Source organism: Sphingobacterium kitahiroshimense (assembly GCF_025961315.1).
Lineage (GTDB): Bacteria > Bacteroidota > Bacteroidia > Sphingobacteriales > Sphingobacteriaceae > Sphingobacterium > Sphingobacterium anhuiense.
Genome location: NZ_JAOQNK010000001.1, coordinates 5,536,465 through 5,651,807, shown reverse-complemented (window position 1 = coordinate 5,651,807; position 115,343 = coordinate 5,536,465). Strand labels below are relative to the sequence as shown.

Annotated in this window: 103 protein-coding genes (2 of these 103 only partly in view); 47 read left to right on the top strand and 56 right to left on the bottom strand. The window is 37.2% G+C overall.

The features are described from left to right. Positions 1 to 3,640: the 3' portion of a phosphoribosylformylglycinamidine synthase gene (gene purL, locus M2265_RS24155; RefSeq protein WP_132772607.1), read on the top strand. It extends 35 nt beyond the left edge of the window; 3,640 of the gene's 3,675 nt are visible here — the last part of the coding sequence; its start codon lies beyond the left edge, outside the window; its stop codon occupies positions 3,638 to 3,640. A gap of 75 nt (positions 3,641 to 3,715) precedes the next feature. Here purL and M2265_RS24150 read toward each other — a convergent pair whose 3' ends face one another. Further along, the gene (locus M2265_RS24150) at positions 3,716 to 4,162 is read right to left on the bottom strand and encodes a DoxX family protein (RefSeq protein WP_132772605.1); all 447 of its coding nucleotides are present in this window, start codon (positions 4,160 to 4,162) and stop codon (positions 3,716 to 3,718) included. 424 nt (positions 4,163 to 4,586) lie between these two features. On the opposite strand from M2265_RS24150, the gene M2265_RS24145 reads away from it, so the two are divergent. The 8 genes from M2265_RS24145 to M2265_RS24110 all read left to right on the top strand — a co-directional run bounded on the left by M2265_RS24145 (position 4,587) and on the right by M2265_RS24110 (position 16,904). Further along, positions 4,587 to 5,432 carry an RteC domain-containing protein gene (locus tag M2265_RS24145; protein ID WP_132772603.1) on the top strand — a complete coding sequence of 282 codons (846 nt, stop codon included), beginning with the start codon at positions 4,587 to 4,589 and terminating at the stop codon, positions 5,430 to 5,432. Positions 5,433 to 5,683: 251 nt separating this feature from the next. Then, positions 5,684 to 6,037 (top strand): helix-turn-helix domain-containing protein, encoded by a 354-nt coding sequence (locus M2265_RS24140; protein ID WP_132772601.1) that lies wholly within the window; start codon positions 5,684 to 5,686, stop codon positions 6,035 to 6,037. Between the two features lie 26 nt (positions 6,038 to 6,063). Then, entirely contained in the window at positions 6,064 to 6,369 is a 306-nt protein-coding gene (locus tag M2265_RS24135) for a helix-turn-helix domain-containing protein (protein ID WP_132772599.1), read from the top strand. An 88-nt stretch (positions 6,370 to 6,457) separates the two neighbouring features. Next, positions 6,458 to 7,927, top strand: coding sequence for a DUF3945 domain-containing protein (locus M2265_RS24130; RefSeq protein WP_132772598.1), 1,470 nt, complete (start codon positions 6,458 to 6,460; stop codon positions 7,925 to 7,927). Between the two features lie 6 nt (positions 7,928 to 7,933). Next, the gene (locus M2265_RS24125; protein WP_132772596.1) at positions 7,934 to 10,030 is read left to right on the top strand and encodes a type IA DNA topoisomerase; all 2,097 of its coding nucleotides are present in this window, start codon (positions 7,934 to 7,936) and stop codon (positions 10,028 to 10,030) included. After that, complete coding sequence (locus M2265_RS24120; protein ID WP_132772594.1) at positions 10,030 to 10,911, top strand: ORF6N domain-containing protein; 882 nt, start codon at positions 10,030 to 10,032, stop codon at positions 10,909 to 10,911. Before M2265_RS24125 ends, M2265_RS24120 begins: the two co-directional genes overlap by 1 nt. 145 nt (positions 10,912 to 11,056) lie before the next feature. Next, positions 11,057 to 11,494, top strand: coding sequence for a DUF1896 domain-containing protein (locus M2265_RS24115; protein ID WP_132772592.1), 438 nt, complete (start codon positions 11,057 to 11,059; stop codon positions 11,492 to 11,494). Next, positions 11,481 to 16,904 carry an N-6 DNA methylase gene (locus M2265_RS24110; RefSeq protein ID WP_132772590.1) on the top strand — a complete coding sequence of 1,808 codons (5,424 nt, stop codon included), beginning with the start codon at positions 11,481 to 11,483 and terminating at the stop codon, positions 16,902 to 16,904. The genes M2265_RS24115 and M2265_RS24110 overlap by 14 nt, the downstream gene beginning before the upstream one ends. A 13-nt stretch (positions 16,905 to 16,917) precedes the next feature. Here the strand turns inward: M2265_RS24110 and M2265_RS24105 are convergent, their stop codons facing one another. The 6 genes from M2265_RS24105 to M2265_RS24080 form a co-directional block, all read right to left on the bottom strand. Further along, entirely contained in the window at positions 16,918 to 17,733 is an 816-nt protein-coding gene (locus M2265_RS24105; protein ID WP_132772588.1) for an RteC domain-containing protein, read from the bottom strand. 217 nt (positions 17,734 to 17,950) lie between these two features. Next, positions 17,951 to 18,715 (bottom strand): SDR family NAD(P)-dependent oxidoreductase, encoded by a 765-nt coding sequence (locus M2265_RS24100; RefSeq protein WP_132772586.1) that lies wholly within the window; start codon positions 18,713 to 18,715, stop codon positions 17,951 to 17,953. Positions 18,716 to 18,847: 132 nt separating this feature from the next. After that, positions 18,848 to 18,988, bottom strand: a complete 141-nt coding sequence (locus tag M2265_RS24095) for a hypothetical protein (protein WP_165905971.1) — start codon at positions 18,986 to 18,988, stop codon at positions 18,848 to 18,850. Positions 18,989 to 19,355: 367 nt separating this feature from the next. Beyond that, positions 19,356 to 19,766, bottom strand: coding sequence for an OsmC family peroxiredoxin (locus M2265_RS24090; RefSeq protein WP_132772584.1), 411 nt, complete (start codon positions 19,764 to 19,766; stop codon positions 19,356 to 19,358). Between the two features lie 98 nt (positions 19,767 to 19,864). Next, positions 19,865 to 20,713, bottom strand: a complete 849-nt coding sequence (locus M2265_RS24085) for a helix-turn-helix domain-containing protein (protein WP_132772582.1) — start codon at positions 20,711 to 20,713, stop codon at positions 19,865 to 19,867. Positions 20,714 to 20,773: 60 nt separating this feature from the next. Next, positions 20,774 to 21,106, bottom strand: coding sequence for a winged helix-turn-helix transcriptional regulator (locus M2265_RS24080; RefSeq protein ID WP_132772580.1), 333 nt, complete (start codon positions 21,104 to 21,106; stop codon positions 20,774 to 20,776). A 113-nt stretch (positions 21,107 to 21,219) separates the two neighbouring features. Here M2265_RS24080 and M2265_RS24075 point away from each other — a divergent pair, with 113 nt between their 5' ends. Then, positions 21,220 to 21,609 (top strand): nuclear transport factor 2 family protein, encoded by a 390-nt coding sequence (locus M2265_RS24075; protein ID WP_132772578.1) that lies wholly within the window; start codon positions 21,220 to 21,222, stop codon positions 21,607 to 21,609. 189 nt (positions 21,610 to 21,798) lie between these two features. Here the strand turns inward: M2265_RS24075 and M2265_RS24070 are convergent, their stop codons facing one another. The 7 genes from M2265_RS24070 to mobA all read right to left on the bottom strand — a co-directional run bounded on the left by M2265_RS24070 (position 21,799) and on the right by mobA (position 29,287). Next, positions 21,799 to 22,671 carry an AraC family transcriptional regulator gene (locus M2265_RS24070; RefSeq protein WP_132772576.1) on the bottom strand — a complete coding sequence of 291 codons (873 nt, stop codon included), beginning with the start codon at positions 22,669 to 22,671 and terminating at the stop codon, positions 21,799 to 21,801. Between the two features lie 130 nt (positions 22,672 to 22,801). Further along, complete coding sequence (locus M2265_RS24065) at positions 22,802 to 23,428, bottom strand: TlpA family protein disulfide reductase (protein ID WP_132772575.1); 627 nt, start codon at positions 23,426 to 23,428, stop codon at positions 22,802 to 22,804. Between the two features lie 240 nt (positions 23,429 to 23,668). Beyond that, on the bottom strand, positions 23,669 to 24,508 hold the full coding sequence (locus tag M2265_RS24060) for an MBL fold metallo-hydrolase (RefSeq protein ID WP_132772573.1): 840 nt from the start codon (positions 24,506 to 24,508) through the stop codon (positions 23,669 to 23,671). A gap of 162 nt (positions 24,509 to 24,670) precedes the next feature. After that, positions 24,671 to 25,216: a cysteine hydrolase family protein gene (locus M2265_RS24055; RefSeq protein ID WP_132772571.1), complete on the bottom strand. Its 546-nt coding sequence runs from the start codon at positions 25,214 to 25,216 to the stop codon at positions 24,671 to 24,673. Positions 25,217 to 25,457: 241 nt separating this feature from the next. Next, positions 25,458 to 27,458 carry a conjugal transfer protein MobC gene (gene mobC, locus M2265_RS24050; RefSeq protein ID WP_132772569.1) on the bottom strand — a complete coding sequence of 667 codons (2,001 nt, stop codon included), beginning with the start codon at positions 27,456 to 27,458 and terminating at the stop codon, positions 25,458 to 25,460. A gap of 102 nt (positions 27,459 to 27,560) precedes the next feature. Continuing rightward, positions 27,561 to 28,847 (bottom strand): conjugal transfer protein MobB, encoded by a 1,287-nt coding sequence (gene mobB, locus M2265_RS24045; RefSeq protein WP_132772567.1) that lies wholly within the window; start codon positions 28,845 to 28,847, stop codon positions 27,561 to 27,563. 2 nt (positions 28,848 to 28,849) lie between these two features. Next, positions 28,850 to 29,287 (bottom strand): conjugal transfer protein MobA, encoded by a 438-nt coding sequence (gene mobA, locus M2265_RS24040; RefSeq protein WP_132772565.1) that lies wholly within the window; start codon positions 29,285 to 29,287, stop codon positions 28,850 to 28,852. A 700-nt stretch (positions 29,288 to 29,987) separates the two neighbouring features. Here mobA and M2265_RS24035 point away from each other — a divergent pair. The 4 genes from M2265_RS24035 to M2265_RS24020 are packed head-to-tail and all read left to right on the top strand — an operon-like array spanning position 29,988 to position 32,125. Then, positions 29,988 to 30,755, top strand: a complete 768-nt coding sequence (locus M2265_RS24035; RefSeq protein ID WP_055133802.1) for a ParA family protein — start codon at positions 29,988 to 29,990, stop codon at positions 30,753 to 30,755. Between the two features lie 12 nt (positions 30,756 to 30,767). Further along, a complete protein-coding gene (locus M2265_RS24030; RefSeq protein ID WP_055133801.1) occupies positions 30,768 to 31,172 on the top strand; it encodes a DUF3408 domain-containing protein in 405 nt (134 codons plus the stop codon). Continuing rightward, a complete protein-coding gene (locus M2265_RS24025) occupies positions 31,172 to 31,477 on the top strand; it encodes a DUF3408 domain-containing protein (protein ID WP_055133800.1) in 306 nt (101 codons plus the stop codon). The genes M2265_RS24030 and M2265_RS24025 overlap by 1 nt, the downstream gene beginning before the upstream one ends. A 12-nt stretch (positions 31,478 to 31,489) precedes the next feature. Further along, positions 31,490 to 32,125: a hypothetical protein gene (locus tag M2265_RS24020; RefSeq protein ID WP_055133799.1), complete on the top strand. Its 636-nt coding sequence runs from the start codon at positions 31,490 to 31,492 to the stop codon at positions 32,123 to 32,125. A gap of 32 nt (positions 32,126 to 32,157) precedes the next feature. Here the strand turns inward: M2265_RS24020 and M2265_RS24015 are convergent, their stop codons facing one another. From M2265_RS24015 to M2265_RS23975, 9 genes are all read right to left on the bottom strand, one after another. Continuing rightward, the gene (locus tag M2265_RS24015) at positions 32,158 to 32,865 is read right to left on the bottom strand and encodes a M48 family metallopeptidase (protein WP_235524276.1); all 708 of its coding nucleotides are present in this window, start codon (positions 32,863 to 32,865) and stop codon (positions 32,158 to 32,160) included. Then, positions 32,862 to 36,152, bottom strand: a complete 3,291-nt coding sequence (locus M2265_RS24010) for a type I restriction endonuclease subunit R (RefSeq protein ID WP_055133797.1) — start codon at positions 36,150 to 36,152, stop codon at positions 32,862 to 32,864. Before M2265_RS24010 ends, M2265_RS24015 begins: the two co-directional genes overlap by 4 nt. Positions 36,153 to 36,157: 5 nt before the next feature. Then, positions 36,158 to 37,057 carry a hypothetical protein gene (locus tag M2265_RS24005; RefSeq protein ID WP_055133796.1) on the bottom strand — a complete coding sequence of 300 codons (900 nt, stop codon included), beginning with the start codon at positions 37,055 to 37,057 and terminating at the stop codon, positions 36,158 to 36,160. Next, positions 37,045 to 39,330 (bottom strand): Piwi domain-containing protein, encoded by a 2,286-nt coding sequence (locus M2265_RS24000; RefSeq protein WP_059333817.1) that lies wholly within the window; start codon positions 39,328 to 39,330, stop codon positions 37,045 to 37,047. The genes M2265_RS24005 and M2265_RS24000 overlap by 13 nt, the downstream gene beginning before the upstream one ends. 72 nt (positions 39,331 to 39,402) lie before the next feature. Further along, positions 39,403 to 39,957 carry an SLATT domain-containing protein gene (locus M2265_RS23995; RefSeq protein ID WP_055133794.1) on the bottom strand — a complete coding sequence of 185 codons (555 nt, stop codon included), beginning with the start codon at positions 39,955 to 39,957 and terminating at the stop codon, positions 39,403 to 39,405. 15 nt (positions 39,958 to 39,972) lie between these two features. Then, a complete protein-coding gene (locus M2265_RS23990) occupies positions 39,973 to 41,271 on the bottom strand; it encodes an SMODS domain-containing nucleotidyltransferase (protein ID WP_055133793.1) in 1,299 nt (432 codons plus the stop codon). Between the two features lie 3 nt (positions 41,272 to 41,274). Then, positions 41,275 to 42,441, bottom strand: a complete 1,167-nt coding sequence (locus M2265_RS23985; RefSeq protein WP_055133792.1) for a restriction endonuclease subunit S — start codon at positions 42,439 to 42,441, stop codon at positions 41,275 to 41,277. Between the two features lies 1 nt (position 42,442). Continuing rightward, complete coding sequence (locus tag M2265_RS23980; RefSeq protein ID WP_055133791.1) at positions 42,443 to 43,969, bottom strand: type I restriction-modification system subunit M; 1,527 nt, start codon at positions 43,967 to 43,969, stop codon at positions 42,443 to 42,445. 1 nt (position 43,970) lies between these two features. Continuing rightward, positions 43,971 to 44,522, bottom strand: a complete 552-nt coding sequence (locus M2265_RS23975) for a restriction endonuclease subunit S (RefSeq protein ID WP_055133790.1) — start codon at positions 44,520 to 44,522, stop codon at positions 43,971 to 43,973. Between the two features lie 259 nt (positions 44,523 to 44,781). Here M2265_RS23975 and M2265_RS23970 point away from each other — a divergent pair, with 259 nt between their 5' ends. From M2265_RS23970 to M2265_RS23890, 17 genes are all read left to right on the top strand, one after another. Continuing rightward, the gene (locus M2265_RS23970) at positions 44,782 to 45,087 is read left to right on the top strand and encodes a DUF4134 domain-containing protein (RefSeq protein WP_055133789.1); all 306 of its coding nucleotides are present in this window, start codon (positions 44,782 to 44,784) and stop codon (positions 45,085 to 45,087) included. An 11-nt stretch (positions 45,088 to 45,098) separates the two neighbouring features. Further along, positions 45,099 to 45,431, top strand: a complete 333-nt coding sequence (locus M2265_RS23965) for a DUF4133 domain-containing protein (protein WP_055133788.1) — start codon at positions 45,099 to 45,101, stop codon at positions 45,429 to 45,431. Then, a complete protein-coding gene (locus M2265_RS23960) occupies positions 45,428 to 47,932 on the top strand; it encodes a TraG family conjugative transposon ATPase (RefSeq protein ID WP_132772564.1) in 2,505 nt (834 codons plus the stop codon). Before M2265_RS23965 ends, M2265_RS23960 begins: the two co-directional genes overlap by 4 nt. A gap of 26 nt (positions 47,933 to 47,958) precedes the next feature. Then, entirely contained in the window at positions 47,959 to 48,591 is a 633-nt protein-coding gene (locus tag M2265_RS23955; protein WP_019974899.1) for a DUF4141 domain-containing protein, read from the top strand. A gap of 2 nt (positions 48,592 to 48,593) precedes the next feature. Continuing rightward, complete coding sequence (gene traJ / locus M2265_RS23950) at positions 48,594 to 49,589, top strand: conjugative transposon protein TraJ (protein ID WP_055133012.1); 996 nt, start codon at positions 48,594 to 48,596, stop codon at positions 49,587 to 49,589. A 21-nt stretch (positions 49,590 to 49,610) separates the two neighbouring features. Then, entirely contained in the window at positions 49,611 to 50,234 is a 624-nt protein-coding gene (gene traK / locus M2265_RS23945; protein WP_026357463.1) for a conjugative transposon protein TraK, read from the top strand. Between the two features lie 12 nt (positions 50,235 to 50,246). Continuing rightward, positions 50,247 to 50,675, top strand: a complete 429-nt coding sequence (locus M2265_RS23940; protein ID WP_055133013.1) for a hypothetical protein — start codon at positions 50,247 to 50,249, stop codon at positions 50,673 to 50,675. A 19-nt stretch (positions 50,676 to 50,694) separates the two neighbouring features. Beyond that, on the top strand, positions 50,695 to 50,982 hold the full coding sequence (locus M2265_RS23935; protein WP_019974903.1) for a hypothetical protein: 288 nt from the start codon (positions 50,695 to 50,697) through the stop codon (positions 50,980 to 50,982). Then, positions 50,969 to 52,303, top strand: a complete 1,335-nt coding sequence (gene traM, locus M2265_RS23930; protein WP_055133014.1) for a conjugative transposon protein TraM — start codon at positions 50,969 to 50,971, stop codon at positions 52,301 to 52,303. The genes M2265_RS23935 and traM overlap by 14 nt, the downstream gene beginning before the upstream one ends. A gap of 24 nt (positions 52,304 to 52,327) precedes the next feature. After that, the gene (gene traN, locus M2265_RS23925) at positions 52,328 to 53,221 is read left to right on the top strand and encodes a conjugative transposon protein TraN (protein ID WP_055133015.1); all 894 of its coding nucleotides are present in this window, start codon (positions 52,328 to 52,330) and stop codon (positions 53,219 to 53,221) included. 21 nt (positions 53,222 to 53,242) lie between these two features. Then, positions 53,243 to 53,803, top strand: a complete 561-nt coding sequence (locus tag M2265_RS23920; RefSeq protein ID WP_055133016.1) for a conjugal transfer protein TraO — start codon at positions 53,243 to 53,245, stop codon at positions 53,801 to 53,803. A 12-nt stretch (positions 53,804 to 53,815) separates the two neighbouring features. Then, a complete protein-coding gene (locus tag M2265_RS23915; protein WP_034727225.1) occupies positions 53,816 to 54,265 on the top strand; it encodes a DUF3872 domain-containing protein in 450 nt (149 codons plus the stop codon). A 111-nt stretch (positions 54,266 to 54,376) separates the two neighbouring features. Continuing rightward, the gene (locus M2265_RS23910; protein WP_019974907.1) at positions 54,377 to 54,658 is read left to right on the top strand and encodes a hypothetical protein; all 282 of its coding nucleotides are present in this window, start codon (positions 54,377 to 54,379) and stop codon (positions 54,656 to 54,658) included. 84 nt (positions 54,659 to 54,742) lie between these two features. Continuing rightward, a complete protein-coding gene (locus M2265_RS23905) occupies positions 54,743 to 56,032 on the top strand; it encodes a hypothetical protein (protein ID WP_055133017.1) in 1,290 nt (429 codons plus the stop codon). 170 nt (positions 56,033 to 56,202) lie between these two features. Further along, positions 56,203 to 56,514, top strand: coding sequence for a helix-turn-helix domain-containing protein (locus M2265_RS23900; RefSeq protein ID WP_019974909.1), 312 nt, complete (start codon positions 56,203 to 56,205; stop codon positions 56,512 to 56,514). Then, on the top strand, positions 56,495 to 56,794 hold the full coding sequence (locus tag M2265_RS23895; RefSeq protein ID WP_019974910.1) for a helix-turn-helix domain-containing protein: 300 nt from the start codon (positions 56,495 to 56,497) through the stop codon (positions 56,792 to 56,794). Before M2265_RS23900 ends, M2265_RS23895 begins: the two co-directional genes overlap by 20 nt. Before the next feature lie 274 nt (positions 56,795 to 57,068). Beyond that, a complete protein-coding gene (locus tag M2265_RS23890) occupies positions 57,069 to 57,518 on the top strand; it encodes a response regulator transcription factor (RefSeq protein ID WP_055133018.1) in 450 nt (149 codons plus the stop codon). A gap of 278 nt (positions 57,519 to 57,796) precedes the next feature. Here the strand turns inward: M2265_RS23890 and M2265_RS23885 are convergent, their stop codons facing one another. The 15 genes from M2265_RS23885 to M2265_RS23815 form a co-directional block, all read right to left on the bottom strand. Then, complete coding sequence (locus M2265_RS23885) at positions 57,797 to 58,603, bottom strand: PRTRC system ThiF family protein (protein WP_055133019.1); 807 nt, start codon at positions 58,601 to 58,603, stop codon at positions 57,797 to 57,799. Then, a complete protein-coding gene (locus M2265_RS23880) occupies positions 58,603 to 59,325 on the bottom strand; it encodes a PRTRC system protein B (RefSeq protein WP_055133020.1) in 723 nt (240 codons plus the stop codon). The genes M2265_RS23885 and M2265_RS23880 overlap by 1 nt, the downstream gene beginning before the upstream one ends. Then, a complete protein-coding gene (locus M2265_RS23875) occupies positions 59,322 to 60,488 on the bottom strand; it encodes a hypothetical protein (protein WP_055133021.1) in 1,167 nt (388 codons plus the stop codon). Before M2265_RS23875 ends, M2265_RS23880 begins: the two co-directional genes overlap by 4 nt. A 17-nt stretch (positions 60,489 to 60,505) precedes the next feature. Then, complete coding sequence (locus M2265_RS23870) at positions 60,506 to 60,724, bottom strand: PRTRC system protein C (protein ID WP_055133022.1); 219 nt, start codon at positions 60,722 to 60,724, stop codon at positions 60,506 to 60,508. Between the two features lie 18 nt (positions 60,725 to 60,742). Beyond that, positions 60,743 to 61,351, bottom strand: coding sequence for a PRTRC system protein E (locus M2265_RS23865; RefSeq protein ID WP_055133023.1), 609 nt, complete (start codon positions 61,349 to 61,351; stop codon positions 60,743 to 60,745). A 4-nt stretch (positions 61,352 to 61,355) separates the two neighbouring features. Further along, positions 61,356 to 61,559 carry a hypothetical protein gene (locus M2265_RS23860; RefSeq protein ID WP_026357465.1) on the bottom strand — a complete coding sequence of 68 codons (204 nt, stop codon included), beginning with the start codon at positions 61,557 to 61,559 and terminating at the stop codon, positions 61,356 to 61,358. Positions 61,560 to 61,563: 4 nt separating this feature from the next. Next, positions 61,564 to 61,770, bottom strand: coding sequence for a hypothetical protein (locus M2265_RS23855; RefSeq protein WP_055133024.1), 207 nt, complete (start codon positions 61,768 to 61,770; stop codon positions 61,564 to 61,566). A gap of 51 nt (positions 61,771 to 61,821) precedes the next feature. After that, the gene (locus M2265_RS23850; RefSeq protein WP_132772562.1) at positions 61,822 to 62,895 is read right to left on the bottom strand and encodes a DUF932 domain-containing protein; all 1,074 of its coding nucleotides are present in this window, start codon (positions 62,893 to 62,895) and stop codon (positions 61,822 to 61,824) included. 44 nt (positions 62,896 to 62,939) lie between these two features. Further along, a complete protein-coding gene (locus tag M2265_RS23845) occupies positions 62,940 to 63,332 on the bottom strand; it encodes a single-stranded DNA-binding protein (protein WP_055133026.1) in 393 nt (130 codons plus the stop codon). 12 nt (positions 63,333 to 63,344) lie between these two features. Further along, a complete protein-coding gene (locus M2265_RS23840) occupies positions 63,345 to 63,542 on the bottom strand; it encodes a hypothetical protein (protein ID WP_132772560.1) in 198 nt (65 codons plus the stop codon). Positions 63,543 to 63,752: 210 nt separating this feature from the next. After that, entirely contained in the window at positions 63,753 to 65,003 is a 1,251-nt protein-coding gene (locus M2265_RS23835) for a site-specific integrase (protein WP_264599368.1), read from the bottom strand. A gap of 552 nt (positions 65,004 to 65,555) precedes the next feature. After that, entirely contained in the window at positions 65,556 to 66,698 is a 1,143-nt protein-coding gene (locus M2265_RS23830; RefSeq protein WP_132770117.1) for a glutathionylspermidine synthase family protein, read from the bottom strand. Then, positions 66,698 to 67,072 (bottom strand): hypothetical protein, encoded by a 375-nt coding sequence (locus tag M2265_RS23825; RefSeq protein ID WP_132770120.1) that lies wholly within the window; start codon positions 67,070 to 67,072, stop codon positions 66,698 to 66,700. The genes M2265_RS23830 and M2265_RS23825 overlap by 1 nt, the downstream gene beginning before the upstream one ends. Positions 67,073 to 67,074: 2 nt before the next feature. Then, complete coding sequence (locus M2265_RS23820; protein ID WP_021191215.1) at positions 67,075 to 67,368, bottom strand: hypothetical protein; 294 nt, start codon at positions 67,366 to 67,368, stop codon at positions 67,075 to 67,077. Between the two features lie 141 nt (positions 67,369 to 67,509). Continuing rightward, a complete protein-coding gene (locus tag M2265_RS23815; protein ID WP_021191216.1) occupies positions 67,510 to 68,001 on the bottom strand; it encodes a hypothetical protein in 492 nt (163 codons plus the stop codon). 86 nt (positions 68,002 to 68,087) lie between these two features. Between M2265_RS23815 and M2265_RS23810 the strand changes: the two genes are divergently transcribed. From M2265_RS23810 to M2265_RS23795, 4 genes are all read left to right on the top strand, one after another. Then, on the top strand, positions 68,088 to 68,738 hold the full coding sequence (locus M2265_RS23810) for a YiiX/YebB-like N1pC/P60 family cysteine hydrolase (protein WP_132770122.1): 651 nt from the start codon (positions 68,088 to 68,090) through the stop codon (positions 68,736 to 68,738). A gap of 63 nt (positions 68,739 to 68,801) precedes the next feature. Continuing rightward, positions 68,802 to 69,509 carry an FkbM family methyltransferase gene (locus M2265_RS23805; RefSeq protein WP_132770124.1) on the top strand — a complete coding sequence of 236 codons (708 nt, stop codon included), beginning with the start codon at positions 68,802 to 68,804 and terminating at the stop codon, positions 69,507 to 69,509. A 24-nt stretch (positions 69,510 to 69,533) separates the two neighbouring features. Then, on the top strand, positions 69,534 to 70,115 hold the full coding sequence (locus tag M2265_RS23800; RefSeq protein WP_132770126.1) for a Crp/Fnr family transcriptional regulator: 582 nt from the start codon (positions 69,534 to 69,536) through the stop codon (positions 70,113 to 70,115). A 135-nt stretch (positions 70,116 to 70,250) separates the two neighbouring features. Then, positions 70,251 to 70,841, top strand: a complete 591-nt coding sequence (locus M2265_RS23795) for a YceI family protein (protein WP_132770128.1) — start codon at positions 70,251 to 70,253, stop codon at positions 70,839 to 70,841. A gap of 49 nt (positions 70,842 to 70,890) precedes the next feature. Here the strand turns inward: M2265_RS23795 and M2265_RS23790 are convergent, their stop codons facing one another. From M2265_RS23790 to M2265_RS23775, 4 genes are all read right to left on the bottom strand, one after another. After that, entirely contained in the window at positions 70,891 to 71,679 is a 789-nt protein-coding gene (locus M2265_RS23790) for an SDR family oxidoreductase (RefSeq protein WP_206368487.1), read from the bottom strand. Positions 71,680 to 71,710: 31 nt separating this feature from the next. Further along, positions 71,711 to 73,366 (bottom strand): ABC1 kinase family protein, encoded by a 1,656-nt coding sequence (locus tag M2265_RS23785; RefSeq protein ID WP_132770130.1) that lies wholly within the window; start codon positions 73,364 to 73,366, stop codon positions 71,711 to 71,713. A gap of 107 nt (positions 73,367 to 73,473) precedes the next feature. Beyond that, the gene (locus M2265_RS23780) at positions 73,474 to 74,115 is read right to left on the bottom strand and encodes a hypothetical protein (protein ID WP_132770132.1); all 642 of its coding nucleotides are present in this window, start codon (positions 74,113 to 74,115) and stop codon (positions 73,474 to 73,476) included. Further along, positions 74,105 to 74,611 carry an RNA polymerase sigma factor gene (locus tag M2265_RS23775; RefSeq protein ID WP_021191223.1) on the bottom strand — a complete coding sequence of 169 codons (507 nt, stop codon included), beginning with the start codon at positions 74,609 to 74,611 and terminating at the stop codon, positions 74,105 to 74,107. The genes M2265_RS23780 and M2265_RS23775 overlap by 11 nt, the downstream gene beginning before the upstream one ends. A gap of 143 nt (positions 74,612 to 74,754) precedes the next feature. Between M2265_RS23775 and M2265_RS23770 the strand changes: the two genes are divergently transcribed. Beyond that, a complete protein-coding gene (locus M2265_RS23770; protein WP_132770134.1) occupies positions 74,755 to 75,195 on the top strand; it encodes an acyl-CoA thioesterase in 441 nt (146 codons plus the stop codon). Between the two features lie 50 nt (positions 75,196 to 75,245). Here the strand turns inward: M2265_RS23770 and M2265_RS23765 are convergent, their stop codons facing one another. Further along, positions 75,246 to 75,689: an Hsp20/alpha crystallin family protein gene (locus tag M2265_RS23765; protein ID WP_021191225.1), complete on the bottom strand. Its 444-nt coding sequence runs from the start codon at positions 75,687 to 75,689 to the stop codon at positions 75,246 to 75,248. A gap of 372 nt (positions 75,690 to 76,061) precedes the next feature. On the opposite strand from M2265_RS23765, the gene M2265_RS23760 reads away from it, so the two are divergent. Then, positions 76,062 to 76,832 carry a methyltransferase domain-containing protein gene (locus tag M2265_RS23760; protein WP_132770136.1) on the top strand — a complete coding sequence of 257 codons (771 nt, stop codon included), beginning with the start codon at positions 76,062 to 76,064 and terminating at the stop codon, positions 76,830 to 76,832. A gap of 39 nt (positions 76,833 to 76,871) precedes the next feature. On the opposite strand, the gene M2265_RS23755 is transcribed toward M2265_RS23760, so the two are convergent. Together M2265_RS23755 and M2265_RS23750 are read right to left on the bottom strand one after the other, a co-directional pair. After that, positions 76,872 to 77,498, bottom strand: a complete 627-nt coding sequence (locus M2265_RS23755) for a methyltransferase (protein WP_132770138.1) — start codon at positions 77,496 to 77,498, stop codon at positions 76,872 to 76,874. A 406-nt stretch (positions 77,499 to 77,904) separates the two neighbouring features. Further along, positions 77,905 to 78,564 carry a DUF2625 family protein gene (locus tag M2265_RS23750; RefSeq protein ID WP_207902418.1) on the bottom strand — a complete coding sequence of 220 codons (660 nt, stop codon included), beginning with the start codon at positions 78,562 to 78,564 and terminating at the stop codon, positions 77,905 to 77,907. Positions 78,565 to 79,576: 1,012 nt separating this feature from the next. Between M2265_RS23750 and M2265_RS23745 the strand changes: the two genes are divergently transcribed. Next, positions 79,577 to 80,557: a hypothetical protein gene (locus M2265_RS23745; protein WP_132770140.1), complete on the top strand. Its 981-nt coding sequence runs from the start codon at positions 79,577 to 79,579 to the stop codon at positions 80,555 to 80,557. 203 nt (positions 80,558 to 80,760) lie between these two features. Here M2265_RS23745 and M2265_RS23740 read toward each other — a convergent pair whose 3' ends face one another. The 8 genes from M2265_RS23740 to M2265_RS23705 form a co-directional block, all read right to left on the bottom strand. Beyond that, on the bottom strand, positions 80,761 to 81,744 hold the full coding sequence (locus M2265_RS23740; RefSeq protein WP_132770142.1) for a DUF4973 domain-containing protein: 984 nt from the start codon (positions 81,742 to 81,744) through the stop codon (positions 80,761 to 80,763). Between the two features lie 188 nt (positions 81,745 to 81,932). Continuing rightward, positions 81,933 to 83,987 (bottom strand): RagB/SusD family nutrient uptake outer membrane protein, encoded by a 2,055-nt coding sequence (locus M2265_RS23735; RefSeq protein ID WP_132770144.1) that lies wholly within the window; start codon positions 83,985 to 83,987, stop codon positions 81,933 to 81,935. A gap of 11 nt (positions 83,988 to 83,998) precedes the next feature. Continuing rightward, positions 83,999 to 87,148, bottom strand: a complete 3,150-nt coding sequence (locus M2265_RS23730) for a SusC/RagA family TonB-linked outer membrane protein (RefSeq protein ID WP_243655411.1) — start codon at positions 87,146 to 87,148, stop codon at positions 83,999 to 84,001. A gap of 12 nt (positions 87,149 to 87,160) precedes the next feature. Further along, positions 87,161 to 88,624: an IPT/TIG domain-containing protein gene (locus M2265_RS23725; protein WP_207902419.1), complete on the bottom strand. Its 1,464-nt coding sequence runs from the start codon at positions 88,622 to 88,624 to the stop codon at positions 87,161 to 87,163. Positions 88,625 to 89,577: 953 nt separating this feature from the next. After that, complete coding sequence (locus M2265_RS23720) at positions 89,578 to 90,681, bottom strand: family 43 glycosylhydrolase (protein ID WP_132770146.1); 1,104 nt, start codon at positions 90,679 to 90,681, stop codon at positions 89,578 to 89,580. Between the two features lie 99 nt (positions 90,682 to 90,780). After that, entirely contained in the window at positions 90,781 to 93,258 is a 2,478-nt protein-coding gene (locus M2265_RS23715; protein WP_132770148.1) for a glutaminase family protein, read from the bottom strand. A gap of 99 nt (positions 93,259 to 93,357) precedes the next feature. Continuing rightward, the gene (locus tag M2265_RS23710) at positions 93,358 to 95,202 is read right to left on the bottom strand and encodes a glycoside hydrolase family 2 protein (protein WP_132770150.1); all 1,845 of its coding nucleotides are present in this window, start codon (positions 95,200 to 95,202) and stop codon (positions 93,358 to 93,360) included. Between the two features lie 430 nt (positions 95,203 to 95,632). After that, positions 95,633 to 96,793 carry an aldose epimerase family protein gene (locus M2265_RS23705; protein ID WP_132770152.1) on the bottom strand — a complete coding sequence of 387 codons (1,161 nt, stop codon included), beginning with the start codon at positions 96,791 to 96,793 and terminating at the stop codon, positions 95,633 to 95,635. A gap of 226 nt (positions 96,794 to 97,019) precedes the next feature. Between M2265_RS23705 and M2265_RS23700 the strand changes: the two genes are divergently transcribed. Both M2265_RS23700 and M2265_RS23695 read left to right on the top strand, forming a co-directional pair. Then, a complete protein-coding gene (locus M2265_RS23700; protein ID WP_132770154.1) occupies positions 97,020 to 100,175 on the top strand; it encodes a two-component regulator propeller domain-containing protein in 3,156 nt (1,051 codons plus the stop codon). Further along, on the top strand, positions 100,172 to 100,948 hold the full coding sequence (locus tag M2265_RS23695; RefSeq protein ID WP_207902420.1) for a response regulator: 777 nt from the start codon (positions 100,172 to 100,174) through the stop codon (positions 100,946 to 100,948). Before M2265_RS23700 ends, M2265_RS23695 begins: the two co-directional genes overlap by 4 nt. Before the next feature lie 87 nt (positions 100,949 to 101,035). On the opposite strand, the gene M2265_RS23690 is transcribed toward M2265_RS23695, so the two are convergent. Then, positions 101,036 to 102,508 (bottom strand): glycoside hydrolase family 76 protein, encoded by a 1,473-nt coding sequence (locus M2265_RS23690; RefSeq protein ID WP_132770158.1) that lies wholly within the window; start codon positions 102,506 to 102,508, stop codon positions 101,036 to 101,038. A 342-nt stretch (positions 102,509 to 102,850) separates the two neighbouring features. Between M2265_RS23690 and M2265_RS23685 the strand changes: the two genes are divergently transcribed. After that, entirely contained in the window at positions 102,851 to 105,424 is a 2,574-nt protein-coding gene (locus M2265_RS23685; RefSeq protein ID WP_132770160.1) for a DNA-binding transcriptional activator, read from the top strand. Positions 105,425 to 105,502: 78 nt separating this feature from the next. Here M2265_RS23685 and M2265_RS23680 read toward each other — a convergent pair whose 3' ends face one another. After that, entirely contained in the window at positions 105,503 to 106,870 is a 1,368-nt protein-coding gene (locus M2265_RS23680) for a sulfatase-like hydrolase/transferase (protein WP_132770162.1), read from the bottom strand. A 643-nt stretch (positions 106,871 to 107,513) separates the two neighbouring features. Between M2265_RS23680 and M2265_RS23675 the strand changes: the two genes are divergently transcribed. The 4 genes from M2265_RS23675 to M2265_RS23660 all read left to right on the top strand — a co-directional run bounded on the left by M2265_RS23675 (position 107,514) and on the right by M2265_RS23660 (position 112,983). Further along, a complete protein-coding gene (locus M2265_RS23675; protein WP_132770164.1) occupies positions 107,514 to 108,719 on the top strand; it encodes an MFS transporter in 1,206 nt (401 codons plus the stop codon). A 120-nt stretch (positions 108,720 to 108,839) separates the two neighbouring features. Next, on the top strand, positions 108,840 to 109,259 hold the full coding sequence (locus tag M2265_RS23670; protein ID WP_021190416.1) for an SRPBCC family protein: 420 nt from the start codon (positions 108,840 to 108,842) through the stop codon (positions 109,257 to 109,259). Positions 109,260 to 109,570: 311 nt separating this feature from the next. Further along, the gene (locus M2265_RS23665; RefSeq protein ID WP_243655412.1) at positions 109,571 to 111,820 is read left to right on the top strand and encodes a TonB-dependent receptor; all 2,250 of its coding nucleotides are present in this window, start codon (positions 109,571 to 109,573) and stop codon (positions 111,818 to 111,820) included. Between the two features lie 2 nt (positions 111,821 to 111,822). Then, positions 111,823 to 112,983, top strand: coding sequence for a PepSY-associated TM helix domain-containing protein (locus M2265_RS23660; protein ID WP_207902421.1), 1,161 nt, complete (start codon positions 111,823 to 111,825; stop codon positions 112,981 to 112,983). A gap of 262 nt (positions 112,984 to 113,245) precedes the next feature. On the opposite strand, the gene M2265_RS23655 is transcribed toward M2265_RS23660, so the two are convergent. Then, positions 113,246 to 114,241 carry a polysaccharide deacetylase family protein gene (locus M2265_RS23655; RefSeq protein WP_132770168.1) on the bottom strand — a complete coding sequence of 332 codons (996 nt, stop codon included), beginning with the start codon at positions 114,239 to 114,241 and terminating at the stop codon, positions 113,246 to 113,248. Positions 114,242 to 114,331: 90 nt separating this feature from the next. On the opposite strand from M2265_RS23655, the gene M2265_RS23650 reads away from it, so the two are divergent. Both M2265_RS23650 and M2265_RS23645 read left to right on the top strand, forming a co-directional pair. Next, positions 114,332 to 115,168 carry an AraC family transcriptional regulator gene (locus M2265_RS23650; RefSeq protein ID WP_132770170.1) on the top strand — a complete coding sequence of 279 codons (837 nt, stop codon included), beginning with the start codon at positions 114,332 to 114,334 and terminating at the stop codon, positions 115,166 to 115,168. 48 nt (positions 115,169 to 115,216) lie between these two features. Next, positions 115,217 to 115,343: the start of a hypothetical protein gene (locus tag M2265_RS23645; protein ID WP_132770172.1), read on the top strand. It continues 209 nt past the right edge of the window; only the first 127 of its 336 coding nucleotides appear in the window; it begins with the start codon at positions 115,217 to 115,219; its stop codon lies beyond the right edge, outside the window.

Below are 115,343 nucleotides of genomic sequence, written 5' to 3'. Positions count from 1 at the left end.
TTACGGTGTGCAAACCCTACAAGATTTATCAACCGATGATATCTCTAAACTAAACTGGCTATTTGGAAACGCTACCAAAATCGAAAAAGCAACCTTAAACGATTATTATGTTGGTCCTCGTGCAGCTATGATTACTCCATGGAGTACCAATGCCGTAGAGATAACCCAAAACATGGGTATTCAAGGGATTATTCGAATTGAAGAATTCCATAAGGCACAAGCTGATTTTATCGATTTCGACCCAATGATTTCTCAAAAATATGAGTCATTGACACAAGAAATGTATACCATCAATATTGCTCCTGAATCTATTTTAGAAATTGAGGATATTGATGCTTATAACAAACAAGAAGGTCTTTCTTTAAATCCTGAGGAAGTTCAATATCTTTCGGACTTAGCAACAAAATTAGATCGTAAGTTAACCGACTCAGAAGTATTTGCCTTCTCTCAAGCAAATTCAGAACACTGTCGCCATAAAATATTCAACGGTACTTTTATTATCGATGGCGAAGAACAGCCGACATCGCTTTTCAAATTGATTAAGAAAACATCTGAAACAAATCCCAACGAAATCGTTTCGGCATATAAAGATAACGTAGCTTTTGTTAAAGGCCCACGGATCACCCAATTTGCACCACAATCTGCGGATAAGCCAGATTTTTACGAAGAAAAAGAATTTGACTCTGTACTTTCTGTAAAAGCAGAAACACATAATTTCCCAACTACCGTTGAACCTTTCTCAGGAGCAGCAACTGGTTCAGGAGGTGAAATTCGCGACCGTTTAGCTGGAGGACAAGGATCATTACCTTTAGCAGGAACAGCGATTTATATGACGTCTTACTCCCGCTTAGAAGAAAACCGTCCTTGGGAACAAGCGATGGAAGAACGTCCATGGTTATACCAAACTCCAATGGACATTTTAATCAAAGCTTCCAACGGTGCTTCAGATTTTGGCAATAAATTTGGACAGCCTTTAATAACAGGATCGGTCTTAACATTCGAACATGAAGAAGATGCCCGAAAATTAGGATTTGACAAAGTAATCATGCAGGCTGGTGGTATAGGCTATGGTAAATTGAACCAGGCAAAAAAACATACTCCAAAAATTGGTGATAAGATCGTTATACTGGGTGGTGAAAATTACCGTATCGGTATGGGAGGAGCAGCAGTTTCTTCTGCTGATACAGGAGCTTTCGGTTCCGGTATTGAATTAAATGCAATTCAACGTTCAAATCCAGAAATGCAAAAACGTGCCGCAAATGCAGTTCGTGGAATGGTGGAATCCGATCACAATCCAATTGTATCTATTCATGATCATGGTGCAGGAGGTCACTTAAACTGCCTTTCAGAACTAGTAGAAGAAACAGGCGGCCTAATTGATTTAGATGCACTACCTGTAGGTGATCCTACCCTATCAGCAAAAGAAATTATCGGTAACGAATCTCAGGAAAGAATGGGATTGGTGATCGGTGAAAAAGATATTGACACGTTAAAACGCGTTGCCGATCGCGAACGCTCTCCAATGTACACTGTTGGCGATGTAACAGGAGATCACCGTTTCACTTTCGAATCAAAAACAACCGGTGAAAAACCAATGGATTATGCCTTAGAAGATTTCTTCGGGTCATCTCCCAAAACAATTATGAAGGATACAACTGTCGTTAGAAATTACGCAGATGTAAATTACAGCACTGAAAATATCCCAACTTACCTAAGACAAGTGCTGCAATTAGAAGCAGTAGCCTCTAAAGATTGGTTAACCAATAAAGTTGACCGTTGTGTTGGCGGACGTGTTGCTAAACAACAATGTGTTGGTCCATTACAATTACCATTGAATAACGTGGGAGTAATGGCATTAGATTACAAAGGTAAAGAAGGTGTAGCAACTACAGTAGGTCATTCTCCCGTAGCAGCAATTATAGACCCTGCAGCGGCAAGTAGAACGGCTATTGCCGAATCATTGTCAAACTTAGTATTTGCTCCTATTAAAAATGGTCTTGCAGGTGTATCACTGTCGGCAAACTGGATGTGGGCCTGTAACAACGAGGGTGAAGATGCTCGCCTTTATAAAGCTGTCAAAGCATGTTCAGATTTTGCTTTGGAATTAGGAATCAATATCCCTACAGGAAAAGATTCACTATCGATGAAACAAAAATACCCGAACGGTGACAATGTCATCGCTCCAGGTACTTTGATCGTTTCTGCAGCTGGTAACTGTACGGATATTACAAAGGTTATAGAACCTGTGCTAAATAAAAATGCTGGTTCTATATACTATATCAATCTATCAAAAGATAGTTTCAAATTAGGCGGTTCTTCATTCGCTCAGATCTTAAACAAGATCGGTAAAGAAGTTCCAACCATTCAAGATGGAACATATTTTAAAACGGCTTTTAATACGATTCAAGATTTAATAAAAGCTGGACAAATTGAAGCTGGTCATGACATTGGTTCAGGAGGTTTAATTACCACTTTATTAGAACTGACATTTGCAGATGTAAACTTAGCTGCAAATTATGATTTATCAAGCTTAGGTGAAGCAGATACTGTAAAAGCACTATTCAATGAAAACATTGCTGTTGTTTTACAGGCAAAAGATGACGCTACATTTGAAAGTGCTTTCGCCACTGCTGGTATTGATGCTGTTAAGATTGGAGAAGCAATCTCAGGTGCAGAAGTTTCCTTCAAAAATAATGCTGACACGTTTACTTTCAATGTTGTAGAAACTCGTGATACTTGGTATAAAACGTCTTTCCTATTAGATTCAAAACAATCTAAAAATGGAACTGCTCAAGCTCGTTATGATAATTACAAAAATCAGCCATTGAATTTTGTATTCCCAAATCACTTCACGGGGTTGAAACCTGCAATAGACGAATCAAAACCTAGACCAAAAGCAGCTATCATTCGTGAAAAGGGTTCAAATTCTGAACGCGAAATGGCAAATGCGATGTTCTTAGCGGGATTTGATGTAAAAGATGTCCACATGACTGATTTAATTTCAGGACGTGAAACACTAGAAGACATTCAATTTATTGGTGCTGTTGGGGGATTCTCGAACTCTGATGTTCTAGGTTCTGCAAAAGGTTGGGCTGGTGCATTTTTGTACAATGAAAAAGCTAAAACGGCATTAGAAAATTTCTTTAAACGTCCTGACACCATGTCGGTAGGTATTTGTAACGGTTGTCAATTGTTTATGGAATTAGAATTAATCAACCCAGAACACGGAGTTCATGGTAAATTACTTCATAATACTTCACAGAAACATGAATCTAATTTCTTATCCGTTACCGTTCAAGAAAACAACTCGATCATGTTATCAACGTTAGCTGGTACAACATTAGGGGTATGGATCTCACATGGTGAAGGTAAATTCAATTTACCTGAAGAAGAGTCACAATATAATATTGTTGCTAAGTACGCTTACGATCAGTACCCTGCAAACCCTAATGACTCTGATTATAATACAGCTATGCTTTGTGACAAAACTGGTCGTCACTTGGTAACCATGCCACATATTGAGCGCTCAACATTCCAATGGAATTGGGCAAATTATCCGAAGGATCGTCAAGATGAAGTGACACCTTGGTTAGAAGCATTTGTAAATGCCCGTACTTGGATTGAAAAAAATAAAAAATAGTTTTCTATACGGAAAAAATAAAAAACCTCTTGCATGAATTGCAGGAGGTTTTTTATTGAATTGATATAATCAATATTAAATCTTTCTCTCATAACCAGGTCTATTCATTAAATTATCTAATGAATATTTACCCGAACCCATAACAAGAAATAAAATAAGCAAAAGTAGAACAACAATGGACAACCATAATTCTCCATTAAGAAAACTAAATCCATGCGTTAAGTTTACAAAAAATACAGCACCAAACAAGATCGGCAAAAGAACTAGACAAGCTAACCTGGTCTGGAAGCCAAAAATAATAAACATCCCACCGACAATCTGGGCAAAAACAATATAATGCACCCCTCCCCAAATATAAAATGTATAGTTAACTTGCTGCACCAAAGAACTAACCCGATCTAGATCACCAACAAAGCTCATTCCTTTGATTAAAATTAAGAATCCTACAGCAATCCGTAGGTAATCTATCCATTGCGGATGATGCGTATCACCCCAATGCTCAATTTTGTGAATAAGGTTCATAATATTATTCCTTTCTTATTGATTTATAGCTACAACAAACCTAAATTAGTTTTGTTTTTATATAATTTTCAACAAAGAATAATAGCTGTTTTTAATAAAAAAAATTAGTTAAGCCCTAAGTTGCTAATAAAGAGTAGCTTAAAAGAGTGTAAAATTCAATCGGTAACGAATTAGTAATGGTGCTTACTGCACTTGCTTTCATTTGATTACCTTGTAAATCAATACTGCAAATATAAAAAATAACGGGTAAAGTGAATAGTGCTTTATCCTTTATTTTGTCTTGTCTTTTCTACTTAAATATTAATAAAATCTCCCCAATGGGGCGAAACTGTGATAATCGTTTCAATATTATTCCCAAATTTTGGCATATCAACAATAGATGCAACTCCGAAACAAATTGTGAGAACTTCTAAACGACTATGCTATGGAAATCGTGTTGAATAAAATATTAACGCAAATTCATCACCAAGAAGATAAACTGTCTTCTCAAATGATGCAAACAGCGGATGAGGCTTATGAGATGACCTTGTTCCTGAAAGAAATGCTGTCTATCATAAAAGCAAGAGTATTGCAGGATAGTTTTGCAGACGAACAGCAAGAGATTGAATTTTTCAAGAACATTAAACCGCAAATTTTAGGGAAACTCATTTACTATAACAAAATATTCCGCATTGAAACAACCTGCCCTGTTAGCAATGGTAAAATACATCAAAGCTATTATGAGAACCTATTAAAAAACCTCAAATCAGAATATAAAGAAAATATTTGTAATGAGGATTTTTACAGATATTATCGTGCAGGCAGGACAGACCGTGACCATACTTATTTTAGGCTCGGTCAAATCAATTACCACGATGGGCTAAAGAGTGGCGTATTTGAAATAGACCTTAGTTTTTCAACATATTATGATAACAAGATAGCCTATATCATAGCAAATGAATTACTCTATACTTATATGCTTACTAAAATCAACCCCGAAGAAAATCCCGATACAATTTTACTTAATGGAGATGTAAACAAGGATATCTCGTGGACAAATTCTCAAAATGCACTTATCGAACTGATATACGCTCTATATGCTTCCAATTCTATTGCATTCGGAAAAATAGGAATCCGAAAATTAGCTTTGATTTTTCAATTGCTGTTCCGAACTCCTTTAAACGATATACATCACTCTTTCCACCGAATGAAAACAAGAGCTGGTTCCCGAACAACATTTTTAGACCAGCTCAAAATATCCCTCGAAGAATATATGGATAAAGACCTTTAGCTAAAGGTTAAACAATCGGTTCAAAGCAGTGCACAAAATGTACTGCTTTTTCTTTGCCCATATCTGCCAATTGGCAAATGCTCTCAAAACTTCATTACAAAATATACAAAATCCGCTAAAACCCTTATTAAGCAAGGTTTTTCCCTAATTGTAAAATTTTTCAAAAAACCACCAAACCAATTGGCAAGCCTTGGCAGACAAACACTGCCACCTTTCACAATTTTGCATAGTGAACTTTAAAAAGCTGTGCAATGAAAATAATAACCATTGAAGAAGAAGCGTGGCAACAACTCAACAGTCGTATCAATGCCATTGCCGACTATCTGAAAAGACAGGAAGATAAAAGCTATGATGACCTGTGGCTCAATAACCACGAGGTATGCCAATACCTGCACATCAGCGAAAAGACCTTATGGCGTATGCGATCCAAAGGTGAGATTGCTTATTCAAAAATTTACGGTCAGTATTTCTACACCATTGGGGCTATCAAAGATATGCTCAATGCAAATGCTATACAGAGCAGTGATGAATTTGTGCAGGAGCTTATGGCAAAAGGAAAAAGCTATATCGAAAAAGGCAGAAAGCTAAAGACAAATAAAAAATAGGTATGAACCTTTAAAAGTATATCCCTATGAATATTGATAGAATGGAATTTTTGGCGTGGATGGAACGCCTCATGGGTCGCCTTGATATGCTGGGCGATAATATAGACGAGTTGCAAAAGAAACGCAACAGCATTGATGGCGAGGAACTGCTCGATAATCAAGATTTGCTCCAAATGCTGAAAATAAGCAACCGTTCTCTGCAACGGTATCGCTCTATTGGCAAACTACCTTATTACACGATAAGCGGAAAATTGTATTACAAGCTGTCCGATGTGCATCAGTTCATAAGAGAGAGCTTTAACCCTCCCACAATTAAGATGGGTGGCCAATAAGTGACAAACAATGCCTTTGACTGCCACTTCTGGCAATGCAGTGAACGCTTCTTTTACATTCGGTAGTGAATTTTAAAATTTTCAGACCATGAGTGAAGAAACTACAAGTAAACAGGAAATGCCCGAACAACTATCAGACATATTATTAGTGCTGGATAAAGAAAAAATGAAAATCCAGGCAGTAAAGAGTATTAACGAAAACGGAAAATTGGAAACCGTTGACCCCACGAAGAAAAACCAGAACCAGTTTCTGCGTGTGGACAAAAGTGGCGATTTCTTTTCCAACTTCTTCTCCAATTTTTTCAGCCAACTGAAGGATCCTACTAACTTTTCATTCTTCAAAGTGCCTGCACCTATCGCAGTTGAAAAAGCACAGGAAATGCAGAAACAGGTTGATAAGCCAACTCCCGAAGGCGAAAAAGTGATGAAAGAACACGAAATAAAAGCCGAAGCAAAACAGGATAGCAAACAAGAAAATCAAAAAGATATGGCAACAACACAAACAACACCGGAAGCCAGCGAATACCGCTATAAACCGGAGCAAATTGATTGGGACACAATGAACAATCTCGGATTAAGTAAGGAATACCTTGAAAAGAAAAATCTATTGGAACCTTTACTAAAAGGTTTTAAAACGAATGAACTCGTACCCATTGGTGTTAACCTCGGTGGTACTATTCTCCGCACGGATGCTCGCTTGTCCTTACAGCAGGCCGAAGATGGAAAAGTTGTTGTGGGAATACACGGCATCAAGAAAGAGCCTAACCTACATTTTGAGTTTTTCGGACATAAGTTTACAGATGAAGACAAGAAAAACCTGCTCGAAACGGGTAATATGGGGCGTTTGGTTGATTTAAAAAATACTAAAACAGGCGAAATGATGCCTTCCATTATCAGTATAGACAGGCTTACCAATGATGTGATAGCCTTAAGGACGGATTTCATAAAAATTCCCGATGAAATTAAAGGTGTGAAACTGAATGATGAGCAGAAGCAAACTTTATTGGAAGGTAAACCGCTAAAGTTAGAGGGTATGATTTCTACGAAAGGGACTGAGTTTTCGGCAACGGTACAGTTCAATGCAGACAAGCGTTATGTGGAATTCCTGTTTGACCGCAATAATTCCAACAGGCAAACTCAAAGCAACGGACAAAGCAATGGACAAAGTAATCAGCAAAGCCAACCTCAGGAAGCTCCTAAAACATTCAGAGGCAAAGAACTGACCGATGAACAACATAAGGATTTCAAAGCAGGTCAAACCATTTATATTGATGGATTAAAAGATAAGAAAGGGCAGCCCTATCAGGGTTATATTACTTTCAATGCAGAAACGGGAAAAACAAACTTCCAATTTCCAAGCCAGGTTAAGGCACAGGCAAAACCTGCCGAAGCCCACAAAACGCAAACTGCCGTCAATTCGGAAGGCAAAACCAACGAAGCAACCAAAAACATCAACGAGCCTTTGAAGTCAGGACAGCAAAGCCCGAAAAACAAACAACAGCAGGAACAACAGGAAAAACCCAAGGCTCCTGCGAAATCCAAAGGCGTAAAAAGGTAATCAAGTATGAAAACAATTATTGCAGAAAAACCAAGCGTAGCAAGGGAAATAGCCGGACTTGTGGGAGCATCTGATAAAAAGGACGGCTACCTGACAGGAAATGGCTATTTTGTTACGTGGGCATTCGGTCATTTGATAGGATTGGGAATGCCCGAAGATTACGGAATTTCGGGATTTGACAAAGCTTCATTGCCTATACTTCCAAACCCGTTTTTGCTGACCGTCCGGAAAGTAAAAAAAGACAAAGGCTATACCGCCGATACAGGAGCGTTAAAGCAACTGAAAGTCATCGAACAGCTTTTTAACCGTAGCAGCAGCATCATTGTTGCTACCGATGCAGGGCGTGAGGGCGAATTGATATTTCGCTATATCTATGAATACCTCAAATGTAACAAGCCCTTTGAACGCCTTTGGATTAGTTCGCTTACCGAAAAAGCCATAAAACAAGGTTTTGATAATCTAAAAGACGGAAAAGAATTTGACGGATTGTATCAGGCGGCAAAAGGCAGAAGCCGTGCCGATTGGCTTGTAGGCATCAATGCTACACAGGCGTTGAGCATTGCCGCAGGCAATGGCATTTATTCGCTCGGAAGAGTGCAGACACCTACACTGGCTTTGATATGCAAAAGGTATTTGGAAAACAAAAATTTCTCGGTAAAGAAATATTGGCAATTACAGTTATCACACAATAAAGAGCTGATAGATTTTAAAAGCATTTCCAAAACAAAATGGGAAGACCAAAAAATTGCCGATGATACGCTGAAAGCCATTCAGCGAAGCGAAACGGCAACAATTATATCTGTAGAAACCAAAAGTGTTACAGAACAACCGCCTTTATTGTTCGACCTTACCGGATTGCAAAAGGAAGCCAATAAAAAATTGAACCTTTCTGCCGAAGAAACCCTCAATATTGCCCAAAGCCTTTACGAAAAAAAGTTTATCACTTACCCACGTACCGGAAGCAAATACATACCTGAAGATATGTGGGCAGAAATTCCCAACCTCGTGAGGGCTTTGCAAGATAGAGAAACTTGCAAGCAAGCCGTATCAAAAATGAAATGGGGACGTTTCAATAAACGTATCGTGAACGATTTGCGTGTTACCGACCACCACGGACTATTAATTACAGACAAAATCCCGTCAGCACTGAACGCAAAGGAAAATGCCATTTATGATATGATTGCCTTTCGATTGCTCGAAGCCCTTTCACAAGCTTGTTTTAAAGAGATAACCGATGTCGGTTTACAGGTATTGCATTACGATTTTACCGCAAAAGGCTATAAGATTATAGAAGCTGGCTGGCGTTCCGTTAAGGGAAGTTTTACGGACGATGATACAGAACCTGTACAGGATTTACCTGAACTGAAAAAAGGCGATGAACTTAAAATAAAAGAAGCATCCGTCCTCGAAAAGAAAACCAAACCACCTGTGCTTTATACCGAAGCAGGGCTTTTGTCGGCTATGGAAACTGCCGGAAAGGAAATCGAAAATGAAGATGAACGCAAGGCTTTACAAAATATCGGTATTGGCACTCCGGCTACAAGAGCTGCAATAATAGAAACCCTGTTTACCCGTAACTATATCCAACGAGAAAAGAAATCCTTAATCCCTACCGAAAAGGGATTGCAAGTGTATAAATTGGTTAAAGAACGGAAAATTGCGGACGTGGCAATGACTGCCGAATGGGAACTCGCATTGCAGAAAATTGAGAACAACGAAGCAGATATAGGGGCTTTCCAAAAGGAAATGGAAAATTATGCTTCGTCTATTACCAATGAATTATTACTAACTTCCATAGCCCAAAATAACCTGCCTAAATTGGTTTGTCCGAAATGCAAATGCCAGCAACTCATTATCCGTGATATTATCCGTGATAAAATCGTGAAGTGTCCTGATGAGGCTTGTAATTGGATACAGTTCCGCAATGTATGTGGCGTACAAATTAGCATAGCCGATATTGAAAGCCTTGTCAATAAAAAGAAAACTTTACTTATCAAAGGAATGAAAAGCAAGGCAGGTAAGAAATTCGATGCGTGTATTGTATTGAAAGAGGATTGTACAACCTCTTTTGAGTTTGATAAAAATAAAAGCTACAAAAAGTAATGGAAAATAAGCCTACCATTAGCACAACGCAAATCAGAAATCTGATTTATTCAATACGTGGAAAGCAAGTGATGCTTGATAGCGACCTGGCTTCCTTATACCAAGTGGAAACAAAAAACCTCAACAAAGCCATAAAACGAAATATTGAAAGGTTTCCGGCTTCTTTTTGTTTTCAACTGACCGAAGAGGAAGTTGAAAACTTGAGGTTCCAATTTGGAACCTCAAGTTTGAGCTACGGCGGAAGACGTTATTTTCCCTATGTTTTTACTGAACAAGGGGTAGCAATGGCTTCTGCAATACTCCGTTCAGATATTGCGGTTAAAGTCAGTGTTGAAATTATGGAAGCGTTCGTTGAAATGCGAAGAATGCTTATCAGCAACGCTTCTTTGTTTCATCGTTTGGATAAAATTGAGCTAAAGCAATTAGAAGCTGACCAAAAATTTGAAGAGATTTTTAAGGCTTTGGAAAGCGACAAGCTCCACAGCGAAAAAGGTATCTTTTACAACGGACAGATTTTTGATGCCTATACCTTTGTTTCTGATATTATACGTAATGCCAAAAGTTCCATTATCCTGCTCGATAATTATGTGGATGATACAGTGCTGACCTTATTGGGCAAACGGAATGACAATGTGATTGTAACAATTTATACCAAAAGCATCAGCAATCAGCTACGGCTGGATGTACAACGGTACAACAGTCAATATCCGAATATTGAAGTTGAGGTCTTTTCCGATGCTCACGACCGATTTATGATAATTGACGATACAGAACTTTACCATATTGGAGCATCTCTCAAAGACCTGGGTAAAAAATGGTTTGCCTTTTCGAGAATGGATATTGAAGTCGGCAGAATGCTTCAAATCTTAAACAACCCATAGCACGAACCTCTAACTTTCAGAGGTTTTTTTATTGCCCATTACGACAAATCCTGCCTCTCAAAGCCAAATCCTGCCACTTCTGCAAAGGGGCTTATCTACTGCTATAATTTTAGTCTTCAAGTAAAATTCTAAAACAAATCATAGTATGGATACACAGCAAAAAGACTTATCGTATTTCAGGTTACGACTGCAAGAATTATTAAACACCAGCTTCCCCGAAAAAGCAAACGACCAAAAATTTATTGAGCAACGTTCTTCGTGGGCTACCAATACCTACGAGGGTGCTTTTAGTTCGGGAAATGCAGTTGAACAATGCAACGAGATAGCCAACTACATTCTGTTTGAGGGCTTGCACTTCTCCAAATTCGACACTGTTTTTCAGGTGGTATGCAATGAGTTTGATACCATATTGGCTGATGAGGAACTGCGACCGTTTGCCCTTAAAATGTTTATTGTTTGCGAGCCTGTATTCTCCGGCTATGAACTAACCGATGATTTTGCATACGGTTATGAGTTTGACCTACTCTATACCGAAATAACCGGAACCATCGCAATATGGATAGAGGAAAATGGGCTTCAGTAAGAAGCAACATCTCCAACAGAACATTGATGCCCTGCGAATTGCTTTTAAACTGGAAAAGGAGAAACGACAAGCCTTCGTAGGCGAAAGACTGCTAATGATGCAATACAGCGGATTTGGCGGTCTTAAATTCGTGTTGAACCCCATAGCGAACGAAATAGACATCAATAATTGGAGAAAAACAGAACACGACCTTTTTCCGATTACGCAGGAACTCCACCAGCTACTCAAAGAAAATTCAGAAGACGAAAAGCAATACCGCAGGTATGTGGATAGTATGAAAAACTCCGTACTGACGGCTTTTTATACCCCGCCACAGGTCATAGATGCGATTTCCGAAACCTTGCGAGATAGCGGTTTGAACATTGATAAATTCCTCGACCCCTCGGCAGGTATCGGCTCATTCATCCAATCCCTTTCGGAAAACCAAAAAGTCAATGTTACTGCCTATGAAAAGGATTTGCTGACAGGCAAGATTTTAAAACAGCTTTATCCCGAAGGCATAATCCGTATAAGCGGTTTTGAAGAAATCCCCGAAAAGGAACAGAACAGCTACGATGTCGTAGCAAGTAACATTCCATTCGGCGACACTTCTGTTTTCGACCTTTCCTATTCCCGAAGTAAGGACAGTGCAAAAATACAGGCAGCCCGAAGCATTCACAATTACTTCTTTCTGAAAGGTACCGATATGCTCCGTGAGGGCGGTTTGCTGGCTTATATTACTTCACAGGGTATTCTGAACAGCCCGAAGAACGAACCGATACGCAGGGCGTTGATGCAGGATAACAATTTGGTTTCGGTTGTCCGATTGCCTAATAACTTGTTTACCGAATATGCAGGAACAGAAGTTGGTAGTGATTTGATTATCCTGCAAAAGAACAGAGCAAAACAAAGTCTGACTGAAAGGGAAGATCTGTTTTGCCAAAGCAGGCAAACGGAATACAATACGCCTAGCAATGCACTCTTTCAGGACAGCACAAGAATTGTACATACCGACCGGAAATTAGACACCGACCCATACGGACAACCTGCACTCATTTATACGCACAAAGACGGCATTGCCGGAATTGCCAAAGACCTCAAACAAATGCTTTCCGAAGATTTTGGCAAGCATCTGAATTTGAATTTCTACAAAGGCGAACGGAACGATGAACCTTTAATACAAATTCCGATTGAACCAACGGTTACACCTCCGGTTATCGAACCTGTAACCATTCAACCGGAAATACAATCTTTATCTGTTCCTATAATCAATCGGGAAAGTCCGCAGGAATTAAAGCAACTAAGCATTTTCGACCTGTTTGAGAATGCGAACGAACCAGTAATGGTTGCTGCTCCACCCAAAAGAACGACACAAGTTAAAAGGCAAAGCACCAACAAAAGAAGAGGTGCAATAGGTCGCCAACCTGACCTGTTCAGTAGTGCGATGCAGCAACCTTATACGCCCCCTGTTACTAATAGAGCTACCAATGGAAGTACATCTACTAATGACAAAAAACAGGAAGCTATCGGCGACCTGTTTTCACAAATAAACGGGAATGGCCAAGCTGATAAGCCAGCCGTTCCCAATACTATTCCCGAACCTGCTCCTTATATAGGCGAACTGCAATCGTACCACCGTAACGATTGCCTTGTTGTGGATAATGGTTGGGTTGGTCATCTGCAAGATGTAGATACATCAGACGGTACGGCAGTTTTCCACCCTTTAGCTTTACCGACCTTACAGAAAGCAAGAGCCGAAGCGTACATTGCTGTACGTGATGTTTACCAAGATCTTTACAATAAAGAGGCAAAGTTTCAGACCGTATACAAGGAAGAACGGGAAACCCTGAACAGTCTTTACGATGCCTTTACCAAACAGTACGGCAACCTCAACAGTGCCGATAATATCAAGCTCATCAAAACGGATAGCTCCGGCAAGGAAATCCCTTATTTGGAACGTGTTGTTGGTGGTGTGGAACACAAAGCGGATATATTCAGCCGTCCTGTAAGTTTCTCCACCTTAACCATAACAACGGACAATCCCGAAGAAGCGTTGGCGGCTTCGCTGAATAAATACGGAAACGTGGATTTGGACTATATTTCCGAAATCAGCGGTATGACGGACGATGCCCTGAAAGAAGCCTTACACGGTCGCATTTACTACAATCCTCTGCAAAGGGAATACGAAATAGCCGAAAGCTGGATTGCAGGTAATGTAGTTGAAAAAGCCCAACAGGTCAAAGCTTCCCTCGAACTCAATCCCGATGATGTGGAAGCCAAAGCAAGCCTTACCGTTTTAGAAGAAGCGCGACCGAGACGAATTGAGTTTGAGGAACTCGATTTTAATTTGGGCGAACGCTGGATACCCACTGGCATTTATGCCCGCTTTGCTTCACATCTTTTTGATACGGACGTACTGGTTCATTATTCTGAAAGCTCCGATGACTTTTCAGTAAAGTGCGACAGTAAGAATTTGCATATATGGGAGAAATACGCTGTCAAAGCTGAAAGCAGAACGTTTGACGGGATTGCCTTTCTCAAACACGCCCTTGTCAATACTACGCCTGATATTACCAAAAAAATTACGGTTGGCGATCAAGAGGTCAAGGTGCGGGATATGGAAGCCATACAAATGGCGAACACCAAAATTGATGAAATCCGTACCGCCTTTACCGAATGGCTCCACGCTCAAAATGTTGAATTTAAAAGCAGGCTGACCGATCAATACAACGATACTTTTAACTGTTTTGTCCGACCAAACTATGATGGAATGCATCAGGACTTTCCGGGCTTAGATCGTAAGGCATTGGGCATTGAAGACCTGTATTCGAGCCAAAAGGACACAGTTTGGATGATAAAACTGAACAACGGTGCTATCTGCGACCACGAAGTTGGTGCAGGAAAAACTTTGGTTATGTGTACAGCTGCACAGGAAATGAAGCGTTTGGGATTAGCCCACAAACCGATGATTATCGGGCTGAAAAGCAATGTTCACGAAATTGCCGAAGCTTACCGAACTGCTTATCCTCACGCCAAAATCCTGTTTCCGGGCAAAGAAGATTTTACACCTCAAAAACGTCTACGGATATTTGGCGATATTAAAAACAACGATTGGGATTGCGTCATCCTCACACACGACCAATTCGGAATGATACCGCAATCACCCGAAATGCAAAAGGAAATTCTCCAAATCGAATTAGATAGTGTAGAACGAAACCTCGATGCGTTGCAATCGCAAGGCAAAGAAGTTACCAGAGGAATGCTTGCTGGGGTAATCAAACGAAAAGAAAATCTCGAAGTAAAACTGAAAACCCTGCAGCACGATATTGATAACCGCAAAGATGATATTGTGGATTTTAAGATGATGGGCATTGACCATTTGTTTGTGGACGAAAGCCATCAATTCAAAAATCTGATGTTTAACACAAGGCATTCAAGGGTTGCGGGATTGGGCAATGTGGACGGAAGCCTAAAAGCAATGAACCTTCTTTTTGCCATTCGTACCATTCAGGAACGTACCAATGCGGATATGGGAGCCACTTTTCTTTCGGGAACAACTATCAGCAATTCTTTGACGGAATTGTACCTTTTGTTTAAATACCTGCGACCAAGAGCAATGGAAAAGCAGGGCATTCATTCTTTTGATGCTTGGGCAGCTATTTACGCAAGAAAAACGACCGATTATGAATTTTCGGTTGCCAATAATATTGTGGCAAAAGAGCGTTTCCGCTACTTTATCAAAGTGCCGGAACTGGCTCAATTCTATTCCGAAATTACAGATTACCGAACGGCAAAAGATATAGGCATTGACCGCCCCAACAAGAACGAGGTTCTTTATAACATACCACCTACTCCAGACCAGGAAGATTTTATCAAAAAGTTAATGGAGTTTGCCAAAACAGGAAATGCCGAGTTGCTCGGAAGACCTCCTTTATCGCAAAGTGAAGAAAAAGCGAAGATGCTCATTGCTACGGATTACGCCCGCAAAATGTCGTTGGATATGCGAATGGTAAGCGGTATTTATGAAGACCATCCCAATAGCAAAGCTTCGCATTGTACTGCAACTATTGCTAAATATTACAACCAATACAATGCACAGAAAGGAACGCAGTTCGTTTTTTCTGATTTGGGAACTTACAAGCCCAATGAATGGAATGTTTATTCCGAAATTAAACGCAAACTTGTAGAAGACCACGGTTTGCCTGCACAAGAAGTCCGTTTTATACAGGAAGCCAAAAATGATAAGCAACGTAAGGAACTTATCAAAGGAATGAACGAAGGGAAAATTCGTGTGCTTTTTGGTTCTACGAGTATGCTTGGGACGGGTGTAAATGCACAAAAAAGAGCTGTTGCTGTTCATCATCTTGATACGCCGTGGCGACCAAGTGACCTTGCCCAACGCGATGGCAGAGCTGTTCGCAAAGGCAATGAAATTGCAAAATTCTTTGCCAACAATAAAGTTGATGTAATTATCTATGCTGTAGAAAAATCATTGGATAGTTATAAGTTCAATCTGCTTTATAACAAACAACTTTTTATAGACCAATTAAAAAACAATAACCTTGGCAAACGAACCATTGACGAAGGAAGTATGGATGAAAAATCGGGAATGAATTTTTCGGAATATGTGGCTATCCTATCAGGAAATACCGACCTGCTGGATAAAGCTAAATTAGAAAAACAGATTACGGGATTAGAAAGCGAAAAACAGGCGTTCAACCGTTCAAAGTATAGTGCGAAGTACAAATTGGAAGACTATACGGCTGAACTTGATAAAGCCCTATCCCGCTTTGACCGTATGAGCCTTGATTGGAATAATCTGCAAGGGCGTATTCAAAAGCATTCGGACGGCACAGTTGCAAACCCTGTTCTGCTCGACGGATTACCGCGCAATGCGGATATTAAGCAAATTGGTACAAAGCTCAACCAGCTTGCGGACAAAGCCCGCACCGGAGGTCAGTATGAAGAAATAGGAAGCCTGTACGGTTTTACCTTATTGGTCAAAACTGAAATGTCTGAAAAAGAGGGAGTGGATATGCGAGTAAACCGCTTTTTGGTACAAGGTGAGGGCAATATCAAATATACCTACAACAACGGTATCATCGCTAAAGATGAAAAACTGGCAGCTACGAACTTCCTTAACGCACTGGAGAAATTGCCCGGTTATTTAGATCAGGAGCAAAAGAAAATAAAGGAAATACAAAAAGATTTACCTGTTCTTCAGGAAGTGATAAACGGTACGTGGTCTAAGGAAACCCGATTAAGTGAACTCAAAACGGAACTGGCTGCCGTTGAACGGAAGATACAGTTGTCTATCACGTTGGAACCTAAAGAAGAAGTGGAGCAGACCGAAAAACCAATAGAAACTTCAAATAATTCGGAGAGTATTGTACGGACAAAAGGTATTCACTTACCTCGTGGGGTATTGTAGTAGGTAGTATCTACTACATTTCGTCCTGTTCGTCCATTTTCTTAATCAAAGCATCCCGTAAACTGTCAAGGAATTTAGTTCGGTTTATTTTTCGGGATTTAAGTTCCATAAATGTATGATAAAAGTCGCCCAAACTGATATTGAATGTACTTTCAAATGTTTTGGCGATGACTTTGATGTCTGCATTACCAAATGCACCTTGTGAATATAGTGCATAAATCAATTCGGTTAATGCTGTTTTATTGCCTGACCAACTTAAAGGGAAACTGTTATATTTTTTCTGAATATTATTATTTAGTTGGTCTTCGAGATATAGCTGTATGAGGTCATTGGCAATAATCTTTGACACTTTATAATCGTGGGAGGTGGAAAATCTATGGTCGGTTTCAAAATAAACGGTATCCAAACTTAATTTTATATCGTGTTTCCCCCGAACAAACAACTTTTCGTCAATAAATGAATTTTTTGTTCGGTAGTATTTATAAAATTCGAGATTGTTGTCAAAATACCTTTTTAGTTTTTTCAATTCTTCTCTTAGATATTTCTGAATAGCTTTTGCATCATTGGGCTTCTTTGTTTCGATTTTATAAATGGCATTATAGTAAATTAGTTTTGAAACAATAGTAGGTTTCAGATTTTTGAAAAAGTGGATTTCCTCTTCAATATTCTTAAATCCGTTTTTTAAAACGTATTCTTTCAATTCGGAAAGACATTTTATGATAATAGGCATAACAGTTTCAATCCTTTGTATTGGGCAATCGGTTTCAAACTCTAACTCCCTAATTTCCACTTCCAGCTTACATAGTGTTTCATTGTAAAATTTGTCCATTCATTTATCTTAAAATCTTGATGTTTGTGGCACTAATGAAAAAAGCCTAAATCTCGTATATTTAGGCTTCATGCAGTTTATAATGTAAAAAAAGTCATGCCCTTTTTTAATATCAAACAAAGCATTTTTAAAGTTGTTCTCTTGGGGCTTCGGTTTGATTTTTTCGATACTTTAAAGGCATAGATATTTATTCACTTAGTATATTTTTTAAAAAAGCTTAGATATAAAATCCACCTGATACTTCAATTCTTTGAGCATTTATCCATTTTGCATCTTCGCTACAAATGAAAGCCACTACGCTACCAATATCATCGGGTAATCCTACTCTTCCTAAAGCTGTGAGGTTGGCAATCATATCATTTGCTTCTTTATTGTCACGAATAGCTCCACCACCAAAATCTGTTTCAGTAGCCCCTGGTGCAACGGTATTTACCCTTATTTTTCTGCTACTCAATTCCAGGGCTTGGTAACGACTTAAACTTTCTACCCCTGCTTTTGCAATTGCATAAGCCGAATAGTTATTCATAGAAAATCTTGCTAAACCAGCCGAAATGTTCACAATACTACCACCATCACTTATAACAGGAAGCAATTTTTGGGTTAAAAAATAGGGTGCTTTTAAATTAATGTTCACCACATTGTCAAACTCTTCTTCAGTTGTGCTTTCAAAAGGGGCATAAGCTCCTGATCCCGCATTGTTTACAAGTGAATGGAGTTGTGATGTACCAAAACTATTGGTTAAAGTTTCTTTTACAGTGTTTGCAAAGGATTCAAAACTATTGCTCTGGGCTACATCAATTTGCAAAGCCACGGCTTTTTTTCCAAGTGATTGTATTTCACTCACTACATTTTCAGCTGCTTCTTTGTTGTTTTGATAGGTTAATATCACATCAAATCCTTTTTTTGCCAATTGAATTGACATATCTTTACCCAGTCCGCGGCTACCGCCTGTTACTAGGGCTACTTTGTTGTTTGTACTCATTTTTTTTCTTCTTTATTTTTAAAATTTTTCTATAGCAGCACTATACTTAAATATTTACCACAACTTTGCCAACAGTTCTACCTTTTTCTAAATGCAATGAGCCTCACCCATTTCATCAAAATAAAATGTTTTTTAAACCTTTGATTTCAGAATTCCTTTTTCCATTAACTGTGCAATTTGCAACATATCATCACCAGAGGGGTGTACAAATAAGGATGATACATTCACCTCTTTTGATTTTGCTTTTTCAAGTTCTTTATTAGAAATAGTCATCGTTGCAATTGAAATAATTGTTCCACCTTGTTTTGATATATCTAACGATTTTAAGATAGTGTCTCCCCAGTAGTATCTAACACAAAACCAACGTCTGCAACTCTTTCTTGAAAATTTCCTGAAGTGTAATGAATATGTTCATATGCCCCATTTTGCAAAACAAATTCTCTGTTTTTTTGCTGATGAAGTACCAATTACATAGACCCAAAGTGTTTAGCAATTTGTGTAGCGTAACGCCCTGCACCACAGATGCGGCAGAAATCAACACTTTATCGCCTTTTTTATTTTTCCTATTTCAACTAAACCTGCCAGGAGGTTAAGCTAAGCAAAAGGAATGAAAGCCGTCTTTTCGACGGCTTTCTTTGCTTTATTTCAGCGATGCCTTTAAATTAATCTCTACATTAAGCGCATTTCCTATTGTACACATATCTTTGGCTTTGCCTGCAAACTGCTGAAAACGATCGTTATCCATATCAGGTATTTTGGCTTCAAGATTAAGGTTCGAGCTCTTAATTACATTGTTTTCCATTACAATTGAAACACTCGTTTCAAGACTATCGGCAGAAATTCCGCTTTCTGAAAGTATATAGGCTAATGCCATCCCATAACATGAGGCGTGAGCTGAAGCCAACAATTCTTCCGGATTTGTAAAGCTACCATCACTTTTTGCAAAAAAAGGTTTGAAACTTACGTTATTCAATTCGGAAGTGGCTATATCCAACTTTCCATTTCCTTGTTTAAAACTTCCTTGCCAAATGGCTTTAATACTTGTTTCCATAAAATCTATTGTTTAAATTATTAACAGTACAAAGTTACCTGTGTAAAAATTTACAGACAATGGACATACGTCACAATGTATAGGACATTTTGCCAATGCTATTTGAGAATTGCTGTTTTTTTAAATTCTACAGGGGATTTCCCTGTGTGGATTTTGAAAAAACGGATAAAATAGGACTGGTCATCATATCCAAGCTGGGCAGCGATTTCCTTTACCGTCATATCTGTATTGACCAGTAGCCGCTTTGCCTGAAGTATGATCCTGTTTTTGATAATGGTGTTGGGGGATATTCCTTTTTCACTTACAATCTTTCTGTTCAGGGTCTTTGGACTGATAAAGAGCAGTTCTGCGTAATCTGCAACACTGTGATTTTTTTGGTAATTTGTTTCCACCAAATGGCTGAATTTCCGGCTCAGCTCATCTTCCGTTGTTCCTATGCGTTTCTGGTCCGTGGTGCGGTCAAGCCACGATCTGCTTGCAGTAATGATGAGTTCTTTGAGTTTCGTCCTTGCCATCTCCTCTGTCCAGTAATCTTCCCTGTTCAGTTCCCGTTTTATCTCGGCAATAACCTTTCTGAATGAAATCCCCTCGTCCATTGTAAGTGTTATAGACGGCGTTTCGAAGACATTATTGAATAGGAAACCGTCACATGTCAGTTCTTTATCGTGAAAGGCAATACAGTAAAACCCCGGATTGAAATACACGAGTTCCCCTCTAGTATTATTGCCAAATCGAAATTGCTGACCGATATTGAAAAAAAACAATGTATCCTGCTCTGCTTTATACTCAACAAAGTCAGAAATAACGGTACTTCCAATCCCGGCAAAGAAAATAATGTAACAATCTCCTGATATCTGACAGGGCAGCGATAAAATATCAAATGGAATAGTTGTATCAAATTCTACATAGCCTATCTTCTTCTGTCCAAAAGATTTTAAAATTTCCATAATTTGACTACTAAATTGTTTGTTCTTTTAACGGTGTTGATCTCTGTTAGCCTCATATCATCAAACCAAATTCTCTAAACCGAATTCAGCTAGTTTATTGACAATAGGTAAAGTCTTCAATCCTAATTCAGTTAATGTATACTCTACTTTAGGAGGGATTTCGGGATAGACCTTTTTACTAACTAATCTATTTGCAACAAGCATATTCAATTCTTGAATCAACATTTTTTCACTGATACCAGTAACAGCCCTTTTCAATTCACCATACCGCATAACACCTTCGTTGATCTGGAACAATATCATTAATGTCCATTTACCACCTAGTAAAGTTAAAGACGCTCTAACAGGGCAGCTATCATCGCAAGGTGGATTTATTTTTAAGTTCTTTTCCATTGATAATCAGTAATTCTAACTATTTAGTAAGTACCAAACGTGTAAGTAAGTACTTGTGCAAAGGTAGGTAATGTTATAATTTTGTACAATAAACATTTAAAAAAGAAAATATTATGACTGCTAAAGAAGTAATAATGGCTTATGCGGAAGCCTTGGGTAAAGGTGATGTGCCAACTGCGTTTTCATTTTTCAGCGAAGAAGTCCAATGGCATCAGCCCGGAAACAATCAATTTTCGGGATTGAAAAAAGGGGCGGACGAAATCGGTAAGATGATTGGAGCTATGATGGAAGTTTCCAAAGGAACTTTTGCCTTAACGCCCAACGGAAACTTAATGGTTAATGGTAATTTGGTCTCAATGCCGTTGCGTTTCAGCGGTACGATTGATGACCGTAAAATGGATATGGCGGGTCTTGATTTGTTTGAGATTGAGGCTGGAAAAATTACAGAGGTATGGTTGTTTTCCGAAGACCAGGAAGCCGAAGATATCTTTTGGGGTAAATAACCCCCTGTATTGTTCAAAGAAATCAAAAACAATAGCACTCATTTCAGAGTGCTATTGTTTTATAGCTCATTCAAAGGCTTTCTTTTATCCCTTTAATATATTTAAAATGGCGTGGGGAAAGTCCGGTCACTTTTTTGAATTGATTACTCTTGCGGCACCAAATGTTGTAAGCTTGGAGCTACCAAATCATTACGAAACGATATCATTCTGATAGTCAACTAAAAATTCGGTGGTCGTCATTCCTGTCTGACTTTTAAAAAAACGCATCAAATGGTTGGGTTCTGAAATGTTGAGTTTATGAGCAATTTCAGAAACGGTCATTTCAGAATGGATGAGGTAATCTTTTATTTCTACCAACAATCTTTGCTTCAACAAATGAGTTGCAGTTACATTGAATTGGTCTTTTACAGATTTATTTAGCGTAATACGACTGATGCCCATTAAGTCTGTATAATCGCTGATCCGTTGCTTGTTTTCAATATTTGTTTCAATTAGTTTTTTGAATTGAAAGGCATAATTTGAGTCGTGATTTTTTAATGATAATTGGTGCTTTTCGGCGTACACTCTGTTCAATTTTTGTAAAAGGTAATAGATTAGGGAGCGGATGATATGCACACTGTCTATTCTGGTTTTCCGCAATTCTGCTTTAATCTCTGATAACAAAACACAATACATACCTATGCTTTCTTTCTCGACCTGCATATTTAAAGGGAATTCTAACTGATAGAAATAAGATAAACGGTAAGTGAAAAGTTTATCAGAGAAAAATTCATTTAGAAAATCTTCTTGAAAAACCAAGGACGTAAATTCCAGATTATCTTTATTGAGGTTCCATTGGCGTTTTTGAAAAGGGGAAATAAAAATAATACTGTTGTCCTCTATATTTATTTTTTGGTAGTTGAGTGTAAGCTGACCGCTCCCTTTCTTTATAAAAACAATTTCAAAATAATCTGTATTAAACAGTTTTTGATCAAGATATGTATCTCCGATTTCATCAGATGGAAGTACGTTGAGGAGAAAATCTACCCCGCATTCAGTCTTATCAAATTTTATTGTTTTCAACTATTTTTTTCTTTAATTATTAAAATTAAAAACGAAATCACATCATTTCATTTGTACATTTTTATCGATACAAAGATAATTATTTCTGCAAAAAAATTATCAAAATGGTACCTCATTGAGTTCGTAGTTTCTATTCCCTTATCAATTCCTCCATCTGCTTCACGAATTTATCTGATGCGTAGTTAGCAAAACCAGTTTCGTGAAATCTTATTTTCCCATTTTTATCCAATATAACCGTTGTAGGCAATGATCCAGCAAATATTTCTGAAGGGACATTACCGCTGGATTGATAAAAAGGAATGGTAAACTTTTCATTGTTCAGATAAGCTTTTGCTAAAGAAAGATCACTGCCCTCGTTGATGGTTAAAAAGAATACATTTGGATTGTTTTTGAATTTGGAATAAAGTACTTCTATAGACGGAAATTCAGCCCGACAAGGCGGACACCACGATGCCCAAAAATTGATAAACACTACCTTGCCTCTTAATGATGAAGTGTTTTGAACATTTCCTTTTTCGTCCACAAACTCAAAATCTGTATTAATTTGGCTTGTTGCATGTCCATCTTTTTTGTCAATACTCGCATTAAAAATCCCTGTTACCATTAATTGCCGGAGCACGAATGATTTCGTATCTGGGCTAAAAAGCATTGCCCCTATAATTATCACCATCAATACCGTAAATATATTTTTCTTTAAGTATTGCCAAAATCTATTTGCACGTGATTGCTCTTTTGAAGTCTCTTGATTATTCAACATTTTTTTTGGTATTCGTTCTTCACTTATTATCGTTGCTAATTTTCATGCAATTCTCTGCAAACAATTCTAGAGATAAGACTAAACGCTTCCTCAATTGCTTTTTGTAAATCTTTATCATCAGTAGTGGCTGTCTTTTATTATATGTTTCAATATTGGAACTTCAAGCAAAATTTATAAAATAAAAAATCCTAAAACTAATGAATTCAATAGTTTTAGGATTTTCTAATTATCACTTGCAGTTTAATTAGACAGTTTAATCATTTCTCCATCTTCTGGAATCATCAGCTTATCTGTACCGATTTTCAATTCGGTTGCTTTCTTTTTTAAAGAACTTCTGGTTGTGCGGCAGTGATCCAACGCTTCCATATGAACAGCAATAACTTTTGCTTTTCCACTGTTTTTTATCAATTCCATTGTTTGCGCTTCATCCATAATAATGGGTAAGTTTTCAAATCCTTGGACAAGTGCCCCTCCGGAATTTACAATGATATAGTCAGGCTTAAATTTTTTAATAGTCTTTTTGATATCTTCTGTCCAGATAGCATCTCCTACAATATAAACCGTTGGTTGATTTTCTGCTTGCAATACAAATCCTGAGGTTTTGCCCATCATTTTCAATACCTCACCGCTTCCGTGTTGTCCCTCTGTTCGATGGATAGTTATACCATCCCATACTTTACTACCCTCTAATGCAGCTGCATTGGTAAAATTTTCTTTTTTGAAAAAATCTATATCGGCAGGCTGCATAATCAAATCGATGGATTTGTCCAGATTTTGACTTGCAAATTTATCAAAATGATCTTCGTGGGAGTGGCTCACAAGTACCAAATCAACATCTTTAACGATTTCTTCAATCGGAATTTTTAATTCAACTGTAGGATTTTTTTGAATTCCAGCCCAAGAATCAATTGTTCCTTTTGGCGAAAACATTGGGTCAACCAAAATTTTTTTTCCGCCATACTCAATCAACAATGTTGCATTTCTAATGAGCTGAACACTCTGTTTTGTATCTGGATTGATTTGTGCAAATGAAAAGGCAGATAACATCGTAAATGCCATTCCTAGAATTATTTTTTTCATGCTATTTTTTTAAATTTTTATTACTTTCACAAGTTCTTTTGTTATTTCTTTTCGAACAATTTTTACAGTGTTTCTATGCTCTACAGGGATTGCAATGCCTCCAAAAAGGTTAATCTTTTCTGGAGGCATTGTAGGATCATTTTTTAATCCCCACTTATCTATTTAGACTGATAGAAATTCTTCTGTATTCTTTATTTCAGCGTAAAAGAATGCTAATGCGGCAAGAAATGCATTATGCACATCTTCTGCTTTTACAGTTTTTCCGTTAATTTCAAGGTCACGAGAAGCACAAGCATCATCAATTACAATACATTTATATTCAAAGTCAAATGCGGCTCTAGTAGTGGCATCAACACACATATGCGTCATCATCCCAGTGATTACGACTTCAGTTACGTCATTTTTTTTTAAATAATCTAAAAGACCTGTTCCTCTGAAACTATTTGGGTAGTTTTTTTTAAATACTTTTTCTCCATCAAGTGGTTTTACATTTTCATGGATTTCAACACCATTTGTACCCAAAGCCATAAATGGTGCACCATTTGGGCTTACGTGTTGAATGTGTGCAATCGGTAAATTCTTTGCCCTAAAGTGTTCCAGAACTTTACTTGCGTTAATACTTGCTTGTATCGGATTGACTAAAGGTAAAGCTCCATTTTCGAAATAATCATTTTGAATGTCAATTATAATTAATGCTTGTTTACTCATAATATTTTACGTATTTGTTATAAAGCAAAATTACAATGGTACTCAAAATTAGGTGCTACCAAAAAGACTACAAGATATACCATTTTGATAACCAGCGGAAAGTTTAGTTCATTTTTAGTTGAAAGCTGGGGAATTAGCATCCTTGTCCTAAGGGTGTACCAAATCAATGATTATGTTGATAATCCTGCTTTTATTGTCATCAATTACTTCAAATTTTGATTGATCTAACTTCATGGATTAATTATTCTTTTTGCACCAAATGCTGTAAGTTCGGGTCATTCTTAATACGTTCCAATTCCGCGGTGATAATCTGCACAATATCCACTTTAATCTGCTTGTAATTGGCTTCAATTTCTTGCTTCATCTTATCCTCGCCTTGTTCATTTACGAAAGATAAAATTTGTGGTAACTTCTGATAAGCTTTTGTTTCGGTAGTCACTTTTTCGTTATCTACTACAATTTCAGCGTGAAAGATTTTCTGTTCAATACGTTCGTCAAAATTATCCGACACAGAACCTACAAAAAGACCTTGTGTAAGGGTAGAGATTTTTGATGCAGGTATCAAACTGTCTAATTGTGTAGAAATGGAAGTTGATGTATCATTTCTATTGATGGATACACTTTGGCGTTTCTGCAAAACTTTTCCGAAGCGTTCCGAAAGACTTTTTGCAGTTTCGCCAACCACTTGACCGCTGAAAATATTGCCTACCGTATTTTGGATTACCTTACTTTCCTTATCGCCGTAATCACGGGTTAATTGCGAGAAATCTTGAAAACCCAAACAAACCGCCACTTTATTGCTTCTTGCTGTTGCAATCAAATTATCCAGTCCTCTGAAGTAAATTGTCGGCAACTCATCTATAATAACCGAACTCTTTAATTGCCCTTTTTTGTTGATGAGCTTTACAATCCTTGAATTATACAAACCCAAAGCTGCGGAATAAATATTTTGACGGTCGGGATTATTACCAACACACAAAATCTTTGGCTCTTTCGGATTGTTAATATCTAAAGAAAAATCATCGCCAGTCATTACCCAGTACAACTGTGGAGAAATCATTCTTGATAAAGGAATTTTCGCCGATGCAATTTGTCCCTGTAGTTGGTCTTGTGCCCCACCTTGCCACGCATCCATAAATGGCGACAAATAGTTTTCCAAATCGGGATAAGAAGTGAGAATGGTGAAAACATCAGAATACTTTTTGTTAAGCAATTCAATGGCGTGTGGGAATGTACAATACTTACCGTCTTCGTAGATTTTCAGATACCAAATAATTGCCGCCAATAAGATAATTGGGCTTTCCACGAAAAAATCGCCTTGCTTCAGTATCCAACTTCGATTGAGGTTCAGCATTATGGTATAAGCTGCTTCGTAAGCATCGGATATGTCCGTCATAAAATCGGGATTGAGCGGATTGCAACGGTGGCTCTTACGTGGATCGTCAAAGTTGATGACGTAAAATTTGGGTTGAACTTCGTATTTATCCTGATGCTTCAATAAATGATTGTAGGCAATGGTGGAAAGGTCGTCAAACTTGAAATCGTATATGTACATTGAGAAGCCTTTCTCAATTTGTTGCTTGATGTAATTATTTACGATTGCATAGGATTTTCCTGAACCCGGAGTACCAAGTACGATTGATGCCCTAAAGGGATTTACAATGTTTATCCAACCGTTGTTCCATTTTCCTTTGTAATAAAACCTGGTAGGGAGATTGACAGAATATTCGTTTTCCATCAGCTTAGTTTCCTGCTGAAAGCTCTCGTTTTCATTATTGAAAACATCGTCCATAAGGTTAGTACGGAGCAGCCGGCTCATCCATACACCTGCCATCAACAAGGCAATATAACCTAACGAGATAGTAAGGATATAAAAAAATGTGCCTATTACCGGAGATAGTTTTAACAATGGCGTATTCAGAAAGAACAACACAAATCCAATACCCAAAGCCACGTAAATTTTAGGCCATGTTATTTTTTCATTTTTTACGCCTTTGGTTCCCAGACAGCTCAAAGCTAGCAATGCCAAAGCAAATGCTTTGGTATATAAAGTGTGCGAAAACAGTCCGGCGGTACGCTGAAAATTGCCTAATATTTTGTTGATTACTTCCAACGTCCAACCACGTTCCATAAAGAAACCGTAGCAGAACCAATAAAGGTGCATCAGTACCAAAAGGATACTTACTGCCCGCATAAAAGCCATTATCTTGGCCAGTCCTCTTAAATCGTCTTCTCCCTGCATTGTTTTAATTTTAATGTTCGGGCGTGAATTTAAACGCTATAAATATTGGCTGTAAGGATATGGCAGGCATTGGCGGTGCATGGCAGTATTTGGCTGATTGTGTTATCGCTGACCTTTTTGGCGTTTTCTTTTTTTCTTCATTTTATTGGCAAAATCCTGTTCCTCATAATCCTCGCCCTGTGCTTCGGGAAGCAAACCGCCCAATGCTTCAATCAAACCGTCTTCGCGCTTTTCAGTATTTAAGAAGTCGAACAAATGATGTGGTTCTTCCTCAGGAAGATTTGCATCATTTGAAGTAGATCTTTTCGGTTGTAATTCAACGGGCTCTTTAATCTCCGGTTTGATGTTATTGTTCCAATAATCATTAAGGGCATTGGCAGAAAGTTCCTTGCTCAACCGTGAACCGTTCCAAACCGCTTTAGAATTGTGGTCTATAAATGTCATTCCGTAAATACGCCCTGTATCATTCCTTCGCACCACTACGTTAATGCCTTGTTCGCCTAACAGCTTTTTAAAACCCTGCTCATCATTTGTTGATTGCAGGGCAACGGTAACGGCAGCTTTAATGGTTGGCTTTGCCGGGTGGTCTTTTAAAGCCTCTTTGCTTTTTGCAAAATGCAATTCCAAAGTCGGCAGCCCTGCGTTTTTTCCGAAAAGCGAAGCCTTGAATGGATGTCCGGTTCTTTCTCCTTTGTCATTTAACGGAATGTATAATAAACCCTGCCGTATCTGACCCTGCAATTCGCCCTCCACTTTTTCGATAGTAACATTGAACAGGGAAAGCAAAGCATTGTATTCTCCCAAAGTCTGAAACTTGTAATAATTCGGTAAGTGGCGAACTACTGAAGCGATTTGGCTTTTTATATCGCCTGCACGATAATCGACCGGACGGAAAACCTTGTCGTTCTGCCGATGCTCCTTCTCTGTTGCGGGTATCAATCCGTGTTTTCTTTCAAGCTCACGGCACATATTCATAGACCGCATTTTCTCGAATTTGTCTGAAATTTTTTTGCCATCTTCGTCCACGCAAACTGATACAATATGAATATGGCTTCGGTCAATATCAGTATGTTTAAATACCACAAATGGCTGTTCGCCGTAACCCATTTCCTTCATATATTCTTCTGCCATTTCCCTGAACTTATCATCGCTTACCTTATCATTCGGGTCAGGGTTGAGCGAAATATGCAACGTATGTTTTTCGGTATTGCGGTTGGCTATCAGGTAAGGCACAAAAGATTGGGCTAATTGTGCAACGGAATATTGACCGTTGGCAGTTTCAATCATCTTATTGGCAAACAAAATCTGTCCGTTTTCATTCTCTACTTTGAGCTGATTGTAAGCCAAAGCTCCGTATAAATTTTCCCTTCTTCCGATTTTCGCTATCATTTCTAAGACTGTTTTTTTAGATGTTTTGCTTCAAATTCTTCAGTTATCTGAATGATTTTTTGGCATAGCATCGCCATTTCAGCCGTCTGCTTTTCCAATTTGTAAAGGAATGCTGCGGCTTTTTTCTCGGAAAAATTCTTGTACAACAGCTTTACAATCTGGTTATAATTCACACCTATGGAGCGAAACTGGCTGTGAAACGAGGTCAATCGCATATAAAAATCAACCGTTCCCTTGTCAATTTTAACCGATTTCATTTCCTTATTGAACAGCAGGGAAATGATAAACTTTGCTTTATTGGGCATTCCCGATGCTTCAAAAAGCGATAAAAGTTTGGTATTTTCTTCGTCTGTAAGGCGGAAAACGTGGCGGTGGATGCTTGGGTCGGTCTTAGCTCTCCGTCCGCCCTTATTCTGTTTTTTGTTATTGTTCTCGTTCATCACTAATCCATTATAAATTCACACAAAAACGCTGACTTCGGAAGACGTTTTTTAAGCTCCCAGCAGGGCAAGTTGTTTTGAGGCACTAACTCGGTTTCGAGTGCCTCAAAACACAACTTGCCGTGTTCCGTTGAACACAAAAATCCGCCCTGCGGGACGGATTAAATGTAACAGGGAAAAACGGCTCGATGCCGTTCCCGTTACCCTCCGATTTGTCAAAAGAATTTTGCATAAATCCATTAATAAAAATCATTGTACAAAGTAAAGCCCTGTTTACGAAAGCATTGTATTGTATAGCAGTGCCAAACACTGCCTTTGAACGCCAAACACTGCCACACCGCAATCAGCGGGCAAATCAATCGCTTTATTTGCCGTATAATTTTAGTGCAGGTAGTAAAAAATGTATCTAAACAGAGAAGAAAATCAAGTTTGCAAACAAGCGGTTTGGAATAAAAGCATAGGGTTTTAAAAGCATAAAACAATAAAAGTGTAAAAGCATAAAAGCGGTAAAGCAATTTACCTGTTGCAAGGTTTGCCACTTACCAAAGAATGTACCTGACAAGGCAAAAATGAAAGCAGATACCTGTGCAGGAAAGTACCCAAAAGGGAATGCAGGAATATAGGAATGAGGTAATAATCAGATAAACCAATATTCAATCCTGCAAAACAAATAAAGTGTGTAACAATAAATTTTTAAATAATGGAAACAACAAAGAAAACTTTAAAAATCAGCTTCTCCACCCAAAAAGGCGGTGTGGGAAAATCTACAATGACCACTTTGCTGGCAAGTGTGCTTCACTACCGTTTAGGTTTTAATGTGCTGGTGATGGACTGCGACTTTCCGCAACACAGCCTGACCAATATGCGTGAACGGGATAAGAGAACCATAATGCAGAACGACTACCATAAAAAGGCGGCAATGAAGCAGTTTCAAGCCATCAACAAAAAAGCGTACCCGATTATTAAATGCAAAGCTGAAACAGCTTTGGAGAAAGCATCGGAATACAGAAGCCAGTCGGTGGTTGTACCGGATGTTATTTTCTTCGACCTGCCGGGAACAGCCAATACCAAAGGCGTACTGACTACCTTAAAAAAAATGGACTTCATCTTTTCGCCCATTACTGCCGACCGTTTGGTAGTGGAAAGTACATTGGGCTTTACCAAAGCCTTTCTCGGACTTCCCCAAACGGACGAGGGCAATCCCGAACAAGAGATGTGGCTATTTTGGAACCAAGTGGACGGCAGGGAAAAAACAGGTTTGTATGATGCGTATCAAAGTGTCATCAAAGAACTCAACCTGCCTATAATGGAAACAAGAATAATGGATAGCAAGCGTTTCCGAAAGGAAACAGACGATACAGGTAGTTATGTATTCCGGTCAAGTTTGCTGCCTGCCGAACCACAGTTAATGAAAGCAACTAAAATGGATTTGTTTGTCGAGGAATTTTTAAAAATCACTCATCTATAAAAATAGTAAAGTATGGCTTCAGATAACAAAAACAACGATTTTGAAAAGCCCAATGTTGATGAGGAATACCTTATGAACGTCATAAGCGGCGATGAGCCTGTTGCTCCACCGAGCAATAACAAAAAGCAGGATGTACCAAAGGAAACAAAGCCCAGGGAAAAAGTCCGTAACAGTTCATCAAAGAAAGCGGACTATGAGGAAACGTTTTTGGTCAATCGGTTTCCATCGGGGCGTAACGGCAAGGTGGTTTACATACGCCCTGAATACCACGAAAGATTGCTCCGCATCGTTCAACTGACAAGGGAAGAAAGAACAACGCTCTACTCTTACATTGACAATATTCTTGAACATCATTTCAGAGAGTACGGGGACGATATTACCGATTATTTCAATGAACATTTTAAACCCATTTTATAATGAAGAAAGATAAAAAGAACAGGAATACTGTTGCAGCCGGCAGCAACTCCGATACAGTTAGCAATACAGCTAAAACAACCTATGAAAATGCATTTATGCAAATGAATAAAATGCAGAAAAGAGGCAATAAAAGCATATACCTAAGTCCTGAACATCACGAGCGTTTAACCCGCATAGTCCAGATTATAGGCGATGATAAAATACCCTTGTTTGCCTATCTCAATAATATTCTTGAACATCATTTTAAAGTATTTGAAGATATGATTACAAAAGAGTTCAAGGAAAAGTACAAAGGCTTGTTTTAAAAAACCTACGTTATGGAAACAGTAATTGTGATATGCCTGCTCATAGTCATTGCCCTGCTGGTGCAGGACAAGATTGTCATTAAGAAAAGGTCGGAGCATAAGCCAATGCAGGAAAAGGTTAATCCGAACCTACCTGATATTATGGGCCAGCCCAAGCCTGTAAGAAACCTTTCAGTGCCAAACGCTGCCAATGAAAGCCAAATAGAGGAACAAGAGATAAACCCTGATAATTTAGACATTGAATACGACGAAAATGAAAGCGTGGGTATTCAAATTCCGCAGGAAGAGCTGGACGAAGTTTTCAGTAATATGCCTGATTTGGAGGAAGAGGAAGAAGAATGGAACAGGTACGGAATATCCGGTGGCGATGACGGTTTTGCCCAAGGGGTTACCTTTGAAGAACTAAGCTCCGTGGGGGTGTTGCTCCAAAAAGAAGAATTGGAACCAGCCCAAAAGGAAACAGCGATAGCGATAGTTCAAAAAATACAGGGAACCGAATTATTCAGCCTATTGGAAAATTCTATGGAAGATGCTTCCCGAAGAATAGCCGAGCTTTTGGATAGCACCCTTTCATCTGAAACGGAAGACAGTTCTTCAACTTTGCGGAAAAGTGATTTGAGTGATTTTGACATTGGGGAGTTTTTATAGACTTCCCAATGTTATTTTTAAGCACAAATAAATCACACTAAACTATGTTCTAACTTCTCTTTCCATTTCTTCCAGTCTGGCATCATTACCTCCTGTAAATCATAGAAAGCCTTTGTATGGTTGTGATGCACTAAATGGCACAATTCATGAACAACTACATACTCAATACTACCTTTAGGAGCTTTGATTAACTCTGGATTTAGAATAACCTTACCATTTGGCGTACAACTTCCCCAACGTTTTTCCATAGAGCGGATATGTAATTCTGGTTTATTGATTTTGTATTTCTTAAACATGGGATACACTTTACTCAATACCTCGTCAAAATGAACGAATGCCTTCTCTCGATACCACTTATCGAGAATATCTTTAACGTTATTTTCCTCTTTAGAAAGTACCGTAATATGCCCTCTGAAAAGCTTCACCTCATTTCTATTACCTATTTCTACACGTAGCTTATATTGTCTTCCCAAATACAGATGTGTTTCTCCATTGACATATATTCGTTCTGGTGTGTATGGATGGTAGGATAAAAATTCACGTTGTTGTTTGATGATCCATGGAGCTTTTTTTTTGATATGCTGTGTAATTTTTTCCACCGCTGTATCATACGGTGCTATTATTTTTACAATACAATCTGGATAGACTTTAATAGTCAAATTTTTTCTATCCTGAAATTCGAGTCTATATTCAATTGTAGCAGAACCAAATTGTATCTTATGGATATTTTCCACCATCATACAAACTTGATTTTAGCTACTTTTAATGCCTCTTCTACGGTCTGATCAATATCATCGAAAGACAAGTCAATGTCGTATTTGCTTTTCAAATCGAAGATGTAATCATCAATAGCGATGCGAATTTTACCTTCTATATCAGGTTTGTTCTGCCAATCTACCATCAATTGATCATTTTGATATACTACTGAACGGATTACTTGATCTATACCAAGAGCAAGCTCTGTAGCAACTTCGATTTTATCAGAAAGCACATCTTTAAAAATATCAGTTATAAGATTATAAATAGCAATACCTGTATCATTTCCTAGCAAAGCATTTGGAATATTCCCTCGTTCTCCTTTTAAAAATGCCTCCTCATACTCTTTAGCTTTTTTTAGGAATTCAGCTTCGTCAATTCTTTGCTGATGATATTCTTCAATCGCTTCACGAATGAGTTTAGACAGCTTTTTATAAAAGATGGGATCCTCATTCATTTTGATATTGATGGCTCGAATAGTTCTGCTGGCGATATGATCCGCTTTAGCAGATTTACTGCTTAATTTCTCAACTTCAGCTTCTCGTTGTTCTTTGTCAAAAATATCGACTAAATCCGTTATCCTAAGCACTTCGCCCTCTGTCGTGATATGCTTGTCAATTAATTTTTGTACCTGTGGCTCATATTCCTTGTAGTCAATATCATCAGAAAATCTCCTTTTGACAGAAACACGCAATGCCAAAAAGAATTTCAAATCAGACTTATACTTGTCAATTTGTTTTTCAGGGGTGTTGTTAGCAAAATCAATACTGGATAATGCCAGTTTTAGTAAACGTGCAAAAGCAGATACTTTCTCATAAAACTGATGCCGGATAGCTTCATCGCTAAGCAATTCTTCATAAGCCGGTTCATCATATTTGTTTTTAATAGTTTTGAAAATATCCCAAACCTCGGAATGTGCCTGAGGTAATTTTTTGATTTCTTCTACTATATTTGTCCAGCTTCCGGCTAAATCTTCTGCATCAAACATATTCTCACCGGAATATGTCTGAATGGCGTTGTCCAAGTTCTCCAAATTACCAAAATAGTCTATTATATAACCATAATCCTTTCCAGGATACACACGATTTACACGAGCAATAGCTTGTAACAAAGTATGTTCTTTTAATTGACGGGTCAAATACAACGCAATATTTCTTGGAGCATCAAAACCCGTCAGTAGTTTGTCCACCACTATGATAATTTCAGGAAAGTCTTGTTTTTTAAACGCACCGATTACAGACTTTTCATATTTATCCTGTGTGCCGTATTTATCCATTCGGACATTCCAGAATTTTTTCACTTTATCGTCCGATACATCAAAGGCGTCTTCTTCGCCTTCCCGAGTGTCGGGAGCAGACATGATTATTTCAGAGCTTACTTTGCCAATTTCGTCCAAATACTCTTTGTATTTAATTGCTGTGGCTTTATTGGGTGTTACCAGCTGCCCTTTAAAACCAGTGCCTTGAAAATTATCCACATAATGTTCAGTGATATCCCAGGCTCTGGCGTAAATAACCTGATCGGCTTTATTAAGGATATTTTTCGAACTGTATTTTCTCTTCAAAGCCGCTTTTCCGTAGGGTGTAAGTGGTTCCGAAACCTTGTCAAAATAATTATCCAACGGTTTTTCATTAACCTCAATAAGGTTATGCCTGCCTTCATATAACAAAGGGACAACGGCTCCGTCTTCTACAGCATCCGTAATCGAATACACATCGATAATGCCTCCAAACTTACTCGCTGTGCTTTTTTCTTTTTTCAACAATGGCGTCCCAGTAAATGCGATAAAACAGGCATTTGGAAATACTTTCTGCATTTTGACATTGAAAGAACCGTATTGTGAACGGTGTCCTTCGTCTATCAAAATGTAAATTTCTGAGCTATCAAATGATTGAGGGCTTGCATTAACAGCAGCTTCAAATTTATGAATTAGGGTGGTGATGACTGCATCGCCGGATTCTGTAATCAATTTTAAAAGGCTGGTATCCTTCTTTAATTTTTCCTGTTCGTTATCATCCAGTATTTCCCCTCTGAGTTTTTTAGCTATTTCCTTTGATGCTCCTTTATCAGCATTAACTACTGGCACATGACATTTTTTGAACGTTTCTGTTATCTGGTCATCCAGATCAATACGATCTGTTACCAAAAGTATCTTAGGATTTTTAATATTCGGATGTGAAGCAATTAATTGAGCTAGCATCACCATAGTCAAAGATTTTCCGCTTCCTTGTGTATGCCAAATCACACCACCTTCGTGATTACCTTTGGTATCGATTTTTAGGATTCTAGTCAACGTGTTTTTAATCGCAAAATACTGCTGGTATCGGGCTACTTTTTTGATACCGTCATCATACAAAGTGAAATCATATATAATTTCCAATAATCGTTTGGGATGGCAAAAACTAAAGAGTAGTTTATCCTGCGTAGTAATAACCTGTTCCTCTTGTTCTAAATTTTCAAAATATTGCCAGACCTTTCTAAATCGTTCTTTAAATAATACTGTACGCTCATTTTCTGGTAAAGCTTTGTGCTTTAAAATGTTGATTTTATTTTCCCAAAAACGTTCTTCTTCTTTAGTACGGAACATTTCTTTCCAAACTCCCCAAAATTCTTTGCTGGTAGCGGTTGTACCATATTTTGCTTCATTAGAGGCCAAAGCAAATGTAAGATTGGAGTACAAATACAAGCTTCGAATTCCGTCTTCTTGCTGGTTTCTTAAATGCTGTTCAATGGCTTTTTCTACAGGCTCTTTTATTTTAGGCGACTTACATTCAATAATGACCATCGGAATACCATTAATAAATAGTACAATATCTGGTCGGTAATGATCGGCTCTATCTGAACGTAGTACACTATATTCTTCAGTTATGTGATAGATGTTGTTTTCCGACTTTTCCCAGTCAATATAACGAAAAGAGAAACTTTTTTTATCACCTAAAACCGTTTGGTCAAAACTTTTCCCTAATGTGATGAGTTCGTAATAGGCCTTATTCGCTGCTATAAAACCATCTTGTACTGGTAAATCCCTGATTGCAAGTATTGCATTGTTGATGTTAGATTCGGAAAAAGCAAATTCCTTTTGCTTATAATCAATTTTATTAATCTTCTGTACTTGGCTTTTTAGAATATCTTCTAATAGCACATTCGAGCTTCTTCCTCCACGGGCTGCTAAAGCCTCCTCTGGCGATAGGTATTTCCAGCCCATATTCATCAGCAATTTTAACGCCGGAATTTGGGAAATATGGTCTTCTATGAATGAGGGTGTGTCCATGATACTTATATCTTCTTTGTAGAATTTATAATTAGTTCACTTGGATAGCCAAGCATTTTCATAATTAATTCTTGTGATTTGTTTTTAAAGGCAGGTATTAAATTGCCTATAAGACTAAGCCCCAACGCTCCAAAAATTGTAAAAGCGTAGTTGTATGTTTCAATAAATTGAATTGTTTCAGGACTGTACTTTGGAAGCTTAAGCAATAGATAAATTAACCCAGCAAATAAAACTGCTTGAATTATCCATGATAAGTATTTTATGCGTCTAATAAATTTGGTATTAAAGCTCCTAAACAAGTTTAATTCACTATTATCAGGTAATTCCTTTAGTAACAGTATTGAGTCATAAGCTTTTATAGAACACAAAATTTGAAAATCGCTACGACTTTCAAATAATTTAATATTCTCAGTCAACTTTTTATAGGTGAAGTTTACGAACTCGTTTGTAATTAGTGATTGATTGCTTATTTGAAGAAACACGAATACAATCTCTGGCAAATTACTTGTGCTATAATAATTTTCGTTTAAAATGTTTTCAAAAGTGATTGTTATTGCATTTCTGTTTCTGATAGAAACTATATAGTTTACCCAATCCTTGTTTATACTAAATATTGAAACACCCACAATAAACGAGAACATAAGAAAATCATCATTGACAAAAGGAGCTGGAGAGTCTTTACTCGGTTTACTTTTACATTTTTTTTCAAAATATTTTTCAAAATCTACTTTCTTGTTTTTCTGAATAGCATTTACAATTTCAAAATAATACTCCTCAGACTCATTCAAATCTTGACTTTCAGGTACAATAATAGTCTTACCTAACAACAAATTATTAAATGCTGTAAGTTTATGGCTTTCAGTGACTCTTGATAGATAACCTGTTTTTTCTTCTAAAGGAACCATTTCTTTCTTTTTAATCCATAGTTTAAGCTATCCGCATCCCAGCCAGGAACACTTCTCATTTTGCCGAGCAAGCGTGAAATAAGGTTGGAATACTTCATTGTTGCGGGTTCTTCTCCTGGTAAAAAACTACGCCAAGACAGGTAAGTGAATGAGAATATTTGCTGTGTGATATAACTCAAATCATGAAATATCAAATCATTCAATCCATTATTGTCATAATTGCCTTGTGGGGTGCGTATTTTAATTTGAATGGGCTTGCTCATCCCTTGCCTAGATGTTTTCAATTCATTCGGTCCCAACATTTGAACAATACAAGTTTCTGAATCCAAAAAAACATTACTTGCTCGGCTGGGGATAAACGCACCGATAACATTGCTGTTACCATACTTCTGTACACCCTGCTGAGTGGTGTCAAAAATCATATTTGGGTGCGATTGGCTAATTGTAACAAAAGCAAATTTTATCTTATACTGATTAATTTCTTTGACCAGTTGACTGATTACATCGAACTCTGTGTTTTTGATAGGTTTGAATATGTGAAAAATTAGACGTACAGTATCACCTTCTGCCCAACCATATTCTGATGATAGCCTTTCGATGGAATTTTTTAGGCTTTTAAGCAACTCCGAAAAGTAATTTTCAAAAGCTACATCTTTTACTTTATCTGATAATAGATACTGACCATCTCCCGAAAGAAAGGTTGTGATACCAACCACTCTGTTTTGTTCGGATCCTGCGTATTGATTTTTCCTGAGCCAACTATGCCCAATACCAATTACTATTTCTCTATCGACCGAACGCTGCGAAGGCAAAACCCAAGGAATACCGCCAAGCTTTGCATAAATTTGCAATGCAAGTGAATTTAAAATGTATTCATTATGGCTTTTTACTACCTCTGCAGTAACATATTGAACCGGAATTTCAAGAGCAAGTAATTTTGCTTTTATAGCATAATATGGATTATTTCGGTCATCATATCTTTTAAATGCTGCTGGGATTTCAATAATAGCTAAATCTGGTTTACTTTCATCATCACTTCTAATTGCATTTAGATATTCATTTATAGTATAATCCTGAATTTCCTTAATGTTAAATACTATATCTTGCAAATCGTATTTCTTTTGCAGTCCTTTTTGGAAATATCTGGATTGCGGAATACCATCTTTAAGACTATAAAGGAACTTTGTGAAATTGCCACGGGTATTCTTGTTACAGATAGAAAGGATGTTTGGTGATTTGATATCAAATGTATTGCTGTCATAAGGGCCATAATTAGACAGACCTGCATCTGGGTTATAATTATTGGTCTTTGTAACAGCATGGTCAAAAATAAACGTAGGATTTTTTAGTTCCATCGTATTTGAAACAGAGATCGGTTTGCTATCTACCGTAAAACAAAAACTTTCTTTATTCTGGAATAAAACCAGTTTTCCGTTTTCACTAAATAAGTGTTCTGCTATTTTACTAATTTCGGTATAGAGATTTTTGGGATTGTAGATATCAGATCGTTTACCCTCAATGATGTTCAATATTTCATCACTTTTATCTGGTGATGTGGCAAAACTCAGGTACTTCCCGATGTTGAATTTTGTTTTTCGAATTAGCAATTCACTTAATTCAAATTCTTTCAAACCTTCATTGGTTTCAACTTTTGCTTTGTTTCCTATTACTTCTTTTAGAACTCCAACAAATTCTTCATTGGGAGCGAGAATATTCGTTAATCCAGGCAAGGTTTCTGCATGCAATACATCAAGACCAATCAATTCAAATCCTTCTGAATGTAACTCAGCACAACTAATGTCAAAAATCCAGTTACGTTTGATATTGACCAAGAAACCGAAACGTTTTTTTCCATTGATCTCGGTCAAACGCAATTGCACTTCAATGAGCTTTTTATAACCTATCCTGTCTTTTAAACTATCTGGCAAGGCATTTTTAATGATATCGTCTTTACCCGAAAAGAAACGGAAAGGATAAAAATCTACGGGAGTGTATCTTGGGAAACGGTCTTTGAAAGTTCTGAAAAAGATATGCTTTATCAATGAGGCTGTGATCTGATGATCACTATATGTACTTCGTTCTGTTAATATACCAATTGGAGTGCTGTCATCACTGTCCTTGTTGGAAATGTATATAGAATCACCGTTTCTAAAAAAAGAATGCGTAGCATTGTACAAACCTCTTAATTCAGTAAGACGTTCATCGCTATATAATTCAGTATTGATTTGATATTTTTCAAACTCAATATTTATTGGAAAGTAATTAAGCTGCATATTCTTTTTAAAGTTTTATTGGTTAAGGGTTGATGTGCCTGATCTATTTCAATCAATTGATAAACTATAATTCTAATTCTTTCTCAAGCTTTCTGGTAAAAACTTATCGATTTCTGCATCTGAAAATGTAAACTCCTCATTTTGTTGAAGTGCTTTGGAAGCAATTTGATAAGCCTTATTAATTGTTTTAGGAGCACCTCGATATGTATTGATAAGTTCTTCGTTCAATTCGTCTCTGGTCTGCTGAAGATGTTCTATTGCTTTATTTCCAATCCTAATATCGACAAGTAATGAAAGTAGCTTTTCTCTTATTTCTAGAATATTTAAAGCTGCCTGTTTATGTTTTTCTGCTATCGCCAATAAATTGAAATCTTTGGAATAAAGTGTTATTCCAAGTAATATTGTTGAGCAAAGTGCAGCGATAAATTGAAATGCTTTCCCTTCACCGAGCACTACAACTAAAATACTGGTAGTAGTTGCTGCCGATAAGAAAATTTCAGCAAATTTTAAGCAATCACTTCTTTCCTTAAGAACATCGGCACATTTTTCATGGGTTTTGTGTGTATAAACAACTCTTCCATAAATTTCTCGAATTTGAGACTCTAATAAGTTTTTTTGCTCACTCATATCTATATTTTTAAACTATTCAGAAATAGGTACATCAATTAAATCTCTGGCAACTACTATATTATCTTTAATGATATAACATTCTACAAAATGACTACCTTTAAAACTTGTAGTTTCAGTCTTCTCACTAGAGTTTAAATCAATTATTTGTCCTCTAATGCAGTTTCTCTTGACTGCTTGTTCTCCGCGGTTAGTAACTTTCCATTTGATTACATAAGGAGCAGGCACATCTATTCTCTCAATATAAAACCTTAAAGATTTATTCGGCATCAATCTAATTTTCTTTAACAGAAATTCACGTAATAAACCATCTCTATAACCATTTTGCTTCACTTCACAATCTATTTTTAAATCGTATCTAATATCAATAGGGTATTTTGATTCAATAAATTCCTCGGTGTTTCTATAGCTGGAATTAAGTGATGCGGCTTCTTTTTCTTCGTTTACATATTTCGGGAAATCATTTCCAAAAATATCCCTCCATTTATTATGTTTCGTTTTATCAGAAGCAGCATCAATCGCTTCTTCAGCTAGATCATACGCCTTCTTTGCCTTCCTCTTAAAAGACTTTTTAACTTTCACTCGCTGCTTGCTTCCTAAAGCACCATATTCATTTTGATCCTTGGGCTGGTCATATAAATGTTTGAAAAAATCTCTACACATTTCATCATAATATGCAAAACTCTTTTCGTCATAACAAGTAGTTGATTTTAAAAAATTATAAGCAAGCGTGTCTATCAAAAGCCCACCCATACAAACCCCATGCTTATTTTTCCATGATCTGGCCATCTTACAGAGTCTTCTAAGGTTTCGATTTTTATTGGCTACAAACTCGACCATGGCATCCATTTCCTTTCTTGGCTTTGTAATTTTCCAAGTGCCATCAGCATAAGTATCTGGATATTTGTAGTCTTGATCGTCTAATTCAAAAACTGGCTGTACATCGATATGGGAATCTGTAAAATTTACCGTAACTACACATCTATCCACCTTAATATCAGAAGAAGAGTAGGTATTTGAAATTGCAGTTTTAGTATCTTGTAATAATTTACTTTGTCCTCCGGACTTGTTATAATCTGCCCATTTTGATGCAGGCATAATATATAGCATGTCTAAATCTGAAATCCCATTAATTCCCGTATACCTTCCATAAGAACCAACTTGCAAGCTATTTGCAGTTTTAGAATCTGTGTTGCGAAATTCTGTGTTCAAAGATTTTGTAATACGCCCATAGCGATAAGAAATTGTATCAGCCTTATCATCGCTTATTTTGATATTTGAGAGGAACTCCTTAAAGGTTTCAGATGTATTCATGCGTTAAATAGTATTTATTTTCAATCTCTTTTTCCCGGTTAATAATTGTTGCATCAAACCTTTTTTCTGTTGTTTAATCGCTTCTATTTTCTTCTTTTGTAGTTCGATTTCCTTATCTGCTGTATTTAGTAACCGAACAATTTCCTTCTGCTCCTCAATTGGAGGTACGGGTATTTTGAGTTTTAGGAATTCAGATTGCCCTAACGTCTTGTTTCGCCCTGCACCACCGGGAGAAGCCAACTCTAATAAGTTTTTCCCTTTTGCTGATTTAAAAAAGTACAACAGGTAATCCAGATCTAAAACCCCTTCTTTAGGTTTGTACATAGGAAAACGATGTGAAGCTATCATTCCTCTCTCTGCTTCCGTTGTCTTTGCTATTGCTTGCTCCCATGCAAAAACAATATTTACAACAAAGCAATCGGGTTCTATCCAAAACACGGATTTGTTACCTAAACTTTTTCCTGTTACTGGTTCTTTATGAAAAATGCCTTTAGCATGAGATCTTATACCAATTTCTTGATAAAAAATTTCTTTCTCAGGAATAAAACCTGTTTTAACTTTAATAACTCCTTTTGCAAGCGGTGTTAAAACTACGTTCATTCCGATGTCAGAAGTCAATTTTAAAACAAGAGCACGTCTGCGATTTATAAAATTTTCAAGTAATTGCTCATTATATCTAATTGACCTATCCCAAGTAAATGAAAGTTTTGCAATTTCATTTTGCTCGTTAATTGGCGGCAACGCTATAGCTATTTCTTGAAATTCTGAAATCCACCGTCTTTTATGATCTTCAGTATTAATCTTTACTAGCTGAAGTCTCTCATATAAGAACTTTGTGTCGTTACCCGCCTTTGCTGTTAAAATTTTTATGGCTGAAGATTTAATTTTAAAGCGAAAGTCAATATACCTGCTAGCAGTAGTAAAATCGTCAAAAATTATTACAGGATTATCAGGGTTATATATACCATCCTGATCTTCGGTATAACCTAAAACAAAAGCTTTATTAGCTGTTAATACAGGCATGTTGTTCAAGTTGTTTACCTTGTTGATATTATTCGTTAAATATTTGCTCGGCTGTTCATATTCTAGAACCTCAAGTATTTCAACGATATTCCAATTAGAGGGAACTGTTCCTAATGGTGTTTTCTTATATCCAGTCTTTTTATCCATACTAGTATCCCAGATCTTTTAAATAGTTAGCCATTTCTGCTTCCACATCATCAATCTGTTGCTTTAGTGTATTAATCTCTGATTGTACCGCTTTAATATCCACCTCTTCCTCTTCTTCAAACGTATCCACATAGCGAGGGATATTCAGATTAAAATCGTTCTCTTTAATTTCGCTCAAGGGCGCTCGATAAGCATATTTGTCTTCAATTACACTACCTTTATCAGTAGCAAGAGGAACACTGATTTTAAAAGCTTTGTATGTTTCAACAATGTGTTTTATATCTATATCTCTCAGTTTGTTTTGATTTTTACCTGTTTCAAAACCTTTGCTCGCATCAATGAACAAAACATCTTTATTGGATTCCTTTGCTTTGTTGAAAATCAGAATAACAGCTGGAATACCAGTCCCGAAAAATAAGTTGGCAGGTAAACCAATGACAGCTTCTAATAAATTTTCTTCAATCAACTGCTGACGGATTTTACCTTCGCTGCTTCCCCTAAACAATACACCATGCGGCATAATCACACCAACACGACCAATATCTTCATAAGTGGTTTCAATCATATGACTAATAAAGGCGTAATCACCTTTGCTTTTTGGAGGAACACCTCGATGGAAACGATTGTATTGATCAGCGACCGCATTTTCCGCTCCCCATTTATCTAATGAAAAAGGTGGATTTGCAGCCACAATATGAAACTTCATTAATTGATCACCTTCCAAAAGGCGTGGGTTATTTATGGTGTCTCCCCATTCAATGGTAGCGTTATCAATCTCGTGCAGAAACATATTCATACGAGCTAAAGCCCAAGTGCTTCCGTTTACTTCCTGTCCATATAAAGAAAAGTTTCCGGATCCTACTTCTTTGGATAGCTTAATCAATAAGGAGCCCGAACCGCAGGTTGGGTCATTTAATCTATTACCCGCTTCAGGAGTAAGGAGCTTCGCTAATAGGGTAGAAACCTCACTTGGGGTATAAAATTCTCCTGATTTTTTTCCTTCATCACCCGCAAACATTGAAATCAGGTACTCATAAGAATCACCGATCACATCATTACCTTCCAAATGCGAAGGCTGTAAATCCATTTCAGAAAAATCGACAAGCAAATTTTTCAGTCTTCTGTTACGGTCTTTTGTTTGCCCAAGATTTGATTCTGAATTGAACGTAATATTTCTGAAAACACCTGCTAATTTCAAGCGGTTGGAATCTTCAATTTGTTCCAGAACACGGTCGATTAAATCACCTAATTGTACATCATTACGATTTTCAAATAAATAATCGAAAGTTGCATTTTCAGGAAGCTTAAATCGTTCATTTGCCAAAGCCCGTTCTATACGCACATTATCACCTTTGTACTTTTCGGTGTAAAATGCTTTCTTGTCTTTCCATACATCAGAAACATACTTTACAAAAAGCATCGTCAGCACATAATCTTTATACTGTCCGCTACTTAACACTCCTCTGAATGAATCACAGGCTTTCCATACTATATTGTTAATCTCTTTTTGAGTGAGCTTCTTTTCCATTTTATTTTAAAATATCATTTATTACTGCTTGAAATAATTTATTTTTTTCGTCTATCAACCTTCCTGTCAAAGCTAATTCTGCTCGATGCAAATCACTTAGCTTGGCTATCTTTTTTTGAACTTCTAATGGAGGAAGAGGGATTTCTACTGCTTCGAGTTCATTTTTACGAATAGAAGGAATAGAGCTACCTGCACCAAGGGACTGAAAAAATGATTGATACTTAGTCGAATTAAAAATCGTAACCAAATAGTCTGAATCAACAAGATCAGACTTCGGCTTGATAACAAAAAAGATAGAGGAAGCAATTGCTTTTCCTGTATCAACACTGTATTTCCAAGCAAAATTTCGCATCCCTTTCCCCACAAATAAAACATCTCCCTCTTCTAAAAGATGGCTTTTGGACTTTTCTGTTATTTCAACCCATCCATCTCCATTACCATCAAACAGCCCAAAATCATTAAAATTTTTAGCCTGAAGATAGATAACTGCACCTTTTTCTTTTGGCTTGTCATAAAAGCCAAATTGCAAATGGGATATATCTTTTAATTGCATTTTCAATTTTGTATTCCGTTTCAAATTTAAGCAAATATACAGGATAATATTTAAATACACAAATATATTTCTTTGTAGATAGTTTCAAATAATAAAATTATCTTCCCTATTTCATGAAGAAGATCCAGCAATTCAGCCACTCACTGCCAAATCATTCCTTTGACTGCCACTTTATTATAACGCCCTGATTTCTGAAACACCTTTGTCCCGAAAGTCCGCAAGGTGCGGGATAACAATAACAAATTAATGTGTTTCAATTATGGAAAAACAGAGAAAAAAAGTTTTGCTGGCAGCCGTGGCAATTCTGTCAGGAATTGGTGCGTTCGCACAGGGAAACGGTTCGGCTGGCATCAACGAGGCTACTCAAATGGTAACGTCTTATTTCGACCCCGCAACCCAATTAATCTACGCCATTGGTGCGGTCGTGGGCTTGATAGGGGGCGTTAAGGTTTATAACAAGTTCAGTTCGGGCGACCCCGACACATCGAAGACTGCAGCATCCTGGTTTGGTGCGTGTATCTTCTTAATTGTTGCAGCTACCATCCTGCGTTCATTCTTCCTTTAATCCGTTGCCTTATGAGTAATTATAACATCAACAAAGGCATTGGGAGAACGGTGGAATTTAAAGGGCTGAAAGCACAATACCTGTTCATTTTTGCAGGCGGACTGCTCGGAACCCTTATCCTGGTCATGATACTTTACATGGCCGGGGTTAATTCCTACATCTGCCTTTTTCTTGGGGCAGGCGGTGCTTCGCTCATTGTATGGCAGACCTTTTCGCTGAACAGGAAGTACGGCGAACACGGGCTGATGAAAATTGGAGCCAATAAAAGGCATCCCCGCTACATCATCTGCCGCAAGCCTGTACACCGCTATTTAAAATTCACACCTAAACAGAATGCCGTATGAGAAATGTAGCAAAGACCACCACACTGGAAAACAAGTTCCCTTTGTTGGCAGTGGAGAACAACTGCATCTTATCCAAAGATGCGGACATTACCGCCTGCTTTGAAGTACGCTTGCCGGAATTGTTCACGGTAGCTTCTGCGGAATACGAAGCTATTCACTCCGCCTGGCACAAGGCTATCAAAACCTTGCCTGATTTTACGGTCATTCACAAACAGGATTGGTACATCAAAGAAAGCTATGCGCCCGATTTGGCAGAGGATAACCAAAGTTTTTTGGCTAAATCCTATCAACGCCATTTCAATGAGCGACCGTTCTTAAATCACTACTGTTACTTGTTCCTGACCAAGACCACTAAGGAAAGAATGCGGATGCAAAGTAATTTTTCATCGCTATGTAAAGGTACGCTGATACCAAAGGAAATCAGGAACAAGGAAACGATACACCGCTTTATGGAGGCGGTCGCCCAGTTTGAGCGTATCGTGAACGATAGCGGTTTTGTAACCCTGAAACGTCTGACCGAAGATGAAATCATCGGAACAGAAGATACACATGGATTACTGGAACAGTACCTCACGTTATCAAGGGAATCTGGAACACCAATGCAGGACATCGCACTCGGAACGGAAGAAGTCCGTATCGGAAACAAAAGGTTGAGCCTGCACACCTTGTCCGATACAGACGATTTGCCCGGAACGGTATCGGCTGATACCCGTTTTGAAAAGCTATCCACCGACCGGAGCGACTGCCGTTTGTCGTTCGCTGCTCCCGTGGGATTACTCCTTAGCTGTAACCATATCTACAACCAATATTTGTTTTTGGATAACAGCGAAGACAACCTGCAAAAGTTTGAAAAGTCCGCCCGCAATATGCACTCTTTGGCAAGGTATAGCAGGGCAAACCAAATCAACAAAGAGTGGATAGAAAAATACCTGAACGAAGCCCACAGCTTCGGTCTGTCGTCTATCAGGGCACACTTCAACATTATGGCGTGGTCGGAAGACCCTGCGGAGCTGAAACAGTTAAAGAACGATTGCGGTAGTGCATTGGCATTGATGGAGTGTAAGCCTCGCCACAACACTACAGACGTAGCCACTTTGTTTTGGGCTGGAATGCCCGGCAATGCAGGCGATTTTCCGAGTGAGGAAAGTTTTTACACTTTTATCGAACCTGCCTTGTGCTTCTTCACAGAAGAAACCAACTATCACAATTCGCCCTCGCCGTTCGGTATCAAGATGGCTGACAGGCTTACAGGAAAACCTATCCATTTGGATATTTCCGACCTGCCTATGAAGCGTGGCATTATCACGAACCGCAACAAATTCATTTTGGGGCCATCGGGTTCGGGAAAATCGTTCTTCACAAATCATATGGTAAGGCAATACTACGAACAGGGTGCTCACGTCCTGTTGGTGGATACAGGGAATAGTTATCAGGGCTTATGCGAACTCATCAAAGGAAAGACCAAAGGCGAAGACGGCGTGTATTTTACATACACCGAAGACAATCCCATTGCCTTTAACCCTTTCTATACCGATGATGGCGTGTTCGACATTGAGAAGCGGGAAAGTGTCAAGACTTTGATACTGACACTCTGGAAACGTGATGATGAACCGCCAACCCGTTCTGAAGAGGTTGCTCTTTCCAATGCCGTAAGCGGCTATATCGAACGTATCAAAACGGACGATGTTTACCCATCATTTAACGGTTTCTACGAGTATGTCAAAGGCGATTACCGCAAGGTACTCGAAGAAAAACAGGTAAGGGAAAAAGACTTTGACATAGCAAATTTTTTAAACGTTCTCGAACCCTACTATAAAGGCGGAGAGTACGATTATCTGTTGAACTCCGATAAGCAGTTAGACCTGCTTTCCAAACGCTTTATCGTGTTTGAAATTGATGCGATTAAAGACCACAAAATCCTCTTTCCCATAGTCACAATCATCATTATGGAAGTTTTTATCAACAAGATGCGGAGGCTGAAAGGTATCCGAAAACTCATCCTGATTGAAGAAGCGTGGAAAGCGATTGCCAAAGAAGGAATGGCGGAATATATAAAATATTTATTTAAAACCGTCCGCAAATTCTTCGGAGAGGCGATTGTCGTTACGCAAGAGGTAGATGATATTATCCAGTCGCCCATTGTAAAAGAAAGTATCATCAACAATTCCGACTGTAAAATCCTCTTAGACCAGCGTAAGTATATGAATAAATTCGATGACATACAGGCAATGTTGGGGCTTACAGATAAGGAAAAAGGTCAGGTACTTTCAATCAATATGAACAACGATGCAAGCCGACTGTACAAAGAGGTTTGGATTGGCTTAGGTGGTACGAACTCGGCAGTCTATGCCACCGAAGTTAGTTTGGAGGAATACCTCGCATACACGACAGAAGAAACCGAAAAAATGGAGGTAATGCAATTAGCTTCCGAATTGGACGGTAACGTAGAACTCGCCATTAAGCATATCGCAATGCAAAGGCGTGACAAAGCAAATCAATAGTCATTAACATTTTAAAATTCATAAAAATGAAAAAGTTCCTTTTTATGGTGTGTACGGCACTAATGCTCGCCGTAGCACCGTCCGCAAAAGCACAATGGGTAGTAACCGACCCCACAAATCTGGCATCGGGTATTCTCAACAGTGCGAATGAAATCGTACAGACTTCTTCCACGGTATCCAATGTAATTAAAAATTTCAAGGAAGTGGAAAAGGTGTATAAACAGGGTAAGGAGTATTACGACAAGCTACAAGCTGTAAATAATCTTGTAAAAGATGCACGTAAGGTACAGCAGACTGTATTGCTTGTCGGTGACGTATCCGAAATGTATGTTACCAACTTCGGTAAGATGATGAACGACCCGAATTTTTCTGCACAGGAATTGGCAGCTATCAGCAATGGTTATTCGGCATTGCTGAATGAAAGTACCGAACTGCTGAAAGAACTCAAACAGATTGTAACCTCATCAAGCCTTTCGCTGAACGACAAAGAGCGTATGGATATTATTGATAGAGTGTACAAAGAAGTAAAGGAATACCACAGCTTGGTACGCTACTATACCAATAAGAATATCTCTGTAAGTATTCTAAGAGCAAAAAAGCAGAACAATACCAAAAGAGTGCTTGACCTCTATGGAACTCCTAACCAAAAATACTGGTAGTTATGGAATTTCAAAATCTTCACGAAGTCCTACGCTCATTATATGATGAGATGCTCCCACTGTCCGCCGATATGGCGGCAGTGGCTAAAGGGATAGCCGGATTGGGGGCTTTGTTCTATGTTGCCATAAAAGTATGGCAGGCTTTGAGCAGGGCTGAACCCATTGATATGTACCCCTTGCTCCGTCCTTTCGCTTTGGGGCTTTGCATTATGTTTTTCCCAACTATCGTATTGGGAACAATCAATGCCGTGTTAAGTCCGGTGGTACAGGGTACTCACACAATCCTCGAAAATCAGGTGCTTGACCTCAACGATTTGCAGGCGAAAAAAGACCTGTTGGAACGGGAAGCTATGCTACGAAATCCTGAAACAGCCTATCTCGTATCAAATGAGGAATTTGATAAAAAGCTCGAAGAATTGGGCTGGTCGCCCGGCGATTTGATTACGATGTCGGGAATGTATATGGATAGGTTTGCCTACCAAACCGAACAAGCTATTAAGAATTGGTTTCGCAATCTGTTAGAGGTACTGTTTCAGGCGGCAGCTTTGGTTATTGATACCATAAGGACGTTCTTTCTCATCGTCCTGTCCATACTCGGGCCGATAGCCTTTGCGATAAGCGTGTGGGACGGTTTTCAGTCCACGCTCACGCAATGGCTGACCCGATACGTCAGCGTTTACCTGTGGTTGCCCGTGGCAGACCTGTTCAGCTCTATGCTTGCCAAAATACAATCCCTCATTATCGAAAAGGATATAGCAATGCTTGCCGACCCGACCTATATACCCGACACATCCAATACCGTGTACATCATCTTTATGATAATCGGTATCGTGGGTTACTTCACTATCCCAACGGTAACAGGCTGGATTATTCAGGCAGGCGGTGCAGGAAACTTTACCCGTAACGTAAACCAAGCGGCAATGAAAACCGGAAATATCGCCGGAGCAGGAACAGGTTCGGCTGTTGGAAATATCGGTGGCAGGTTAATGGGGAAATAAAAACAATCAAATCATTTAAAAATGGAATTTAAAACATTAAGAAATATCGAAAACAGTTTTAGGCAAATACGGCTGTATGCCATTGTATTTGCCGTTCTCTGCCTAAGCGTGGTAGGATTTTCACTTTGGAAATCTTACAGCTTTGCAGACGAACAACGCCAAAAAATCTATGTGCTGGATAATGGAAAATCGTTGATGCTTGCCTTATCGCAAGATGCAAGTATCAACCGACCTGTGGAAGCAAGGGAGCACGTCAGACGTTTTCACGAGCTCTTTTTTACGCTTGCTCCCGACAAGAACGCTATCGAAAGCAATATGAGCAGGGCATTCAACCTTGCCGATAAATCAGCTTTTGATTATTACAAAGACCTGTCGGAAAAGGGTTATTACAGCAGGATTATTTCGGGGAATGTACAGCAACGCATTGAGGTGGATAGTGTCGTGTGCAATTTCGACACCTATCCGTATGCGGTGCGTACTTACGCCAAACAATTCATTATCCGTTCGAGCAACGTGACCAGGCGTAACCTGATTACTTCCTGCTATCTCGTGAACTCTGTCCGTTCGGACAACAACCCGCAAGGCTTCAACATCGAAAAGTTTGCAGTGATAGAAAACAGGGATATAGAAGTTATCGAACGCTAAAAAAACAATCTTATGGAAGCATTATCAGATTTAAACACGTTTGCAAAAATCCTTACCGATAAAGGATATAACGGCTATTTCCATACGCAGGGAGCGTATGCCGGAAAGTTGAAGAAAAGTATCGGCGAATACCTCGAAAACTGCCAAAAAGGTACAGATAGTTTGCCTAAACAGGACTTGTTGCTGACGGGCTACCTGCAATGGTCGGGCGAAGACAAGCCAAGTGTAGAATGCAGTATGTGGGTAAAATACCTGAACGGCAAATTCTCGCTCAACAGAATGGAGGTTACAAGGAAAGACCAATTTGGGCAACTGCTGAAAAAATCGGAACTGACAAACCTGTCTGTAATATCCGCACCCAAAGCGGTTGAGGCAGTCGCTTTGGTCAATGAAGAACCGAAGCAAAAGGCAGGTCAAAGTCCTAAGCGTTTCAAGCTATAACAACAGAAACAGTAAGGTTATGAAAAAACTAAGAGCAAATATGGACAGGTACTTTGACAAGCTGGACGAACGCTGGCGGGCATTGCCCTTGCGGAAACAGCACCAATACACACTTTACTTTTTTGTGGGGTATCTACTGCTTACGGCAGGGGTCATTTGCAAAGTATGGTACGATACCTCAAAGTCGGGTAACGATATGGTCATTGAGCATATCGAAAACCCTGTCCTCAAAAAAAGTGAAAGCCCTGCAAGATTGCAGGACACATTATCAACAATTCTAAAAAACAAGATTTATGAAAGAAAATGAGAACAAAAAGTCGGTTGTTCGGGTAACGGAAGGGAACCAGGCAGCAACCGCTGATGTACCGCAAGACGGTACACAGAACAAAGCCGAAAAGCTCAAAAAGCCGCTCATCTTTGGCTTAATGGGAATTGTCTTCGTAGGTTGTATGTACCTCATATTTAAACCATCCGCAGACAAAAAGGAAATCGAGAACATTGGGCTGAACGATGCAGTACCAGAGGCTACCGGAGCAGGAATGCCTGCCGACAAAGGCAAGGCTTATGAGTTGGAAATGCTGGAACGCAAAGAGCAAGAAAAACGCAATGCACTTACCACGCTTTCTGACTATTGGAATACTGAAGACAAAAAAGAGCCTAATGATGAATTTCCCGAAGAAGACGAAAGCAACAGCTATGGCGGTGGCAGAGGTTCGGGCAGAAACGGCAATCCGGCATTGAGCAGTTACCGCAATGCACAAAGCACATTGGGTTCATTTTATCAGGATAACAACTCTGAAACAACAGAACTCCGCAGGCAATTGGACGAACTAAAAGAACAATTAGCCGAGAAAGATGTGCCTAAATCTGTAACCGTTGATGACCAGCTTGCCCTAATGGAGAAATCCTACCAGATGGCGGCAAAGTATCTGCCAACGGGTACAAATTCGACAGAAGTTCCACCTGCTAAGGATGCAGGTACGGCTACCGCAGGTTCAACTCAAAAGGAGCATTTTGTGGCATTCACACCTACAAGAAAGAACACCGTTTCCGCTTTGTATCGTGAGCCTACGGACAGTGCCTTTTTAGCCGATTGGAGCGAAACAAGAAACCGGGGCTTTTATACCGCAGGTTCTATTGAGCAAACGGCACAACCGAAAAACAGTATCAAAGCCTGTGTACACGATGCGCAAACGGTTATCGGCGAAACAGGGGTACGATTGCGATTGTTAGAGCCAGCCCAAACGCCTCAACGTACCATTCCGAAAGGAACGATTGTAACAGCTAATGCCAAATTTCAGGGAGGTCGATTACAGCTAAAGATTACCTCCGTAGAATTAGAGGGCAACATCATTCCGGTTGATATAACCATTTACGATTTGGACGGACAGCAAGGCTTGTACGTTCCGTATTCGCCGGAAATGAACGCCCTTACCGAAATGGCGGGCAATATGAGCCAGACTTCGGGAACAAGCATAATGCTCACGCAGAATGCAGGACAACAGGTTGCTGCTGATTTAAGCCGTGGCGTGGTACAGGGTGTTTCGGGCTATTTCACAAAAAAGGTGAGAACCCCAAAGGTTACGCTAAAAGCAGGGCATCAGGTCTTCCTTGTATCTAAAAAATAATGTTGAACTCAAATAAATAAAACAATGAAAAATCATTTAAAAATCTTTTGGGCATTTGCCCTGATACTCGGCTTTGCCGTACAGTCTTACGCACAGGATAGTGCAAGAACTAAACTTGCATTGGGCAAGATAGAACCGTATAAAATGGAAGTGACCTACGATAAAACTTCGCACCTGATTTTCCCGACTGCCATTCGTTACGTGGATTTGGGTAGCGAATACCTGATTGCAGGGAAAGCGGAAGATGCGGAAAACGTGTTGCGTGTAAAAGCATCGGTAAGGGATTTTGAACCCGAAACCAATTTTTCTGTCATTACCAATGACGGGCGTTTTTACAGCTTCAATGTGTATTACAGTTCCTATCCGGAGGCAATGAGCTATGACCTGCTCACGATGCAAAAGGCAGTAGATAAAGCCAATGGTAACGATGTGCTTTTTGAAGAATTGGGCAACAATTCTCCGTCATTGGCAGGCTTGCTGTTGGAAACGATTTACAAGAAAGACAAACGTATTGTAAAGCATATCGGGGCTAAGAGCTTCGGTATTCAGTTTATCCTCAAAGGCATTTACATACACAACGGCAAATACTATTTCCATACGGAATTGAGAAACCGTACCAATGTGCCATTTCAGATTGATTTTGTGAATTTCAAGGTAGTGGATAAAAAGGTAGCCAAACGTACCGTAGTACAGGAACGCCCGATGATACCGCTTAGGACTTACAAGCCACTGGACGACATTGCCGGAAAAACAATCGAACAAAACGTCTTCCTGTTAGACCAATTTACCATTGCCGATGACAAGGTACTGCTGATTGAGATTTTCGAGAAAAACGGAGGCAGGCATCAAACGCTCCAGATAGAAAATTCCGACTTAATCAAAGCCCGTTTGATTAACGATATGCACCTGAAATTTTAATAACCTTTTAAAGTAAATAATATGAAAAAGTATATCTATACCGTGATGCTCATCTTTATGGCCATCACGGTCACACAGGCACAAAGAATGTTACCTAAACAGAAAGGATTGGAAGTGAGTACGGGTGTGCTGTCCAATGATAAAATCGGTAACGATTATTATATCAATGTAGCAATGACCGTAAACGGCAAAAATGGTAACTATCAGCTTTGGGCGTTGGAATACACTCATCAATACCACGATTATAAAGCCCTCCGCATACCGCAGGAAACTTATACCGCAGAGGGCGGTTACAGCTTCTTCCTCTTGGGCGATGCCCGTAAGAACATCACGCTGAACTTCGGAATAACAGGTGTAGTCGGTTACGAAAGTATCAACCGTGGCGAAGCAATGTTGTATGACGGAGCAAAAATTTTGAGCGAGGATAATTTTATCTACGGAGCTGGTGGACGGCTCACATTTGAAACGTACCTGTCCGACCGTTTTGTGTTAGTCCTGCAAGGGCGTACAAAGGTTTTGTGGGGTACAGACTTGGAACAGTTCCGACCGTCCGCAGGCGTGGGATTAAGGTTTAATTTTTAAAACGTAAAAACAATGATAGCAATATTCAATAAATTCAGGATAGGATTAAGCTCAATATATGTACTCTTGGCAATCCTCACAGCTTCGGTTACGTTGGTATCTTGTAGCAAAGACGATGAACTCGAAATACAGAACGATTTCCCTTTTGAGGTCAAAGTAATGCCTGTACCCAAAGATGTTGCCAGTGGGCAGACCGTAGAGATACGGATTACCATACAGCGAACAGGCAATTACAGCAATACGCAATATTTTCTCCGCTACTTCCAATTTGACGGTCAAGGCACATTGCGGTATTATGACGAACCACCGTATTTGCCAAACGATTTGTATTCGTTGCCAACGGAGCAGTTCCGGTTGTATTACACTTCGTCATCTACCGTATCACAATCCTTTGAGGTTTGGATTTCGGATAACTTCGGTAACGAAAAGCAGTTGAGCTTTCAGTTCAACAGTAGTGATTAATGCTACTTATATAAAAGCAAAACCGACTGTTACAGGTCGGTTTTTTGCTTTTCAGCTTTCGGTGTACGTTGTTTTTTGTTTAAATTTACTTGAATTATAATCTTAACGGGTATGGATACAGTTACGGCTCAATTGGTGTTTGGTATTATTGTTATCGTTATTGCGATAGTGCTTATTTATTGGATAAACCGCAGGAAATTTTACAGGCGTAATGGTATGGGTGCAGAGGGATTTTCGAGTTTTGAAGCATCTGTATTTACCCGTTTTATAGAACGTATCGGCAAATGGATTGCCTATGCTTTAATTGTTGTCGGTATTGTCTGTATATGGACTTACAGCCAAATGAAAAAGGAAAAGGAACTGCAAAAAGTGGAGATACAAAACCCTCGATAATCAATCTGCTCATTCAAGTTGCCACTTAAGATATTTGTATAATTTTGTAGTATCTTAAACAGCTTTAGGCAAAATATAATTTGAATGAAACTACGAATTGAAAATTGGATTGATAATAATAATTTTTCAGAAGATGTAAATGTACTATTTACAGATGCCGTTACTTGCTATAAAGCTGGAGCGAATAGAGCCTCATTATTATTTTCATATTTGGCTTTTCTGACGATACTGAAGGAAAGAATAATTGGAGGAACTAAACCAAACTTATTTCCCCAAGGGGAATGGGACAAAATAATCTCAAAATTACAAAATGAAGACTTGTGGGAAGCAAGTGTATTTGATGCAACTCAACAACAAGAAAAAACTGACCAGACTACAAAAGAACGCACTAAAGACCCAATATTTAACCTTAATGACAATCTACGATTACAAATAAAATATTGGAAAGATAGAAGGAATGACTGCGCTCATTACAAGGATAATATTATAGACACTTTTCATATTGAGGCTTTTTGGGCATTTATAGAGAGTAATATGTCCAAAATAACAATAGAGGGTGGAATGCAATCTCTGATAAATAAAATTCATAAACATTTTGACCCAACTATTACTCCACCGGATAAAGACATTTCTCCATTAATTCAAGAGATTGAATTTTCAGTAGAAAGGTCAAAATTGAAACATTTTTGGGAAGCATTATTAAATAATGGAGAATGGGATTTCGACTTATCTATAAGGAAACAGGAACTAATTAGTAAAAGTTTAGAGGTAAATAAAGGTTTTGTAAACGATAGTTTGATTGCTATTGTCAAAGCCAATAAGTATTATTTAAAAGACTTTCTGTCGAACCATCCTGATAAAATTTTGAGCTTTAATTTTAATGAGGAAGAAGTCCGAAAATTTTGGAAAACACAATTAACTTCTTGCAACAACATTTTAGGATTATATACTTCTTTTTTAAGAAATGGTTTAATCCCACAAAATGAAATAGCAGAAGCAAATAAAACTATATTAAATGCTATAAGAGAATATTCTCCAACCATCAATGAGCATCAGATATTATCAGGAAATGGCATCTTAGATACTTTTAAACAAGTGATTTTAAACAACATTAGTTTTATTGGGTATAAGTCATATTTATGGGTAAACGATAGAGCTGATATTATTTCCGGAATAATCAAAAATTGCCCGTCCGATAAGGATATAATTATGAGATTAGTTGAGCACTATAATCAACGAGATAATTCTGATTGGTTATTGGAAAGATTTAATAATATATTTATTGATGGTAGTACCATTACCATTGAATATAAAAATATTTTGCAAACTGATAATGTAGAGATACCAGAGAAATTAAAAAAATACTTTGCTTAAATATTGTGAATAAGCAATATCAAATCGGATAGCCAAAAGGTTATCCGATTTTTTGTTTACAGAGGTAGTAAACCGCCAAACACTACCTTTCAACGCCAATCAATACTACATTTTCCAACCCTGTAACACCCCTTAATATCTTCGACTTCCACAGAAAAAATGAGCAAAAAATGGAAGTTATCGCAATACAAAAATCCGCATTGGACGGAATGAAAAATGAGCTAAGGGAAATTTTGGAAATGACCGAAAATGCTGTACGGAAATACACGCCGATTTTCAAAGAAGAGCAATGGCTCGACAACCAGGAAGTGTGTTTGATGATGAACATTACCAAACGGACTTTGCAGACCTATAAGGACAAAGGCTTATTGCCATATTCCAAACTGAACCGCAAGAATTATTATAAACGCTCGGACGTACAGGCTTTACTCGAAGCCGGACAGCCGTACAATACCAACGACAATGGATTTACTGACGAATGAAACGGAAGAAATCATCGCCCATCAGGAAATGATAATGCAGTTGAGAAACCGTATTGAAGAAATATTGAAAAACTACCGTCCTGTAATGAACGGAGAAATATACTTGTCGGGCGAAGATGTATGCAAGCTGCTCCATATCAGCAAACGGACTTTACAGCAATACCGTGACGATAATATCCTGCCGTTTATACAAATTGGGGGCAAGATAATCTATAAGGAAAGTGATATTCTGACCGTCTTAGAACAGAACTATATAGCCAATGACAGACATTGCTTGTAATTAATTTTGTTCTGACTATGTTTCAACGGAAGGACTTTAGTATATTTGCTATGTAAAATATAACAATACTTAAAGTGTTTTTGCTTTAGGTCTTGGTACTGAAAACTGGTAATTTTTTGTATCCCCAAGACAATAAGTAAGAACGCTCACGTCATAGGCGTGGGCGCTCGCTTATTCGGGGATTAAGGCGTACCAGTGCCTCAGTATCGGTAAGTGTGGTTGCCTGCGCTTCTTTTTTTTGTGCAGGGCTACATCAACTCAAAAAAGTAATGATATGGAAACTGGTACAGCACAAAAAAAAATTACCCTCGCCTTTATCAATGATAAAAGCCCGATTTTGGATTTGACCTGCAACGACCTCGCTGCTTCAGGAATTGAAGTATCGTTCCGCTCTGAAAACATTGAAGACGGACTATCCCAATTATCAGCATTAAAAACACTCCCCAACGTTTGTATTATTGACCTTGATTTTTACAATAAGAATGTGCTGGCACAGCTTCAAGAATTGAGAACACAATATCCAACCATTAACCTGATTGCACATAATGATATTGATGCAGAAAAAGCCGTAAAACCTCTTTTGGAAATTGGTTTTACAGGTTATTTGCTCATTGGTAGCGATACGGACGATTTTAAAAAAGCTATTGATGTTGTTACCAATGGCGGTAGATATTTTAGTGTGGGAGTAGCGGAAATTGCACAGGAATATTTCAGTAATAAGTAACGTTCCGATTATAATAGTATAAAATATCTGTTCTAATCAAGCGGCGTTCTTTTGCTTCTTTTCTTTGGTCGCTTATGTGAAAAGAAAAGAAGTCATTGCATACCTAATCATTGGGATAATGAATATCCCACACAATAATGTCGCAACCTGTTTGGTAAAAGGTAGAGAAAGGAAATTGTGTAGCGGTGCATTTTGACAAAGGGGTTGCACCGATTTGATGCAAAAAGACTGTCCCGACCATCGGGAGGATCTGTCTTTTTGCCGCCCGACTTTTCGGGTCAGGCGACTTTTATCGGGTGGGTGCGGAAATCTTTCAGATTGTGAAAAAATCCTTTGTATTCAGTCATTCCCCTGCGAAATAAGTTCCACAGCAAAGAACAACCCATTTGGGTTAATGAGGAATTGATAAACAAGTCCTGGTGTTCCAACGCTTCGGCAAGTGAGCAACTTGGCGTGTTATCCTCTTGTTCGGATTGCTTCAGCAATTCGCCAAATTCATCGGTAACAAATGGCAGGCTTGCCACCGTTTGGTATTTCTCTGAATTGGGTTGCTTTATCTCTCCGATAGTAGATAGTAGCACTTGTCCTGTATCTTGGCTGTTGCCAAAATCCAACCAATATTTCGGCTCATCTTGGTAGTGTCTGCGGTAACTTATTTCTTTAAGAATTTCAGCAACGCCAAACCTCGCCTGTACATTGTCCACACAAGTAATAGTAATGATTGCCCTTGCTTTTTCGGGTATTCTGCCAAACTTGTCCTTTTCAAATTTTACCGTTTCGGCTTTCCAATTTGTACCGATGCAACGATTGATACGGTTTATCAATGCAACCGATTTGTACAATCCTGTTTCACTTTCAAAAAAACGCTGTCTGCCTAAATTGGCACTCGTGATAACATCATCATCCCAAAGGCGGACTTGCAACCCTGCGTGTCCCAACGCTATCAAGCTCTCGTTTATTTCCATTAAAGCGGTCAATACTTTTGAGCCTGTGCCACCTGCCCCGATAAGGTTTACCGAAATTGGGTTTGTCGGATTGAGCAGATAATTGTCCGTAAAATGGATTGCTGTTTTTGCTGTATTCATCACAATAGATTTTTAAGGGTTTTGTTATTCTTTTTTAATACTTCTTTCGGAAAAGGTTTATCAGTATTGATAAGGTCTTTCCAAAGGTTTACAATGTTTTTTTTCGTGAGGTTCTCGCATAATGAATGGCTGAAATAGGAATTGAAAAAATAATGTTCCCACGCCTGTATAAATTCCTCAACCGAAGTCGAATTTTTAATGTCAATACTAACAGTACCCATACATACATTGCCCTTTTCATAGATATTGAAGAAAGGAACGTAATGCAATGGCGTTTTCTCGGTGGGTCTTCTGTCGTTTGCCAAAGCAAATACAGTAAGACTGCTTTTGCTCGCTAACCAAAGCATTGGCGGTACTTGTGCCTTTCCGTTGGGTATGCCCAAACTATCTACAAAATACAGTTGCCTTTGCTTTGATTTGGTGTACCAAAGTACCGCACCATTTTCTGCACTCTGATTGATATGCAAAATGTTTGTCGGCAAAATTCCCTTTGGCTTTAAAAAGGCTTTATTCTTTTCTTCATCGGTCTGTAAAGCCATTGATAATACGTTGGCTTCTTTTACTGTCAATGGGTGGGCATTGGTAGGCGTTCCGTTGCTATCCATATCGAAATGCTCCACGTACATTGCTGTATCTGTTCCTTTGGTTTCATAGAAAACCAAAGCGGATTTTGGATAGTACAATGTGCCGAAATCTTTGGTTATGTTGTTTATGGTGTTCATTTTTCTGTTGTTTTATAGTCATACAATAGAGTGCATAGGTCGTCCAATAAGGTAAACAGGCGGTTTTCAAAATCAAGGTTGTTTGTCTTTATTTTGCTTCCGTCAAAGGCTTTGCAAATGGTCGGTTCTTCCAATACTCCGCACTCGTTAAACTCGTTGTTGATGCTTTCTTTAAGGCTTTCATATAACCAACCTTTGGTATCGGAAATAAAAGAGATATACTTTTCCATTCCGATTGCTTCATTTTCGTAATCATCATTATAGGGGTCTTCTTCGGGCAATGGTGCATTTCTGAAAATGGTTGCGTTCGGATATTCCGTATAAAGGACAAAAGCATTACAAGCTATCTGCCAACATTCCCTGTCGAATGTATCAAGGCTTTTAAATCGGCTCAAACGCTGTTCAAATACCTTTAGATTGATACGGTTAAATAGCTTTTGTTCTATATTGTCGCCAATATATTCGGCATTTCTCAACTCACTTTTATACGTTTCGGTTTCGTCTGTTTCATCATCCTGTTCTACCCAATCTTTATGCGTTTCATACAACCAATACAAATAGCTGTCTTCCTGCCTGTAATACGGTACATCGGCAATATGGTACAGATAACTGCATACCGATAAAAGTACCTGTGCGGTCTTTTTACGTTTCGGGTCTTTGAGCATTTTAAAGAGTGGTGCAATAGGAATATAATACAAGGTTGTACCTACATTATACCTTTCCTCGCTCACAAAAAAGGTTTTCTTACTATCCTGTACCAATTTGAAACTATCCCAATTTATGTTGGTACGTTTTACTTTGGTTTCCATATCCCACATAGACAATGTTATATTGTATGGAAAATCAAAATCTTTGGTCTGCATTGGCTCAATGCTGTAATGTTCAGCAAGTCGGGAAAGGGACTTGTAAAAATCCCTCTCCGTTTTCTGACAAGCCTGTACGGATTGTGCTATTTTCAGTTTAGGCAGAAACGTACACTTTAGAATACCATTGGTAGCATTGCTATTGGTACGGATTTCTGTTTGTCTTTCTGCACTTGGTTTGCGTCCTTTGGTCTTTGTAGCCAATTTGCGAACTCGCCCAACTGTCGGTGTAACTGCTGTTGTCGTTTCTGTTCGGGTATGCTGATTGTTCCCGATATGATATTGCGTTGCATAATTCATCGTTTTATAATTTTTGTTTAACCTTTCGTACCCATTACGCTTTCAAATTTGTACTCTACCGCATCATCTTTGATTTGCGGTGCGGATGCTTTTGCTGTTGTCAAAATCGGGTACATATTGGCGTAAAAATTCATTACGGCTTCCACGCTCCAACGTGGTTCTGGGTCGGTCAGTCTGATGTCCTGTCCTTTATCATTGAGGATAAATACTCGCTCTAATTGGGTTGCTAATAACATAATGGTCGTTTTTAAGTGTTAATACTGTTCTTCTTCGTCCGCTTCATCAATAGGATAATCGGCAGTAACTTCTTCCTCTTTTTGCGGTTCGGGTTTTGCTTCTTCCATTGCCCCGAAAAGGCTTGGTGTGGCAAACTTGTCGGACAATGATGTTTTACGCTTGCGTATCTCGTCCGCTTTTTCGGGGAACTCCGTTATATCGGGTACTTTCATCCACGCATCACGGAACTTGCCCTCTTTCTCCAACTCGTCAGCCTTTGCCATAGCATCTTTAAACTTCTTGTCTTTGGCTTCTTTTTCCTTTTTCTCCTTTTCGGCTTTTTCTTTCTCGATTGCCGATTGCTTTTTAACTTCTTCCAATTGCTTTAAGAATTTCTCCATATCCACCATTAAGCCCGATACCTTTTGTATAGGTGTGGTTATCTGCTCAAAAAAACCCTCGTCAAACTCTTGGGGCGTGGCGTTAAATGTCAATGGGGGAATACCGTTTTTGGCACTATCTCCGCATTGTTCGTTGTTGAGCAATACTGTTACGATTAAGTTGCTTTCTATTCCTTTTGAAATGTTCAGTTGTAAAACTCCTGTAAAGTCCAACTGCTGTATCTGATTGAAAAAATTTGTGTTCATTGTTCTAAAATTTTAAAGTTTCGTCTAATCGTTTTTTGATTGTTGTCAGTTTCTCAAACATATCCGTCCAATAGGCTTTTAGCTTTTTGTCGAACTCTGAAAAACTTTTGTCCTCGTGTCGGTACTCTTTATATTGCCTTGCCATTTTAATGGCTTCTTTAAGGTTCGTTATCTCAATGGGGCAACCGTTCAAATCTGTTACTTGCATAGCTTTATGAGTGTGGTTTTTCAGCGGTATAAACTCCATTTTCATAATAGCCAAATAGCTGTTCCCAAAGTCGTATTAGGCTATTGGTATCTACATAGAAATACTCGGTTCTACTGCAATAGATGATGTAAATAGCTTCGTCTTTGTATTGTGTTTCAAGGCTCTTGTCTTTAGCCATACTTTTTGCTTCCTCTATTGTTTTTGCTTTCATATCCGTTGTTTTATAAGGCTACCACCGATTAAGGCGGTAGCCTGTTGTTATTTAATTAAGGTTTAGGATTTCCGCACCATCTAAGGCAAAATCACTACACAATTCAAATGCTTTTTGTGATTTGAGTTGGGCAGTACCACCCAATACAATACTTTGCAACTTGGCTTCATCGTTCTTGTAATTTCTCACGTTCTGATAGTACCCTGTCACAGCATTATACGCTCCGAACAACGTGCCTTTGGTAGTGTCCATTTGCTGTGTATCGCTTATCATCGCATAAGCAAAAGCATCCTCAACGGTGTTTTTGAACACGGTGGAAATTTCATCATCCGCACCTTTTTTGATTAGGTCAAGCGTTTCTTTATTTGGGCAAAGTGCCAACTGTATTAGCTTTCTTACCTCTCGGTCTGTTACCTTTACTTTTGCCCATTCGTTGAAAATGCCCTCTAATTGGTTGCTCAATGTGTTGGCAAGTCCCATAATCTTGTGAGCATTCTCGATACGTTGTTTTGCCCCCGAAGTGTGCTTGATACGGACTACATTGGTCATACTGCGTAACGAAGCGTTTAAGGTGTTTTGACAAACAATTCTGATAGGCGTAAATGCGGCTGTAATACTTCCGCTACCATCGTGCGAAGTGGTTAGGAAAATGTACTTTTCTGTTACATCATCGCCATTACCTACACGGATATAGTCGGGCAATTTGGCTGTGATAAAAATGCGTTCTCCGTTGCCTAACGCTCCTGCGGTTTCGTATAAAATCCCCTCGCCACCACCTACAATAGCATCAAAGAAATTAAAGGCTTCACGGTTTTGTACTATGTGGTAATCCTTGCCGACTACGCCCAATACTGCGTTGTTATCGGTGCGTATGTTGGCGAAATAGTTAGGTACTTCCAATTCGCTACTGCCTATCTCTATGCCGTTGGCAGTTTCGATAATGCCCGAACCTTTTGTAAATAGTGGGGATTTTATGACTTCGTAATCTAACCCTGCGTATTTGATAGCTTCCTCGCTTGTCGGGTATTGCTCCACGATTTGCCCCAAGTTGTGCCACGCTTTTTTTTGAACGCTGAAAAATGAATAACGCCCTGTTCTCTCGTTGAAATTGATATTATGTGCCATAATGCTTAAAATTTTGATGTTAAAAAATGATTGAATACTCGTTGTTAAAATGGGAGGTCGTCATCTACTCCCTGTGTTGTAAATCCGTTGCTTTCAGATTGTGCAGTAGCCTGTATGGTTTCGGCTCTCCTGCCTCCTGCAAGCGGTTTGAAGTCAGAGGTATGAAAGTTCAAACCTGCCTTTGCTTCTCCGTCTTTGCCTACCCACGCTCTTGTGCTTACCCTGCCAGTCACTTCTACCAATAGACCTTTGGTGAGTATCTTCACTGCGTTCGGGGTTCTCCAATATGAGCAGTCGAAATAGGCGGTTTGCTCCACTCGTTCGCCCTGTTTGGTTTTGTAGCTGTCGTTTACCGCTACTGAAAAGTTTACTACTTGTTTTCCGTTTGACGTTGTGCGTACTTCCGCATCCCTTGTCAGTCTTCCTGTGATGTTCATAATCGTCCTGTTTTAAAAGTTGTACATTTTGTTACGTTCGCTTTTCTCGTTTCCTGCTTCCTGTTGTGGTTTGCTCCGCTTCGCTTCGCATAATTTTTTCCAAAAGAAAAACCGGAAAAAAGAAAGCAGATAATCCAAGCGGGCAACAGCGAAGACCAAGAAAAAAAATGATTTAATGGGGGTTCCTTTAGGGGGAAACCGTTCATTCATTTTTTTTATTGGTGGGTGGGTGCGGTGGCTGCCCGCTATAACTTAGCTGCCTTTTTACCGGTTGATTGTGGAAATATTCTGTTCTAATTTTTATGGAATAAATGACCAGGCTATGAGAGCCTGAAATAGAGGTTGGAATAATCGAAAAGTAAGGGCATAAAAAAAGCAGAACCGTTAAGTTCTGCTCTGTAGTGAAGTAATAAAAGTTAATCAGATTGCGGCTAAAAATGCTTCTTCCATAGCCTGAAATTTTGGGGCAACTAAATCCATATCCTTACTGATTTTTTGGCTTGTGATTTTGGCGTAAATCTGTGTGGTGGAAATATTTTTATGCCCCATCATTTTGCTAAGGCTTTCAAGCGGTACGCCCTCGGTCAAAAACATTGTGGCGAATGTGTGACGGGCGGTGTGGAATGTAACTTTCTGTTCTGTAACAATACTCGCTTCCTCAATAAGTTTACCTATATGCGTGTTGCAAGTCGCATTGGATGGCATTGGGAATACAAAATCATTTCTTGTAACTCCACGATATTTCTCAATGATGCGTTTGGGGATTTCCAAAAGACGGACGTTGGAGGCAACATCTGATTTCTTCCTCCTGCTGATTATCCATTGGTGTCCATCAAAGAAAGACTGGATATTGCTCCATTTCAGTTTCTTAATATCAATGTAAGAAAGCCCTGTAAAGCAACTGAAAATAAAAAGGTCTTTTACAAGTTCATATCGGGGCTTAGATGGTTTCAGGAGCATTAAAGTTTCCACATCCTCTTTTAAAAGGTAGCTGCGGTCGGTTTCTTCCATACTGATTTCATAATCTTCAAAAGGATTATCCCGTATCAAGCCTTTCTTGATAGCCAATTCTGCCAAAGCAATAACTGGCATTGTGTAAACCCAAACCGTATTATGGGTACATTCCTTATCAATGCGAAGAAAGAAATCAAACTCACGGATAAAATCAGAAGTGAGTTCTCGGAAAGCCATATCGTCACGATGGTAACGCTCCCTTATAAATTCGCTAAGGTGATTGTAAACAGTGTTGTACTTGCTATATGTGCTTTGAGAGCGTTTTCCCTTAGCGACCATTTTTTCAAAGTCTTCGTTTTGGTCTTTAAAGACTTTTAGTATGGCATCTTCCATTACACCAACACCTAAAAACGAGAGCTTTACTTTTTGGGCGGTTGCAAACCCCTCGTGCTTCAGCATATCTTCGTAAATCTTGTCGATACGTCCACGTATGTTATCCAATTTTTGGTTAACGCTCAAAGCGGTGGCACTCTTTCCCTCAACTCTTCCGTATTTTAAATCCCAATTATTAGGATTGATTTCTAACTTTGTTCCGAAAGTTTTAGGTGTTCCATCAATGGTAATACGTGCCATAATTGGTGCATTACCGTTCTTTTTCAGTTCGTTCTTTTTCAGGTAGAAAAGCAGTTTGAACGTGGACTTTTTTGTCTGTTCCATAACTCAAATGTTTAATGTTTAAAATTAAATTACATTGAGTTACAAGGGAATATAAAAATGGGTGCAAAAGACTGAAATATAATCAGTTAAGCTATATCATTACCGTTATCAATCGGTAACGAATTAGTAACCTAACCTTGTGTTTTCACGACCAAAACCTATCAGACACCGAGTTCCAAACTAAGACTACTGTTTTATAAAGCATTGTATAGCAACGGGTTTAATCGTTTTGCTTATTTTTGCTTTTTACTAATCTTTTTTTATCAAAAAAAGTAATTTTAATATATTGCTAATATAAATAGATGTATCCTTATCATAATAAAATAAAACAGCGTATTGCTAATGGAGAATTCATTACATATGAGTATGTACCGAAGTACAAACAAATTGCACCATGCATGTTGCTATACTTTAAAACTGAACCGTACATTCGGCCGATAAGAGAACATCGGTTCCAAGAATATGAACAAATATTCCGGACTTTAAAGCAGGAATTAGAATGTCCAAAAAGTAAATAGTCTATTTGGGATAAAAAGGACCATCAATTTTTGATCAATGCTTAATGATATGCGGAACAAATCGACTCTTATCCGTGGTGATGGGCATAGTCGATTCTCTAAAACTTATACCACACGGTTCCTGTCCAATAATCCAGCTGCCTATGATAGAAAAACCCGATTCTTCTTTATGAAGTGTGGCCAGCTCTTGATAAATATACCCTTCATGTCCATATGCACCAGATGTTGAATAAATGAGCTCCTTATCATAATACATTGCGATATTAGCACCCTCCCTGGATAGAATAGGTTTTTTAATGTAATTCCTAAGTGTTCTCTGCTCTTCAAAATAAGCTGGCAATAAGTTATCATGATGCGGAAACAAATCCCATAATATGGGTAAAATAGCTTTGTTAGACAGTATCATTTTCCATGAAGGCTCTATCCATTGAGTTTTATTGATATCATTGAGAATATGGTGCCCAAACTCCTCATGTACCATCCATTCCCAAGGATACAATTTAAATATAGATTGGATCGAGTCACCCTCTAAATCAATAAATGAATTTCCATTCCAACCGATATCGTCGATGTAGATCAATTGTGTTTGGATGCCAGCTTGTGTGGCCGTATCTCTTAAATATTCTACATTGGTCAGATCCTCCAATGTCTCCTTTGCACAAGTGAAATACAAAATATCACCTTTGAGATAAGGTTTAATATCTTTCCAAGAAGTGATCAATTGCTCATGTACGCTATTAAACTGATCGACTGATTCTGAAAAATAATGGTTTTTCCAATACCACTGGACAATGCCACACTCAAATAAAGAAGTCGGTGTATCCGCATTAAACTCCAGTAACTTTAATTTTCTTTTACTGCTATCATAAGCAAAATCAAAACGACCATAAATTGAAGGAGATTCACTTTCCCACGACTGTTCGATATGAGGTACCATATGATCGGGAATATGAAATAAAGCGTAAAGCTTATTTGCAATCACATGTTCAACTGCTTTTAGACACATATCCCAAACCTCAGCTGTTGCTTGATAAATAGTGTCTGCTTCATTACTAGTGATTTCGTAGTAATAATTATCTATCCAGTAAGGTTCATCATGATCCGAATGATAACCATATCCAATAGCCGTTAATCTAGATTTCCAATTTGGATCAATCGTAAGATGTTTAATTTTCATTATGAACCGACAGAAGAAGAGTGGGAAGAAGCAGCAGTATTGCCAAAACCACCTCGCTTTGCTTGATATGCAGCAGATTTTTTAGCATTAGTACCAGAAACAGAACTGGGATTTAGATTATTGTTCGCATATCCCATTCCTCCCCCAAGATGTCTAAAGGCCATAAACCACAAAAGAGAAGACCCCATACCTCCTCCCGTACGATGCTGATCCTTATAATCATTTGTAACTTCTGTATAAGGAGCAGTAGAATCAGCACGCATAAAAACACGCTGTTTATTTTTATCCTCCGGAGGAGACTGAGCAGTTCCACATGAGGCCAAAACGGAAGTAATTAATACTAATTTAATCGCTGAAGATGTTTTTTTTCTCATAATTACTGTACGGTTACGTAAATAGGAACTTCACTAAGTGTTTGAGCAGAATCCCCAACACTCCAGGTATTCACTTTCTTTGCTGTAATGATCGTATCACTTTGAGAAGCAATTTGCTCTCCATTAAACCAGATATGCTGTTTAGTAATATGCAGGACTGAATCACCCTTCACTTCGGTCACTAAAACCACTTCACGAGCAGACTTTTTATCTAACTGCTCTAATGGCTTATCTTGTTGCGCATTGGAACAACTCATGAAAACCATGACTGGAAGTACGAATAAAATATATTTCATTTCAACGGAATTTAAACAAGAAGAATACTGCTAGCTATTCTGATAGCTTAGAAAATAATAGGGCAATTTACAAAAAACTAAATACAAAACATTAAAAAAACAGTACTTAGCGAACGTTTAAAACGATAGATAATGATTTGATTAAAATTCTTTATCGTATGTACGATTCCAATGTTTATTGCTGTCCAAAGGAGTTGGAATAACACGATACTCAAGGTTTATTCCATTTAATCTTCTTTTTTTGATCCGTTTATTTACTTCGTTAATAAAGGCAATATGGGTAATTCGGTAAGTTCCAAAACTTGTTCCTCTTATATCTTCTCTATCCAACAAATCCTCAACCAATTCAAAATTAAAAAAGCATCCTAAATAATCCTTCCAAAAGAAAATAGGATTGTCAATTTTATCCAAATAACTGTCTTCAGGATAACATAATTCACCATCCTCAACTTCAAAGTGGTCGGATAATACCTTATTTGTATGAGCTACAAATTCTTTCGCAACTTCTTCATCTTCGATTGGAAGAAATGAAATTACATCTTCCTCCTCTAAGCTATCAAACATCAAATGATTATTGAAGCAATGAATCAATTCGGGCAATAATTCCACCACATCATTATACATTTTTCCCATCTTGCAAAGATACAAACATTCTATCATTACATAATTATTTTTAGCTAATGATTCTATTTACATCAAATTGCATGTAAATTTATGCCATGAAAGCACAAAGAATATTCTTCAGCATCCTAGTTATACTTTTATCCCAACTTTGTTTTGCTCAAAAAGTTGAAACTAAAAACCTTAAAAATGGTGATCTTATCTTTGTAGAGGCGGAACAAGAAAATCTATCTGGAGCTATAAACCGTGTGACACAACGTGACAAAAAAAATTCTTTTGATCACATTGGACTCTTAGAAGTTGAGCATGATTCTATTTTTGTTTTACACGCAAGTTCCAAAAATGGATCCATACGTCAAAACTTAAAAGATTTTTATGATTCTCAAAAAAATAATCAAAACAATTTAGTCGTTTACAGACTAAAAAAAGAATATCAGAAAGCTATACCCCTAGCGATAAAAACTGCAAAAAATATGCTGGGAAAACCGTACAATTGGAGCTATATTTTAAATGAAAACACTTACTATTGTTCCGATTTTATCGAAAGAGCTTTTAGAAAATCTCAAATTTTTACCTTAGAGCCCATGACCTTCATCAATCCTGCTACGGGTGAAATAGACAACTTTTGGAAAGATTTTTATAACAAACAAGGACTGGAAGTTCCTGAAGGAAAACTAGGTTGCAATCCCAATGGATTGGCAGCGTCAGAAAAATTAACAAAAATCGGTTTTCTAACACCCTTAAATTAATTAGAATATCATTAAAATTAATTTTTATCGTAACTTACGACCACCATCAAACATACAAATTATATGAGTCCAAGCCTAATCAACACGTTGAAGAAGCAATATAAAATACTTTCTGGAAAAATATCATCATTCAAGATCGAACATAAATGTCCACATGTTTGGTACGGAAATTCTTATGGTGGATTTTTTGTCAATCCAGATCTGCTGCATCCCGATGCGATTGTATACTCTTTTGGAATAGGACAAGACACTTCTTTTGATGATGCCATTATACAAAAGCACAATTGCCATGTCCATGGCTATGACCCAACACCGAAATCAATTGAATGGATAGCGCAACGATCAGATCTATCTCCCAAATTTCATTTTCATCCGTTCGGATTGGACAAGGAAACCAGAATAACCCATTTCAATTTACCAAAAAACAAAGAGCATGTCTCCGGCTCCATCATTAACCATCAAAATGTTGATGAGAATAATATGGTAGAAGTACAAATGAAATCACTTATAGATATTGTATCTGAAAACAACCATAGCTACATCGATGTGCTAAAAATGGATATTGAAGGCTCAGAATATTGCGTCATAGAAAGTATTCTAAATTCATCCATCGAGATCCGCCAGATTTTATTAGAAATACACGAAAGATTTTTTGATAATGGAATTGAAAAAACAAAAGAGTTATTAAACTCTTTACATCAACATGGATACAAAGTCTTTGGGATTTCTGATACTTTAGAAGAAATTTCTTTTATTAAAGTCTCTAGTTAATATCATTTCAGAATTAATTATCTCATGGACATTTTCAAGGATTACATAAAAAAAAGAATAGCCGTTACAGAAGAACAACTTGAACAGATCACGTCTAGTTACACCCAAACACATGTAAAAAAAAAGAGCTTCATTCTGCGGGCAGGGGAAATATGCAATTTTGAAGGATTTGTAAAGAAAGGCTGTTTTAAAATTTTCTATTTGACTCCAAATGGAGAAGAACATATTTTATACTTCGCTATAGAAGAATGGTGGATATCAGATATTGCCAGCTTCAATGATCAAGAACCCGCTCAATTATATATTCAAGCTTTAGAAGATTCTGAAATACTAATAATCTCGAGAGAACAGAAAGAAAAACTCTTCACTAATTGTACTCAAGTAGAACGGCTATTCAGAATTATGTCCCAAAGAGCTCAAGTAGCATCACAACATCGCATCATTGCGGCTCTGGGATTTACGGCACAGGAGCGCTATCTGGATTTTATTAAACGTTATCCAAAAATATACCCCAGAATATCTAATTTGCAGCTCGCATCTTATATCGGAGTTACACAAGAGTTTTTAAGCCGATTAAAAAGGCAGATCCTAAAACCAAAAAAATAGTACATTTTATTGATGTAGGTCAATTTTTAAAACAGCATTATTCGTCATCTTTGTACAAGTTAATACAACAATTTATTTGTTTATCGACAAACATTTTGAACAAGATTACTGTTAAAAAAGATAAAAAGAAAGATTATGAATAATTTATTGAAAATTGTAGCAGCCACAGTCTTAATGATCAATGGCGCCTTAGCACAAGTAAAATGGAGTGCAGATCCTGCACATACAAACGCAAGATTTGATGTAAATCACTTAGGGATAAGCTTTGTCGATGGTGAATTCACGAAAGTATCCGGATCCATTGATGCTCCGAACAAAGAAAGTTTTGATAATGCAAAATTAGATTTCACGATTGATGTCAACAGTATTGACACACGAATAGATGCTCGTGACGGCCATTTAAAATCAGATGACTTTTTCAATGCAGAGAAATATCCAACAATGAAATTAAAATCTGTTTCTTTTAAACAAGGTAAAAAAGGAAAATATGTATTAATCGCCGATCTAACAATCAGAGATGTGACAAAGAAAGTTACTTTTGACGTTACTCAGAACGGAGGAATCATTACTGATCCTTGGGGAAAGACACGGGCTGGTTTCACTGCGAAAACTACTATTAATCGCTTTGATTTCGGAATGAAATATAATGATAAATTACCATCAGGGGTTGAAGCTGTCGCAGCAGATGTGGCTATCACAGTAAATACAGAAATCGTACTGAATTAAGAAAATAAACAGATAAAAGCCCTTAAGTAAATACTTAAGGGCTTTTATTTTAAAATCCATTCATCATGCCACCGTCAAGTGGAATATTGGATCCCGTGAGGTAGCTCGCATACTCAGAACAGATGAAGGCGACAAGATAACCGTACTCCTCGGGTCTGCCCAATCTATTCATGGGAACTTGCTTCAATCGCAAAGACAAAGCCTCTTCATACGGTATATCTAGACGCTCCGCATCCATCTGTGTCAATGATTGAATGCGCGCAGTATCAAATAGACCTGTCAATACACTGTTAACTGTTATATTATGAACGGCAACATCTTTCGCTAATGATTTGCTCCAGCTCATTAATGCCGTACGCACTGTGTTCGATAATACCAAATTTGACATTGGCTCTTTTACAGTTAACGAAGAAACATTAATGATACGCCCATAACCCGCACTTTTCATATGAGGTAATGCCAGATCTGTCGTATAACAGTGAGTCTTAAATAATAAGTCAAATGCCCGTTGATAGTCTGCTAATGATTGATCTGCAATAGTGCCGGCCTTCGGACCATTGGTATTATTAATCAATATATCAACAACATGATGAGTAAAATACTGGGATATTACACGTTGGTATTCTTCAAAATCATTAAAATCTACGACAAGATAACGGTGCTGCTGTCCTCTACTCCTATCTAATGTAGCAAGTGCAATTTTCAGCTTCTCTTCATTTCTAGCCATTAAAGTGACAGATGCACCATGTAAGGCTAATTGTTGTGCTATTGCGCAACCTATACCACCAGAACTGGCACCAACCAATGCTTCCTTATTTTCTAAATTTATTTGTATCATATTATTTTATATCATGTCTAACCTCTATTGACTAATCTCGATTTTTAGCACGTATCATAGCTATAAATAGATAAATCGATAAAGAAAAAGAAGTTCCTAAAAACACCCATGCCCAAACTGGAATTCCTAAAAATTTAGGCTCAACATGCGCGATAATAACCATACCTGCAAGCATATTCAAGGACAAAACCATAATTCCGATTACAATACGGTTAACGCCTTTTCTTAAGATCTGGGTAAATGACTTAGCACTGATCAAGTGGTGATTAAGCGTGAAATTTCCAAGCTTTATTTGCCTAAATAAGCCTCTAAGATCATCAGGAAGTTTTTCAATATCACGAACAAAAGAAAAAGCCTTATTCTTCCCTTTTTCAAATAAATATTTTGGATCCATTCGCTCCCGCATAATACGGTTTGCAAACGGTCTTATACTCTTCATAATATTCAAGTTTGGATTGAGTTGTCTGCCAATTCCCTCCATTAATGATATGCCTCGAATAAGCTGATAGATATATTCAGGAAAATAAAGACGGTTATCCCCAATGATCGTCCATAATTTATCAAATAATGACTCCAAACTTATATCTCCCAATGAGACGTTATCAATCAGATCAAAAATCTCATACAAAGAACGTTCAAATCTAGCACGATCAGGAATATTACTCACAACCGCCACATCTTCTATCGTATCAGCTAGATGCATCGCATTGGAAGAAACTGCCGCCTGGATAAACTCTTCTAAATTTTGTCGGTCTATACCTAACAATTTACCCATATTTCCAAAATCAATAAAAGCTAGTTTACCATTTGGAAGCACAAGTAAATTACCAGGATGAGGATCGCCATGAAAGAAACCATGTACGATCACCTGTTCTAAATAAAGATTGATGCCATTATCTACAATCTCCTCTAAATCAAGCCCCATAGACTGCAACTTCTCCTTATCCGTCACTTTAACACCGTCCATAAATTCCATTGTCAGGATACGATCAGAACTTATTTTCGGATAAACTTTAGGAACACTGATTTTGCTGTTGCCCTTAAAGTTTTTGGCGAAACGCTCTATGTTATGACGTTCATTTAACAGCGAAATTTCCTGAACCAAGGTGGTTGCAAAAGAGTCAACAATTAATGGTAAATTAAGGTTGTGCAAAGGTTCACTATAGCCTACCAAAATCCGGGCAATATCTCGCATTAAAGATAAATCCGTTTTCAGAATCTCATCGACTTGAGGCCTACGAACTTTAACAACAACATCTTTTCCATCCATGAGTTTCGCCTTATAAACCTGGGAAATAGAAGCGGCGGCAAAAGGTTCTGGATCAATAGAAGCGAAATGATCATCAAAAATAATATCCAGTTCCTCTTCAATATAACTTTTGATATCAATGCTAAATGGATCAACACGATCTTCCAAAAACTTCAATTCTTCAATAAGCTCTTGTGGCAATAAACCCTCGCGTGTAGAGGCAGACTGCCCAAGCTTAACAAATGCTGGCCCCAACTCTTCCAAGGCCATTCGAATACGTCTGTAAACGGAAATATTCTCGACATCAACACCTATTTCTAAAGAAGTTTTACCGGTATTCCAGGGGAGTCTGTTTAAGATATCGCGAAATCCATATTTAGCAAGTACGCTAATGATATGAGAACTACGCTGTATTTTTTTAGCTGAATGCTGCATCATAACCTTTTATTCGATTAGATCATCAAGATACAAAAACCTTGCCCACAAATCGAATTGAGAAACTCTTTTAAAGATTGATAACTCAAAATAAAACAGTTTTATTACAATTACTCTTCCTCTAGGGCATCGATATTTTTTTTGATCATTTTCAAATATTTGCCATAGTAGTAATAACTCATAGACTCAATACAAACAACCAAACAAATCAAACCTGCAAAAACCCCAAGAATAAAAAATATGATAAACGAGGAATCATTTTCCCAAGTAGCACCAAAATGATAAATCTTATCTGCCCACTCCGCAGAATGACCTAAAGAGAAAAATATGAAACAAATAAGAATTCCCTGAGGAACTAATAAATAAGAAGACATTTTATAAGTTTCAATCGAAAATTTTAAATCGTAATACAACTTTAACAGATTTTCACGGGAACTTAATAGTTCAAATTGCTTTGTGGTTTTATAAAAATAAAAAAACTTTTTATAGTAAAATAGACTGGATATGCACATTTGAAGTAATAAAAAGTAATAGGCAACTTTTGTATATCCTGTGATCATATAGGTATCAATGTTGGGCAATAACATCAAAAATGTAATTGCACACAACCATGAGAAAAATTCCATTTTAATATTTCTCCTCAGTTTCACAAGAATGCTACCAACGGATTTATAATGATTAAGATTTGGATCAATCTCAAAATTATTTTCCGCTTGATTATTCCATTGTTCTTTTAATTCATCAAAATTCATAACCTTGTGTTTTAATAATCTGTTGCAATTTTTCTTTGGTTCTGTTCAATTTAACACGTGCATTTACTTCAGAGATACCGAGATTAATAGAAATATCGCGATGACTTTGTCCTTCCAAAAACAGAAAGATTAATGCTTTCTCTACAGGATTCAGATGTTGAACTGCTTGATAGAAATAACGTAACTGCTCCTCTTTTCTTTCCGAATCAAATTCATCTACGACATCAATATCAACAGTAAGCTCATGCTGATCAGGCCGGCGTTTCTCCTTTTTGAAATACATGAGGGCAGTGTTAATTGCCACACGATACAGCCAGGTAGAAAATAAACTCTCCTTCCTAAAGGAGCCATAAGACCGCCATAACTGCATAACAATTTCCTGAAATAAATCCTGCTGATCCTCTAAGTTGTCCATATACATTCGAGACACCTTAATGATAGCACCTTTATTCTGCTCTATCTGTTTTAAAAATTGCTGTTCGTCTGGCTTTATCATTAATCGTGTAGCCTCTTAATGTAATTAAGTTTAATATACAGGATTAGTACCTCATTTTTGAAAATGTTACAGTCAATATTTAAAAAAAAGAATCTTTTGCATTTTATTCACTATTTTAGGTTGAAAACAAAAAATATCATCGTATGGATAAAATATTTTTTAAAGGTCAGGTATTATGGGCGCAGATTGATCCAAATCGGCATTTACGTCACTCCGCATATGCAGACTTCTGTGCACAAGCAAGAAGCAATATGTTAAATAAAATTGGATTATCTCTAGAGCAATTTGCTAAACATCACATAGGCCCCATCCTATTTAGAGAAGAGCTACTATATCATAGAGAAATTCATCTCGATGAAGAAATTTATGTTGAAGTAGAATTAACCAAATTCAATATTTCCAATAGCCGATTTTCTTTTAGGCATATCGTTTTTAAAGCAGATGGAACAAAAAGTGCTACCATTAATGTCGATGGTGCTTGGCTAGATTTAGAAAAAAGAAAATTAACATTCATTCCTCAAGAATGGAATCATTTTATGGATAAAATTCCTAAAGCGGACGATTACACAGAAATTTTAGAATAAAAAAAGCTTCAAGGAATTTACTCCTTGAAGCTTTTTTCAATAAACACATATTACTTAACTTCTATTAATCTTTTTGCTACAATAGCATCTTCTCTCTTGCCCACTGTCACTACTAAAACACCATCTTCGTAGACCGCGTCAATATTGCTGTGATCTACCGTTTCAGGCAATGCAAAAGATCTTGAAAAAGAAGTGTAATTAAACTCTCTTTTACTAAATAATTTCTCTTCACTTACTGACTCTTCTTTTTTCTCAGCAGATATAGTTATTATTTTTTTATCTACATTGATCTTAAAATCAGACTTCGTTAAACCTGGAGCAGCCAGCTCAATACGAAAAGCCTTTTCTGTCTCCGAAATGTTCACCGCCGGAACGCGGGAAATCAGACGATCCGAAATAAAAGAATCGTTAAACAAATTATCAAACACTGTACTTACAAATGGATTTACAGAATCAGTATTCAAGCTTTTTGTTGGAAATTTAATTAATGCCATTTTTTGTCCTCCTTTTATGTTTATACTTTATTTTTTATTAATCAATTTACATCAGTATTTCAATTCCCATACCAAAACATTAAAACAAAAAATACATAGACAAAATGTCTGAATAACTTATTTAAAGTTGACAATATGTCACTTTCGATATAAAGAAAGAAAATAACAAACTTAAAATCAAGCAATTTGAAAATAAAACTTTATTATCAAAAAAATATAAATTGTTTACACTTAGTTTTCAGCATAGAAAAATTGTAATTGATAGCGAAAAAAAAAGAAAAACAAAAGCTGAACATATAATTAGTGTTTATCAATCAAAATTTAGTTAAATTAGATTACAAAGATGTATTGACAATCATAACATAGAAAAATATGAAGTGGAATCCCCAAATTTACAATCAATTTAAAGATATACGCAATCAACCATTTTACGATTTAATCAATTTTATTACTGAAGAACCACAACAAAATTGTATCGATATTGGCTGTGGTACAGGTGAACAAACTTTTATCCTGTCCAACAAGTTAAAAAACGCGCAATTTCTAGGTGTTGATTCTTCAGAAGCGATGTTATCGGAGTCTTCACAATTTAAAAATGACAGATTAGCATTTAAAATAGCTACTACTAAGGATGTCCTCGATACAAAACAAAAATGGGACCTGATATTTAGCAATGCAGCATTACAGTGGTCTGATAACCATCAAACCTTATTTCCCGATCTTTTGTCGCTATTAAATCCCAATGGCCAAATTGCAATTCAAATGCCGATGCAATCGGATAATATCTTAAATCAAATTTTATTAACATTAGTGCAAGAACAGCCATTTAATGACTATCTCAGTGGATGGAAAAGAGAATCACCAATGTTATCAATAGATCAATATGCGGCAATTATGTATGACGCAGGATTGATAAATTTGCAAATTATTCAAAAAGTATATCCCATAATTGCACAAAGTTCACAAGAATTACTAAACTTTATTTCTGGCTCTGCTTTAATTCCTTATCTGGACAAACTACAGGAGGATCAAAAAGAAGAGTTTATTACGGTTTATAAAAGTCGTATCGAACAAAAATTTCCCAAATTTCCAGCCATATATGCCTTTAAACGACTGTTACTATATGGAAGAAAACCCGTGTAAGCTCTTATGCGCCTGCTCTCATAGAATTCCATAATTGGATTAAGGTTTTGAAAAATTAATAAAAATCTCTTTTCCTGCTCTTGGTGAAATACTATTGTAACACTTTTCCATTTTGTCGATGGAAAAAAAAGGTCTGAAAAGCTTTTCATAAGTAACAACATCACCTCCAAAAGGAGGCCCAGGTGCTTCAAATGCTTTATCAAAAAGTAAACCAACAATCCGACCCTGTGGTTTCAGCAAGGATAATACTTTTTGCACGTAATCGGCACGTCTTTCCGGTGCAATCGCACAAAAAAAAGTTTGTTCCAACAACAGATCATATTGTCTCTCGTGTTCAAAAAAATCTGTACAAAGAATCTTTATAGCAGGATATCCCGCAAATTTTTCAATCAATCCTTTAACTGCTTCTTCAGCAAAATCAATTAAAGTAATGTCAGTGAAATTATTCTCTAATAAGTAGACCGCTTCGTAGGCATTTCCGCAGCCCGCTATTAAAATTGCCGCATTTTTATTAGGGTATTGCGCCATATACGCGGTAATAGCCGGAGAAGCATAACCGATATCCCAACCGGTTTGATTGTTCTGCCACTTCGTATTCCAATAGTTTTGATCCAGGACAGGCTGTACTGTTTTAACTGGAAATTGTTTTTTAATCTTATTATTCATACACCTAATAATAAATAATGATCACTTAATACAACTGTTGAACATCTACGCTTACCTAATCAAAAGTCATATTTGTGCAATTTGAATAAATAAATTTAAAATAATTTTGCTTAGTGTAAAAATAACACTTATATTTGTGTCATCATAATTTAGGTTTATAATTGGTTATAAAGGTTTTCATTCTCCCCGTTTGAAAACCTTTTGTTTTTTAACAGAAAACCAAACTTATAACGTTAAAATTCACGTTTCAATTCCTTTAAACAAACATTTCATTCTATACTAAAATCGCTGGATAATTTTTTCACTACCTACTGTGTAATAACAAAATATCCAGCGACTAACTATGAAAGATCGAATCTTCACAAGAGCAATTATGCCGAAAAAGACTAATCACAATACGTTACGATTATATAGACTGCAATGCTAATTTGACATGTTCATCAATCAAAATTAGTCTTTTGCTCCTTCGTATATTATTATTCTTTTCAGGTACACTCAGATTGGGATCAAAAGAATACACTTGATTTCCTTCAACCGTTGCAACATCTGCTTTCCAACCATCCCATTGATAGTCTTGATAAAATAAACCAAGGTCTCCATTTAATGACCAATTAATGAAGTCTGCGTAACCGCATTCCAAACTTTCCCAACGCAAAGTATTTGGAGCAAAGTAATATATTTTACCTATCTCTTCCCCCAGCTCCCCAGCATTAATTGCAAAATATCCACCCAAAACATCATCAGCAATCAGTAAGAAGCCCCCTTTCTCTCCTTCATTGACATAGGTCTTACCTTTATTCCACTCCATCATACCTCTATTCAGCTTTGTGGAACCCGAACCTAAGATACGTAACCATCCATTTTCAATTAGAATACCCCCTGTTTCAAAAACAATAGCCCCCATCGGCGATTTAGTTGAAATCTGCAAGCGTAACAACTCCTCATCAGCTCGCTTAGAAACTCTTGGCAAAGTTTCAAAGGTATTCTTTGAATTTTCCATCCACTTTTGTACAAGTGCCCAACCAAATCGATCCTTATTTATTAAATCTTTTAATGTTTTCATCATCTAATCTTTTAAAAAAAACATACGGTGATGATAAATACATTATAACCTCCAATATTTTTCACTTATTATATTTTCAACTATTACTGATATGATAACCCCACTTTACCTTCATTGAATATAATTCAAATGGTACTATAATAAAACAGGGTAAAAAGTAATAGTGCGCATTTTTCTCCATCAATAACGTATAAGATGCTTTATGCTAAGCATAATATTCAATCTGTTTTCAAAATAGCAAGCAATACCTTATCCCAAAATCAAACAAAGAAAACGCTACTGCAAAGAAATAAAAAAGAAACGAATAACCCGTAAAAATTAAGGTTAAATCAAAATAGGATACAATTCGAAAAAAATATTAAAAAAAATTTGTCTTAGTGTACAAATAACACTATATTTGTGTCATCATAATTTAGGTTTATAATTGGTTATAAAGGTTTTCATTCTCCCCGTTTGAAAACCTTTTGTTTTTTAACAAAAAAACAACTTACCAATTCATACTTAGACTAAGAAGACAAGTCAATATTCTATTACCCCTACCATCATACTGTTCTCCATTCAAAAGAAAATACTGAAAAAACAGGAGCCTTTCGGAGCTAATTTTCCTACTTCTAGATTTCCGTATTATTTCTCTTCAAAAGTATTTAGCCAGACTTATCAATTGAAGTAATACATACACAATAAATATCCTAAACTTAAGTTCAACTTGATTAAAAATACAATAGAGGAACTGGAAAAAGACTGGTTATACTGGATCTATATCAAATAAGCATAGGACTTCTATGGACTTATTAATATTTTGGTAGGCGGAGAGATCAAGGAATCAGAATAATTAGCATCCATGACAAATTATTATTTTAAAATTCATACAACCTTAAAATTCAATTCTTATATTTCCATAATAATAAAGGATACCTATCTTTACTTATCTAGAAACAAGTCAACGAGCACGATAAAACTAGATGATGAACAAAGCTTTTGAAATAGACAAAAACTAACCATAAATAGAAAAACTATGAAAATTCAAAAAATGGTATTAAAACTATCACTTTTGTTAAGTTTTATACTCACAACTGAGCTTGCAACCGCACAACTTGGAGGCTTTCTCAATAAAGTAGGAAAAGTAGCAACAAGTAAGGGCACACAAGCGCTAGGTTTGGACAAACTACTCAAAGAACCCGAAGCGATATCCACGAATTTTGAAGATGTAGATAGAAAAGGTGAGCAGATGCCAAGTTTTCAACAAGATGCAAATTATAAGCCATTACAGGAACTTCCCAGAAACGCCAAAGATGGTTATATTTTACAGGCTGGTCATTTCGAGATGACAAACAAAAGCTACTGCTTAAAAGCGGGCACTCATGCGCCATCATCGGGAGATGGTTATATGTATGCACCCACCTTAGGTAAGAAAAAAGAAGTTGTTACAGCCATACTTAAAAGTGCTGAACAACATCCCGAAGTAAAACAAAGCGATATTCAGATGCTCTTATGGACAATAATAGCTAAAACAAAATTTATCGATTACGCTGGCTCCGTAAAAGAAACAGCATTGACATTGCTAACACCTAAACAACTTTTGCAACTAGAAGGGGGCGCACTTGGAATTTTACCTTTTGATGCAATGGCTGCTGCCAAAGAACAATTGCCTGCATCGCTGCGCGCAGTCTTTGAAGCTGAAAATAATATTAGAAGCCTAGTTTCTTCAGGTAATTACTCCTATGAAGAATTTGAACAATATGCAATTTTGGCGGGTATGGCTATGCCAAGAACAGATACACCAAGTGGAATTTGGACATTACATCCTGATGGTTACTATATTCGTTATTTCCCTAGTGGATATAGCATAACCCGTATTCAAATTTATGTACCTGAAGAATTAATAAAACCAGGTAAAAAATTAATCTATGATGCGACAGACGATATCTCATGTCCTGCAAATAATGGTTCCCAACGTTTAGCGCAAACAAACGAACCGATTCAAAATCATGAATAATTGAACAACCAAATAAAAAAGCCAGACATGGTTACTGTTTCTCACAATATGATAAAAACGCAACCTTTAAAATTAACGGGCTAATATCTTCCATGATGTTAGCCCGTTAAAATAAAAAAAATGCGAAGTTTTTACGCTCCGCATTTTCCTACAAACTAAATCACCAAACTAGTTTTTCTGCGACACATCCGATCGTTCCTTCTTTACCATTCGATTGACTGATCTTCGTCAGGAATCTCGGTGTTCAATCGCCGTTGTAAAATCAATGACCCCGTAACCTTATATTTAATAGCAACATTTGGAACCATCGTATAGTCGGTAAATTGATAGTCAATATTATTGATAGCAATGTAGCGGTGCAGTAGATAAGGCCTTACCGCATCCATCTGCTCTGAAATAGTATAACTGGCATCTTTATTCACTTTGAAATTCATGTTGGCATTATCAGCACGAAAGCTGACCCCACCAGTTTCATTAAAAGTTGCATAAATTTTATATTTACCACGATCTTGTCGTTCTTCATCTATGTTTCCTGCATAAAAGAAAATCGTATTTTCATCAACGACATAACTCCGAATTTCACTTTTAACAATAGGAGTTTCGTTTTCATATCCCTCCATATTTGTTTTCAAAGCTGTACCGCTATAGGTTCCCGAGTAATTGTTAAAAGGATAGATACGCAATAAAGCTTTACGATAATGTTTTCGAGGATTAGCTTTGTATCCATTGGACGCATCGTCCAAGATCGTTAATGGGAGAACCCACTTATCGACCATGTCAATATTTTTAAGCGTGAAATCTATTGGCATTAAAGCAGTGCTTTCACCAGCTTTTATATGAACTGCTGGAATCATTGAAAAGTATTGACTCATAAGCTCCCGGTAATAAAAATCTTCCCTGTTTTGAAAACGTTCATAATTCAACACCTTCAATGTATCGGGATCCACACGAACTTGAACAGTCATATTTTTATCATTGATAGTCGATCCGCTAACGATCATAGGTAGCATGAAAGTCGTTTTCTGATCTCCTTTATACCGCACATAGATATTAGAAACACCCTCAATTGTCAAAGGTGCTTTAAATGACACAAAATTTTCAAATTGTTCATCTTTCCATTCATCATTGCAGCCGCTAAATAAGAACAGCAAAGAGAGTAACAAGAGTTGTATATATCTTTTTTTCATTGGACAATTTATTTTTATAAGTGTAAATTATAAAGGGCATACAAGAGTTTAGTAACACTCTTTTTTTTTAAAGGCATTTATTTTAAGTACTATATTATTTACGATCTAAAAGCATGCATCAACTAATTTTACAATATTCCATCACTGTGTTATACCGCTTAGCTCATATGCATAAGCATCACATATCTTTAATCATTGTAAGTCCATCCTGGATTTTGAGTCAATCTCTTATTACGTTTAAGCTCACTATGACTGATCGGCCAAAACCACATTTTATCCGCAAAGGTCGTTTTAAGTGTCCATATGGCTACTGGTCTATGAAAGAGATCTCGCTCCTTAACATTCATCAAAATATTACACCCATAAACTGGTAAAGCCTCCTCAACAGGCGCATCCATCCAACGACGTAAATCATAGTAACGCTGTCCCTCTCCCATCAATTCTATAAAACGTTCTCGTTTCAAAGTTTTTCTTAATTCCACTTTGCTAGTATACACCTGAGCAGGATAGTCTGGTACACCAGCACGAATACGAACCGGATGAGTACCACGCTGTATCTCTTTAATATCGCGACTGATCGCATAAGTTGTACCGCGCCACGAAGGAATATTATAGGAACCACTTAATTCATTTAATGCCTCGGCATAGACCAATAAAATATCAGCATAACGAATGGCAGGTTCAGCTTTTGAAATAACGCGTGACGCACTCCCCCCCTCGTAAGTGTCACTTGGATGAACAAATTTTTTCACTCCAAAACCCGTACGAAGCCAGTATGCATTGGATGAGTTGAAGCCATTACCCTTTGTATCATCGCGGTAATAAAACACTTGCTGATTGCGATTGCGTTCCAAGGTCTCATTCAGTAAAGTCCAGAAGCTACCATTATAAGCAACAGAAGCATAAAACCGAGGCTCTCGATTGGCATATTGCAAAGAAACACCTTCTCTCAATGGCCTATATTTACCTTTGCTATAATCATCAGCTGATACATAACCACTTAACCGGTTTGTTCCATTTCCACGTCCGATCTCACTATCTTTACCTGGAATATCTTTTCCGTCATTCATATAATATGCATCGACGAGCTTCTGTGTAAGACCATGCGTATTCCATCCGGTTGCAGAACGAGGCAACTGATGGATAACCATATCTGCTACGCTTTCACCATCTTGATTATTACCTCTAGTGAAAATAAGTTCCGGATTTCCTGAGGCTTGCAAAGTACCGTCAAACACTTGCGCATAGGATTTGGAAGGATCAATATTTGCCCAACCTTCCGGCCAGTTCTTTCCTGAAAAATTATTATCATTTGGCGGAACTACAGTTGCATCATCACCAGTTTCTTGGATTGGAACCCAATACAGCCGATATACGCCTAATTCAATCACATCTCGCGCAGCGGCTGCAGCCAGAGCCCATTTCTCATCTTGATAATCTACTGAAAGCAACCGCTTACCGACATCATCGACCAATCTCGCTGAAAAGGTTGACGTATTTCCGTTGGCTAATGGACTTGCCGCATACAGCAATACTTTAGCACGTGTGGCCAATGCGGCACCGCAACTAGGGCGAGCAGAACCATCCTGACCACGATTCATACCTAGCTTTTCCATTTCTTTAGCCGCCAATAATAGCTCATCAGCAATAAATTTAGCACACTCCTCATAGGTGCTGCGTGCTGTAGCAATGTCATCATAACTTTGTGTATAATCAATTCCTTCATCAGGTAACAATGGAATCGGACCGTATTTCCGCAAGAGTAACCAATAGAGGTAAGCTCTACCAAAACGAGCTTGCCCGCGATAATCTTCGATCTCAGCAGCAGTCATTTCTGTATTCATATACACATGATGAATAAAAGTAGTGGCATTGCGAATGCCCCGATAACACTGCGTCCAGCTACCTTGCTTATCATTTTCAGTATAAATCCCCATTTTGAACATATTATAGGATAGTTCGGTCTTTGAAGGATCAAAATCACGATCCCGATCACCATAATACATATCATCTGCAAAATTATGGGGCGTGAGCCCCTTGCTGGCAACGTCAACATTCTCTCCTTTAAACTCTTGGAAAACATGTGCTAACCACTCCTCTGTATATACTTTACTCTTAAAGACTTTTTCAATCGTGATCCGATCCTTAAAATATTGATCAGATTCCAGATAATTCTTTTTACAGGAGGAAATAAAAGTTGTGCACAGCACAAATAATAGCATGAAATATATCTTCTTTTGCATTTTTATTCAATTTATAGATTAACATTAATGCCTAACGTAAATGATTTCGGAAGCGGATAGTCTTCACCCCTAGGGCTCGCGAGTTCAGGATCCCAAAGCTTAAATTTTGACCAGGTCAACAAGTTACTTCCAACAAGAAAAATTCGAATGTTATTAGTCTTGATTCGATTAGCTAATGACTTAGGAATAGAGTAACCGATATCCAGCGTTTTAAGACGAAGATATTGACCATTTCTAAGCCAGTAGGTAGATTCTCTAAAATTGTTAGCGTTATAGCCATAACTTAAACGTGGATAGGAAGCATTTGGGTTTTCAGTCGCTGGATCTCCTGAAATATCCGCAGAAACCCAACGGTTATCGCCCATTACGCCTTTCATAACTTGCCCCCACTCGCCCTCACTGAATGCGTGCACAGTTTTTCCATAGGTGGAGAAAGTAGATTTTCCCGCTCCTTGAAAATGGACATTGAGATCAATCGCTTTCCAACTGATCGAAGCACCGATACCATAAATCAAATTTGGTCTTCTGGTAGCACCAATAGGTACACGGTCACCATCATCAATCACTCCATCACCATTAATATCTTTATATTTCAAGTCTCCAGGTTGATAATTTCCGAAAGTTTGATTCGGACTGTTGCGGATGTCATCATAATCTTTGAAGAGACCTAAAGCAACTAATCCTTTAGCCTGATCAACACGGAAACCGCGTTCATTCTGATAACCGTACACATTATTCTCTTCATCTTTTTCTAAAATGATATTCTTACTATAGGTAATATTACTTCTTGCAGTGATATTGAAAGCCCCTAACGTTTGCTTATATTCAAATCGACCATCGAAACCCCGTGACTGCACCGCGCCTACATTGGCACGAGGCGTACTTTCAAGTCCAACGATCGCAGGTAAAAATCTGCGTTCCATATATATACCTGTTCGCTCCTCATTGAAGAAATCAAGATTAGCAACAATCTTATCTTTAAAAAGTGAAATATCGAATCCTAGATTTTGTTTCGTTGCCATCTCCCAGGTCACATATGGAGACGCTACTTGCGCATATTTCATTCCTTGATAGTACCTATTGAAACCATAATCGGCCCATTGGTAACCCCCATCTGGTATCCTGTTACCTGCACCATCTAAAGCAAAACTTCCGTCACTATTCCTTCGCCAGATTTCTTCGATCGTATATAAATAAGGAAACCTTTCCTGATTATTACCTACTTTTAATTGATCATTACCGACGCGACCCCATGAATACCGGATCTTAAACATATTGACCCAATCGAAGTTTTCCTTGATAAAGGATTCCTCTGATACGTTCCAGGCTGCAGAAACTGCTGGAAAAAAACCATACTGCTGTCCAATAGCGAAATTTTCGGAACCGGTGTAACCAAAATTAAAATCGGTAATGTATCTATTTTTCCAATTATAGGTTACCCGTCCTGCGAGTGCTTGATTTCTTCTCGATATACCATTCTTAATATCATCACCAATGTTTACGGTTTTTACTAAGGCGTCACGCGTAAAACGGATTACCCCACCTATATTATGATCGCCAAAGCTTCGATCATAATTGAACATTAAATCCAGAAATTCACGTCTTTCTCCCTCAGCTCCACTCATTTGAAACATTTCACTGGGATTGGATACATGCGTAAAAATCAGATTTCCATTTTCATCGCGCGCACGTTCAGCACGCCATTGCTCAGGCCATTTACGACGGGATATATTACTTTTATTGTTGGTATCAAAACCGACGATTCCCCTAGCCCGAAGTCCTTTAGTAATGAAATCGAAATTTTGTTCTATAGATACATTTGTCTGGATACTATTGGTCCAATTCTCATTAAAGCCCGTCTGCGTAGCAACTACCCAGGGATTAGTCTGATTCCCTGTACCGATCGCTGGTACGTAACCATTCGAATACATAACAGGTGTACGGATGGGCGAATACCCAAAGAGTACCCCCCAGAAATCATCATCCCCCATTCCTGGGCTGTTTCGTTTATCTAACGATCCTGCAACACCAATTTTAGCTACCGTAGTTTTTGTGATATTAAAATCAGTATTCAAACGATAATTCCAACGTTTGTAATTTGCATTGGTATTATAATCATTACGCAATGTTTCATCGATCTTATACATCCCACCTTCTTCAACATAACTCCCTGAAGCAAAATAGCGCGCTGTGGGGCCACCGCCACTCATATTCAGATTGGCTCTATAGGTCATCGCACCATCTTTGAGTAACAGATCTTGCCAATCTACATTTGGATATAAATCTGGATCCAGTCCTAATCTCAAAATTTCTAATTCTTCAGGTTGATAAATGGGTGCCTGATTACGCGTGATCCGCGATTCGTTTAAGAGATTAGCGTAAGTGACTCCATCTTCAAATTGAGGAGTAATCGTTCGGGTATTATAAATTGTTTCATCTTTAAAATTGATATTAATTTTACCCTCCTTACCTCGTTTAGTCGTAATGAGAATAACTCCATTTGCACCTCTAGAACCATATATTGCAGTAACTGCAGCATCTTTGAGCACGGAGAAGGATTCAATGTCTTCAATATTGATATCGTTGATATTACGTTCAATATTATCAACCAAAACCAGTGCACCTGTGCCACCACCAAAAGTTGAAATACCGCGAATCCAGAATTCAGAAATATTTTTACCCGGTTGTCCAGATTGCATCATGGCCATCACACCCGGTACATTTCCTGCTAATGCATTGGATAAGCTCGAAGTTGGATTGGATTTCAAGTCATTGACATTTACACTGCTTACAGCTCCTGTAGAAGTCAATTGCTTTTGGGCACCAGTTCCTGTGATTACAACTTCGTCCAGAACACTTGTTTCTGATTTTTCCAATGCCATATTTATAACAAAGACATCTTTAATCAGCAGGTCTTGTTTAATATATCCGATATAAGAAAATGTTAATCTTTTATAGCGTTCTACTTTGATTTTATACCGACCATTATTATCGGTAACCGTACCTAATCCAGGTGAATCGGTTACAAAAATACTAACCCCTACTAAAGGTTGTTTTTGGGCGTCCGTGACGACACCAGTTACTTCGACGATCTCTTGAGCCAAAAGACTACAGGTGAAGCCGAACAGCAACATGCATATTATTAAGAATTTTTTCATCATTAAAACCACTGGTTATTCGTTAATACTTTGATCCATTTCTTCAAGTGCGATTTTACGGATACGGCGATTTGATTGATCTCCTATATAAAATGCACCTTCTGTTTCACTGTAAGCGATACCAGAAGGTCTGTCAAAACGTGCTTCCTGTCTCAGGTCTCCATCTACATAGCCATATGGATTAGCATTGATACTGGAACTGCCTCTTCCTGCAAAAGTCGTCACACTCCCATCGGGTTTCAAGATACGGATAGCATGATTCTGCTGATCTGTGAAATAAAAATCGTATTCATCTGTCTTACCATCAGCGACGTATTTCGGATTTTTAACAAAGACTCCCTGATAAGGATTTCGCAGTCTTGCAGAAGAACCTACCGCATCCTCATAACCAGCTCCTCTAAGTTGACCACAAACCAAATACGGTTGATTAAACTGTTTCTTTTCCCAATTATAATCGACACGAAGGATATAGTGCTGGTTAATGACAACAATGTATGCGTAGTTTCCCGTAGGATGAATCAAAATCTTATATTCCCATTGCGGATCATGCACGACAAATAATTGTTCGTAGCCTTTAACATCAAGACCTTCATTAAAATATTTATTCAGATCGAAACGAAAAAATTGTCCTTTCTCATAACTATTAAAATACATCTCCCCATTAATAGGATGAACAGAGGCACCATTACACTGCCTATAGGTGGTCAGCACCTCCCTATCCTGCCACTGTCTATCACGCGATAATCGATAAGTTGCTCGATCATTTTCTCCGCCGCGGTCTTCTGCGATAATCATATATTTATGATCAACCGTGAAATCAATACTACGGGGACGGTCAAAATCAGAACGTTTTTTTGTTACGGTACTATCTGCAAAATTGATCAAGTAAAGTCCATTGTTATTATCGAATGTCATCCAGAGATGCTTCGGATTCACAGGATCAAATTTCATAAAAGAAGGCTCCCAGAATCCACTTGCCATTTTACTTTGGTCTGCATCCTTAAATTTTCCGTCCCTCCACGGTTCATCCCCCCGTGAGTTTCGGTATCCTATAATGGTAGATACAACCATTTTGCGCTGGTAGTCAAAAGGTTTTGCAGATTTACCAATAGTTTGTTTATTTGGATCTCCGACCCGCACTTCAATGTCCCCATTAAACGATTGCCTTGGGACCAAGCAGTATAGTGATTCTCCGACGGCACTAATGACTTTTGCTTGCTTTCCTCCAATAAGCACATTTATCTTTGTGGGATCATTTCCAAAATTTTGTCCATAGATAACAAGGCGCTGCCCCATACCTCCCGCTTTTGGACTAAAATCAGATACAACCACAGGTTTAGCTGGATCAAAAGGCAACGCCTCAGTGACATTTTTAATATCATCCTTACAGCCCCCCAATCCAAAAATAAGTACAAGAAATGTCCATAGCATATTGCTTAGGAGACACCTATTGCTGTTAATAAACTGTTTAGTTATCATAAAATATAATTTGGTTAAAATTTATTCTCAGTATTTAAAGTATTATCATCGATACAAATAACATAAGTGAATAATATCACCACAGCTAAATGGTATTAGCTTTTTAAATTAAAAAAAGGACCTCAATACGGTCTCCACTTTTTAACGATATATAAACTGCTACATTTTTAATTTACTTCTTGTAATTTAGATCTTTTAAAAAACCAGGTGAAGACATTTATAACTGCTATACCAGTATAGAACTATATGATAATGGTCAAAAAAAATAGTAGCTATAATTTTATAAAAATCGCTATTTCCCTAACCTCAGAATACATCTGGTTTCAAATAAAGTCTCTAATTATATTAGAAGGTTTAATGCTATAATTGATTAATCAAAATTAATCAATACAAAAAACATGACACTACCAATTCATCTCAACAGTCTGCTAATTAGTATCATAAATAAACAAAAAGACATGTTGAATATATTTTCAAACAAGATTTCCGAGGATAAAAACTTGGTTAAAAAAAAGAATAAATGAATAGAGACCATCCAAAGGAAGTAAGTTTATCGATTTTTACACAAAAAAGAATTCTATAAAAGACAGTAAAGAATAGCTTCTCGTACATGAGAATATATACATCAGATAAACACAAAACCGCTCTTTAACGGTCTCAAAAGAGCAGTTGAAATTGTGAGTATGTACGAAACAAAATGGGTAGATTTATCAATTGCGAGTTCGTCTTAATCTGCATCCTTCACCTGGTCAAAACAACTCATTACTTCAGTAAAATTGAATTTATCAAATTTTACCAAAAAGTGTAATTATTAATTTTAAAATTAACTCAACTGATCTTCAAGTGAATATAACGAGACAAAAAACTAGATATGAAAGGAGCTTAACAGCTAGTGATTGTTAAGTGCTAGTATTACGAACTCTATAGATTAAAAATTTGGATAGTGCTGTCGACTATTGTACTGCTCTAAAAAATGGTGCTTCCTTAGCTAAATGGCTACTGGTATTATTTTCCACTATAGGCCAGTCGGCGACCCATTTAATTTGATCTAAGAGCAGAACGCGTCTGTTACCTCCTGAAGATACACGGCTTTGCTTAGGGTTTATTCCATGATACAGCATCCAATCAATGCCATTCTCATCGGTCATGATACGAGAATTATGCCCTGTACCTACAAAGTTGTCATTACCCTCTAGCAACAGCGTGCCAGCACCCCTCATTTTCAAATCTCGCCCCTCTCTATCAAGATATGGGCCTTGCAATACTTTTGCACGCCCCACCATAATATGATAAGTACTCTTGGCTCCTTCACAGCAAGAACCCTTTGAACCAAATAAATAATAATACCCTCTACGTTTATGAATCATAACAGCTTCAAAATCTCCTGCGGTCACTTTAAACTTTTTCTGTAAACTGGAAATAGCTAATCCATTATCTGTCAACGGTATTCCATATGTACCTTGCGTATCAGCATCACTAAAACTTCCCCAGAACAGATAATTAATGCCTTTATCGGAGAAGAAATGGGGATCTATAGAATTGGGAACTTGAATTTCTTGACTATCGAATAATTTACCTTGATATAAAAATGGACCAATAGGTTGATCTGCAACCGCAACACCTATTCCTGGATTGGAATCTCCCCAAGTGGAAAATGCATAGTACAGCAAATATTTGTTCTTTAGCTTGATAACATCAGGTGCCCAGATTCCTCCAGCCATTTTCCATGATGGCTTCTGTTGAAAGGCTGTCCCTATCCATTTCCAATGAACAAGGTCTTTAGATTGTAATATAGATACGAGACGTTCTCCGTGTTCATCTCCCCAATTATCAGCAGTACCATACGCATAGAAATAGGCTGACTTCGGATCTTTAAGTACTGTTGGATCCGCAAGTATGGGCTCAAATACTGGATTCAAATACGTGTTAGATCCAGTAGTAGCATCACTGCCACCGGTCAGATTGCTCTTCCGCAATCCTAAACTACTACACGAAATCGAAAAATAAACAGTACATATAAGTACTAAAAAACGACCGGTTACATTTAATTGATACATGATAAATGAATAATATGTCCGTAGGTTGAGCCTGCATTAAAAAAAGGGCCTTGTTGCATACAGGTATACACAAGGCCCTACAAACCAACCTATCTAAATCTACTTTACTTTTTCCATTTTTTCTGCCAGTATTTTGATAAAATAACCACCTACTACAGATCTAGCTTTAAAACCTGAGCGTTTAGGTTTATCTGTATAGATCCAATCTGACATGGGTACACGATCTACTGTCTCATTCATAAAACGATATACTGGGCTAATGAATTTTTCAAAGGTTTCTTTGTCATCGGCCATTGTTGCAGTCCAAGAAATCCAATCAGTTTTTGTATACTGTTGACGGTTATCCAATGGAAGACCATAAATGTTCTGCTTTGTGAGATAGTATTTGATCTCAGTTGTACGAATATCTTCATCAAAAATTTTCATTTTTAATATTTTGTCCCAGACCATGTTGTATTTTTGACTCCACGTACCAGATTGATCAAAGGTAAGTTTATAATGATCACCGTCTTGTGCCATTGTCTTCCATTTCTTAGCCATTGATTTTGCTTGATTGAGATACTTATCAGCGGTTTGCTGATCACCCATCATCTCCGCTAAATAACCATAAGAAGCAATTCCTAAAATCGCTTTAATCGATAAGTTGGCATTATGAGCAAAATGCCCTGCAAAGTCATCTGTACATAACTGATTTTCTGGATCAAGTCCTTTCTCTACCAAATAATCTACCCAGGTAGATAAGACTTTCCAATGTTTCTTTGCATAAGCAGCATTGCCTTCTGCTTTAGCAATAGCATAAGTTAATATTAACATATTGCCAGACTCTTCTACTGGCATATCTCCGCCATAGGTTTGCCCATTTGCTATCGGATAGGTACCCACGTCATGTGCCGCAAAAGGTTTTGTCCACTTATTGCTTTCACTGTAATAGAAAATAAAATTCATAAGACCTTTTGCCAGTTCAGGATTATAGTATAGAAATAATGGTGCTGAGGGATAAGTAATATCGACGGTGCCAATAGATCCATTGCTATCATTTTCCTTCGATAACAAAAGTAAATCACCATTTGGTGCTTTTACCAATTTATGTGCAGCTATCGCTTGACGATACGCAAGTGCGCATAATGCTGCATATTCTTTACCACCAGCCTTGATCGCGCTTTGCATCAATTGGGCATCAAATTGATCTGAGGCTTTTATTAATTTGCTATATTCTTTATTTGCTAAATCAAATTGTTTTTCAATGGTACTTTGGCCATCTCTATTCCAATAAGGACGTAAGTTTTCGTTAAAATACTGAATCGCATATAAATCGTCGTAACCTAAAAGTATCTTATCACTATATTTGGACGTTACGGAGAATGACTGACGCAGGGCCAGTTGCTTCCCTGAAACAGAGCTTTGAATAACGTGATTTGATTTTAAGAATTGTTTCCTTAAATCATGGCTATCACCAATCATGGCTTTGGTATTTTTTTGATCTCCAGCCATGTAAAAATATCCCCAATCAATACGCAAGTCATCACCTTTATTACCCAGTATCTGTTGATTCTTACTTCCTGTTTTTACGTATTGTAAGGATCCATTTTTAAATTCACTACTTTCAGATTCTTGTAATGGCGAATTTAATGCCCAGTTTGGAGATGCTTCAAGATAGAATTCGATTTGATGTTTTTTACCATCTTTTGATTCAACTTGATAAGATAAATAATTGACAGGTCGTGTCAGTAAATCCAAATTATCCAAAAACATAGGAGCAGTAAAACTTACTTTCACTTTTACCGGCCCACAGTCAAAAACATAATGAGTTTGTGTTGCTTGCACATCAACGCTTTCTTGCTTTGCTTCCTGATCAAAATGATTACTCCCCTCTCTTTCTAAAAATAAGCCAAAATCAAAAAAGCCATTTGCAACTCTGTTGTGGCAGTAACCTCCAATGATATTTTTCCCTTTCCGAAGGGTTTTAACAACTTCATCTGAGAGTTTGACGCGATTATTTTTACCGGTTCTATTTCCGGTATTAACGACTTCTATTCCATTAACATATAAAATTGCATCATCATCATGGGTAAATTCAATATAAACAGACTGTCCCGCTAAATCTTTTTCTAAGTTGATAATCCTTCTAACCCATATCTTAGGCTCTTGCCAATCTGTTTTCGCATGAGATTCTTTATCTTTTGTACCAAATGGCGCAATCCCTGTTTTCCAGTTCGCATCATCAAATGCCAAGGTATTCCATCCGGCAGAAGGTTCCTTCTCTGTGTATGGCGCTTTCCAGTGATCATCTTCTCCCATTCGTGCGATAGGTTCTAATTCTATTTCCTCTTTACCTAAAAAACGATAGGCTTTACCATCTACTTTTATGACGCCAAGCAACGGAAAAGTTTTTCCGGTCCAATGCCGCACAACATCACCATAAAGTTCATCACTATACGACCACGCACTGGTATTGGGGTCAATGGTGACTAGAGGAAAAGCAGGTGCGCGCAAATTATTTTTGACTGGATTATGTTGCGCCGACGAAAAAAGCGATTGACACAACAGAACAGCTATAGCGACATATTTTAATTTCATTATGAATATATTGATGGATTACTTAAATAAATTTTCAATTTATTATCTTCATGAATCAGGTTACTCCACTTGCACAAAAGTAGAGCAACCTAATACACACTAACGTTTAATTAAAAACTCAAATAAAGGTTTGTGAATTGCCTTCAGTTCACTTTCAGGCATTTTTATTACTTTTCGATCGTAGGTCATTAGTCCATTTGTTTCAACTTCCACATCTGTGGTTTGCGTATAAACTGCCGCTGATAATCCCATTGGAATCAAACGGTTTAGATCATGAATAAGTCTTTTATAACGATCCAATAACTCCGTTTTATTTTTAAAACTTTGATAACCCCAGTTGTCTTTTTGTTGCCAAGAATGCCCCTCAACCGGTAAGCCTAAACCTCCAAATTCACCTAATGCTAAAACCTGATTTGCACCAAATAAAGAAGGATCAGGCATAGCAGCATCTGGATAATTATGAATGTCAAGAATATGTCCAGTTTCCATGAAATTCCCTCCACTGGCACTGTTCACTAAACGAGATGGATCATTTGCAATTGTCCATTCTGTAATTTCCTTAGTTTTAAACTGTCCCCAAGCCTCATTGAAAGGCACCCAGATGACGATGCTTGGGAAATTATGCAAAACTTCCATTATCGCCTTCCATTCTTTACGATAATACTGTTCTGATATTGCCGAACGCGTCTTGTCACGATCACCTCCTGAAATTTTTCCGGGTTGCATATCCCAATTATTTCCACCAAGATCACCGCTTGGCATATCTTGCCAAACTAACATACCGATACTATCGCAATGACGGTACCAACGTGCAGGTTCAACCTTAATATGTTTCCTGATCATGTTGAAACCCATTTCCTTAGTTTTGATCACATCAAATTTCAACGCTTCATCTGAAGGAGCTGTATGCAGACCATCGGGCCACCAGCCTTGATCCAATGGACCATACTGAAATGTAAACTTATTATTAAGCATTAATCGTTGAATACCATCTTTATCTTGCTGCATCGATATCTTACGCATCGCAAAATAACTTTTAGCCTGATCAATTACTTTACCCTTACGTAACAATTGAATTTCCAGATCGTACAATTTAGGATTAGAAGGAGACCACTCCTCTGCATTTGGAACAGCAATCTTAAAAGCCACATTTGGCTCACCTAATTGCTCCTGCAGAATACGACTGCCATCCACAGCTTTCACCTTGATCTGATCGCCAGGCTGACCTCCGGATACCAAAGCTTCAAAGGTTAAGCTTCCCTCATCCAATTGCGGAGTTTGCTTAGTACTTACAATATGACTTTGAGAAACGCTCTCTAGCCAAACTGTTTGCCATATACCTGTCACAGGTGTATACCAGATTCCATTAGGATGCTTTACTTGTTTACCGCGTGGCTGTGGCCCATCATCGGTAGGATCCCATACCCGAATAGCAATATCCTGCTTCGATCCCTTTTTAAGAAATTTTGAGATATCCATCGTAAAGGGATCGAATCCCCCTTCGTGCCTACCGACCAGTTGGTTATTGATAAATACATCACATTGCCAATCTACGGCACCGAAATGAAGTAAAATCTTATTTTTTTGAACTGCTTTATCTAAAGTAATGCTATTACTATACCACAACGCTTTATCTTTTCCCACTTCTTTCCCTACGCCAGACAAAGATGATTCAACAGCAAATGGTACCAAAATATTACCTTCCCATTGGGTTGGAATAGCCTGAGCATCGACAGGTGTAATGGCATATTTCCAAAGTCCATTCAAATTTTGCCAATTGTTCGATCGGACGAGCTGTGGTCTCGGATATTCTGGATGTGGCTTTTCAACATTTACTTGTTCCCCCCAAGAAGTTAAAATATGCGAACCTGCGGGCTTCCAATCTTGAGCAAAGTTCATCTGTATGGTCATTAATAAACCTGCAAACAATAAAGTTCTCTTCATAATAAAAAAACGTATAATCATTAATATCTATATCACTATATTTAAAGATGGGACGACTACAAACCATGAACTTAGGCTCCCATCAAAATCAATTCAATTCTTATTTTGTAATCTCAATATTTTCCACACGAACCTAAAATGCTGTGATCAGTATCATTCTCTTTTAACCCCAAAACGATCATATTTTCTAAGATTAAAACATAATTCCTCGAAATAATTATTGAATGATTATTAGGTCCTTGTGCTTAATTACTGGTTACTCAAATTTATGATTTAACAAGCTACTTTAACTTGCTAATTTTCTCAAAAATGTGCGCATTTGTATCATTTAATTAAGCTTAGCAAAGGATTCTAAATTATTATTAAAGAAAAGCCCATTACCTAAATAAGAAATGGGCTTGATTATGTTTGGATAATATGAAAATAACAATTACAGAACTGAGAATCGATATAGTGATTTAGTTTTATAGATCTGACCAGGAACTAATACGGTTGTTGGAAAATTCGGTTGATTAGGGGAATCTGGATAATGTTGTGGTTCTAAACAAAATGCAGTTCTAAAAGAGTCTTTTTTACCATTTTTCAATTGGACCTTTTCACTCATAAAATTACCACTGTAAAATTGAATCCCCGGTTCCTGCGTCAAGATATCCAGGACAATTCCGGATTGATCACCCACAATATGAGCAGCTTTATACCAATCACCTTCTCTTTGTTTATTTAAGACAAAATTATGATCATATCCCTTACCATAAGACAGTTGACGATCATTAGCATCAATATCTTTACCAATTGCCTTAGCGGTCGTGAAATCAAAAGCTGATCCGCCTACTTTCTCAAGTTTTCCAGTTGGAATCAATGTACTATCAACAGGCGTGAATTCATCGGCAAATAACTGAAGCTGGTGATTCAATATTGAACCACTACCTTCTCCGTTTAAATTAAAATAAGCATGATTTGTTAGATTTATAACCGTTTTTTTATTCGATTGCGCCTCATATCCAATTGTTAGTTCATTTTGGTCATTTAAACCATATGTAACTTCCATCGCAATATTTCCTGGAAAACCTTCAGCTCTATCTGGCAAGGTATATGCAAATGTAATCGATGAATCGCTCTTCATTTTCAAGGTCCAATTGGCAAAATGAACGCCATTAAACCCACCGTGTAGTGTATTGACACCATTATTAATAGGTAGTTGGTAAGTTTGTCCATCAAGTTGAAACATTCCCTTTGCTATACGGTTTCCAAAAGGACCGACAATCGTTCCAAAATAGGGCTCTGCCGGGTTGTTGTAATCGGTAGCTTTTGTAAATCCCAAAACCACATCCCTTAAATTACCTTGTTTATCCGGAACCCACAAACCAACTATGCGTGCACCAAAATTTGTAAAGTATGCATGCACACCCCGTTTATTTTTCAATTCAAATAACTGGACATCATGATCATTTATTTTAGCAGCAAATGCAGCGCTATCCATATAGGAAATCATTCCAGATTGATCCTTATTTTCTGTGACATTCTTTTGCTGACATCCTAATCCAACGACAAGGATACTAACAATACCCATACACTCCATTTTTCTTTTCATTTTTAATTTATTTTAGGTCCCTTATAAAGGTTCATAATTTTGATCATATTGATCAACTTAAGCGATTTAGTTGACAGATAAATGAAATAATTGAACTTAAAAGTTACGATTTACTTTTTAATTTTTTATCTTCAACCTTACAAGTACTAAAATCCTAAATTTAGAAAATATTGATTAGCAGAATTGTTTCATAATACTGCTCTTTTGTATCAATTACCAATTAGACATGATAAAAATTAAATTGTTGCTTCTTTATTTTGCTTATCTTTTATTTCCTGCTCATATCCATGCACAACCTTATTATTTTAACCATTATCAAATAAATGAAGGACTTTCTAACAACGCAGTTATCTGCAGTATGCAAGATAGCTACGGATTTCTATGGTTTGGTACCAAAGATGGATTGAATCGCTTTGATGGAAATTCTTTCAAACACTTTACAAGTAAAGAAGATCATCGAAGTTTAGGAAGTAATTCTATTATATCTTTAAAAGAAGACTATCAAAAAAAAATGTGGATCGGTACAGATCAAGGGATCTACTCTTATGATCCCATTCATGAAAATTTTGAAATATTAGATGAGAAATTTAGAAGCACAGAAGTCCCTGTTATTACGACAGATGGAAAGCACAACCTATGGTTTATATCCAATGGAATGCTTTACCTGCACAACCTTACAAATAAAGTAACAAGACAACTTACACAATCAAATCTGTACATCACATCACTATGCAGCACAAAATCCGGAAAACTCTATTTTGGAACTCCAGAGGGTATTATTTACCTCGTTAACGAAAAGTATCAGATTACTCCATTTCTTGATTTCACAAAATCATTTGAAAAAAAAGATTGGTATAGCATTGAAAAAATAGTAGAAACAAAGCAGGGACAACTCCTAATTGGGACTTCCAAAGCGGGTGTATTCTCTTACGAAAAGAGCACTGGAACACTTACTTCCATTCTTGGTCAAAAACAGTTGAAACAATTTTTATATGTAAGGGATATTCTTCAACCGAATGACCATGAATATTGGTTTGCAACAGAATCTGGCTTGTTTGTTTATCAAATCGCCACTAAAAGTTTTCTCCATTTACGTAAGGAGAATCATAATAAATGGGGTATTTCCGACGATGCAATTTACAACATATTACAAGACAAAGATCAGGGCATCTGGTTAGGTACTTATTTTGGTGGACTAAATTACTATCATGCACATAACAGCATCATCGAAAAAATTTTACCGGGCGACCAACCAACAAACCTACAAGGATCGGTTGTAAGGGCCATTAAAAAAGACAAAGAAGGTAATATTTGGATGGGTACCGAGAACGGCGGAATATCAAAATGGAACCTCTCAACCAATAAGATCCAAAGTTTTACGAGTCAAAATAGCTCATTAGCTAATAATAATATTCATGGATTACTAGCCATTAAAGACAAATTACTAGTCGGTGCTTTTGTAAATGGACTCGATATATTCGATTTAAAACGCTTACAGGTGACACAACATTTGGATAGAAATAGTTATCATAATTCAGAACTTGAAAGTAATTTCGTATTCCACCTCTATCAAACAAAAAATGGTGATATTTTAGCCGCTTCTACACGAGGATTGTACCGCTTTAATTTGGATACCAAACAATTTTTCTTAATAAAAAATGTACCGGCTTATATTTTTTACACCTGTATATTAGAGGACTTCCGGGGTAATTTGTGGATAGGTACTTGGCGTGATGGTTTAATTTGTTACAATCCAGAGACCAATTATTTTAAACATTATAAGCAGCAGACACATGATCAACATGCGCTACCCAATAATCGAATTAACAGTTTATTTGAAGATTCAAAAAAAAGATTGTGGATTGCAACTGAGGGAGGAATGGTAAAAAAAGAATTTGAAAATAACAGCTTTAGCTCTATAAGTATAAAAGACGGAATGCCCAGCAACGTTATTCTCTCTTTTTTAGAAGACAAAGAAAATAATATTTGGGTGGCTACTTCCAAAGGTCTTGTTAGGTATAACCCCGTCAACCACAAAATACGGACATTCAATATGGAATCGGGTTTACCAACATTACAGTTCAATTACAACTCTTCCTTTGATGATAACAACAATAATTTCTACTTTGGGACTATCAATGGTTTGATCCGATTTAAGCCCGAACAATTAAATCAAATCAAATACAATGCAAAAACACCTATTTTTATTACAGATTTAACTGTCAATAATCGAGAAGTAAGTCAAACCGATGAATCAACCATTCTCAAAAAATCAATTCTCTTTACCGAAAGTATTAAACTTAAACACGATGAATCCTCATTTAGCTTAGATTTTGCTGCATTACATTACCAAGCTCCTCATTCTGTACGCTATAGTTATAAAATGTTAGGAATAGATGAAAAATGGAACCCTATCAATGGTATCCCCCGCGCATACTTTACCAAACTGGCGCCAGGAAATTACACATTCATAATTAAAGCTGAAGATCCAAATGGCACTGCGATTCCACAAATCAAGACCTTGAAAATAGAAGTATTACCGCCAATATGGGCAAGTCTTCCTGCATATCTTATCTATGGATTTATTATTATCGGGCTTATCGCATTTATAATTCATCATTTTAATGAAGCAATAAAACAGCGGAATCGTCAACATATCTTAACAATCCAAAACTTAAGAGATCAAGATTTATACCGTTCAAAAATCAATTTTTATACTGATGTTGCTCATGAAATCCGAACTCCGTTAACATTAATAAAGGCCCCTTTGGAAAAATTGATGGATAGAGTCGAACGCAGTCCGGCAGTAGATAAATTACTGCTAACGATGGAAAACAATACCAATAAACTTATTGAATTAAGCAATCAATTACTGGATTTCAGAAAGGTAGAGGCCGAAGGGTTTAAATTAAACTTTGCTCCGCATAACATAAGCCATATTTTACAAGAAATTATCAATAATTTTGCCATAACCTTAATTGCTCAAAATCGTGTTTTAACACTAGATATCAGTCAGGGTATTATCGCTTTAATAGATCTGGACGCTTTCGAAAAAATTTGTTATAATCTGCTTAATAATGCATTAAAATATGCTGATCATCGAATAGAAATAACATTAAAAACTGATGAAAACACAAAAACATGTGTATTGATCATAAAGAACGACGGGGCAATAATTCCGCCAACAGAACAGCAAAATATTTTTGAACCTTTTAATCGCTTAAAAAGAAGCAAAAGTATTTCAGGTAGTGGATTAGGTTTAGCCCTTACTAGATCATTGACCTCAAAACATCAAGGGACATTAATATATGAAGTAGACGAATCTTCCTTCAACGTATTTAAACTCATACTTCCTCTAAATCAAAGCTCACTATCATCATGAAAAATGCAAAAGCCAATATCCTCTTAATCGACGATCATCAAGAATTACTTGAATTTATTGCAGATGATCTCTGTGAAGAATATCATGTTCAAACCTGCAACAATGGTATAGAAGCATTGAAATTGATAGAATCGGATAATTTTGATTTAATTATTAGCGATGTCATGATGCCGGAAATGGATGGCTACGAATTATGCCAACATATTAAAGAAAATATGGCATCCTCCCATATTCCGGTAATTTTACTTACGGCGAAAAATAGTATTGAATCTAAAATCCAAGGCTTAGAATTTGGCGCTGATGCTTATATTGAAAAACCATTTTCACCGGCATTTTTAAGAGCACAAATTGCCAGTCTTCTAAAAAACAGATTAAAAGTAAAAGCTTTTTTTGTTAGTAACCCTTTATCACAGATACAGAGCATTGGGCAAAATCAAAGCGATCAAGAATTTCTTCAAAAAGTGGATGAAATTATTCAGAATCATTTAGATGATCCGAAATTCAATGTTGACCGTATGGCTGATATTTTGTGTATGAGCCGACCAACACTCTATCGAAAAATTAATGTTGTTTCAAGCCTATCTCCTAATGAATTGATTAACCTGACCCGGCTGCGAAAAGCCGCAGAATTACTAGCACAACGAAAATTCAAAATCTATGAAATATCCAACTTACTAGGCTATAGCTCGGCTACGCATTTTTCACGGAACTTTCAAAAACAATTTGGAGTAAGCCCTTCTGAATTTTTAGAACAACAAAAACTACACTCCTAAAATAACTAAAAGACCCCATGCTAAATACATGAGGTCTTTAAAATCAATCTTTAATTTTTGACTAAAATCACAACCTGCTATTTAGCTTTATTTCGATTTGTCTAATTCGTATTGCGATAAAATAGCATATTGCGCAGCATATGTAAACATAAACATACCTTCCAGATTATTTTTATTTTGATCGGTGTCCCATCCCTTTAATAAATCTGTTGGTAAAAACCCATCCTTCAAGAAATGGTCATATCCATAATCAAGATTCTTTTGAAAAGACTCCATGTAACTTCCTACTTTTCTATAATTAGGATAAATATTAAAGAATCCACGGAGTAGGATACCGTTAAACCAATTGTTGAATCCGGAGGATTCGTAAGTGTAATATGCCGGAATCTGCTTTCCCAATTTTGCAAAATACTCGAAACTAGCATGAGATAATGACTGTGCATCTTCCCTATATTTTTTTGATTTTGTTACACGATACAGATCTGCAGCTCCAGAAATCATCGTTCCGCTATTATAGGAAAATGAAGGACCTACGGCAGTTTTCAAGCGTGTATTTGCACGGTATCTCGTTCCATTTACATTCTCATATGCGATAGTACAATCCGGAAAGCAATCTCCCATCATATCTGAATACACACCTTGGTTGTTTAAAAGGTAACGTTTTTGCCAATCGTAGACTTTTTTTGCAAAACTTAGATAATAATCACCTTTATTTAACATTTTAGAACGACGTGTTTTTTTGTCTTTTGGATCGACATAGCGATGCTCGATCTGATCAGATTTATGCTTATAGATTTCGTGTAGCCATACCAAGGGGCTAACCATTGGACCGTTGCTACAAGCATGCTTGGTCACATAACCTGGGCCCCAGGGAATACCGCCATGCTCTTTATTTCTGTCATCTAGTGTACTATCCCAACCGTCAAGAACATAGGCCGTCAAATACTCAGCCTTTTCTAAAAAGACTCGATCATTCGTTAGGTGATAGGCGTCTAATAATTCACGGACAAGCCACATTTGGTCATCGTAAACATTCAGTATCCCAGTAACATTCGCTTTCCCTTTTTCTCGAACACGGTCTACAGCATAGACTGCCCACACTTTTTCTTGTGTAAATGACGTCAACTTAAAAGTACCTAGATAATAATCAGCATTATCAAATAGTTTTTTCAACAAATCGACATAACGTTTGTAATGTTGATTAAACAATAATACATTGCCATTTTCCTTTTGAAGTTTAAGACTTGTTAAAATTGCATTAACAGCTTCTATCGAAGCTGTATACATCCAAACACTCCCCCTTTCAGAAGATAGTTCTTTGGTATCCGGGTTGTAAAATCTAGCCATGGTCATCTCATCACCTGAAAAATAGGTGGCAATGGATTTATCAACAAGCTGAATGGAACGCAGTAAATTCTGATTTTGTAGGTCTAAAACATTCTTGCCATCCCTGCCATTTCGAATCGTGGCATGGGTAGGCGTTAAAAAACAAAACTGTACAAACAGTAATAGTGGAATAGCATGAATAAAAATGCTTTGTAGCTTTCTTAAAAATTTCATAAGAAGAATCTGGTTTATAATTAGTCAGAATTTTGCCCATGATTAGGGCATTAAATTCTGGAACAAGATAAGTGGAGTCGATTAATTTTAGGGTTAAAAAGGGGTTAATAGGCAAAAATAAAACAATAACCCGGTTTTACTTTAATGCTACAGCGTGTTAAAATCAGAAAACATGTAACAACGTATTTATTTCATTTGATTATTTTTTTGTATACTTTTAAGGCATTAAGATGTTCAAAAATTAGTTACTAACCATTAAATCATCTACGAAGGTTTATTCGGTCGCCTTTTAAAGGGAATGATGCGTCCATGCTTCTTGATTTAAGTTTTTTATTGCGTTGTATGAAATTCTTTTATATATATTTTGCTATTTACTTATTCCTGCCAACGCTATCCTTTTCACAAGGACTTAAATTTAACGGAGGTCATCACGCAATCGATAAACGTACTTCTTATAAAGTTTTTGGAGAAAACACAATTTCATTTGAAGGACTATTTGTTATTGACTTTCAACTTGCAATCTATGGCACCAACTCACTGGGGAATATCCTTAGAGTTCAAAACAAGGAAAATAATACCATCTATAACCTGTTTTATGACGAAGAAAAAGATCAGTGCATTTTCAGACTAAATGAAGAAGGAAAAAGTAGTTTGATCATAGCTAAGATAGATCGTCGGTTATTAGACAACAACAGCTGGTTTCCGGTTAAATTAACCTTTAATTTGACACAAGGAATTTTTAAACTTCAAATAAAAAACAAAGTTTTCGCATCCGAAAAAATTAAACTCCCTAACCCCTATTTTCCAATCATTACTTTCGGAAAAAGTGATTACCTAATCGATGTCCCAAATATGGGAATTAAAAACCTATCCATTGGAAATAAAAATAACAAATATGTGTTCCCCTTGAGGGAAAATGAAGGTAATATCGTTCATGATTTTGAAGGAAATAACTATGGTTTAGTAAGCAATCCCGAATGGTTGATCAATGATTCTTACAAATGGCAATTAGTACAAACCTTCAATTCGTCGATTCAAGCAGGCTCTAATTACAATGAAAGCAGAAAAGAAGTCTATTATTTCAATCGCGATTCTATATTCATTCATAATATCAAAACGAATGACACTCGGAAAGTTGCTTTTCAAAAAAAATGCCCTGTCGATCTGATCCAAGCAACCAATTTTCTCGATGTAAAAGCAAATAAGCTTTATGTTTATGAATTGTATCATAATTATCCCTATGAGGGCCCCACCGTCGCCAGTCTTAATCTAGATAACTTAACATGGACTATTGAAAGCTATGATCGTGTCCAAAAGGAACTGCATCATCACGGATTCTTTTTTGATCAACAAGCAAAGCAATATTACATCTTCGGAGGATATGGAAACATGTCCTATAGTGACAAATTTTATCAATATGCCGCTGATTCTACCAAATGGCAAAAACTTGAAGATTTTACCGGAGATAAGCTCTTCCCTCGATATTTTCTTTCAGCCGGCTATATGGAAAAAAACCGTACAGCTTATATTTTTGGAGGAATGGGAAATGAGTCGGGAGAGCACATTGTTGGAAGAAAATACTATTATGATCTACACAAAATTAACTTAGATACTAAAAAGGTGACAAAAATGTGGGATATTCAATGGAAAGATAAGCACGTGGTACCTGCACGTGGTATTGTATTCCCAGATCAGTCACACTTTTATGCCTTATGTTATCCCGAGCATCTCACCCGATCAGCAATCAAGCTTTATCGGTTTTCAATCCAAGATGGAAGCTATGAAATATTAGGTGATTCTGTATCCATCTATTCGGACAAGATTTCAACACGGGCACAGCTTTATTATGACCATCAACTTGGACGTCTACTCGCTTTAGTACAAGAGTCAAATGATGATGTTAAGTCAACATTAAAAATCTATTCCCTAAACTCCCCTCCTATTTCAGAAACAGAATTAAGCAATTATCCCAAAAAAAATAATAAAATTAAATATCTGATTTTTGTATTATTCGGAGGAACTGTTGCAATAGGAGCTTACATCATGTTCAAAAGGATCAATAAAAAATTAGAGCGACACATGATCTTACCAGTGCCTGCAGATGTAGCTGATAGCAATAAAGAACATTTGTTGGTCAAGACTAAAAAATTAGCACCCATCGATAAATTAAAACCAAGTAATAACGAACCCGCTGTCTGGAAAAATAACTTACGAGCCAATGCAATCTATTTATTTGGAGAATTTACGGTATTAGATCGCAATCAAAAAGATATATCCCATTTATTTAGTACAAGACTGAAACAAGTTTTTTGTTTGATTTTAACCCACGCAGGTGAAGCCGGGATTTCATCAGCATTATTAAGTCATCTGGTATGGCCAGACAAATCTGAAGATAAAGTCAAAAATTCAAGAGGCGTTACAATCAACCATTTAAGAAAAGCATTAAGTGAATTGGATGGGATAGAAATACGCTATGAGAAAGGGCGTTTTAAAATTGAACAACATGCCGATTTCTATTGCGACTATACGAGATGTATGAAACTCACTTCGTCTATTAACAACACTGAAAACAGAGATGAGTTAATTCATCTATTACGAAGGGGAAAGTTCTTACAGGGTACCAATCAACCTATTTTCGACTCAACTAAGGCTGATCTAGAGAAAAATATAACACCTCTTTTAATCACTGAAATCTATCAAAGTATGGAGAAACATGCCTATAACGATAGCATAGCATTAGCTGAAGTTATTTTTCTATTTGACCCTCTCAATGAAAATGCCTTATCTATGGAAATTAAAGCAATGATTGCTTTAAAAATGCTCCAAGAAGCTCGCATACGTTTTCAAAACTTTGCTAGCGAATACAGGAACATCATGGGGGAAGATCTCCCTTTCAACTTTGAAGATATAGCCTAATTTACATCTTAAGGATTTAAACCTCCAATCAAATAGACCTTATCATTTGATTGGAGGTTCTCTTGAGTTGCTGAAAAACTATTCCTTTTCATCGAAAGAATTAAATACCCTTTTTAGTTCCGTCAGTTTTTCAGGATATTCATGAATCAAATTTGTTCTTTCACTCGGATCCCAGGCAATATTAAACAATTCCTCTACCGTTTCCTCCGTTTTCCCTGAAATTAAATTTGTTCGTTGTTTAATAATACGATATTTCCAATCACCAACTTTCACAGCTTCTGGTTTACCATAATTAACCAAAAAAATTGGTCTATGGACATAGTTTAAATCAGTCTCTTTACCTTCCAGTAAATTACGTATTGATTGTCCATCCAGTTTTCTGTCTGGTAAAGAAGATCCCGTCCAAGAAGCAATAGTTGGTAAAATATCTAAATTACTGATAGAAGAGCGAATAACTTTTCCTTCCGGGATAATTCCCTTTCCGAAAACAATAAAAGGAACTCGGGCACCGCCTTCATAAGTAAGCGCTTTCGATCCTTTAAATACACCAGCAGTTCCAACATGCCAATTTTTCGTCTCGCCGTCATCTGACATACGAGCAGGATACTCAATCCAAGGTCCATTATCACTAGAAAACATCAAGATGGTATTTTTATCCAGACCTTTAGCCTCTAATGCGTGCCATAATTGGGCAATATACTGATCCAACTCATACAAGACCGCCCCAAGAGGACCTGCATTTTGTGCACTGGCATAAGGATTTTTCTTGTTTGAAAATGCCAATGGAAGATGAGGGAAATTATGTGCATAATACAAAAAGAAAGGTTTGTCTTTTTTTTGCTTATTGATAAAATGAAGTGCTTCACGGTGATAATGCTGACTTAGATCCGAATCATCAGGAGCAAATACTTCAGGACTGCGATTTCTAAAAAGTTTAATAACAGTATCTGTTTTCACATAAGGTGCACGGTAATCATGACTATAGAGCATACCATAAAAGAAATCAAATCCTTGTGCATTGGGTAGCGATTCTGCTTTATCACCAAGATGCCATTTTCCTACCAAAGCTGTTTGATAGCCCTTCTGCTTTAACATTTCAGCGATCGTTACCTCAGCATCAGGTAGACCTAATTCCGAACCAGGACCGATCGGTTGAGGCAAGTTATAACGAGAAGCATAACGTCCGGTCAATAACGACGCACGGGATGGCGTACATGAAGGAGTGGAAACGACATAATTTGTAGCCCGTACACCTTTACTAGCTATCGAATCTAAAAAAGGTGTTTGAATATTCGGACTACCATAAGATCCCAAATCCGAATACCCCATATCATCCGTCAATATAAAAATAATATTAGGAGGTTGTTTTTGAGCATATAATAAGGAACAAAAACTTATACCCGTTAACAATAACAATATTCTTTTTTTACACGACACGATACTCATAATAGTAATTTCTTTTTTTAAATTAATCAATAGGATTTATAAAAATTAAAAACTGCTGCATGTTTATTAAAACCTTTGCAGGGACTACATTATCGATCTTCCAATATTAAATAAATGGCATAATCAATTTCAGAACTGCAAGATTGATTTATAATTGCTGACCAATATAATTAATAAATTGTGCGACCTACAATAAAAAATCTAGTAAAATACGAAAACGATTTCATTCCATCAATTTCAATAACATCATTTAAATGTAAAACATAGCCGTAAAAATAACATTAAACCGTTATGAGATTATAGAAAAAAATCATCTAACATCAGCAAGACAGTAAATGAAGAATAAAACATAACCAACTCATTACAAATACTATAATAAAAAAAACAAAATTTATTTTCGGAAATTATATAATCAAAGAATTATGTAAAATGTAAAATTATATACCATCCACGTTCTGTAAATATTAAAAAACAAGTATTCATCTTTATTGAATTTTATACCTTTGCCACATGAGTACATTCAAAAAATAGGTTACATATGTCATATGTAACTTTTGCGACATTTCAGATATCCTCAAGAACATTCGCTAGCTAAAGAAATCCTATTTACGTTTATCTCATTTGTTTTCAATAAACAATACACATGCAAGAAAATACTTTAAATTCACGAAAATCATTTGCTCCGACACTAATTGCATTCGCATTGGTTCCAATTTCGGGCTTAGCAACAGACATTTACCTACCATCCATGCCACAGATGGCAACAGAGCTAGGACTGGCAGAAAGTAAGATTCAACTCACCTTATCCCTGTTTTTAATTAGTTATGGTATTTCACAATTCTTTGCCGGTGCCCTTGTTGATGCATGGGGAAGATATCGGATTACCTTAATTTCTCTTTTTCTATTTACAATCAGCTTTTTTATTACAGCCACAACTGATAATATTATTGTCATTTATATGATGCGCATACTGCAAGGAATACTATCCGCTTTTGTTGTAGTATCAAAACGCGCCTATTTCGTTGATGTGTACGAAGGTGAAGAGCGAAAACGATACCTGAGTGCCATCACTATCGTTTGGTCATTAGCGCCAATTATTGCTCCTTTCATTGGCGGATATTTACAGGCACAATTTGGATGGCGCTCTAATTTTATGTTATTAGCAGCTTACAGCATTGTGCTCTTCATATTAGAACTCATTTTTTCCGGTGAAACAATCCGTCAGAAAAATCCACTTCAATTTGAATATTTAGTCACTGAATTTAAGACCATGCTTCAAACGAAAGACTTTACGTTTGGAGTGCTCATGTGTGGAATAAGCTATGGTTTAGTTATGTTCTACAATCTAAGTGGACCATTTTTCATTGAACACAATTTAGGTTATAGCTCCATTACGACCGGATACACTTCATTATTAATGGGACTTGCATGGATGTCCGGTGGGTTTATCGGTCGTGCACTAATCAAGAAAGCACTACTACCAAAATTAAGATATGCTAATTATTTACAAATTGCTTTCATTATTTTAATGATTATAATATCTCCGTATATCACAAATCTCTTTACATTATCACTATTCGCCTTCTTGATCCACGTTACCGCAGGATTTATATTTAATAATTATTTCGGTTACTGCTTAGGTCGTTTTCCTTTATCTGCAGGAATTGCAGGTGGCTTAGCAGGTGGTATAACTTACCTCGTCACTTCTGCATTAAGTTATATTGTCGTGAGTCTCGTGAATCCAGAAACACAGACTGAGATAGGTATTGGTTATGCAGTATTTGCTGTTTTGGGTTTCGTTACCCTAATGATAATTAAGGCGAAAAAAGCGTACAAACAATGGACGTAATCACTAATTTTAGATTTTTCTAAAAACAAATTGGCGAAATTATACGTTTTTACCTTAACATTTTAGACAACTTAAAATAAGCTTTTGTTTCAACTTTTTTAAATATTTCACCAAGGTATCATGATTACATCTTCAATAGTAATACAAAAAAAAGCATCAATTATCTGGGCGGTACTGACCGATAAGAATCAATTCAAGCAATGGTATTTTGACATTCCTGATTTTGCTCTAGAGAAGGGCTTAACATTTCATTTTTATGAGCCTGGTGGTAAAAATAAATTTTTACATGAGTGTACAATACTTGAAATTATTCCTAATAAAAAATTAGTTCATACCTGGACTCACCCCACCTTTAGTCAGGGTGTAACAACAGTCAGTTGGTTACTCCAGGAAAATGAAGGATTAACAACTGTTACTTTACATCATGAAGGTATCGAAAACCTTCATGATGCAGGCCCCGAATTTGCTTCAGAAAACTATCAAACCGGATGGGATCAGATTCTCAGCAATCTCAAAAAGTTTGTTAACGAAAAAGATTAATAAATTTCCCAAAAGCGGGTATATTTTACAAAAAGCAATTGTAATCTAATTCATAAACATTTTAGAGTAGTAAACTCACAATAAGACCTGTAGAGTTTATGTCTAGTAACTAATTACTGCTAAAAAAAATCAAATAATAATTTCACTCGAATTAAATAGATTGTATATTTGCCTATTGTTTAGAACAAATCTAAATCAACATAAGAATATTACAGATGCCTATTTCATTCCCATCCATCTCTAATAGATGGAAATTTCTAATTCTAATAATACCATTACAGGTATTCGTTTTCATTTGTCAAGCACAACAAATGACTATAAAAGTCAAAACAGAAAAAGATCTTCCAATTGCTGGAGCGACGGTACGTTTAAATCAACAACTATTAGGAAGTACAGATACAGCTGGTGTGTTGATCACAACAAATGAAAAAATAGCAAATCAAAAAATATCAGTCTCCGCGATAGGATTTAAAGAAAAAACCCTCAGCTTATCAAATAAACCCAGCAATAATTTAATCAGCATCACTTTATTGGAAAGTACAAATGTATTGGATGAAATCGTTGTTACGGCCGGAAGAAAGCCAGAAAGTATTTCAACGATACCATCCTCTATCACAATCTTGAATCAACAAGATATACAAGCACAAACCAACATTACGAACAATTTAGCTACGGTACTTGGTAATGCAATTCCGGGTTTGGGTACCTCGACCAATAAAGCTACAAATTCTGGACAGACCCTTCGTGGACGTGCCGTACTTGTTTTGATAGATGGAATCCCGCAATCAACACCGCTTATGAATGGAGCACGTGACCTACGCACCATCGACCCTAGTGTGATTGAACGTATTGAAGTAATAAAAGGTGCTACTTCAATCTACGGAAATGGTTCAGGTGGAGGTATTATCAATTACATTACCAAGAAAAACAAAGACGGAAAAAAGATTAGTGGTCAGACCATTTTGGGAACATCAATAAATCCATTTGACCCTAAGGAAACCTTAGGTTACAAACTTTCACAACAGCTTTCAGGACAGGTAAATAAATGGAGTTACACCGTTTCGGGTTCGGCAGACTACACCGGTTTACAAAGAGATTCCGATGGTTTACCTCTTGGACAAACTGATGGTTTTTCCAATTCCTATCAGTACAATGGCTTTATTAAAATAGGTTATCAAATTGATTCAAGCAGTACATTGACTGGATTTTATAACTATTATGGAAGTACACAACGTGCCAAATATATCAGTAAAAACGGCATCTATGGTCAGTCGCCTACAATTGGAGTTAGAGGAGAAGAACCAGGCAAACCCGCAGGTACACCTTACAATCACAATGCGATGTTAACCTATTCAAAAAGTAATCTTTTTCATTCAACCCAATTGGATGTAACAGCTTATTTAAATTCCTTCAGTTCAATGAACAGATACGTTGCTAGTGGAACGGCTTGGTATGGTCCTGGACAAACCATGATCAACTCTGAGAAAAAAGGATTGCGCTTAAATCTGAATACTCCATTTCAGCTTTTTTCTATTCCAACTGAAGTAACTTACGGTTTAGATTTATTAAAAGATGTAACCTATCAAGATTTAACAGATGGACGTGTATACATACCAAAAATGAATATGGTTAATTTTGCCCCCTATGCGCAAGTAAAAGCCGACCTCATTGAAAATTTGATCTTTAAAGCTGGGCTTCGTTATGAAAATGCAACCGTTAAAGTCAACGATTACAATACCATAGCTACTGGTCCGAATGGAGAAGGAAGTATAGTGGTAAGCGGAGGAAATATTCCATATAAAGCGACAATGTTCAATGCAGGATTACGCTATACTAAATACGATTATTTCAACCCTTTCGTTAGTTTTTCGCAAGCATTTGCGATCAATGAATTAGGTCGTATTTTACGCCGTGCTAAAGAAAATACAATCGGTAATTTAGAAACAGACCCGATCATTACCAATAACTATGAAGCTGGTTTTTCAAGCCGTTTCAGTATCTTCAATATTTCAGCCTCTTACTACATCAGTACTTCGGATCTAGGTGTTAATTTAGTAGATGTTGGTGGTTTTTTAATGCCTCAGCGTGAACCTGAAGAAGTAAAAGGATATGAAGTTACTCTTGATGCGCAACTGAGTCAAAAATTGAGCGTCGGTGGAAGCTATGCATATGTAGAAGGAAAAGCAAAAATGGATGATGGTAGCAAAATTTATCTTAATGGATCTCGGATTGCACCACCTAAAGCAACAGGTTTTTTAAGTTATAAACCAAACCAACAGTTAAATCTGCAATTGTTTTGGATACACACTGGAGCTAGAGATCGATTTGCGCTCAATGACAAAGGAAAATATAACAATAGTGAAGGCCCAATCAGTAATGTCGACCTCTTCAATTTATCAGGTAACTACAATCTGAATAAAAATTGGAAAATAGGCTTCGGAATAGAAAATATATTCAACACATCCTACTACCCTACAGTTAGTCAATACCGTGCATTGGATGCCGAATACGTCAAAGGTAGTGGTACAGTCACTTCATTAAACCTTCATTATCAATTTTAAGAATGATTAAGGCAGGTTTATTATGGCTACATAAATGGCTAGGTCTCTTTACAGGCCTAGTTGTTTTTATTGTTAGTTTATCGGGTTGCTTTTATGTTTTCTATGATGAGCTTAAACTAATAGTCTATCCTCAAAAATACTATACTCAAGATTCAGTTGGAGAAAATAGTAAGTTACTCCCACTAACACAGCTGATTGATATTGCTCAAAACGCTTTACCTAAAGGTGAAAAAATAAGTAGAACAGATCTGTACCTCTCTCCAGATAGAACTTGGATATTTCGTGCGCTAAAAACGGATGAACATGCTTTTGGTAATAATCAATATTATATTTACCATAAACGCGTATTTATTAATCCTTATTCGGGTAAAGTACAAGCGGTAGAAAACTCCAAAACAGAATTTTTTCAGATCGTCTTACAACTTCATATGAACTTACTATTGGGCGCCATGGTAGGCCATTGGTTAGTAGGAATTTCGGTCATCATATTCATAATAATTTTAATAACAGGTATCGTCTTATGGTGGCCTAAAAAATGGACTATCAAAAAATTAAAAAGACAGCTTTGGTTTGATTTTAAAGTTAAATGGAAACGATTAAACTATGACCTGCATCAAATCTTAGGACTTTATAGTGTCATTTTCGCCCTATTAATTGCATGTACAGGTATTGCATTTACATTTCCCGCATTTAAAACTTTTTATGTAAAATCGCTCAATGGTTTCGATAGCACAAAAGAAATTGAACAACAGGAAAAGTTCGAATATGTACCACAGAATCAGTCTAAAATATTAGATAATGCGCTCAATTTCACCATATCAAAACACCCAAATGCAGATATGATGTCGATTCGTTTACGTAAATCTCCAACAGATCCACAAGATATTCAGGTGCGGTTCATTAAAGATCGTACCGGCGAATTTATTTGGTATTATTTTAACAGAGGAAATGGTCAGATTGAAAAAATAAAACAATCGGAAAATGCTCCCATAGGTGATAAAATTGGCGCGATGAACTATGACCTTCATGTGGGTAATTATGGAGGTATAGCCACTAAAGTTTTACATTTTTTCATCGCTTTAATATGCGCATCACTTCCTATTACAGGAACAATCATTTGGTTAAACAAGAAGAAAAAGAAAACCAAAAAAAGAATTAAATAATTTCAATTATATAATAACATAAAAAGGAAAGCCATCCTTATAGATGGCTTTCCTTTTTTAATAAGAATTTATTTTTTGTCTTTTCTATTTTCAATATTTAATAACAATTTTACCAATTGCAGTAACACTTTCTAGAAGCCTATGCGCTCTCCTATTTTACTAATTATTACTACTAACTACTATTTTTTAAATCTATAAATGAAATAAGGAGTGACTCCAATATCTTCACCTTATATCAAGTAAGTTATGGATTAGTAGAAAATTAGTTTTGATAGCTTTGATTATTATATTTTCGTTCGGACTCATCTCTTGGTGTTTTAGGATCATGAAGCACCATCTTCGCAATGTCATCCTTACGCATAAAGACAACCCCATTTTTATCTTTGACATATGTAATAAAATCATCCATTGCTTTTACAACAGATGGAGTTCCCCCAATACGATCATGAAAACTTATACTCATCATTCTTCTTTTTGATTTACCCTCCTCATACAGTTGATCGAACTCCATCTTTAACTGCGAAAGAAACATTTCTGGAGTCCAATGATTGCCTGCTATATTGACAATATCATTGTTACGAAGCGTGTAAGGCATGACCACAAAGTCCTTTCCATTCACGGTTGTTAAAAAAGGTTCATCATGGCTCAAGTCATCGATATGATATAGAAACCCCAGTTCTTGTAAAATCTTTAAAGTATTAGGACTTCTACGTAACCAGTTTGCATTATATCCAACGGCTCTTTGTCCCGTAATATGCTCCACAGTATCTACACCTCTTTTTACAAAATCTAGTTCTTCATTATAATCTTTATTCCATTGGTCATCCCATGAAATTCCATGGGCAGCTATCTCATGTCCATCTGCAGCAATTGCCTGGGCGACTTCGGGATATTTCGCCGCGGCTGTCCCAACGACATGAGAAGTCACTTTGATATCGTACTTTTTCCAAAGATTTAGCATGCGATAAACGCCTTCTACAGCCCCGTACCTATACCAACTTTCAGCAGGTAAATCTGGATTTCCCACCGGTAAGGGATTGCCTGAAAATGGACTTTCAGCTCCAGCCGGCTGTCCCCCTGTTTCAAATTGCATGGAAACAGATATCACCAGCTGAGCGCCATTTGGCCATTGCTTGGTACTAGAAATAGAATCAGAAACTGAAGATTGCACATCAGAACTTTGCCCATTATTTTTGCAAGAAGCAAAGACGAGTATAATTGCTAAAATAGCAACAATAGAAATTGATGATTTATACATAGTAATTATTTGTTTTTACAAAAATATTATGAAGCAAGCGCTTAAATCTGTAATTTTTCATCGTATGTTTGTACAAATCAATTACTATGTATGCAAAGGTTTAATAGCTATTACTCATTAAATGTATTTGCTCTGGAGCTGGATAAATGGGATTTCCCAGAACATAAGCACAATTTTTATGAAATTATTTTCGTTGAAAAGGGAACCGGTGATCATATCCTAAATGATGCCCGTATGCCATATGAGGCCGGAGATGTTTTTATCTTAAGGCCTGAAGATGGACATTATTTTGAAATAAAAGAATTTACAAAATTCATCTTTCTAAAATTTAATGAGCAATTATTTACAGAAAAGTTGGCAGGAAGCAAAACAGCCAAATGGTTAGAAACGACCCAAACTTTACTTCAGACAGCCTCAACAATAAATGGAAACATAGTAAAAGATGAGGTTGACAAAATTCATCTCCACTATCTGTTTCAAATTCTATTGCGTGAGTTTTCAAACAATTGTGCCTATAGTAGAGAGTTGCTTCTGGAACTGTTTGGTGGTGTCATGATGCTGTTGGCCAGAGCGCAGTCTACAGTCCAATTTGGACTAGAATGCCCCTCTAATACTGAAATAGATAAATTAAGCCAAATACTGAGTTTTACCCGGATGCATGCCTTGAATCCTGAAAAGATGAAAATTGACAATATAGCATCCCAATTTAATATGTCTCCAAACTACATCAGTATCTATGTCAAAAAGCATAGTGGCCAATCCATTCAGCAACATATCATCCAGACCAAAATAAAAACAGCTAGTCAACTATTGAAAAATGGTCGGTACAACATTAATGAAATTGCGCTAAAACTTGGATTCTCCGATGCAAGTCACTTCAATAAAATTTACAAGAAATATACAGGAGCAAGCCCTAAACAAAAGTAAAGACAATTGCTTTAAACGGTATAAGATATTGCATTATATAATTCATCAATGAAAACTGTTTACAAAATATTCTCTCTCTTGAATATAATAGCATGGACGCTAATGTCTCTCGTTATTATTGGAAGCGCATATCATGATATGCGGTACCTTACTCTCAATAGCTTAGTAGGAATAA

What these genes read in the sequence shown, in the direction of transcription:
- M2265_RS23905 (WP_055133017.1), top strand. Translation starts at nt 54,743, where the DNA reads ATGAAACTACGAATTGAAAATTGGATTGATAATAATAATTTTTCAGAA.
- M2265_RS23760 (WP_132770136.1), top strand. Translation starts at nt 76,062, where the DNA reads ATGAAGTGGAATCCCCAAATTTACAATCAATTTAAAGATATACGCAAT.
- M2265_RS23895 (WP_019974910.1), top strand. Translation starts at nt 56,495, where the DNA reads ATGGATTTACTGACGAATGAAACGGAAGAAATCATCGCCCATCAGGAA.
- M2265_RS23665 (WP_243655412.1), top strand. Translation starts at nt 109,571, where the DNA reads ATGACTATAAAAGTCAAAACAGAAAAAGATCTTCCAATTGCTGGAGCG.
- M2265_RS23825 (WP_132770120.1), bottom strand. Translation starts at nt 67,072, where the DNA reads ATGAGAAAAAAAACATCTTCAGCGATTAAATTAGTATTAATTACTTCC.
- M2265_RS23795 (WP_132770128.1), top strand. Translation starts at nt 70,251, where the DNA reads ATGAATAATTTATTGAAAATTGTAGCAGCCACAGTCTTAATGATCAAT.
- M2265_RS23650 (WP_132770170.1), top strand. Translation starts at nt 114,332, where the DNA reads ATGCAAAGGTTTAATAGCTATTACTCATTAAATGTATTTGCTCTGGAG.
- traM (WP_055133014.1), top strand. Translation starts at nt 50,969, where the DNA reads ATGAAAGAAAATGAGAACAAAAAGTCGGTTGTTCGGGTAACGGAAGGG.
- M2265_RS23890 (WP_055133018.1), top strand. Translation starts at nt 57,069, where the DNA reads ATGGAAACTGGTACAGCACAAAAAAAAATTACCCTCGCCTTTATCAAT.
- M2265_RS23750 (WP_207902418.1), bottom strand. Translation starts at nt 78,564, where the DNA reads ATGATGAAAACATTAAAAGATTTAATAAATAAGGATCGATTTGGTTGG.
- M2265_RS24055 (WP_132772571.1), bottom strand. Translation starts at nt 25,216, where the DNA reads ATGAGTAAACAAGCATTAATTATAATTGACATTCAAAATGATTATTTC.
- M2265_RS23870 (WP_055133022.1), bottom strand. Translation starts at nt 60,724, where the DNA reads ATGTTATTAGCAACCCAATTAGAGCGAGTATTTATCCTCAATGATAAA.
- M2265_RS24090 (WP_132772584.1), bottom strand. Translation starts at nt 19,766, where the DNA reads ATGGAAACAAGTATTAAAGCCATTTGGCAAGGAAGTTTTAAACAAGGA.
- M2265_RS23735 (WP_132770144.1), bottom strand. Translation starts at nt 83,987, where the DNA reads ATGCAAAAGAAGATATATTTCATGCTATTATTTGTGCTGTGCACAACT.
- M2265_RS23970 (WP_055133789.1), top strand. Translation starts at nt 44,782, where the DNA reads ATGGAAAAACAGAGAAAAAAAGTTTTGCTGGCAGCCGTGGCAATTCTG.
- M2265_RS23705 (WP_132770152.1), bottom strand. Translation starts at nt 96,793, where the DNA reads ATGAAAAGAAAAATGGAGTGTATGGGTATTGTTAGTATCCTTGTCGTT.
- M2265_RS23840 (WP_132772560.1), bottom strand. Translation starts at nt 63,542, where the DNA reads ATGAATGAACGGTTTCCCCCTAAAGGAACCCCCATTAAATCATTTTTT.
- M2265_RS23875 (WP_055133021.1), bottom strand. Translation starts at nt 60,488, where the DNA reads ATGAATTATGCAACGCAATATCATATCGGGAACAATCAGCATACCCGA.
- M2265_RS24015 (WP_235524276.1), bottom strand. Translation starts at nt 32,865, where the DNA reads ATGATGGTGGAAAATATCCATAAGATACAATTTGGTTCTGCTACAATT.
- M2265_RS24020 (WP_055133799.1), top strand. Translation starts at nt 31,490, where the DNA reads ATGGAAACAGTAATTGTGATATGCCTGCTCATAGTCATTGCCCTGCTG.
- M2265_RS23700 (WP_132770154.1), top strand. Translation starts at nt 97,020, where the DNA reads ATGATAAAAATTAAATTGTTGCTTCTTTATTTTGCTTATCTTTTATTT.
- M2265_RS24005 (WP_055133796.1), bottom strand. Translation starts at nt 37,057, where the DNA reads ATGGTTCCTTTAGAAGAAAAAACAGGTTATCTATCAAGAGTCACTGAA.
- M2265_RS23855 (WP_055133024.1), bottom strand. Translation starts at nt 61,770, where the DNA reads ATGAAAGCAAAAACAATAGAGGAAGCAAAAAGTATGGCTAAAGACAAG.
- M2265_RS23785 (WP_132770130.1), bottom strand. Translation starts at nt 73,366, where the DNA reads ATGATGCAGCATTCAGCTAAAAAAATACAGCGTAGTTCTCATATCATT.
- M2265_RS23920 (WP_055133016.1), top strand. Translation starts at nt 53,243, where the DNA reads ATGAAAAAGTATATCTATACCGTGATGCTCATCTTTATGGCCATCACG.
- M2265_RS24120 (WP_132772594.1), top strand. Translation starts at nt 10,030, where the DNA reads ATGGAAAATAAGCCTACCATTAGCACAACGCAAATCAGAAATCTGATT.
- M2265_RS23815 (WP_021191216.1), bottom strand. Translation starts at nt 68,001, where the DNA reads ATGGGAAAAATGTATAATGATGTGGTGGAATTATTGCCCGAATTGATT.
- M2265_RS23975 (WP_055133790.1), bottom strand. Translation starts at nt 44,522, where the DNA reads ATGCAATTAAAAGATATATCCCATTTGCAATTTGGCTTTTATGACAAG.
- M2265_RS23655 (WP_132770168.1), bottom strand. Translation starts at nt 114,241, where the DNA reads ATGTATAAATCATCAATTTCTATTGTTGCTATTTTAGCAATTATACTC.
- M2265_RS23820 (WP_021191215.1), bottom strand. Translation starts at nt 67,368, where the DNA reads ATGAAATATATTTTATTCGTACTTCCAGTCATGGTTTTCATGAGTTGT.
- M2265_RS23935 (WP_019974903.1), top strand. Translation starts at nt 50,695, where the DNA reads ATGAAAAAACTAAGAGCAAATATGGACAGGTACTTTGACAAGCTGGAC.
- M2265_RS24075 (WP_132772578.1), top strand. Translation starts at nt 21,220, where the DNA reads ATGACTGCTAAAGAAGTAATAATGGCTTATGCGGAAGCCTTGGGTAAA.
- M2265_RS23770 (WP_132770134.1), top strand. Translation starts at nt 74,755, where the DNA reads ATGGATAAAATATTTTTTAAAGGTCAGGTATTATGGGCGCAGATTGAT.
- M2265_RS23980 (WP_055133791.1), bottom strand. Translation starts at nt 43,969, where the DNA reads ATGGAAAAGAAGCTCACTCAAAAAGAGATTAACAATATAGTATGGAAA.
- mobB (WP_132772567.1), bottom strand. Translation starts at nt 28,847, where the DNA reads ATGATAGCGAAAATCGGAAGAAGGGAAAATTTATACGGAGCTTTGGCT.
- M2265_RS23800 (WP_132770126.1), top strand. Translation starts at nt 69,534, where the DNA reads ATGGACATTTTCAAGGATTACATAAAAAAAAGAATAGCCGTTACAGAA.
- M2265_RS24115 (WP_132772592.1), top strand. Translation starts at nt 11,057, where the DNA reads ATGGATACACAGCAAAAAGACTTATCGTATTTCAGGTTACGACTGCAA.
- M2265_RS23865 (WP_055133023.1), bottom strand. Translation starts at nt 61,351, where the DNA reads ATGAACACAAATTTTTTCAATCAGATACAGCAGTTGGACTTTACAGGA.
- M2265_RS23960 (WP_132772564.1), top strand. Translation starts at nt 45,428, where the DNA reads ATGAGAAATGTAGCAAAGACCACCACACTGGAAAACAAGTTCCCTTTG.
- M2265_RS23900 (WP_019974909.1), top strand. Translation starts at nt 56,203, where the DNA reads ATGGAAGTTATCGCAATACAAAAATCCGCATTGGACGGAATGAAAAAT.
- M2265_RS23910 (WP_019974907.1), top strand. Translation starts at nt 54,377, where the DNA reads ATGGATACAGTTACGGCTCAATTGGTGTTTGGTATTATTGTTATCGTT.
- M2265_RS24100 (WP_132772586.1), bottom strand. Translation starts at nt 18,715, where the DNA reads ATGAGTACAAACAACAAAGTAGCCCTAGTAACAGGCGGTAGCCGCGGA.
- M2265_RS23965 (WP_055133788.1), top strand. Translation starts at nt 45,099, where the DNA reads ATGAGTAATTATAACATCAACAAAGGCATTGGGAGAACGGTGGAATTT.
- M2265_RS23845 (WP_055133026.1), bottom strand. Translation starts at nt 63,332, where the DNA reads ATGAACATCACAGGAAGACTGACAAGGGATGCGGAAGTACGCACAACG.
- traK (WP_026357463.1), top strand. Translation starts at nt 49,611, where the DNA reads ATGGAATTTAAAACATTAAGAAATATCGAAAACAGTTTTAGGCAAATA.
- M2265_RS24145 (WP_132772603.1), top strand. Translation starts at nt 4,587, where the DNA reads ATGGAAATCGTGTTGAATAAAATATTAACGCAAATTCATCACCAAGAA.
- M2265_RS23880 (WP_055133020.1), bottom strand. Translation starts at nt 59,325, where the DNA reads ATGAACACCATAAACAACATAACCAAAGATTTCGGCACATTGTACTAT.
- M2265_RS23915 (WP_034727225.1), top strand. Translation starts at nt 53,816, where the DNA reads ATGATAGCAATATTCAATAAATTCAGGATAGGATTAAGCTCAATATAT.
- M2265_RS23660 (WP_207902421.1), top strand. Translation starts at nt 111,823, where the DNA reads ATGATTAAGGCAGGTTTATTATGGCTACATAAATGGCTAGGTCTCTTT.
- M2265_RS24080 (WP_132772580.1), bottom strand. Translation starts at nt 21,106, where the DNA reads ATGGAAAAGAACTTAAAAATAAATCCACCTTGCGATGATAGCTGCCCT.
- traJ (WP_055133012.1), top strand. Translation starts at nt 48,594, where the DNA reads ATGGAATTTCAAAATCTTCACGAAGTCCTACGCTCATTATATGATGAG.
- M2265_RS23755 (WP_132770138.1), bottom strand. Translation starts at nt 77,498, where the DNA reads ATGAATAATAAGATTAAAAAACAATTTCCAGTTAAAACAGTACAGCCT.
- traN (WP_055133015.1), top strand. Translation starts at nt 52,328, where the DNA reads ATGAAAAATCATTTAAAAATCTTTTGGGCATTTGCCCTGATACTCGGC.
- M2265_RS23830 (WP_132770117.1), bottom strand. Translation starts at nt 66,698, where the DNA reads ATGAAAATTAAACATCTTACGATTGATCCAAATTGGAAATCTAGATTA.
- M2265_RS24010 (WP_055133797.1), bottom strand. Translation starts at nt 36,152, where the DNA reads ATGGACACACCCTCATTCATAGAAGACCATATTTCCCAAATTCCGGCG.
- M2265_RS23720 (WP_132770146.1), bottom strand. Translation starts at nt 90,681, where the DNA reads ATGTATCAATTAAATGTAACCGGTCGTTTTTTAGTACTTATATGTACT.
- M2265_RS23730 (WP_243655411.1), bottom strand. Translation starts at nt 87,148, where the DNA reads ATGATGAAAAAATTCTTAATAATATGCATGTTGCTGTTCGGCTTCACC.
- M2265_RS23775 (WP_021191223.1), bottom strand. Translation starts at nt 74,611, where the DNA reads ATGATAAAGCCAGACGAACAGCAATTTTTAAAACAGATAGAGCAGAAT.
- M2265_RS23680 (WP_132770162.1), bottom strand. Translation starts at nt 106,870, where the DNA reads ATGAGTATCGTGTCGTGTAAAAAAAGAATATTGTTATTGTTAACGGGT.
- M2265_RS24125 (WP_132772596.1), top strand. Translation starts at nt 7,934, where the DNA reads ATGAAAACAATTATTGCAGAAAAACCAAGCGTAGCAAGGGAAATAGCC.
- M2265_RS23685 (WP_132770160.1), top strand. Translation starts at nt 102,851, where the DNA reads ATGAAATTCTTTTATATATATTTTGCTATTTACTTATTCCTGCCAACG.
- mobC (WP_132772569.1), bottom strand. Translation starts at nt 27,458, where the DNA reads ATGCAGGGAGAAGACGATTTAAGAGGACTGGCCAAGATAATGGCTTTT.
- M2265_RS23740 (WP_132770142.1), bottom strand. Translation starts at nt 81,744, where the DNA reads ATGAAAAAAAGATATATACAACTCTTGTTACTCTCTTTGCTGTTCTTA.
- M2265_RS24065 (WP_132772575.1), bottom strand. Translation starts at nt 23,428, where the DNA reads ATGTTGAATAATCAAGAGACTTCAAAAGAGCAATCACGTGCAAATAGA.
- M2265_RS23690 (WP_132770158.1), bottom strand. Translation starts at nt 102,508, where the DNA reads ATGAAATTTTTAAGAAAGCTACAAAGCATTTTTATTCATGCTATTCCA.
- M2265_RS24000 (WP_059333817.1), bottom strand. Translation starts at nt 39,330, where the DNA reads ATGCAGCTTAATTACTTTCCAATAAATATTGAGTTTGAAAAATATCAA.
- M2265_RS23995 (WP_055133794.1), bottom strand. Translation starts at nt 39,957, where the DNA reads ATGAGTGAGCAAAAAAACTTATTAGAGTCTCAAATTCGAGAAATTTAT.
- M2265_RS23860 (WP_026357465.1), bottom strand. Translation starts at nt 61,559, where the DNA reads ATGCAAGTAACAGATTTGAACGGTTGCCCCATTGAGATAACGAACCTT.
- M2265_RS23810 (WP_132770122.1), top strand. Translation starts at nt 68,088, where the DNA reads ATGAAAGCACAAAGAATATTCTTCAGCATCCTAGTTATACTTTTATCC.
- M2265_RS24130 (WP_132772598.1), top strand. Translation starts at nt 6,458, where the DNA reads ATGAGTGAAGAAACTACAAGTAAACAGGAAATGCCCGAACAACTATCA.
- M2265_RS24110 (WP_132772590.1), top strand. Translation starts at nt 11,481, where the DNA reads ATGGGCTTCAGTAAGAAGCAACATCTCCAACAGAACATTGATGCCCTG.
- M2265_RS24085 (WP_132772582.1), bottom strand. Translation starts at nt 20,713, where the DNA reads ATGGAAATTTTAAAATCTTTTGGACAGAAGAAGATAGGCTATGTAGAA.
- M2265_RS23780 (WP_132770132.1), bottom strand. Translation starts at nt 74,115, where the DNA reads ATGAATTTTGATGAATTAAAAGAACAATGGAATAATCAAGCGGAAAAT.
- M2265_RS24035 (WP_055133802.1), top strand. Translation starts at nt 29,988, where the DNA reads ATGGAAACAACAAAGAAAACTTTAAAAATCAGCTTCTCCACCCAAAAA.
- M2265_RS23940 (WP_055133013.1), top strand. Translation starts at nt 50,247, where the DNA reads ATGGAAGCATTATCAGATTTAAACACGTTTGCAAAAATCCTTACCGAT.
- M2265_RS23695 (WP_207902420.1), top strand. Translation starts at nt 100,172, where the DNA reads ATGAAAAATGCAAAAGCCAATATCCTCTTAATCGACGATCATCAAGAA.
- M2265_RS23835 (WP_264599368.1), bottom strand. Translation starts at nt 65,003, where the DNA reads ATGGAACAGACAAAAAAGTCCACGTTCAAACTGCTTTTCTACCTGAAA.
- M2265_RS24025 (WP_055133800.1), top strand. Translation starts at nt 31,172, where the DNA reads ATGAAGAAAGATAAAAAGAACAGGAATACTGTTGCAGCCGGCAGCAAC.
- M2265_RS23710 (WP_132770150.1), bottom strand. Translation starts at nt 95,202, where the DNA reads ATGAAGAGAACTTTATTGTTTGCAGGTTTATTAATGACCATACAGATG.
- M2265_RS23790 (WP_206368487.1), bottom strand. Translation starts at nt 71,679, where the DNA reads ATGATACAAATAAATTTAGAAAATAAGGAAGCATTGGTTGGTGCCAGT.
- M2265_RS23765 (WP_021191225.1), bottom strand. Translation starts at nt 75,689, where the DNA reads ATGGCATTAATTAAATTTCCAACAAAAAGCTTGAATACTGATTCTGTA.
- M2265_RS23715 (WP_132770148.1), bottom strand. Translation starts at nt 93,258, where the DNA reads ATGAAATTAAAATATGTCGCTATAGCTGTTCTGTTGTGTCAATCGCTT.
- M2265_RS23990 (WP_055133793.1), bottom strand. Translation starts at nt 41,271, where the DNA reads ATGAATACATCTGAAACCTTTAAGGAGTTCCTCTCAAATATCAAAATA.
- M2265_RS23670 (WP_021190416.1), top strand. Translation starts at nt 108,840, where the DNA reads ATGATTACATCTTCAATAGTAATACAAAAAAAAGCATCAATTATCTGG.
- M2265_RS24140 (WP_132772601.1), top strand. Translation starts at nt 5,684, where the DNA reads ATGAAAATAATAACCATTGAAGAAGAAGCGTGGCAACAACTCAACAGT.
- M2265_RS24030 (WP_055133801.1), top strand. Translation starts at nt 30,768, where the DNA reads ATGGCTTCAGATAACAAAAACAACGATTTTGAAAAGCCCAATGTTGAT.
- M2265_RS23955 (WP_019974899.1), top strand. Translation starts at nt 47,959, where the DNA reads ATGAAAAAGTTCCTTTTTATGGTGTGTACGGCACTAATGCTCGCCGTA.
- mobA (WP_132772565.1), bottom strand. Translation starts at nt 29,287, where the DNA reads ATGAACGAGAACAATAACAAAAAACAGAATAAGGGCGGACGGAGAGCT.
- M2265_RS23985 (WP_055133792.1), bottom strand. Translation starts at nt 42,441, where the DNA reads ATGGATAAAAAGACTGGATATAAGAAAACACCATTAGGAACAGTTCCC.
- M2265_RS23805 (WP_132770124.1), top strand. Translation starts at nt 68,802, where the DNA reads ATGAGTCCAAGCCTAATCAACACGTTGAAGAAGCAATATAAAATACTT.
- M2265_RS24105 (WP_132772588.1), bottom strand. Translation starts at nt 17,733, where the DNA reads ATGGACAAATTTTACAATGAAACACTATGTAAGCTGGAAGTGGAAATT.
- M2265_RS23725 (WP_207902419.1), bottom strand. Translation starts at nt 88,624, where the DNA reads ATGATAACTAAACAGTTTATTAACAGCAATAGGTGTCTCCTAAGCAAT.
- M2265_RS23675 (WP_132770164.1), top strand. Translation starts at nt 107,514, where the DNA reads ATGCAAGAAAATACTTTAAATTCACGAAAATCATTTGCTCCGACACTA.
- M2265_RS24135 (WP_132772599.1), top strand. Translation starts at nt 6,064, where the DNA reads ATGAATATTGATAGAATGGAATTTTTGGCGTGGATGGAACGCCTCATG.
- M2265_RS23885 (WP_055133019.1), bottom strand. Translation starts at nt 58,603, where the DNA reads ATGAATACAGCAAAAACAGCAATCCATTTTACGGACAATTATCTGCTC.
- M2265_RS24150 (WP_132772605.1), bottom strand. Translation starts at nt 4,162, where the DNA reads ATGAACCTTATTCACAAAATTGAGCATTGGGGTGATACGCATCATCCG.
- M2265_RS24060 (WP_132772573.1), bottom strand. Translation starts at nt 24,508, where the DNA reads ATGAAAAAAATAATTCTAGGAATGGCATTTACGATGTTATCTGCCTTT.
- M2265_RS23745 (WP_132770140.1), top strand. Translation starts at nt 79,577, where the DNA reads ATGAAAATTCAAAAAATGGTATTAAAACTATCACTTTTGTTAAGTTTT.
- M2265_RS23850 (WP_132772562.1), bottom strand. Translation starts at nt 62,895, where the DNA reads ATGGCACATAATATCAATTTCAACGAGAGAACAGGGCGTTATTCATTT.
- M2265_RS24095 (WP_165905971.1), bottom strand. Translation starts at nt 18,988, where the DNA reads ATGACTATTTCTAATAAAGAACTTGAAAAAGCAAAATCAAAAGAGGTG.